This is a genomic window from Streptomyces sp. NPDC020958, from assembly GCF_055562175.1.
Genome location: NZ_JBVHFU010000013.1, coordinates 1 through 111,163 on the forward strand (window position 1 = coordinate 1; position 111,163 = coordinate 111,163).

Consider the following 111,163-nt stretch of genomic DNA (forward strand, 5'->3'; position numbering starts at 1 on the left):
CACGGCCGCCATCTGGCACAACGACCAGACCGGACAACCGATCCACCGCTCACTGATCGCCTACGATCACTGACCCCTTGGAATAGATCATCTAGGGGCGCGGGGAACTGCGCGACCAGCCCCCACTCACCCGCACGTCGACCACGGGGGGTGTCCCCCTCCCGGCCCGACCCCTACGGCTTGGTCGTCTCCGCCTCCAGCTTCGCCCGGGTGGCCGCCCCGTACACGCCCGACTCGTCGGTCAGGATGCCCCGCGTCACCTGGTACGTACGGACCCCGCTCTCGGTCCTGCTGTCGTACTCGCCGGAGGCGTCCCCCGACCAGAGCCCCACCTGCTTCAGCCGGAGCTGCAGCTCCGTGACCCCGGCGCCGCTGTCGCCGGGGCGCAGCACCGGCGGCGTCGACGGCCGCGGGGACGCCGACATGCCGGTCGCCGGCGCCGACCTGGTCGGCGTGGCCGAGCGGGACGGGGTGGGGGACGGCCGCGCGCTGGACGAGGAGGCGGACGGCTCCGCCGAGGCGTCGGCACTCGCCGACACGGACGGTGACGCCGAGGTCGCGGACGCCGTCGGGGTCGTCGGCGCCGCGGTCGAGGGCGACCCCGGTGTCACGTCCGGCACGCTCTCCCGGACGTCCTCCGGCGCCGCCCCGTGCCGCGCGGGCGTCAACTGGGAGAAGAGCCCGCTCACGAAACCGGCCACGGCGAGGACCGCCAGCACCGCCCCGGCGACGGACAGCAGCAGGGTCCGCCGGGAACGCCGGCGGGGCCGCTCGCCGGGAACGGGCACGTCGGGCAACAGGCCGGTCTTCCCGTCGTCCCGCGTCGCCTCCGCGTCGGCGGCCGTCACCGCCCGCATCGGCACCGTCGGCTCCCCCAAGGGCACCGGCACCGGCACGGTCTCCGCGCCTTCGGCGGCTCCCGTGGCCCCCGCACCGCCCTGGAGGTCGATGTACGGCCGTATCCGCAGCGGGTCGAAGTCCTCCGCCGCCGCCTGTTCGGCCGAACGGGCGTCACGCAACGCGTCGGACGTCCGCTGGTTGCAGTCGCAGGAGGGTGAGCCGTCCGGCCGCCTCGGCGTCCCGCACTCCGGGCACAGGTGGCCCTCGGGTGTATCCGTCACGGCGTGAGTCCCTCCCCTTGCAAACTCCACGAATTATGCGGAGCGCCCACACATACGTTCGCAGGAACCCCCCTTCTCAACGAGTCGCGAACAGGACTCGACGGGCCATAACGGGTGACACCGGCCACGATGGACAATGGTTGACGGAACCCCGGGAGGTCTCCATGGTCGTGGACACCACACACGCGACGGCGAAGGAAGCGGAGCGCGTCCCCGGCGGTGTACTCGTCCCGATCGGTGCCCTGCTGCTCGGTCTGCTGCTGGCCGCGCTCGACCAGACCATCGTGTCCACCGCGCTGCCGACGATCGTCAGCGACCTCGGCGGCCTGGAGCACCTGTCCTGGGTGGTCACCGCCTACCTGCTGGCCTCCACCGCAGCCACCCCGCTGTGGGGCAAACTCGGCGACCAGTACGGGCGCAAGCGGCTCTACCAGCTCGCGATCGTGATCTTCCTGATCGGATCGGCACTGTGCGGGATGGCGCAGAACATGGGCGAGCTGATCGGCTTCCGCGCGTTGCAGGGGCTCGGCGGCGGCGGGCTCATGGTGCTGTCGATGGCGATCGTGGGAGACCTCGTCCCGCCGCGTGAACGCGGCCGTTACCAGGGCCTGTTCGGCGCCGTCTTCGGAGCGACCAGCGTGCTGGGGCCGCTGCTCGGCGGGGTGCTCACCGAGCAGCTCAGCTGGCGCTGGGTGTTCTACGTCAACCTGCCCGTCGGTGTCGTCGCGCTCGCCGTGATCGCCGCCGCCCTGCACATACCGCGCCGCACCGCCCACCACGTCATCGACTACCTCGGCACCGTCCTGATCGCCGCCGTCGCCACCTGCCTGGTGCTGGTCGCCTCGCTGGGCGGCACGAGCTGGGCGTGGGGATCGGCGCGGATCATCGGGCTCGCGGTGCTCGGGGTGGTCCTCGCCGTCGCGTTCGTCGCCGTGGAGCGGCGGGCCGCCGAACCCGTGCTCCCGATGCAGCTCTTCGGCATCCGCACTTTCACGCTCGCCGCCCTGATCAGCTTCATCGTCGGCTTCGCGATGTTCGGCGCGATGACCTACCTGCCGACGTTCCTCCAGGTCGTGCACGGCATCTCGCCGACCCTGTCGGGCGTGTACATGCTGCCGATGGTGGTCGGTCTGCTGCTGTCGTCCACGCTGTCCGGCCAGATCGTCAGCCGCACCGGCCGCTGGAAGGTGTTCCCGGTGGCCGGCACCGCCGTGACCACGATCGGACTGCTGCTGCTCCACCGGCTCGACGAACACAGCTCGACCGCCCGGATGAGCGTCTGCTTCTTCGTCTTCGGGCTGGGTCTCGGCCTGGTCATGCAGGTGCTGGTGCTGATCGTGCAGAACTCCGTCTCGTACGAGGATCTGGGCGTCGCCACCTCCGGCGCCACCTTCTTCCGTTCGATCGGCGCGTCCTTCGGCGTCGCCGTCTTCGGTTCCGTGTTCGCGAGCCGCCTCGCGGGCAAACTGGCCGAGGCCTTCCGGGGCGTGCACCTGCCGCCCGGCGTCTCCCCGGGCGCCCTCAAGGCGGACCCGCGCGGCATCGCCGCCCTGCCGCCCGCGCTGCGCCCGGCGGCCCTGCACGCGTTCGCGTCCTCGATCACCGACGTCTTCCTGTACGCCGCTCCGGTGGCCGCCCTCGGCTTCGTCCTCGCCTGGTTCCTGAAGGAGGACCGGCTGCGCGGCTCGGTCACCGCACCGGACGCCTCGGAGACCCTCCCGCCCAACCCGGTCCAGCGGTCGTCGTACGAGGAGTGCTGCCGGGCCCTGTCGCTGCTCGGGACGCGCGAGGGGCGCCGGGAGGTGTACCGGAAGACCAACGCACGGGCCGGGGTGGACCTGCTGCCCGCGGCCGGCTGGCTGCTGCTGCGGATCCGCAAGTACGGCTCGGTGGAGCCGGGGCAGCTCGCCGAGCGCGGGGCCGTCCCGCTGACCGTGGTGCTGGAGGGCGCCCGCCAGCTTGAGGAGCGGCGCCTCGTCGACCGCCTGGGCCTCGACCTGACGCTGACCGAGCGGGGCCGGGAGACCGCGGAGCGGCTCGCCAGGGCCCGCGAGGAGTCCCTGGCCGAACTCCTCGGCGACTGGTGGGGCCCGGACCGCCCCACCGACCTGGACCGCCTGGTACGCGAGCTGACCGACGAACTCTGCGGCACCGAACGCGAACAGCCCCAGAACCCGGCGCCCGGCCCCGTCGGTTGACCGGGTCGGCCCGGGGCGCCGTGCCGGTGCCCCGGGCCGGGATTCTTTGACAGCTGTTTGCGGGGCGCGGTCCGGGTCACCCGAATGAGCGAGCCGGCCCGTCGGGCCGAGACACCGGAAGGCAACCATGTCCACAGGCTTGATCATCGCGATCGTGATCGTGGCCGCCGTGGTCGTAGTCGCGGCCGTTCTGACGCTGCGGTCCAGGACCAGCGGCCCGGGCGGTCTGAAGCGGCGCTTCGGACCCGAGTACGAGCGGACCGTGACCCAGCACGGCGGCGACACCAAGGCGGCCGAACGGGAGCTCGCCGAGCGGGTGCAGCGCCACGGCAGCCTGCGCGAGCGGCCCCTGGAACCGGCGGAGCGCGAGCGTTACGCCGCCCGCTGGGCGACCGCGCAGGAGCATTTCGTCGACTCGCCCCGGGAGTCCGTGACCGAGATCGACCGGCTGCTCGCCGAGGTGGCTGCCGCCCGGGGCTTCCCGGCCGGTGCCGAGTACGAGGAGCAGGTCGCCGCGCTCTCCGTGCACCACACCGACCACGTCGACGGCTACCGCCGCGTCCACCGCGCCGCCGGGGCGCCCGTGGGCGGGGCCCCGCAGACGCAGGCGAGTACCGAGGAGATGCGCAAGGCCATGATCGAGGCCCGTGCCCTCTTCGAGGACCTGGTCGGCTCGTCGACCGGTGAGCACGGCCGCCACCGTGCCGGTGTCGGGGCCGACACCGGCGCCCATCTGCCCTGGTCCCCGGACCGGAGCCGTCCGAAGGAGAGCTGACCGACATGACCGACGCGAGGACAGGATCGGGCCGTCGTCCGACGGGCGGCGACGTGTACCCCGGCGAGGAGCAGCTGCCGGGGCGTGAGGGGAAGACCACCGACTGGGGCGACGCCTCCGTCAGCGGTGTCACCCCCGGACAGGAGGAGACGGCACCCCCGCGCGCGGGCGGCGCCGACGACACCGAGGCACCCGGACAGGCGGTCCTGGTGGCCGGCGACGGCCCGGGCCACGAGACCGACGCCGGCCGCGGGTCGGCCGTGAGCGGTGGGACGGCCGTGAGCGGTGAGACGGCCACGGGACGCGGGGCAGCCGAGGGGCGCGGGGCGGCCATGAGCGGCGAGTCCGCTGCGGGGCCCGGGGCGGCCATGGGTGGCGAGACCGCCGAGGGGCGTGAGTCCGCTGTGGGCAGCGAGTTCCCCGCCGGGAGCGGGACCGCCGAGGGGCGTGAGTCCGGCCTGGGCGGGGAGTTCCCCGCGGGGAGCGGGACCGCCGCCGGGAGTGAGTCGGCGGTGGGCGGTGGGTCGGTCGCGGGGCGTGAGTCCGGCGCCGGGCGCGAGCCGGGGGTGGGCGGCAGTGGCGGGCAGTTGCTGCCGGACGAGGAGTGCGGACAGGTGGAGCGGCGGCTGCAGCACGCCGTCGCCGGTTTCGTCGACGAGCCCCGTGCGGCCGTCGAGGAGGCCGACCGGGCCGTCGAGGAACTCACCGCCCGCTTCACCGACGCCATCGACCGGCGCCGCCGTACCCTGCGCGGCAGCTGGCAGCCGGCCGGCGGGGACCAGCCCGGCACGGCCGACACCGAACAGCTCCGGCTGGCCCTGCGCGACTACCGCGAACTCGCCGACCGGCTGCTGCACATCTGAGTCACCCCTTCGGGTCCGGTTCCGCCGTACCCGCCGCCGCCCGGCGCTCCCGCCACGCGCGTACGACCTCCTCGACGTCGTACGGCTTCCTGCCCAGCGGGGGCCCGGGCGGCGGTTTGAACATCATGTCGCGGATCTTGACGTTGACCTCGGTGATGATCTTCCGGACGATCCGCTCCGAGGGCGCCGCGTAGGCCGCCGCGAGCGCGTCCTCGGCCTCCTTGCGCAGCGCGAGCGTCGGTGGCAGCAGCGCGAGCCCCTCGCGGGCCATCTTCCGCTTGACCCACCACAGTTCGTCGTAGGGCGCGTCCATGACCGCCGGCAACGGCTCGCCCGCGCCCGGCAGTCGGTCGAACTCCCCGCGCCGCTGGGCGTCTTGGATCTGCTTGTCCACCCAGGACTCGAACGGCACCCCGGGTGGCTTTCGCTCGGTCATGACTCCATTGTGCCGGACGCCGGTCCGCCGGGCGTTTTATCATGCGGCCGAGATCCAGCAGGGGTCTCGGGGAAGACCAGGAACCGCGCAGGGGGAACGCACGTGCTCGAACTCACCATGGCCTCCGTATCCGGGGAGACGGGCGAGACGGCCGGAATGCTGATGGCCGACGCGCCGAGCGACCCGGGCGCCGTGCTGCGGGTGGGCCGCGACGCCGCCGCCTGCCGGCTCGCCACACCCGACGACTGGCTGTTCGTCTCGCGGGTGCACCTGGAGTTCCTGTGCGGCGCAGAGGGCGGCTGGCAGGTCACCTGGCTGCGCGGCTCCCAGGCGGACCCCTCCTCCGAGGTGCTGCTGAAGGTCGGGGAGTACGCCCAGACCATCACCTACGGCGGCACGGTCGCACTGCCCCGGGGCGGCTCCGGCGAGATCGTCGTTCGTGACCGCACCGCCCCGCGCAGCGTCAACGTGGGCTTCTACCACGAGGGTTGATACGGGCGCTCACGCCAGGACCCGGGCCAGGGCGAAGCCGTCGTAGCCCTTGCTGCCGACCGTCTGGATCGCCGTACCGCTCAGGCGCGGGTGGGCGGCGATCAGTTCGATCGCGGCGCGCGTGCCGACCACGTCGGGCTCGGCGCTGCCGGCGTCCACCACCCGGCCGCCGCGCACCACGTTGTCGACGACGATGAGGCTGCCGGCCCGGGTGAGCCGCAGCGCCCACTCGACATAGTGCGGGTTGTTGGCCTTGTCGGCGTCGATGAAGACCAGGTCGAAGGGGGCCGGGTTCTCGTCGGCCAGTTTGGGCAGCGACTCCAGGGCCGGGCCGACCCGCACCTCGACGACCCGGTCGAGTCCGGCGCGGGCGATGTTGCGGACCGCCACCTCGGCGTGCCGGGCGCTGTACTCCAGCGAGATCAGCCTGCCGTCGGCGGGCAGGGCGCGGGCCAGCCAGATGGTGCTGTAGCCACCGAGGGTGCCGATCTCCAGGATGGTGCGGGCGTCCTGGATCTGGGCGAGGAGCTGGAGCAGCTTGCCCTGGTTGGCGGTGACGTTGACGTGCGGCAGCTCGTTCGCCTCGCTCTCGCGCAGGGCCGCCTGGAGCGCCTCGTCGTCCGGTGACAGATGGCTGGTGAAGTAGAAGTCGACGTCGTCCCAGAGCTGAGAGCCGCTCATGCGTCCGCTGCCTTTCGCATATCCAGGTAGCTGTCCACTGACAGCTACCTGGATAGCACTACTGAGGGGGTGGCCGCGCCGGTGATCCACCGCCCCGGCGGCGGCTGGAACTCAGCCGATCGGCCCAGGGGGCGGGGGCGCCGCGGCGGGCGGCCGCCCCGCGACGGGGATTCGGCCGGCAACGGTGTCCTGCCCACGGCCGGCGCGGCGATCTGCGCGCGCTCACCGCCGGTCCCGGGGGCGCAGTTCCCTGCGCCCCCGGCGGAACCCGCCTCAGGCGGCCTCCTCCACGGCGGGCGCCGAGCCCGGCAGCGGCTTTCCGGCCGTCTCCGACATGCGCCAGGCCGCGAAGCCGCCGATCACGGCCGCCGCCATCATGTAGTACGCGGGCATCATCATGTTGCCCGTCGCCCCGATCAGGGCCGTCACCACCAGCGGGGTCGTACCGCCGAAGAGGGAGACCGAGACGTTGAAGCCGATCGACAGGGAGCCGTAGCGCACCCGGGTCGGGAAGAGGGCCGGCAGGGCCGCCGGCATCGCCGCGGTGAAGCAGACCAGGAGCAGGCCCAGGGCGCCCATGCCGAGGGCGACGGCGAGCAGGCTGCCCTGGCGGATCAGCAGCAGGGCCGGGACGGACAGGGCGAGGAAGCCCGCACAGCCCGCGGCGATGACCGGGCGGCGCCCCACCCGGTCGGTGAGGGCTCCGGCGAACGGCTGGACGATCATCATCAGCGCCATCACACCGAGGACGACGAGGAGGCCGTGCGTCTCGTCGTACTTCAGCTCGCTCGTCAGGTAGCTCGGCATGTACGACAGCAGCATGTAGTCCGTGACGTTGAAGACCAGGACCAGGGCCATGCACAGGAGCAGGGCCTTCCACTGGCCGGTGATCATCTCCCGGAGGGGGACCTTGGGGCGGGACTTCTCGGCCTTGGCCACCTCGGCCGCGAACGCCGGGGTCTCCTCCAGACGCATCCGCAGGTAGAGGCCGACGATGCCCATCGGGCCCGCGATCAGGAACGGGACGCGCCAGCCCCAGGACGTCAGGTCGTGGGGGGAGAGCAGCGCCGTCATCAGCGTCACCAGGCCCGCGCCGCCGATGTAGCCGGCCAGCGTGCCGAACTCCAGCCAGCTGCCGAAGAAGCCGCGCCTCCTGTCCGGCGCGTACTCGGCGATGAACGTGGTCGCGCCCGCGTACTCGCCGCCGGTGGAGAAGCCCTGCACCAGGCGGGCGGCCAGGAGCAGGATCGGCGCGCCCACGCCGATCGCCGCGTAGGAGGGGATCAGGCCGATCGCGAAGGTGCCCGCCGCCATCATGATCATGGTGAGGGCGAGGACCTTCTGGCGGCCCACGCGGTCGCCGAGCGGGCCGAAGACCATGCCGCCCAGCGGGCGGACCAGGAAGGCCGCGGCGAAGGCGCCGAACGTCGACAGCAACTGCGCGGTCGGGTTTCCGGACGGGAAGAAGACCTTCCCGAGGGTCACCGCGATGTAGCTGTAGACGCCGAAGTCGAACCACTCCATGGCGTTGCCCAGGGCCGCCGCCTTCACGGCGCGCTTCACCAGCGCGGGGTCGGTGACGGTGGGGGCGGACGCGGCCGGGCGGGAGCCGGGGACCTTGACGGACGGGTTGACGGTGGTGACGGTCGCCAAAACGGGGCTCGCCTACCTTTCGTCGGGGACAGGGGCGCGGCCCGTACGGCGCCGGACGGGTCGGTAAGCGACGATAGGAGAACTTGGCCCCGTTACGTCGTGTGCGCGCATCGCTGCATCATGCAACTAAATGCGGTCTACGCAGGGGCGTCTGCCCACTCCCGCCGTCTTGTGCGAACTCCATACTGTGATCTTTGTCGCGCTCCTCGGACGCAACCACGCGCGCCCGCACCGCCGATTCCGGACGGTTGCGGGCGGCGCGGCGGGCCACGACGGCGCCTCGGGGTGCTTCTCAGAGCCGCTGGATGATCGTGCCGGTGGCCAGGCCGCCGCCCGCGCACATCGTGATGAGGGCGAACTCCTTGTCCGTGCGCTCCAGCTCGTGCAGGGCGGTGGTGATGAGCCGGGCGCCGGTGGCCCCCACGGGGTGGCCGAGGGCGATCGCGCCACCGTTGACGTTGACCTTGTCCAGGTCCTGCCCGAAGACCTGCGCCCAGCTGAGCACCACCGACGCGAACGCCTCGTTGATCTCGACCAGGTCGATGTCCTTGAGGGTCATCCCGGCCTTGCCGAGCACCGCCCGGGTGGCGTCGATCGGGCCGTCCAGGTGGAAGTGCGGATCGGCGCCGACCAGGGCCTGGGTGACGATCCGGGCCCGGGGGCGGAGCTTGAGGGCGCGTGCCATCCGCTTCGACGCCCACATGATCGCGGCGGCGCCGTCGGAGATCTGCGAGGAGTTGCCCGCGGTGTGGATCGCGGTGGGCATGACGGGCTTCAGACCCGCCAGCGCCTCCGCGGACGTGTCGCGCAGCCCCTCGTCCCGGTCCACGAGCCGCCACATGCCCTGCCCGGCGTGCTGCTCCTCCTCCGTCGTCGGCACCTGCACGGCGAAGGTCTCCCGCTTGAAGCGTTCCTCGGCCCAGGCGTGCGCCGCCCGCTCCTGCGAGAGCAGCCCGAGGGCGTCGACGTCCTGCCTGGTCAGGCCGCGGTGGTGGGCGATCCGCTCGGCGGCCTCGAACTGGTTGGGCAGGTCGACGTGCCACTCGTCGGGGAACGGCTTGCCCGGCCCGTGCTTGGAGCCCGAGCCCAGCGGCACCCGCGACATCGCCTCGACCCCGCAGCTGATCCCGACGTCGACGACCCCGGCGGCGATCATGTTGGCGGTCATGTGCGAGGCCTGCTGGGAGGAGCCGCACTGGCAGTCGACGGTGGTGGCCGCGGTCTCGTACGGCAGCCCCATGGTCAGCCAGGCCGTGCGCGCGGGGTTCATGGACTGCTCGCCGGCGTGGGTCACCGTGCCGCCGACGATCTGCTCGACCGCGTCGGCGGGGATGCCGGTACGGCCGAGGAGCTCACGGTAGGTCTCGCCCAGGAGGTAGGCGGGATGGAGGTTGGCCAGCGCGCCGGCGCGCTTGCCGATGGGGGTGCGTACGGCTTCGACGATCACGGGTTCCGCGGCCATGGGGGCTCGGTCCTCTCCTCCGTCACCCGCGCGGCGCAGGGGCGTCCCGGCCCGGCCCGCCACGCAGAACTAGAACGCGTACTAGTTCTGTGTGCAGTCTGCTGACAGTCCGTCCGCAACCGCAAGGGGGGTGCACGCAATTGGGGCGACCGCGCCTCTTGCGACTTGTAGAACCCGTTACTACCGTCACGGCAACCGGGCCTTTCTGATGGTCCGTCAGAACTGTGGTGTCCAGGCTCGTACACGGTGGGAGTGAGTCGCCAATGCCCTGTCCCGCGCTGCCCGACGGGTTCGACCTCACCGACCCCGACCTGCTCCATCACCGGGTGCCGCTGCCGGAGTTCGCCGAGCTGCGCCGGGCGGAACCGGTCCGCTGGATCGAACAGCCGCACGGCCTCGCCGGGTTCGCGGACGACGGCTACTGGGCCGTCACCCGGCACGCGGACGTCAAGTACGTCTCCACGCACCCGGAGATCTTCTCCTCCTGGCTCAACACGGCGATCATCCGCTTCGGCGAGCACATGCAGCGGGACGCGATCGACGCCCAGCGGCTGATCCTGCTGAACATGGACCCGCCGGAGCACACCCGGGTCCGCCAGATCATCCAGCGCGGCTTCACCCCGCGCTCCATCCGTGCCCTGGAGGAACGGCTGCGCGCCAGGGCCGGGGCGATCACCGAGGCCGCCCGCGCCCACTCGGGCCCCTTCGACTTCGTCACCGAGGTCGCCTGCGAGCTCCCCCTCCAGGCGATCGCGGAACTGATCGGCATCCCCCAGGACGACCGGGCCAAGATCTTCGACTGGTCCAACAAGATGATCGCGTACGACGACCCGGAGTACGCGATCACCGAGGAGATCGGCGCCGAGTCGGCCACCGAGCTGATCGCCTACGCGATGAACATGGCCGCGGACCGCAAGCGGTGCCCGGCCAAGGACATCGTCTCCACGCTGGTCGCGGCCGAGGACGAGGGCAACCTGAACTCCGACGAGTTCGGCTTCTTCGTGCTGATGCTGGCGGTGGCCGGGAACGAGACCACCCGTAACGCCATCACCCACGGCATGCACGCCTTCCTCACCCACCCCGAGGCCTGGGACCTCTACAAGCGCGAGCGCCCGGCGACCGCCGCCGAGGAGATCGTCCGCTGGGCCACTCCGGTCAACTCCTTCCAGCGCACCGCCACCCAGGACACCGAACTGGGCGGCAAGCTGATCCGCAAGGGCGACCGGGTCGGCGTCTTCTACGCCTCCGCCAACCACGATCCCGAGGTCTTCACCGACCCCGACACCTTCGACATCACCCGCGACCCCAACCCCCACCTCGGCTTCGGCGGCGGTGGCCCGCACTACTGCCTCGGCAAGTCCCTGGCCGTCCTGGAGATCGACCTGATCTTCAACGCGATCGCCGACGCGATGCCGGGCCTGCGCCTGGTGAGCGCCCCGGACCGGCTCCGCTCGGCGTGGATCAACGGCGTGAAGCACCTCCAGGTCAGCACGTCCTGAGACCCGGGCCGACGGCTCCCGGCGCCGCCGGCCCGTCCCGAGGGAGGCAGGAGCATCCCCTACGCCCGTTCCTGCCTCCCCCGAGACGCCCCCTCACTCCCGCCCGGACGCGTCCCCTCACTCCCGCCCGGACGCGTCCCCTCACTCCCGCCCGGACGCGGCCACCGCGAACACCGCGGAGACCGCCGCCGCGGCCAGCAGTGGAATGCCCAGGCCGTGGTGGAGGACCAGCCAGGCGCCCAGCACGGCTCCGCCGACCAGCGCGAGGACCGCGGCGGCGCGGCGCCGGGTGCGGCTGCTGGTGGCGTCGCCGAACCTGGACTCGGAGACCAGCCCGGTCAGGGTCGTCGTCACGACCGTGGTCGCCGTCAGGTCGGGCACGCCCAGCTTGCGGACGTTCGCGTTGCGCAGGCCCATGGCGAAGGCGGTCAGCGCGATCAGGGAGTACGTGGTCGCCGCGGAGGGCGGCCGGACGAAGGCCAGCACGGCGGACCCGGCCAGCAGGGCGGCCTCCGCCACCAGGATCACCCGCGTCCACGTCCGCCGGGAACCGCCGCCGAACCGGCCCGCGACCCGGCCGCCCACCGTCGCGCCCACCACGAAGCAGGTCAGGGACGTCGCGGAGTGCGGGACGGAGAATCCGGGTGCCCCGGCGGCGGCGAAGCCGAGGATCACGATGTTGCCGGTCATGTTGGCGGTGAAGACGTGGCCGAGGCCGAGATAGCTCACCGCGTCGATCAGTCCGCTCACCGTCATGAGCGCCAGCAGCACGACCACCAGCCGCACTCCGCGGGTCTCGGGGTCGTCGCGGTCCGGTGTCACCGCGGACATCGTTCCTCCGGGGGGTGTCGGGCGGGCCCGGTTGCTTCGGGGATCAGTCCATCACGTCCGGACATGCGTCGGCACCCTCGCCCCCGAGGAGGGGAGAGGGTGCCGGGGAGCGGGCCGGGTGGCTCAGTACCAGCCGTTGGCCTGCCAGAAGCTCCAGGCGGCGGTGGGGCTGCCGTAGCGGGAGTTCATGTAGTCCAGGCCCCACTTGATCTGGGTGGCCGGGTTGGTCTTCCAGTCGGAACCGGCGGACGCCATCTTCGAGCCCGGCAGGGCCTGGACCAGGCCGTAGGCGCCGGAGGAGGAGTTGGTGGCGGAGGGGTTCCAGCCGCTCTCGTGCGAGACGATCTTGCTGAACGCGTCGAACTGCGCGGCGTCCGGAATCATCTTGTGCGCGATCGCCTGGGCGGAGGAGGCCGAGGTGGTGGCGGCCTGGGCGGGCGCCGCGCTCAGCGCCATACCGGCGGTGGCGGCGGCCACGGCGGCGGCGGTCAGGACCTTCTTCGGGGCGGCGATGCGGCGGATGATGGACACGGACACGGAGAACCTCGTTCGTCGGGGACAGGGGGTCGCCGTGCTCCGGAAGCCCGTGGTGCCTGGCGACGTCGTCCAGAGAAGCAGGCCGGAAAACCGTCCGCAATCACCCCTTTTACTAGTGGTGGTCGCATAGGAGGTGTTCGTCCGCTGTGTGGCGTGGCTCTCAAATCGCAGGTCGGAGGGGGTCGCAAAGCGGACATATCGGAAAAGTATGACTACTGTTCCGGATCGTAGGTGACCTGCGTCATGTGGGGTGCTTCACCGGTGGGGGCCGTCGAATGTGACCGCGGTCTCGAAGGCGGCCCTCCTGGTCGCCCGGCGCAGCGCCCGCAGCAGGGCCGGGCCGAGGACCAGGGTGAGCACGACCGTGCACAGGGCCCGGCCCAGGTTCCAGCCCATGGCGGTGGCCAGGCTGTAGGCGAGGAAACGGGCCAGGTTGGCGGCGGGCCCCGCGTGCGGGTCGAAGGCGAGGCCGGAGGCGGTGCCGGCGAGCAGCGGCCAGCCGGCCAGGTCCACGACCGTGCCGTAGGCGAACGCGGCCACGAAGCCGTAGGCCGCGAGCAGGGCGAGCTCCGCCCGCCCGCGCAGCCGGCCGGGCCGCGGCAGCAGCCCGGCCCCCATCGTGAACCAGCCCATCGCCAGCATCTGGAACGGCAGCCACGGCCCCACCCCGCCGGTGAGCAGCGCCGACGCGAACATCGTGAGCGAGCCCAGGGTGAACCCGAAACCCGGCCCGAGCACCCGCCCGCTGAGCACCATCAGGAAGAACATCGGCTCGATCCCGGCGGTGCCCGCGCCGACCGGGCGCAGCGCCGCCCCGGTCGCGGCCAGCACGCCCAGCATGGCCACCGCCTTCGGGCCGAGCCCGGACTCCGAGATCGTCGCCGCAAGAACCGCGACCAGCAGCACCAGCAGACCCGCGAAGAGCCACGGCGCGTCCTGGGCGTGCGAGGCGATCCGGGAGGAGGGCGGGGCGAGGAAGGGCCAGCCGATCGCGACGACGCCGACGGCGCTGACGAGCAGCAGCGCGGCGAGGGAGCGGGGGCCGAGCCGGACCGGGCCGCTCATGCCGGGGCCTTCGCCAGTACCGCGCGCACCTGCGCCACGGTGAGCCACCGCTGGGGCGCGAGGATCTTCGTCACCTGCGGTGCGAAGGACGGTGAGGAGACCACGATCTCGTCCGTCGGGCCGTCCGCGATCACCTCGCCCTCCGCGAGCAGCACCACCCGCTGCGCGAGCTCGGCGGCCAGCTCCACGTCGTGGGTGGCCAGCACGATCGCGTGCCCGTCCGCGGCGAGCGCCCGCAGCACGCCGACGAGCCGGGCCTTCGCCGCGTAGTCCAGACCCCGCGTCGGCTCGTCGAGGAGGAGCAGCGGCGGCCTGGCGGTCAGTACGACGGCCAGCGCGAGCGCCAGCCGCTGCCCCTCGGACAGGTCACGCGGGTGGGTGCCGTCGGCCACCCCGCGCAGCAGCTCGGACACCAGCTCCCGGCAGGTCCCCGGGGCCGCCCCCGCGTCCTGGTCGGCGGCCGCGCACTCGGCGCCGACCGTGTCGGCGTACAGCAGGTCACGGGGTTCCTGCGGGACCAGCCCGACCAGGCGTACGAGGTCCCGCGGGCGGGTGCGGTGCGGGACGGCGCCGCCGACCAGGACCGACCCGGAATCCGGCGTCACCAGCCCGACCAGGGCGCTGAGCAGCGTGGACTTCCCGGCGCCGTTACGACCCATGAGCGCGACCGTCTCGCCGGGCGCGACGTCGAGATCGACCCACCGAAGCGCGTCCACCCGCCCCCGCCGCACGGCGAGCCCCCGAACCTCGGCCGCCGCCCCCACCGCCGCCCCGCGCTCAGCGGCCCCCGCGCCGAACGTCTCCGGAACCCGCCCCCCGAGCCGCTTCACCACCCGCACGGCAAACCCCGCCCGGGTGGTGCCGGGCCGCTCCCGGCGCTGCCCGGCGGGGCGCGGGGGCGCCTGCTCGGGGGGTTGTTCCCGGGCCGCTCCGGCGGGCTGCTTCGGCGTGTGTTCGGGTTGCCGGGGGATTCGGTCGGTGTGCCGGGCCGGTGGCCGCGTGTCCGGATGGTGCGGGGCGCGGGCGGCGAGGTGTTCGCGCAGGGGGGTCGCTCGGCGGCGGGCGTCCCGTACCGTCAGGGGCAGCGGGGACCACTCGGCCAGCCGTCCCAGTTCCACCACCGGCGGACACACCGGCGACACGGCCATCACCTCGGCGGGGGTGCCGGTCACCGGCGCCGCCCCCGCCTCCGGCAGCAGCACGACCCGGTCGGCGTACTGCACCACGCGCTCCAGCCGGTGCTCCGCCATGAGGACCGTCGTCCCCAGGTCGTGCACCAGCCGCTGGAGCACGGCCAGCACCTCCTCCGCGGCGGCCGGGTCCAGCGCCGAGGTCGGCTCGTCGAGGACCAGGACCCGGGGGTGCGGGGTGAGCACCGACCCGATCGCCACCCGCTGCCGCTGCCCGCCGGAGAGGGTCGCGATCGGCCGGTCCCGCAGCTCGGCGAGCCCGAGCAGATCGAGGGTCTCCTCCACCCGCCGCCGCATCACGGCCGGGGCCACCCCCAACGACTCCATCCCGTAGGCGAGTTCGTCCTCCACCGTGTCGGTCACGAAGTGCGCGAGCGGATCCTGCCCCACCGTGCCCACCACATCGGCCAGTTCACGCGGCCGGTGCGTCCGGGTGTCCCGCCCCGCGACCGTCACCCGCCCGCGCAGGGTCCCCCCGGTGAAGTGCGGCACCAGTCCGCTCACGGCGTTGAGAACCGTCGACTTGCCGGTCCCCGACGGCCCCACGAGCAGCGCGAGTTCACCCTCCGGTACCTCGAGGTCGACGCCCTGGACGGCCGGCCCGGCAGCGCCCTCGTACGTCACGGAGACATCCTCGAAGCGGATCACGACGGCCTCTCCTTCGAAACGGTCAGTGCGGGCAGCAGCCCCAACAGCACGGCCGCCGCCGGCCACAGCGGCAGCGTCGGCGCGACCAGCGGCACGACCCCGGGGTGCAGGGCGTCCGGGTCGCGGGCCGCGGCGAGTGCGAGCAGCCCGGCCACGGCCACCCCCGCCCCGGACACCAGCCAGGCCCGCGCGTCCCACGGGTCAGGCCGGTAGCGGGTCCGCAGCGAACGCCGGCCCCCCAGCCGCAGCCCGGCCAGCGCGGCCCCCACCCCGGCCAGCAGCACCGGCGGCCCGTAGCCGGCATCCGCCTCGCCGAGCAGCCCGTACGTTCCCGCGCACACCCCGAGCAGGCCGCCCAGGGTGAGCGCGGCCGTGGTACGGCGGACCCGGGCGGGCACGTCGGCGCTGCGGCCGTAACCGCGCGCGTCCATCGCGGCGGCCAGGGCGACGGAACGTTCCAACGCCCCCTCCAGCACCGGCAGTCCCACCTGGAGCAGACCGCGGACACCGGCGTCGGGACGGCCCCGCAGTCTCCTGGCGGCCCGCAACCGCTGGGCGTCGGCGATGAGATGCGGCGCGAAGGTGAGTGCGACGACCACGGCGACGCCCATCTCGTACAGCGCCCCGGGCAGCGACTTCAGCAGCCGGGCCGGCTGCGCGAGCGCGTTCGCGGCGCCGACGCAGATCAGCAGGGTGGCGATCCTGAGGCCGTCGTAGAGGGAGAAGACGAGCGCCTCGGCGCTGACCCGGCCACCGAGCCGGATGCCCTGGGCCCAGTGGGGGAGGGGCACTTCGGGGAGGGTGACGAGGGTGTGCGCACCGGGGACGGGCGAGCCGAGGACCACGGTGAACGCGAGCCGGACGAGCAGGACCGCGAGGGCGAGCCTGGCGAAGGCACCGTAGGAACGGGACCAGGGGGTCGGGACGCGGCAGCCGGCCACGACGTACGCGGTCACCGCGACGAGGAGCGAGAGCAGCAGGGGGTTGGAGGTACGGGAGGCGGCCACCCCGAGGGAGAGCGACCAGACCCACCAGGCGCCGGGGTGGACGGAGGAACGGCGACGGCGCCTGGGGACGGGGGGTTCCACCCGCCCGCGTTCCCGGGGTGCCGCCGCGCCCGCACGGCGACGGTCAGGCATCCCTGCGCCGCCGCGCCTGCCAGAACGCCCCCGCCGCCAGCACCACGACCACCCCCGCCCCGGCCAGCAGCCCCACCGACGGCCCGCCGTCCTCCGTACCCCTCGAGCCCGCCGAACGCCCCGAACCCCCTGAGCCCGCCGTCACCTGTTCCCCGCAGCCCTTCGCGGGATACCCGGCGATCGCGCACAGCAACGCGTTCGTGTCGTACCGCAACGGCTTCGCCACCGCGGCCAGCGCCTCCGCCGACGTCGCGGCGGCGGGCACCACCGCGCACGCCGTCCGCCGCGCCGGCGGACGCTCGCCGGACGGCGCGTCCGCCGGCGTGCCGAAGTCGACGACCAGCGCCACCCGCTTCTTCCCCCGGACCGCTTCGGTACCGGCGCAGATGGTCCGGAAGTCCGCCGTCCCGCGCGGCTGCGACGCGTCGCCGGAGTCCTCGCTCACCGCGAAACGGAACCCCTCCACCGCGCCGTCGGCCGGCTGCGCCGTGGACGGTCCCTGCGTGGCGTACGTCCAGCGCCCGCCGTCCCGCTCCCAGAAGGACCAGTACCGGTAGCCGGCGGCCTCGGCCCGCCCCGCCGAACCCCAGGCCGCCAGCAGCAGCACGGCCAGGAGCAGTGGGGCCGCGCGGCGGGCCGCGGTCACAGCTGCTGCTTCCGGCGGCCGCTGAGCAGGAAGCCGATGCCGATGCCGGCGACGAGACACGTCCCGACGATCCACCAGACGCTCGTGCCGGTCGACTTCCCGCCGTCCTTCTTCGCCTCCGTCTTCGTCTCCGTGTGCCGCGCGGCCTGCCGCGGTGCCGGTCCGGTCGCGTCGAGGGCCGCCACCAGGTCGGTACCGCCGAAGTCGCGCGGGTCCGCGCCCATCGCGTGCGCGGCGAGGACGAGTTCGGCGTAGGCCGCGGGGCCGCTCTGCTTCGCCCATGGTGCGGCATGGGCCGTGAGCCAGGCGTACGGCTTGCGCGCCTGCTCGGTCCAGCCCTGCGCGGCCAGCGCGACGACCGCGTCGGCGGTGTTGCCGTAGTCCGGCTGCGGCGCGGCACCGGCGAGCGCGGTGACGAGGTAGCCCTTGGCCGACATCGCGTCCGCCAGGTACGCGCCGCCGTTGCGGGCCACCTCGGCGCGCGTCAGCGTCTTGGCGCCGGAGCCGGGGTCGGAGCAGGCGGGGGCCTCGGCCGGGGTCTTCCCGGCCGTCGTCACGAAGCCCTTGCCGAGGGCGCCCAGCACCCCCGCCGCGGTGGCGTCCGCGTTGGCGGTCAGCTTCCCCTTCTTGCCGGGCTGATAGGCGAGTCCGCCGCCGCCGTCCTGGTCGCAGGGGATCGACCACGTGGCGAGGAGGTCGTACGGTGACCTGTCCGCGCTCGCGCCGGCCGCGGCGAGCGCGCCGACGACGACGCCGGTGGAGTTGGTGTCGCTGGGCGAGCCCGGGGCGTATCCCCAGCCGCCGTCCTCGTTCTGCCGTGCCTTCAGCCAGCCCACGGCCCTGTCCACGGCACCGCCGTGTCCGCCGACCGCTGCCAGCGCCTGTACGGCGGCCGCTGTGCTGTTCGTGTCGACCGCGGCCTTGGCGTCGCAGGCCGCCGTCGGGTCGGCGCGGAACGGGGCGAACGAGCCGTCCGCGCACTGCTGCCCGGCCAGCCAGTCCACCGCCTCGGCGGCCGGGGTCTCACCGGCCGTGTGCTGGGCGAGCAGGGCGAGGGACTGGCGCCAGACGCCGTCGTACTTGGGGTCCGAGTCGCCGAACAGTCCCGAGGGGAGCGCTGCCGGGGCGGTCGGGGACGGGGAGGCGGTGTCCGCGGCCGTCGCGGTGATCGTGGGTGCGGCCATGCCGATGACGGCGGTCGCGGCCAGCACCGCGGCGCTGCGGCGGAGGACGTTCATGGTCGGCGGGTGCCTCTCCCTGCGGGGAGCCGGGCAGCGCGGGACACCCCGGCGACCCGGCTCCGTGAAACCTCGACGGTGCCGTACGACGGCGGCGCCGGCGCACATGAGCCGATCAACGTCCCGCACGGGGCGGTCTTGCTCGCCGTCCCGCACCCGGTGCGGGCGAAGCCGGGAACCAGGAGCGCGGGACGGAACGGCGCCGGGTTTGCACCGGCTTCCTCCCGTACGGGCGCTGACGACCCGGCTACTTTACCGGCCGGTCCCCGGAGCCTGAGCGGCGGCTGTGCGGGTACGCCTCGGCACCGCCGGTCGGACGGCTACGCCGCCGTCGCCAGGGGTACGACCACCGCGGTCAGGTGGCGGCCCATGCGGTGCAGGGCGTCCGCGCAGTCGGACGGGGTGTCGCCGACCGCCACCCAGAGGGCGAGGCGGTCGGCGACGGTGACGTGGGCGCCGGGGTCCTGGGTGAGGATCATGCGGTCGGCGCCGGGCTCCCGGGCGGCGTCGGGGGAGAGATCCAGGTGGTCGAGGCGGCCGGTGACGGTGGGGTGGGCGAACTGGACCGCGGCCGCCCGTTGCCGGGTCGGCGTGGTGTCGGGCAGCTCGCCGGTGGCCAGCGCGGCCGCGGCCTGCGCGAGGTCGACGCCGGTGGCCCGCCTGACGAGCAGCGGGATCAGATCGCCGGGCAGGTGCGGGGTGACGTCGGTGACCCGGGGGCCGCGGTCGGTGAGCAGTAAGCCGATGTGCAGGACACCCAGGTCGACACCGAGGGCGTGCACGGCGCGGTCGACGGCCAGCCGCAGGAAGCGGTTGTGCAGCAGGCCGTCGTGGGCGTGCACGGTGTGCCGCAGCGGCTGCCGGGCGGGCGCCGGACCCAGGGTCGTACGGGTGATCGCGGCGATCCGGATCTCGCCGTCCAGGACGACGGTCTCCGCGCACACGCGGGGCGCGCCGGGATGGTCGGCCGGGTCGTCCGCGGGCACGCCGCGCCCGGCCGGCGAGGCGCGCAGGGCGGCCGGGTCCGCGCAGGCCGCGGCCGCGGCGGGGGACAGGCCGGGCAGCCCCAGCTGGGCGGCGATGGTGGCGGCGGCGACCGTGTACTCGTCCGAGAGGGTCAGCACCCCGCGGACCCGGTGCCGGGCCGCGAACCGCACCACCGCCGACGCCGTCGCCCCGCCCTTGCCGGGGTCCGCGGCGAGATGACCGGCCAGATGGGGGCGCGCCCAGGCGGGCGGTGCGGCGTCCACCAGCAGCACCGGGCGGGCCGCGGCGACGCGGGCCAGCGCGAACTCGTCGTAGGCGCGGCGGCGGCCGGTGCCGAGGAGCAGGACGGGCTGCGGCATCGGTTCGCCTCACCTTCGCGGGGAGGAGGCGGGGCGGCGGTTCGCCCCGGCCGCCGCTCCCCCGTCGGCGGCACCCGGAGCGGTTCGGTACGACCGTGGCCTGGTGGATCGTGATCCTTTCCTGTCGAAGCGTCATATGTCAACGATTGCTGCCCAATTCGGCAGGGGACCTTGGCATCTCTGGTGGACCGTACGGGTGATTGGGTAGCCTCGCGTCTGCCCGGCCGAGCGACCGCCGGGCGGCCTTCGACGCGTCCAGGGGGACCTTGGTGAGTGACGCCCATGCCCCGCTGACCGGCGTACTGGAACGGCTCGGCGAGCTGACGGGATGCCGCGGCCGGCTGTCCGAGGCGCTGGACGTGGCCGACCTCTCGCACCGCACCGGCATCCCGGTCGCGGTGGTCGCCGAACTGCTCGCCGGTGGCACCGCTCCCGAGACCGGGCTCGCCGAACGGGTGCGCCAACGGCTCGACTTCATCCGTGAGAACCGGCGCAGGCCCGACGGCAAGCGGTACTCGCTGGGCGAGCTCGCCGCCATCGCCGGCACCAGCAGGCAGTGGCTGAGCGAGTGGCGCAAGAGCGGCCTGCCGAGCCTCGAACACACCGACCGGCTGCGCCGGTTCTTCGGCCTCCCGGCCGGCTTCTTCACCGCCGACGAGCCCGAGGCGCTGTACGAGGCGCTCCAGCCGGTGCTGCAGGGCCTGGAGGCGCAGGCCGACCCGCTGTCCCGGCTGCGGGACAGCGGCCTGGTCCGGCTGGCCGCCCGCGCCCCGCAGATGAACCCCCGGCAGCTGGCCACCCTCGCCGACCTGGCGGAACTGATCGTCACCTCCGGGGGCGCCGTCAACTGAGGGGCACCGACCGGCAGGCACGGGGTGTCGCCCCGCCGAACGGGAGCACCAGGGACCGCGAGGCCAGCAGCCACCGCCCGGCCACCCTGCGGAACACGTCCTCATAGTGACCGACCTGGACCGGCGCCCCGGCCGGGACCATCTCCCCGGCGTACCCGTCGACGCGGTAGGTCTGGAAGTACGACGTGCCCGTGGCCGTGTCCGCGTCGGCGTCCGCGTCTTCGTCCGAACCGCCCACCGTGATCAGGATGTTGGACATGACCCGCCGGGAGAGGCGATCCGGTGGGCGGCTCCCGAAGTAGGCGGCGATCGCCCGCCGTCCCGCCACCCGTCGCCCGTCACCGGGCGGCGGCCACTGCCACCAGCCGTCCTCGGTGAACAGCTCGGCGACGGACGAGGGGTCACCGAGGTCCAGCCGGTGGACGAAGTCGATGACGAGGCGCTCGCAGGCGCGTTCGGCGAGCAGCCGCTCCAGGGGGTCCACGCGTCTCCTACCGCACCGCGACGTACGTGACCGGCTCGCTCCCCGGCACCGGTTCCGCCCGGCCCAGTTTCACCAGCCGCCGCAGATGGGCCTCCGCCTCCGAGACGGCGATGTTCCGCGAGCCGTAGGGGATCTGCTCCCAGGGCCGGTTCCACTCCATCCGGACCGCCAGTTCCCAGGGGGTGAGCGGCTCCTGGAGGAGGGCCAGCAGTCCCGTGAGCCGCTCCTCGTGATGGGCCAGCAGCGCGCGGACCCGGCCCCGCGCGTCGGCGAAGGTGTGCTGGTGGGCGGGGAGCACCTCGGCGGGGGCGAGGCGGCCGATGCGCTCCAGGGAGTCCAGGTAGTCGCCGAGCGGGTCGGTGACGGTGGCGTCGTCGGGGTCCTCGTACAGGCCGATGTGCGGGGTGATCTCGGGCAGCAGGTGGTCCCCGGAGAACAGTCGTCCGTGGCCCGGGAGCCGGGCGGGGTGCTCCTCCTCCAGGTGCAGGCAGACATGGCCGGGGGTGTGACCCGGAGTCCACACGGCCCGTACGCGCCGACCGGGCAGGTCGAGCAGTTCACCGGGCACGATCTCGCGGTCGGGCAGCGCCGGTGACAGGCCGGGCATGCTCCGCCGGCCACCACCGCGCAGCGGCGCGATGTGCTCCTCGGGAGCCCCGGCGGCCGTGAGCTTCGCCGCCATGTACGTGAACCACCGCTCGGGCCGGGTCTCCCGCGTCCGCCGCACGATCGCCGCGTCGGCGGCGTGCAGGGCGATCCAGGCCCCGGAGGCCTCGCGTACCCGCCCGGACAGCCCGTGGTGATCGGGGTGGTGATGCGTGATCACCACCCCGTGCACCTCGTCCACGCCGGTGCCGCAGGCCGCCAGCCCCGCCACCAGCACGTCCCACGAGCCGGGGTCGTCCCACCCGGTGTCGACCAGCACCGGGCCGCGATCGGTGTCGAGCACGTAGACGAGCGTGTGGCCCAGCGGGTTGTCCGGGATGGGCACCGCGAGGGACCGCACGCCGCCGCCCAGATCCCGCACCGCCGTCGAACCGCCCCGACTGTCCGTCATCAGCCCGCCTCCGCGCCCGCCCGTCCCACGGCCACCGCTCACTATAACTAGAACTGGTTTCAGATCCGACGGCGCGCGGGGAAGTTCCCGCTCCGCGCGGCCGCGTCCGCCGCAGTGATCCGGTACAGCACGTTCGGGCGGAGCGGTCCCTCGGGCGCGGCGGGGTCGTCGAAGTCGCCGGCCGGGTCCCGGGTCATGCCGATCCGGCGCATGACGGCCTGCGAGCGGAGGTTGCCGGCCGTGGTCACGGCGAGGATCTCGGGCAGTGCGAGCGCGCCGAAGCCGTGGGCCAGCACCGTCAGCGCGGCCTCGGTGGCGTAGCCGTGGCCCCAGGCCGGCCGGGCGAGCCGCCAGCCGATCTCCACGCCGCTGAACGGCAGGCCGTCCTCGACGTCGTCCAGCCCCGCGAAGCCGATGAACTCACCCGTGGCGCCCACCTCGACCGCCCACCACCCGTAGCCCCGCCGGTCGAACTCGGCCCGGAACCGTGCCACGGAGGCGTCGCTCTGCTCGCGGGTGAGGACGTCGCCCAGGTGCTCCCGCACCTCGGGGTCGGCGTTCATCGCCGCCCATGGTCCGAGGTCGGAGTCCTGCCAGGGGCGAAGGACGAGGCGTCCGGTGCGCAGTTCGGTCATGCGCCCCACCCAACGCGTACCCGCCGTCGCGGGCAACCGGTTTCCACCACCGGACCACCGGACCACCGGACCACCGCTCCACGCGGCGAGCGGACGCGGCTACGGCGTCGGTTGTGGACCGTCGGTCAGTCGGTGCAGGATCTCGTGTTCCGCCGGAGTGAGCGGCGGTCCCGACAGGCGGGGGAGCGGCGGGCCGGCCAGCACGGCCGTGACCACCGCCGGCCGCAGCAGGCGCAGCGGGCCCGCCTTGACGCTGGTGACATCCCAGAGGGCGGACGCGGCCGGGTAGGAGCCGGTCGCCGCCCGGAGCAGCCGCCGGGTGTACTTCGCCGAGATCCGGTCGGCGAGCGTGGGACCGCTGCCGACGATGCCCGGGTACAGGACGTCCGAGCTGACGGCCAGCGTCCACGCGGCCTCGATCGGCTTGGCCACTTCCCGCTGGGCCCGCCGGGCGAGACCGGGCGTTCCCCACCGGTCGCGCACCGTGCGAGCGAGCGCCAGAGCACTCAGCGCCGCCACCGACATGCCCTGTCCGTACAGCGGGTTGAAGGTGGCCAGGGCGTCCCCCAGCACCACGAGCCCGTCCGGCCAGACGGGTGCCTTCTCCAGGTAGCGGCGGGCATTGCTGGAGCTGTGGCTGGTGAAGACGGGCGTGAGCGGTTCGGCTCCGGCGACGAGCTGCCCCACGATCGGGTGCGGCAGGTCGAAGGCGTACTGCAGGAACTTCTCCTCGTCCTTCGGCGGCTCCCCGCCGCGCGAGCCCCCGAAGCTGACCATCCAGCGGGCGCCCTGCGCGTCGTCCTCGATCGGAACGACCATCCCGCTGCGGCCGGGCTCACCGGTGAACGGGTCGGGCTGGACGAGGGTCAGCGGCCACCCCTCCGCACCGCGCGGAGTCCGGAAGATCCGGGTGGAGTTGACGAGCCCGGTGTCCAGCGTGCGTTCCTGGATGCCGGTGATCCCCACCTCCTCGAGCCAGGTGACGATGCGGGATCCACGGCCGCTCGCGTCGACCACGAAGTCCGCGGCGAGATCGGCCTCCGAACCGTCGGCCGAGACCCGCAGCCCCTCCAGGGCGGTGAAGTCCGGCGCGAACCCGGCACCGCCGACGGCGGCGACCCGCACCCCGGTCACCCGCGCGGCCGAGCCGAGGAGGGCACGGGCGTGGGCCCGGTGCACACTGATCCCGCGGTACGTCATGACGGCGGTGCGCACGGCCCAGTCGAGGAGCGCCCGCGTGCACGTGACCATGTGGTGCCCGTCGCGGCTCCAGCGACGGAACCACCCCTCCGGGGTGAGCGCGAGCATGCCCCTGGCGAGGGATATCTCCTTGGCGCCGGCGTCGCGGAGATGGTCCCGTATGTCGATCGACGGGGGGACGAGCGCGTCGATGGCCTCCAGGCCGCCGGCCATCAGAAGATGCGCGTGGCGTCCCTGGGGCACCCCCCTGCGGTGGTCCGGGCCGCCGGGCAGGTCGTCACGGTCGAGCACGATCACCTCGTCGACCACGGTCGCCAGGGCGGCTGCGGCCAGAACGCCCGCCGTTCCGGCACCGATGACCACGGCTCTGCGCGGCATGAGACTCCTCAAGTCACTCCTGTGAGACCCTCACCGTAACCTTGTTCGCCTCGCCGGTGAGCGGCAACCGCCCCAGCGCGCGGGCCAGTTGCACCAGATCCCCGGTGCCGGGACCCGCGGTGGCCCGCAGCCGGTACCGGTCGGCCCCGCCGGGATCGTCCCGGGCGGGTTCCCGGCCCGGGTCCTGGGCGCCGCGCGCCGCCGTCACGACCATCGCGGCCTCGCAGACGACGCGGGCCTGCTCGGGCGTGTGGCCCTGCGCACGAGCCGCGGTGTACGCGGCGCGGCCGACGTTCCTGTCGAAGGCGGGCGTCAGCTGGAGAAGCGCGTCGTGGATGGACAGCTCACGCCACTGGAGCCACGCCTTGGGGAACTGCCACCAGGACGGCGCCGGCTTGGGGGCGGTGGTCAGCTCCCGCACCGCGGCCCACAGGGGGGCGAGTGCCCGGTAGTCCCACAGGCTCCGCCACTGTTCACGGGCCGCGGGCAGCAGCCGGGGCAGCACGAAGCCCACGCTGCAGATCAGAGCTCCCAGGGACGCCATCGGCGGGGCGACGTCGGTGGACAGGAAGTCGAGGTCGTGGCCCGTCCAGCGGGCGACGACGGCGGTGATCTTGCCGAACTCGAAGCCGACGACGTCCACGAGGATCCCGATGAGGATCAGCCACAGTCCCCGCCGGAGCAGACCCGTCACCGTCCGCGCCCACTTCAGGCAGACCGCGCACATGATCAGGGCGCACACCCCGTGTCCGAGCAGGTAGAGGGCGATCATCTCCCGCATGCCGGGCGTGGTCGAGTAGTAGGTGTCGAGGTCCTGCAACCGCTCGACCGGGGCGTCGGCCAGGGCGAACAGCACGATGATCGCGGTGATGAGGAACGCGCACCCGGCGATGACGCGGCAGACCAGCCGCCGCACCCGGGCGGGACTGCCGCCGCGCCAGGTGATCAGCAGGACGAGCAGCGAGCAGCTGTAGGCCGAGATCAGCGAATAGGTCAGCGGCGCCCCGAAGTTCGGGATGCCGGTGGCCGAGTTCACCGCGGACAGGGTGACCGGCGCGGAACACGTGAAACAGCAGGCGGCAAGGGCGAGATTCGCGCTGGTTGATGCCGTGAGCGGGTGGCGCAGGGCGGCTCTGGGCCTCGGTGACAGCAGCACGGCGGACACGGCTAACAACGCGGCCGCCGAGTAGACGACGAAGCTCATGCTTCTGATCTCCCCTCAACCCCGGGCCGCGGGGGCAGGGTGTCGGAGGGTGCCCGGGCCTGCTCCAGAGAGGCGCAAGCGGCGACGGAGGCGGAAGCGGCGACGGAGGCGGCGCAGGACGCGGAAGCGGCGGTGGACGCGGAGGCCGAGTCGGCGAGGGCGTCGGCGACGTGGACCAGGTCCGTCACGTCCTTCACGACCTGGAGCTGGAGCGGCAGGTCGGCCATGCGCGACGCGAAGGCGGGCCGGCCGGCGCGCTCACTGCGCACGGCGGTGGCGACCGTGACCGCCAACGCAGCGGTGCCCGCCCGCCGGGAGCCGTCCGCCTGCCGGCTCTCGCGGGCGTACACCCGGTCGAACAGGTCGTGGTCGAGATGCGGTTCCAGGGCTTTCAGGCCGTTGTGGATGTTCGTCTCGCGCCAGGTCAGCCAGAGCCCCGGGGAGAGCGGCCGCGGCATGCGCAGGGACCTGCGGACGTTGAGGTCGGCGAGTTCCCGCTCCAGCGGCCGCAGACGGCGGTAGGTCCGCCAGGAGTCGTACCAGTGGGTCAGGCGTCGCCCCAGCAGCGGCAGGAGGACGCCGATGACGGTGAGGAAGGCGCCGATCCCCGCGAACCCCGGTGACAGGTCCGTACTGAGCAGCGACCAGTCGCGGCCGCTCCAGCGGGCGGCGACGGCGACGAGCTTGCAGACGCTGTACCCGGCGCCGGTCATGGTGCCGACGCCGAGCGTCACCAGGCCGACGCGCAGCCGGCCGGTCACGGCCCTCGCCCAGCGCAGCGACCGGACGCCGGTGACGGTGACGGCCGTCAGGTGCGCCACCAGGTACAGGACGATCATTTCCCTGATGAAGGGCGTGGTGGCGTAGTAGGTGTCGAAGTCGGACCGGCGCTCCGTGGAGGCGTCCCCGAGCGCGAACAGGATGCCGATGGCGACGATCACGGCGGCGTAGCCGAGCGTCCAGCGCCGGGCCGTCCGGTGCACGCGCGGGCCGCCCTGCCAGTACACGACGAGGACCAGTGAGGAGGCGCTGTAGGCGGTGATGTTGGCGTAGGTCAGCGGAGCCGCGAGATTCGGGACGTGGCTGACCTCGTTGATCACGCCCACGGTCGGCGGGGCCCCGAGCAGGAAGCACAGGCTGGCGAGGGCCAGGACCGCGGTGATGGCGCGCAGGTACGGATCCCGCCGGTGCCCGAGCAGATCGCGCAGCTTCGGCGCCAGCCCCATCCACAGCACACTGCAGCTGCCGTAGTTGATCAGGCCGCTCAAGGCTGCGTCCCCCGGTGGTCGAGGGCGGCCCCGATCCGGCCGGCGAGATCACTGGCCCCGCCGCGCGCCGCGTAGACGGAGTCCGGGGCCGCCCGCAGCCAGGGGCGCAGCCGCCGGGCGACGAGCAGCCCGAAGCTCTCGGCCTCCTTCTCGGCGGCCTCGACGAAGTCCGTACGGGCGGCGGCGGCCAGCTGCTCCGGACCGATCGACTGCGCCTTGTGCATGTGCCACACCTCGTGGCCGAAGATGACGAGCTTGTGCCAGTCCGCGGCGTCCTTCTCGATGACGATGTGGTCGACGACGCCCGCGTCGGGGTGGTGCTGTTCCATCCACATCCCGGTGGTGCGCAGGAACGCGGGGAACGACCGCCTGTGCACGAGCACGGGGCGGCCCCGCCACTGGTTCACGGACGCGACGAGGGCGTCGAAGAGCACATCGGGATCCGCCGGAACCGGAACCCGCAGCGGCTCGATCAGCGCATCCGCCAGCCGGTGCATCTCTTTCCTCTTACGCACGCCTCTCCCCGGGAGCGTCGAACGCCGTGCAGGACCCCGCGGTGTGGACACGGGTGGACCGCAATATGCCAAGTGTCGCGCGACTCGGCTACCTCCAGGGGCGCCCGGCCGGGACGGATGGCCTGACGACGGCCACGAGTGGCGGGGAAACGGCTGCTCAGACGGCCCGGGTCCAAAAGCTGGAGGGAGTCGGCTTGGAGCCTCTACCGATGTGATCAGGCGTTCGCTGCCTCGTGGTCCGCGTACAGGGAGGACTGCCGACACTCCCGGACTACCGAGGCCGGCCAAGCGGGATCGTACGCAACACTCTCTGCCAGGCGCCGGAACGTCGTCCGTTTCTCCTGGCCCGCCGTGATCATGATGGACCTGTGCGAGTGATCCGCGATGGTCGACACACCAACGGTCACTCCCAGTCTCGGGACTTCGGCAAGTGTGGTGAAGAGCGGGTAAGTCGCCAGGTTGTCGCGCCTGGTGGACTCTGCGAGCTCCACCACTCTGGTACCACAGGTGCGAGGTGAACCAGGCGGGTTGAACCCGACGTGGCCGTCGGACGACCCCGAGGCCAGCAGGAAAAGATCTACACCGCCGGCTGCCCGCAGCCTCTCGTCGAACTCCGCCGGGTCGTTCGGGTCCGGTATCCACACATGGTGCGAGGCGATGCCCTGCCCGGAAGGGAGCACGTCGTTGACGGGCTCGACGATTTCCTCTTCCGCGAAACGGCGGCAGCTCCAGTGCTCGCCGTCGTCGGGTAGTTGGAAGCCGTCGCCCGTCGCAAGGACGTAGGAATCCATCATGACCAGGTACAAGTGGTTCAGGGGCCGGCGATCTGCGGCCAGCTGGTGGGCGAGAGCCCTGAAGACCGGGCGCGCGCTCCGGCCGGCTGGGCAACCGAGCAAGTAGGCGGCCCCATGTTCCCGAGCGCGTCGGAGGCCGTCGACGATGATCGACGCTACTGTTTCGCCGAGCTCGACATCATCGGGAAAGACTCGGACATCCATAAGCCCCCCACCTCGACCCCTTCATGATGTGAGGGGAACATATTCTCACAAAGACCTCACGCCAAACAGACCGGGATGTGAGCGACCGTCAGGTGCACGACTCTTGCGGGAAGCGCGATTTCGGTCCTATTGTGCATGCTGCGTTGTGGCTTGCCGGACCGGTGGCGGTCCCGCGACGCTATTGGATCCGGGGGGACAATGTGCCGGCGTTGCCATCACCAGTGACGGATGTCCAAGAATTCGACACCGGCAGAGTGCATGATCTGCTGCGCGACTACGGACGTGCCAGGGCGGTTCAGGTCGCATTACGCATCCTGCAAGGTCCGCTCACGTATTCAGGTTGTGTCGCCATCACGATCGACATTCCCATCCGCCCCGGAATGAGAAGCAGACGCGTGATCGCGGCCGAAATTTCTGTACCGCTGCCTTCCTCGTCCCTTGAGCAGACTTCACGGGGGCCCGTTGTCGCCGAGGGCCTGTCGGCGTCGGCCCTGGACCGAGTCGTACCCGTCTGGCATGAGGAAATCGACGGAAGGCTCGCGATAGTTCTCGACGGGCGACGTCTGCGAAACTCCGGCTCGGTCCGCATCAGCCTGAAGACGGCCAGCGTCATGAACCTGGTGGGTGGCTCCGGCGCCTTCAAGACCTGGAGGCTCGGCATCGAGTTGCGCCTGCCGTCGGCCGAGTCGGTGGTGGTCATACTCGAGCATTCACCCGAACTCTCTCTGCGGGCACGGCTGGACAACAGTGAGTACCATTCGCTCGCACAATCTGCCGACGTGGACCTGGTGCGGAAGCTGGGTTTCTATCCGAGCCGGTCGGTGAGCCTGAAATACCTGTTCGGAAATCATGCGGCGTCAAGTTTTCGAGCGGTTTCCTTTCCGGCTTTCGCGGCGTCGTTGGGGCTTCTGTCGGCGGCGTACACATCTGCTCTCATCGAGGCGAAACACGCGGACCTCGCGGCGGTCTCACTTGCTCTCGCGCTGGTCCCGCCGGTCGTCCAGACCATAAAACCCGGGAAGGCCTTCTACCGCTCCGCAGACATCCATGTCCGGGGTCCCGACTTCTGGGTCCAGTCGTTCGCCGTGCTCGCCTACCTGGCGGGAACGCTGACAACCTTGATCAGTATCACGGACCTTCCGGGCCTGCGTGCGGCAGCACAGATCCTTTCCTATTCGCTGGGAGTCGCCACGGGTCTTACGGGGATCGGTATAGTGGCCGCGGTGCAACAGCAGATCATCCCTCCACATTTCTGTGACGTATGCGCCAGAAGGGTCGTGTGGAGACGTCGTAGTCGGCTTCATCTGGCGAGCAGGCGGACAGTCTGTAATCCCTGCTACCAGCAGATCGTCAGTAACGAGTAGATAATCAGGTAGCCCATGCGCAGTCTTGCCCGCACCGTGGTGCAAAGGATCTCCGAGGTTCTCAGGCCGGTACTCCAGGATCCTCAGGCGGTGGAGGATCTCAGCCCTGTTGTGGAGGACAAGGGGGGCGGACACACCGCGCACACCCTGGATGTAAAAGCCGAGAACATCCTTCTCGAGACGCTTGATGAACTTGGATACGAAGGCGTCCTCTACTCGGAGGAGCGTGGCCTGGTCACCCTGGGGAGCCAGGAACGGTTGCTGGTGTGCGACCCCTACTGCAACACCTCCCTGACCTTCAGGGGCTTCCGGGAATGCGCCGTCGCCGCGTACGAGTTCGGAGCCGAGGGCGACTTCGTCGAGGGTGCGATCGCTGATCTGCAAGTCCGCCGCATCCTTCAAGCGAGGGCAGGTGACGGTGCCTGGCAGTTCCGGCCGCCGGCCATGGACGTTCCGGGGCGCGTGTCCGTCTCCGACGTCCGGGGCGTCGAAGACGCCTTCCTGGCTGTTTCACTCCTCAAAAGAAAGCGCCGGAAAACGCTGCCCGCCCGCCTGGTGGCCGAGGCGGGCATGGTGACCACTGTCGACGGCGCGATCATCGCCGCCAGAATCTCCTTCGGCGAGATCGACGGTTTCGTCGACGCTGTCGTCGGTCAGCCCTACTACGAGGCACTGGCTTATCAGATGGTGGAGTGTGCGGGCGGTGTGGTCACCGACGACCGCGGGCGGCCGGTCGACTTTGCGCAGATCGCACGGTCGTTGTCACGGGGAGACGTACAGCGGCAGCCGATCGTGGCGGCGGCGAATCCGGCTCTGCACGCCGAGATCATGGCTCTGCTGCGCGGCGACTGAGCCGCGTCCGCCGCACGATCGAGGGCGTGCACCGGGCGGTCCGTGCGCACGGCGGTGGTCCGGTCGGCTTGACGCCCCAACCCGGCACTGCCAAAACCCCTGGTGAAGAACCATTTGGTCCCTTCCCTGGCCAAGTCTAACTAGAACTGGTATCAGTTCTGAGACATCGTCAGAAAGGGTGGCGGGGCGCCATGACCGAGTTCCTGGAGCACGGACAGCTGTTCATCGGCGGGGAGTTGACCGACCCCCTCGGCAAGGACGTCATCGAGGTGGTCTCGCCGCACACCGAGGAGGTCTTCGGGCGGGTGCCGCACGCCTCGCGGGCGGACGTGGACCGGGCGGTGGCGGTGGCCCGGCGGGCCTTCGACGAGGGGCCCTGGCCGCGGATGACGCTGGACGAGCGGATCGAGGTCGTCACCCGGATCAAGGACGCGATCGCCGTACGGCACGAGGAGATCGCCCGGGTGATCTCCTCCGAGAACGGCTCCCCGTACTCCTGGAGCGTCCTCGCGCAGGCCCTCGGCGCGATGATGGTGTGGGACGCGTCGATCAGGGTGGCGCGCGACTTCACGTACGAGGAGACGCGCGACGGCGTGCTCGGGAGGATCCTGGTGCGGCGGGAGCCGGTCGGGGTGGTGGCCGCCGTGGTGCCGTGGAACGTGCCCCAGTTCGTCGCCGCCGCCAAGCTCGCCCCCGCGCTGCTCACCGGTTGCACGGTGGTGCTCAAGCCGTCCCCGGAGTCCCCGCTGGACGCGTACATCCTGGGCGAGATCACCAGGGAGGCCGGGCTGCCGGACGGGGTCCTGTCCATCCTCCCGGCGGACCGCGAGGTGAGCGAGTACCTCGTGTCCCATCCGGGCGTCGACAAGATCTCGTTCACCGGGTCGGTGGCCGCCGGCCGGCGGGTGATGGAGGTCGCGTCGCGGAACCTCACCCGGGTGACCCTGGAACTGGGCGGCAAGTCTGCGGCGGTCGTGCTGCCGGACGCCGACGTGTCCGCCGCCGTCGCCGGGATCGTCCCGGCCGCCTGGATGAACAACGGGCAGGCGTGCGTCGCCCAGACCCGCATCCTCGTCCCGCGCTCCCGCTACGACGAGTTCGCCGACGCCTTCGCCGCCGCGGCGAGCGCCCTGAAGGTCGGCGACCCGCTCGACCCGGCCACCCAGGTGGGGCCGCTGGTCGCCCGGCGCCAGCAGCAGCGGAACCTGGACTACATCCGGATCGGGCTGGAGGAGGGCGCGAAGATACTCACCGGCGGCGGGCGCCCGGCGGGCCTCGACAAGGGGTGGTACGTCGAACCGACGCTCTTCGGCGACGTCGACAACTCCATGCGGATCGCCCGCGAGGAGATCTTCGGACCGGTGATCTGCCTGCTCCCCTACGGCGACGAGTCGGAGGCCCTCAAGATCGCCAACGACTCCGACTACGGGCTGAGCGGCAGCGTGTGGACGGCGGACGTGGCGCACGGCATCGAGGTCGCCCGCCAGGTCCGTACCGGCACGTACTCGGTCAACACCTTCAGCCTCGACATGCTCGGACCGTTCGGGGGCTACAAGAACTCCGGTCTGGGGCGGGAGTTCGGCCCGGAGGGGTACGGCGAGTTCCTGGAGCACAAGATGATCCATCTGCCCGCCGGGTGGGAGGCGTGACGGGCCATGGGTGACCGCTGGCACGTCGAGGTCGACCGGTCGATCTGCATCGGCTCGGCCCAGTGCGTCCACCGCGCCACCGGCTCCTTCCGCCTCGATTCCGCCATGCAGTCCCACCCGGTGGACCCGGAGACGGACGCCAACGGCAGGATCCTCGACGCGGCGGAGAACTGCCCGGTGGAGGCGATCACGATCACCCTCCTGGACACCGGAGAACCGGTCTTCCCACCGGAGGACTGACCGGAGGACTGACCGGAGGACCGAGCCGGCCGGTGGGGGTGGGACTGGTCGGAGGGGGCGCGGGTGAGGGGGCGGGGGTCAGGGTCGGCGGGGTTCCACTGTGGCGAAGACGGCGCGGGTGCGGGTGCCTTCGGGGTGGTCCCAGGCGCCGGTGACGTGGCCGACTGCGTCCGCGGGGGGTGTCGAGCCGGGCGTCAGGACGCGTCGCAGGCGCAGCACCAGGCCGGTGTCCGGTACGGCGAACTCGGTGGTCCCGTCCGTGTCGACGGGGGCGCCGAGCCCGGACAGGGGGAGGTCGCCGGTGCATCCGCGGACCACCTCCCGGTCGGGCGTGTCGGTGAGGCTCTGCGCCTGCGCCTCGGCGCGGCCCTCGATCAGGGCGAGCAGCTCCGCCGTCAGCACGGGGTCGTGGCAGCCGTCGTAGGCCCACCGGGTACCGAGCACCCCGTGCTCCGTGGTGCCCACGAGCGCGTGCTCGGCGCCCTCCAAGGGTGCGCCGCGGTAGGTGAGCGGCACGAGGTACGCCGCCGACCCGTCGGTGACGACCATGAACTCGATCCCGACCTCACCCTCGGGGTCGTCGAGCCGGAACCCGCCGGCCTTCGCCAACTCCGGTACGGCGGGGCCGTGGTACCAGGGGCGGCTGGGCAGCCAGGCGGAGAGGAGTTCGACCTTGGTGGGCTTGAGGGTGGTGCGGTGGATGAGAGCCATGGGGCGATTCTCCCCGCGATCAGGTCCCGATGTCGGATAAACGTAAAAAAATGTGCTATGGGGGGGTTCTCTTTCGCTCCCCGCGTTCTATCCTTGAAGCAGCCTACGAGGCGAGTGAGGGAGTCCGAGCGGAGTAGCCGACTCAGGCGTGACGCAGATGCAGAGGCATCCGCCGGTGCCGACGTCGACGGTCGGGCTGAGAGGCCGGAAGGCAGCGGTTGGGCCGAACGGCGACCCCCATCACCTGATCCGGACCATACCGGCGAAGGGAACCCGTCTCGTAGGTTTCGCTTGCCCTACGCCCGCTCGCCCGGCTCCGTCAGGTCGATCAGCCGGCACACCGTCTCGATGTCGATCTTGACCTGGGCGATGGAGGCCCGCCCGGAGAGCCAGGTGATCAGCGCCGAGTGCCAGGTGTGCTCGATCACGCGGACGGCGGAGAGCTGGGCGGGGGTCGGGTCGGTCAGCCCCATCGCGTCCAGGATGATCGCCGTGGTCTGCCGGGAGACCTGGTCGACCTCGGGGGACACGCTGCGGTCGGCGAAGGTGAGTGCCCGCACCATCGCGTCGGCCAGGTGCGGCTCCCGCTGCAGCGCCCGGAACGCCCGCATCAGGGTCTCGGCGACCCGCTCGGACGCCGTCTCGCCCGTCGGCGGCTTCTTGCGCAGCGTCCCGTGCATGTGCTCCAACTGGTCCTGCATGGTCGCGACCAGCAGGTGGACCTTGGACGGGAAGTAGCGGTACAGCGTCCCCAGCGCGACCTGGGAGGACTCGGCCACCTCGCGCATCTGCACGGCGTCGAAACCACCCCGGCTGGCGAGCTGCGCGCTCGCGTGCAGGATCTGGCGGCGCCGCGCCTCCTGCCGCTCGGTGAGCGGGGGAGAGGCCGGCCGGGCGCTGATGTCCACCTTGGCTTCCGCAGGCATGGGTCCCGTCCGTGACAGTCGGTGAGGGCAGTGCTCAGGGCGAGTGATCAGACAGCATGGCAGGGGTTCGCGTCGTGGCGCGAATCACCTGATCCACTGCTCACTCCGCCCCTACCTCCCGGTAGATTCAGAGCCTCCTGAACGATCAAGTCTGTAACTTGTTCTAGATTAGCGTCCCGACGTAACCTCGCGGGAAAGTGCAGGGAGAAGGGGGCCCGGAGTGACCGCTGAGGCCAGGCGGGCGGGTACCAAGGAGGAATCCGCCGCCGACGGCGAGCGACCGCTCGACATCGCGCTCCTCACCTATAAAGGGAACCCGTTCTGCGGCGGCCAGGGCGTCTACGTCCGGCACCTGTCCCGCGAGCTGGCCCGGCTCGGCCACCGGGTCGAGGTCATCGGCTCACAGCCGTACCCCGTCCTCGACGAGGGACACCCCGGGCTCACCCTCACCGAGCTGCCCAGCCTCGACCTCTACCGCTCCCCGGACCCCTTCCGGACGCCGAAGCGGGACGAGTACCGGGACTGGATCGACGCTCTCGAAGTCGCGACCATGTGGACCGGCGGCTTCCCCGAACCCCTGACGTTCTCCCTGCGCGCCCGCCGCCATCTGCGCGCCCGCGCCGGGGAGTTCGACGTCGTCCACGACAACCAGACGCTCGGCTACGGTCTGTTGGGGGACATCGGCGCGCCGCTCGTCACCACGATCCACCACCCCATCACCGTGGACCGGCAGTTGGAGCTGGACGCGGCCCAGGGCTGGCAGCGGCGCTACTCGGTGCGGCGCTGGTACGCCTTCACCCGGATGCAGAAGCGGGTCGCCCGCCGGCTGCCCTCCGTGCTCACCGTCTCCGGCACCTCCCGCCAGGAGATCGTCGACCACCTCGGCGTCCGCGAGGACCGCGTGCACGTCGTCCACATCGGCGCCGACACCGACCTCTTCGCGCCGGATCCGGCCGTGCCCCAGGTGCCGGGCCGGATCGTCACCACGTCGAGTGCGGACGTCCCCCTGAAGGGCCTGGTGTACCTCGTCGAGGCCCTCGCCAAGGTACGGACCGAGCACCCCGCCGCCCACCTCGTCGTCGTCGGCAAGCGGCCCGCCGAGGGGCCCGTCGCCCAGGCCATGGAGCGGTACGGCCTCGACGGCGCCGTGGAGTTCGTGAAGGGCATCTCCGACGCCGAACTCGTCGACCTGGTCCGCTCGGCCGAGGTCGCCTGCGTGCCCTCGCTCTACGAGGGCTTCTCGCTGCCCGCCGCCGAGGCCATGGCGACCGGTACCCCGCTGCTCGCGACCACCGGCGGCGCGATCCCCGAGGTCGCCGGGCGCGACGGGGAGACCTGCCTGGCGGTCCCACCGGGCGACGCCGACGCGCTGGCCGCCGGACTCGGCCGGCTGCTGGGCGACCCGGAGCTGCGGGCCCGGCTCGGCCACGCGGGCCGTGCGCGGGTGCTGCGGCACTACACCTGGGCGCGCGCCGCGGAGGGCACCGTGGCCCGCTACCGCGAGGCCATCGCCCGCCGCGCCGCGGCGCACCCCGCGTCCACGACCCCCGGCCGCCCGGCGGCCGCCCCCCGCGCAGACGTTGCATCCACTCCCGAAAGCAGGGCCACGTGCTGACCGTCGACTTCTCCCGGTTCCCGCTCGCCCCGGGCGACCGAGTCCTGGACCTCGGCTGCGGGGCCGGCCGGCACGCCTTCGAGTGCTACCGGCGCGGCGCCCGGGTCGTGGCCCTCGACCAGAACGCCGAGGAGATCCGCGAGGTCGCCAAGTGGTTCGCGGCGATGAAGGAGGCCGGTGAGGCCCCGGCGGGCGCCACGGCCACCGCCATGGAGGGCGACGCCCTCGCCCTGCCCTTCCCCGACGAGTCCTTCGACGTGGTCATCATCTCCGAGGTGATGGAACACATCCCCGACGACAAGGGCGTCCTCGCCGAGATGGTGCGGGTGCTCAGGCCGGGCGGCCGGATCGCGGTCACCGTGCCCCGCTACGGCCCCGAGAAGGTCTGCTGGGCGCTCTCCGACGCCTACCACGAGGTCGAGGGCGGCCACATCCGCATCTACAGGGCCGACGAACTGATCGGGAAGATCAAGGAGGCCGGACTGCGGCCCTACGGCACCCACCACGCGCATGCGCTGCACTCGCCGTACTGGTGGCTGAAGTGCGCGTTCGGCGTCGACAACGACAAGGCGCTGCCGGTGCGCGCGTACCACAAGCTGCTGGTCTGGGACATCATGAAGAAGCCGCTGGTCACCCGGGTCGCCGAGCAGGCGCTGAACCCGGTCATCGGCAAGAGCGTCGTGGTCTACGCGACCAAACCGCACCTGCCCGCCGCCGGCGACGACACGAACGCCCCCTCGGACGCCGAGGCGGCCGCCACGTGACCACTCCCCGGACAGAACACCTCGTCCTGCCCGGGGTCCTCACCGCCGAGCAGGCCGCCGCGACCGTCCGCGGCATCCTCGCCGTGCAGCGGGAGGACGGCGCGATCCCCTGGTTCCGGGGGCATCACCTCGACCCCTGGGACCACACCGAGGCCGCGATGGCCCTGGACGCGGCCGGTGAGCACGAGGCCGCCGAGCGGGCGTACACCTGGCTCGCCCGCCACCAGAACGAGGACGGCTCCTGGTACGCGGCCTACGCCGACGGCGCCCACGACGACGTCACCGACCGGGCCCGCGAGTCCAACTTCGTCGCCTACATAGCCGTCGGCGTCTGGCACCACTACCTCGCCACCGGCGACGACACGTTCCTCGACCGCATGTGGCCCGCCGTCTACGCGGCCGTCGAGTGGGTGCTGCGGCTGCAGCAGCCGGGCGGTGAGATCGGCTGGCGCCGCGAGGACGACGGCACCCCCGCCGACGAGGCGCTGCTGACCGGGAGTTCGTCCGTCCACCACGCGCTGCGCTGCGCGCTCGCCATCGCCGACCAGCGTGAGGAGCCGCAGCCGGACTGGGAGTTGGCGGTGGGCGCGCTGCGGCACGCGATCCGCAGGCACCCCGAGCGGTTCCTGGACAAGGACCGGTACTCGATGGACTGGTACTACCCGGTCCTCGGCGGGGCGTTGACCGGTGCGGAGGCGGGCGCGCGCATCGAGAAGGACTGGGACCGGTTCGTGGTCCCCGGGTTCGGGGTGCGCTGCGTCGTCCCCAACCCGTGGGTCACGGGCGGGGAGTCGGCGGAGCTGGCGCTGGCGCTGTGGGCGGTCGGGGAGTCCGACCGGGCGTTGGAGATCCTCCAGTCCATCCAGCACCTGCGGGACGCCGAGTCGGGGCTGTACTGGACCGGGTACGTGTACGAGGACGACGCGGTGTGGCCGCGGGAGCTGACGACGTGGACCGCGGGGTCGTTGCTGCTCGCCGTCGCCGCGCTGGGTGGGCATGATGCCACGTGCGCCGTTTTCGGGGGCGGTGAGCTTCCTTCGGGCCTTGAGGTGGACTGTTGCGCCTAGTGGGGCACGGGGGCTGTGGCGGCGCGGGTGCGGCGCCGTCGGGGCTTGTCGCGCAGTTCCCCGCGCCCCTTCCGGGGCGCCCGCACTGACCGGTGTTCGTCAGTGGCGGTGCATTCGGTTCGCTATGGCGTGGCCGATGAACAGGTAGACGATCGCCGCCAGGCCGTAGCCCGCCACCACCCTCGCCCACGCCGCGTCGAAGGTGAACAGGTCGCGCGACCAGCCTGCGAGCCAGGCGGCGGCGTCATGGACGAACTGGACCAGGCTGTTCGCCCGGTTCGCGTCCAGCAGATACATCAGGATCCACAGGCCCAGGATGAGCGCCATGACGTCGGCGACGAGCGCGACGACTCTACCGGCCTGGTTGGCACCGCGTTCAGAGGACATACCCTGCGGCTTGCCGCCGGACGGTCCTTGAAACCTGTAGGGCATCGTCCCGAGTGGCGCCATGCCGCCATCCGGGTGAGGCTGCCGGAAGAAGCATCCGCTCGGGGAGGACACCGAGAGACACACGGGAGGACCCCGTGCCCGTACCGATACGGCGCCTCGTCGTCGCGCTGACCCTCTGCTGCACCCTGGTCGCGGGAGTCACCGCCTGCGCCGGCGACAGTACTCGGAGCAAGTCGACCGACACCGGCATGGTGGCGGTCCCCGTGGCCGACACGCCCAGTCCGAGTACGTCCGCGGAGAAGCAGAAGTTCGCCAAGACCCGGTTCGTCGCCAACGCGGGTCTCGCGGCCGGAGCGACCTACCAGTGGATCGTGAAACCGTGGAAGGCAGGCAAGTTCAAGAAGGGCGCCCACGGCCGCACCTTCGCCCTGGTCAAGGCCGCCGCCGCGGGCGGCTTCGCCTACAACCGGCTCAAGGCCGCCAAACGCAACGCGCAGGGCGACCCGTTGCTGTCCAAGGCCCTCGCGCCGCTGTCAGCGAGCATCGACGCGCTGAAGAACCTGCCGTCCAAGCTCCGCCAGGGCGACGGGAACGCGGCGAGCGCGTTCAACGACGTCATCAACAACGTGAAGGAAGCGGGCAAGAGCGCCGGCGCCCCGGTCACCGACCGGGTGCCGTCAGCCGGACAGCTCGCCCACGGCTAGGAGTTCAGCTCCGCGAGCACCCGCAGGGTGGCGGGGTCCGGTGCCAGGGCCAGCAGGTCCGTCACCGGGCCCTTGCGCCACGACTCCAGCCGCTCGGCGATGCGTTCGCGCGGGCCGACCAGTGAGATCTCGTCGGCGAACGCGTCCGGCACCGCCAGCACCGCCTCCTCCCGGCGTCCGGACAGGAACAGCTCCTGGATCCGCCGGGCCGCCTCCTCGTACCCCATGCGCGCCATGAGGTCGGCGTGGAAGTTGCGGGCCGCGTGCCCCATCCCGCCGATGTAGAAGCCGAGCATGGCCTTCACCGGCAGCAGCCCGGCGGCCACGTCGTCGCAGACCCTGACCTGCGCCATGGGGGCGACGAGGAAGCCCTCCGGCAGGTCGGCCACCGCCGGCCCGTACACCTCGGGCCGGCTCGGCGCCCAGTACAGCGGCAGCCACCCGTCCGCGATCCGCAGCGTCTGCGCGACGTTCTTCGGCCCCTCGGCGCCCAGCAGGACGGGCAGGTCGGCGCGGAGCGGGTGGGTGATCGGCTTCAGCGGCCTGCCCAGTCCGGTGGCGTCCGGGCCGCGGTAGGGGTGGGAGTGGAAGCGCCCGTCGGAGATGACCGGCCCCTGACGCCGCAGCACCTGCCGTACGACGTCCACGTACTCCCGCGTCGCCGTCAGCGGGGACTTCGGGAACGGGCGGCCGTACCAGCCCTCGACGACCTGCGGTCCGGACAGGCCGAGCCCGAGCAGCATCCGGCCCCCCGACAGGTGGTCCAGGGTCAGCGCATGCATCGCCGTCGTGGTCGGCGACCGGGCGGCCATCTGGGCAACGGCCGTACCCAGCTTGATGGTCGACGTCCGCGCGGCGATCCAGGTGAGCGGGGTGAAGGCGTCCGACCCCCAGGACTCCGCCGTCCACACCGAGTCGTACCCGAGCCGCTCCGCCTCCCGCGCCAGCGGCACATGGTCGGGAGAGGGTCCGCGCCCCCAGTAACCGAGTGCCAAACCCAGCCGCATGCCCGCCTCCTGACGCGACGTCAGACAATCGCCGGGCGACTGTACGACAACGGCCCCGCACCCGGAAGGGTGCGGGGCCGTGTGCGGGGCGGTGACGGTCAGCCGCGCTGGATGCCGGAGGTGTCCTGGAGCACGCCACGGCGGCCGTCCTGCGTCTGGGCCACCAGGGCGGCACCGCGCTGCTCGACCGCCAGGTACCACGTACCGGGCGCCAGTTCGGCGATCGGCGCGGTCGAGCCGTCCTCCGCGAACAGCGGCCGCGCCACCGGAACGGCGAACCAGAACGGCGAGAACTCGGCGGCCGGCTGCTGCTGGGCGGCGGGCGGCTGGGGCTGCTGGTGGCCGAACGGCTGGCCGGCCTGCGGCTGCGCGCCGTACGGCTGGCCGGGCTGCGGACCGGCGGCACCCGGGTAGCCGTAGCCGCCGGGGGGCTGGGCGCCGTAGGGCTGCGGGGCCTGCGGCTTGGGCTCGGGGATCAGGCCCGCCTTGAGGGCGGGGACGAGCGGGGTGGCGACGGCGCCGCCGGCCATGACCAGGGTGGCGATCAGGGCGAGGATGAGACCGGTGCCCGCGCTGGGGCCGTTGGTCACGTTCGGCAGGTTGTCGAAGCCGCCCGCCGGGTCGATGACGTTGCCGAGCGCGCTCCACGCGGCGAAGACGGTCAACGCGACGCCGAACGGGCCGAGATCGAGGCCGGCCACCTTCAACGGCTGCGGCAGCGCCCGCGTGACGACGACGAGCGCGGCGCCGGCGATGCCCGCCAGGACGACGCTGAACAGGATGGGTCCGCTCGACCACAGGCTCGGCAGGTCGACGCTGTCCGGCACACCGTCGTACGAATAGTTGTCGAGGAACGACGCGATCAACAGCAATACCGCTGCTCCGATCACCACGCCGTCGCCTCTAGTGAGAGAGCGGATATTCACTTCAGGTCCTTCGTAGGTCGTCTCGTCGGCGGAGGAGGCGCGTCGCGGAGGTGGCCCCTCAGGGTAGGAATCGCAGGAACGACACTATCGTTCGGACGATCAGGGTGTCCGCCCGGATCAGCCCCCGGATGCCTGTCCGCCCAAGAAACTCACGATTCCCTCAGAGATCCCCTGTGCCGCCTTCTGCCGCCAGGCGCCGCTGGTCAGCAGCGCCGCGTCCCTGCTGTCCCGCATGTTGCCGCACTCGATGAACACCTTGGGAACCGTTGACAGATTGAGACCGCCGAGGTCCTTGCGCACGTCGAGACCGGTGCCGTTGCCGACGTAGTTGGACGGGGCGCTGCCGGTGACCTTCGCGAAGTCCTTCTCCACCCGCTCGCCGAGGGTGCGCGAGGAGGCGACGATCGGGCGGGTGTCGGCGCCGCCGGAGTGCACGGAGGCCGGCAGGATGACGTGGAAGCCGCGGTCGCCCTCGGGGGCGCCGTCGGCGTGGAGGGAGATGGCCGCGTCGGCGTGCGCGTCGTTGCCGATCTCCGCGCGCTTCGTCACGCACGGCCCCCAGGCCGGCCGGTCCCCGTCGTGGGTCAGCTGCACGGTGGCGCCCTGCCGCTCCAGCAGGGTCCGCAGCCGGTGCGCGACGTCGAGCGTGAACCGGGCCTCGGTGTAACCGGCGTTGGTCGACGTCCCCGTCGTGTCGCATTCCTTCCAGTTCGTCCCGATGTTCACCTTCTGGTTGATCTCGGACGGGTGCCGGAAGTTCCCCGGGTTGTGCCCGGGGTCGATGACCACGACCTTGCCTTTCAGCGGCAGCGCCGACGCGCCCGGACCCGGCACCTTGGCGTCGTCGCCGACGGAGGCGGGCGCCGACCAGGGCGTCGCGGTGTCCGTCCGCGCGGCGTCGCTCCCGCCGGGCCTGCCCACCCCCTCGTACACCACCCAGCCGAGCAGCGCTCCGGGCACCAGCGCGGCGAGACCGACGGTGAGCGGCGCCCGGCGGGGCCGGCGCTGCTCGGGGGGATCGAATTCCGGGCCTGAGTACGACACGTCTGCGACTCTAAACCGCGCCCTCAGATCCCCGCCCCCGTTCGCCGCAGGACGCGCAGCGAGTCGTGGGCGGCGGTCTCGGTGAACGCGCCGGACGCCAGGGCGCGGAGGTAGACGCGGTACGGGGCCTGGCCGGTGAACTCGTCCTCCGGGTCCGGGAAGACGTCGTGGATCAGCAGGAGCCCGCCCTCGGCCACATGGGGGGCCCAGCCCTCGTAGTCGGCGGTGGCGTGCTCGTCGGTGTGGCCGCCGTCGATGAAGACGAGGCCGAGGGGGGAGTTCCAGACCGCGGCGACCTGCGGGGACCGGCCGACGACCGCGACGACGTGGTCCTCCAGGCCCGCCCGGTGCAGGGTGCGCCGGAACGTCGGCAGGGTGTCCATGAGCCCGAGCTCGGGGTCGACCGTCCCCGGGTCGTGGTACTCCCAGCCGGGCTGCTGCTCCTCGCTGCCCCGGTGGTGGTCGACGGTGACCGCGGTGACGCCGGCCGCGCGGGCCGCGTCGGCGAGCAGGATCGTCGAGCGCCCGCAGTAGGTGCCGACCTCCAGCAGCGGCAGGCCGAGCGCCGCCGCCTCGGCGGCGGCCGCGTACAGCGCGAGGCCCTCGCCGACGGGCATGAACCCCTTCGCCGCCTCGAACGCGGCCAGGATCTCGGGCTTGGGGGCTGCCGCGGTCATCGGCGTCCTCTCACTCGTCTCACGCGGGGTGAGTGTCGTACGGTCCGGCCGCCCATGCTGCCGCACCCACCGCCGGGGGCCCGACCGGGGGGGCGGGGAAGTGGGGCGGGCGTCGGCCGGTCAGGCGCGGCCCGGATGCCGGCCGGACGCGCGCGTGACCCCAAGTGAGCTGTCGGTCAAGGGAGTCGAGCGCTCGGAGCGGGGTCCCGGGGGTGCTCGGTCGATCGGGTGCCGGGTCACCGGTGCCGGCTGCCGTCTCCCCATGGTGCCGAGGGCCCCTGCGAAACGGCGCGGGCGGCGCTCCCGTGCAGGGAACGCCGCCCGCGTACCGGTCGGGGCCGGAGGCCGCCCCCCGGCGTGAGGAGTTACGCGCTGACCGTCTCGCCGGGCAGCGACAGGTCCAGGTCGACCGCCCGGTGGTCGCCCGTGTGGGTCGCCGACGAGGCGTGCGGTCCGTGTCCGGCCGCCTTCGCGGCCAGCACGTACGCCCCCTCGGCCGGCACCGTGAGCGCGTACGTGCCGTCCTCGGCGGACAGCGTCGCCCCCGCCTGCCGTCCGCGCCGGTCGATCAGCGTCACCTTCGCGCGCGCCACCGGCTCGCCCGTGGCGTCCAGGACCCGGCCGCGGAAGCCCCGCAGCGCCTCCTCGGCGACGGCGAGCACCGCGTCCTCCTCGCTGCTGGCCCGCAGCTGCGTGTGGAGCTGCGGCCGGGGCTGCTTCGGCAGCAGCAGCGCGAGCAGCAGACCCACCGCCACCGCGGCCGTCGCGATCAGGAAGGACACCCGGAAGCCGTGCATGGTCGGGATGGCGACCCCGCCGACGTGGTTCGCGGTGTTCGCCAGCACCATGCCGATGACGGCGCTGGAGACGGAGGTGCCGATGGACCGCATCAGCGTGTTCAGGCCGTTCGCCGCGCCGGTCTCCGACGCCGGGACCGCGCCGACGATGAGCGCCGGCAGGGAGGAGTAGGCGAGGCCGATGCCGGCGCCGAGGACGACCGCGATGACCGCGCTCTGCCAGGGCGCGGTCATCAGGCCGAGGCCCGCGCCGTAGCCGATGCCGATGATCAGCATGCCGAGGATGAGGGTGAGCTTCGGGCCGTACTTGGCGGACAGCCGGGCGTACACCGGGGCCGTGAACATCATCGTCAGGCCCAGCGGGGCGACCAGCAGGCCGGCGACCACCATCGACTGGCCGAGGCCGTAGCCGGTGGCCTTCGGGAGCTGGAGCAGCTGCGGAAGGACCAGCGAGACGACGTAGAAGCTGACGCCGACCATGATCGAGGCGAGGTTGGTGAAGAGCACCGCGGGGCGGGCCGTGGTGCGCAGGTCGACCAGCGGGGCCCGGTGGCGCAGCTCGAAGAGGCCCCACAGGAGCAGCACCGCGACGGACGCGCCGAACAGGCCGAGCGTGGTGCCCGAGGACCAGCCCCAGTCGCTGCCCTTGGTGATGGGCAGCAGGAGCAGCACCAGGCCGGTGGACAGCCCCAGCGCGCCCAGCACGTCGAACGAACCCTGCGCGCGCATCGGGGACTCCGGTACGACCAGCAGGGTCAGGGCTATGGAGAGCGCGCCGAGACCGGCGGCGCCGTAGAACAGGGCGTGCCAGTCCATGTGCTGCGCGACCAGGGCCGCGGCGGGCAGCGCGAGGCCGCCGCCGACGCCGATCGAGGAGCTCATCAGGGCCATCGCCGAGCCGAGCTTCTCGCGCGGCAGCATGTCGCGCATCAGGCCGATGCCCAGCGGGATCGCGCCCATGGCGAAGCCCTGGAGGGTACGGCCGGCGATCATCGTGAGCAGGTCGCTGGTGAGGGCGCTGACCAGCGCGCCGACCACCATGACGGCGAGGCTGAGGATCAGCATCCGGCGCTTGCCGTACAGGTCGCCGAGGCGGCCCATGATCGGAGTGGCCACGGCGCCCGAGAGCAGCGTCGAGGTGAGGACCCAGGTGGCGTTGCTGGGCTCGGTGCCCAGCAGCTGCGGCAGGTCCTTGATGACCGGGACGAGCAGGGTCTGCATCACCGCGACCACGATGCCCGCGAAGGCGAGGACCGGGACCACGGCTCCGCTCGCGCCCCGGGCGGGCTGGTCGGTCGTCGTGTGCGTCATTGAGTGAGGCCTCCCGATTGATAAGTGCCGGGTAAACCTCGTATGCACAGGCAACTATTCCGTTGCTTCGAGCTGCTAACGAATTCTTGACCGGCTCATGGGTTACTGACCCTTCGTCAGGGATGGCGCGTTTATGGAACGCGTTCTAGTCTGCGCGCCATGAAGGCCTACGTTGCCGGGGTCGGGATGACCAGGTTCGAGAAGCCCGAGACCCGTGACTGGCAGTACTGGGACATGGTCCGGGAGGCGGCCGGCTCCGCGCTCGCCGACGCGGGGATCGCCTACAACGACGTGGAACAGGTTCCCGTCGGCTACTGCTTCCAGCCCTCCACCGCCGGCCAGCGCGCCGTCTATGAACTGGGTCTCACCGGTGTCCCCGTCTACAACGTCAACAACAACTGTGCCACCGGCGCGACCGCCCTGATGCTGGCCAGGCAACTGGTCGAGGGCGGTGCCGCCGACTGCGTCCTCGCCCTCGGCTTCGAGAAGATGAAGAAGGGCGCGCTCGGCGGCGGCGCCGACGGGGGAGACTTCTCCACCTCGCCCGTCGCCCGGCACTACGGGATCATGGCCGCCCGGCACGGCTTCGAGATGACCCCGCCCACCGCGCAGATCTTCGGCGACGCGGCCCGCGAGCACATGGAGCGCCACGGCACCACCGAGGCGCAGCTCGCCGCGGTGGCCGCCAAGAACCACCGGCACTCGGCGGACAACCCCTACGCCCAGTTCCAGGACGTCTACGACGTCGCCGACGTCCTCGCCGCCCGCACCGTCCACCACCCCCTCACCAAACTCCAGTGCTCGCCCACCTCCGACGGCGCGGCGGCGGCCGTGGTCGTCTCCGAGCGGTTCGCCGGGCGGCGCGGGCTCACCGGCCTGGTCGAGATCGTCGCGCAGGCGATGACCACCGACACCGGGGAGTCCTTCGCGTCGGGCTCGTGCATCGACGTCGTGGGACAGCCGATGTCCCGGGCGGCAGCCCGCCAGGTGTACGACCGCTCGGGCCTCGGCATCGAGGACGTCGACGTCGTCGAACTGCACGACTGCTTCTCCGTCAACGAGCTGCTGACCTACGAGGCGCTCGGCATGTGCGCGACCGGCCGGTCGGGCGAGCTCGTCGAGTCCGGCGCGACCACGTACGGCGGGCGCTGGGTGGTGAACCCCTCCGGCGGGCTCATCTCCAAGGGGCATCCGCTGGGCGCGACCGGTCTCGCGCAGACCGCCGAACTGGTCTGGCAGCTGCGCGGCACGGCGGGGGGCCGGCAGGTCGCGGGCGCCCGGGTGGGGCTCGCGCACAACATCGGGCTGGGCGGCGCGGCGGTGGTCACGCTGCTGCGGGCGACGCCGCAGGCCGTAGCGCCCCGGGCCTAGGCCGTTTCGCTTGGATCACCTGGCCGGCCGCAGGGAGATGCTCGCCACGTGGACTCCGGCCGGGCAGGTGGCTGCTGTCTTCCCGTCGCGGGCGTCGCACACGGTGGCCGCGTTGACCGGCCGGCACGGGGATGACCGCCCGGATCCCGCGCCACCTGAGGTGTTCACGGACGGCCCGCGACGCACACGCCTTGTCTGCGAGGGCTGCCGCCGGCCGGGCCCGGGGGCGTCCACGCCGTCGGGGGGCGTCGACGTCGCCGAGAACGGCCGGCGCATCTGCTCGGTGAGTGGGATCCGATCGGCGTCGCCGGCGGGGTGCAGGAGCCGGGAAAACCGAGGGGCGGCCCGAAAAGCCGATGCAGGGGCCGCAATGTGCTTGAGAGCATGACTCTCATGCCGGAAGCCGTGGACACCGCACACATACCCCGCCGTACGGCACCCCCCACCTGGCTGGTCGTGGCGCTGGCCTGCGCCGGGCAGTTCCTGGTCGTGCTCGACGTGTCCGTGGTGAACGTGGCACTCCCGTCGATGCGGGCCGGACTCGGCCTGAGCGCCACGGGCCTCCAGTGGGTGGTGAACGCGTACGCCATCGCCTTCGCCGGGTTCATGCTGCTCGGCGGACGCGCCGGCGACCTCTACGGCCGCAAGCGGATGTTCCTGGTCGGGCTCGCCCTGTTCACGCTGGCCTCGCTCGGCGGCGGACTCGCCCAGGACGGCTGGCAGTTGCTGCTCGCCCGCGCCGTGCAGGGGCTGGGCGCGGCCGTGCTGGCGCCGTCGACCCTGACCCTGCTGACGGCCGCCGTGCCGGAGGGGCCCGCGCGGGCGCGGGCGATCGCCACCTGGACGGCGGTCGGCGCCGGCGGCGGCGCGGCCGGCGGACTGGTCGGCGGGGTACTGGTGGACCTGCTGTCCTGGCGCTGGGTCCTGCTGATCAACGTGCCGGTGGGCGCGCTCGTCCTCGCCGGGTCCGTGCTGTGGCTGGCGGAGAGCCGGACCGGGGACGGCCGACGGCTCGACCTGCCCGGCGCGCTGCTGGTCACGGCGGGCCTGGGGACCCTGGCCTACGGCATCTCGCAGACCGAGGCCAAGGGCTGGACGGCGGCGGCCACCCTGGTCCCGCTGCTGGCGGGGGTGGCGCTGCTCGGTCTCTTCCTCGCCGTCGAGGCGCGTACGACGGCCCCGCTGATGCCGCTCGGGCTGCTCGGCCGGCGGTCGGTGGCGTCGGCCAACGCGGCCATGCTGGTCTCCGGTTCGGCCATGTTCTGCATGTGGTACTTCATGACCCTGTACGCCCAGAACGTCCTCGGCTACAGCCCGCTGGAGGCCGGTCTCGCCCTGGTGCCCAGCTCGGTCGCGGTGCTCGTCGGCTCGAAGTCGGCACCCCGGCTGATGCGGCGGTTCGGAGTGCGCACGGTGGCGGTGTCGGGCACGCTGGTCGCCGCGACCGGGTTCGCCTGGCAGTCGACGATGGGACCGCACGGCGCCTATGCGACGGCCATCATGTTCCCCGGCGTCCTGATGATGCTCGGCGCGGGCCTGGCCGCGACGCCGCTGGCCGCGCTCGGCACGTCCGGGGCGACGCCCGCGGAGGCCGGGTTGCTGTCCGGGCTGATCAACACCTCGCGCACGATGGGCGGTTCCCTGGGGCTCGCGGTGATGTCGACGATCGCGGCGGCCCACACCGGGGGCGGTGGCGGGGCGGCGGCCCTGACGCAGGGGTACGCGGCGGCCTTCCGCACCAGCACCGGCGTGCTGCTCGCCGCGGCGGCACTGATGCTGCTGTGGCTCCCACGCCGGAAACCGTCCACGGAGCAGCCCTCGCGGGAGACCGGGAAAGGCCCCACCGCGCACCGCACCCACCACTGACGGCCCTCGCTCCGGTGACACACAGCGGCTGGGGCGCGAGGCACGTGGGCCCCGCTCACAGCCACCCCTGTTGCCTCGCCTCCCGGACCGCCTCCGTGCGGTTGCGGGTACCGGTCTTGCCGATCGCCGCGGACAGGTAGTTGCGGACCGTCGACTCCGACAGGTGCAGCTTCGCGGCGACGTCGGCGACGGTCGCGCCGTCCGCCGACGCCTTGAGCACATCGCACTCGCGTGCGGTCAGCGGGCTCGGCCCGGCGCTGAGCGCGGCCGCGGCGAGCGCCGGGTCGACCACGGTCTCCCCGGTCAGCACCCGCCGGATGGCCCGGGCCAGTTCCTCGACCGGCCCGTCCTTCACGAGGAACCCGGACGCCCCCGCCTCCATCGCCCGGCGCAGGTAGCCGGGCCTGCCGAAGGTGGTCAGGATCAGCACCCGGCAGTCCGGCGCCTGCTCGCGCAGCTCCGCCGCCGCGTCCAGGCCGCTGCGCACCGGCAGTTCGATGTCGAGGAGGGCCACGTCGGGCCGGTGGACCAGCGCCGCGTCCACGATCGCGTCCCCCGTGGCGACCTGCGCGACGACCTCGATGTCCGGTTCCATGCCGAGCAGTAAGGCGAGCGCCCCGCGCATCATCCCCTGGTCCTCGGCGAGCAGCACCCTGATGGACGTGCCGGGGCGGTGGTCCCGGGGCATCTCGTTCGCAGGCTCGTACACAGCCCAAGCCTAGCTTCGGACCCGGCAATCAAAGAATGGTCATTGTTCCGCTCCGCAGGTCTTGACCGAGCTTGACCGTGCTCAAACAATCACCTCTGCAATTCCCTGAACGGTCGGCGAGCGGTCGGCATTTCGGCAGCCGAATAGGTTCGGTATGTCGATCGAACGCCGTTCGGCATACCGGACAGGAGCCCGCACCGCCCTACGAGGAACCGAAGAAGAGGTGCATCGTGTTCTCAGTGTCCCCATCAGCCGCGCGGGGTCCGCGGCGACTGAAGAGAGCCGTCCTGTCCGTGCTGGCGGCCTTCGCGACCGTCGCCGCGCTCGTCGTCGGGGCCGGCACCCCCGAGGCCGCCGCCGCGAGTTCGCTGCCCTGCGACGTCTACGCCGCCGCCGGCACGCCGTGCGTGGCCGCGCACAGCATGGTCCGGGCGCTGTACGCGTCGTACAGCGGCTCGCTCTACCAGGTGCAGCGCGCCTCGGACGGCGCCACGGCCGACATCGGGCTGCTGACCGCCGGCGGCTACGCCGACGCGGCCGCGCAGAACTCCTTCTGTGCCGCTACGACCTGCGTCGTCACCAGGATCTACGACCAGTCCAGCAGGCACAACGACCTCACCGTGGAGGGCGCGGGCGGGGCCGGCGCGGCCGACGTCGGGGCGCCGGCGGACGCGCTGCCGGTGACCGTCGGCGGCCACCAGGTCTACGGCCTGGAGATCTCCGCCGGCATGGGCTACCGGGACAACTCCACCTCCGGTGTCGCCACCAACGGCGCCGCCGAAGGGATGTACATGGTCACTTCCGGCACCCATGTGAACGGCAGCTGCTGCTTCGACTACGGCAACGCCGAGACCAACAACAAGGACACCGGCAACGGCCACATGGACGCCATCAACTTCGGCACCGAGTGCTGGTTCGCACCCTGCCACGGCTCCGGCCCCTGGGTGCAGGCGGACCTGGAGAACGGGCTGTTCGAGTCGAACCTCGGCTACAGCACGAACGCGTCGGACACGGGCACAGGAGCGATACCTTTCGTCACCGCGTTGCTGAAGAACAACGGTCAGAACCATTTCGCACTGAAATGGGGAAACGCCCAATCGGGCGGTCTCACCACCACGTATTCCGGCAGTGAGCCCAGCACCGGCAGCGGTTACTCGCCGATGCACCAGGAGGGCGCGATCGTCCTCGGCACCGGCGGCGACAACAGCAACGGCTCGATCGGCTCGTTCTTCGAGGGCGTGATGACCTCCGGCATCCCGACCGACGCCGCCGACGACGCCGTCCAGTCGAACATCGTCTCCGTCGGCTACGGCGGCGCGACCGGCTCCACCGGCACCCTCGGTGCCGCCTCCGAGATCTCGCTGAGGGCGACCACGTCCTGCTGCACCGCCGACTACGTCCGCCACCAGAACGACGCCGGCGTGCTGTCCGCCATCACCTCCGCCAGCTCCGCCCTCGACAGGAACGACGCCACCTGGATCGTCCGCCCCGGACTCGCCGGCAGCGCCTGCGTCTCCTTCGAGTCCCGCAACTACCCCGGCGACTACCTGCGCCACTACAACTTCCGGATCTACCGACAGCCCATGGACGGCACCAGCCAGTTCAGACAGGACGCCACGTTCTGCCCGACGACCGGGAAGAGCGGCTCCGGCACCTCCTTCGCCTCGTACAACTATCCGGCGAGATACCTGCGCCACTACAACTACAACCTCTACATAGCGAGCGACGGCGGCTCCAACGCCTGGGACAGCGCCACCTCCTGGACCGACGACGTGAGCTGGGCCGTCAGCACCCCCTGGGCTCCCTAGGGGCCGCCGGCACCAGCGGCTCCTGCGCCTCGGTGGGGAGTTCCGCGACGACCGTGAAGCCGCCGCGCGGCGACGGGCCGGCCCGCAGGGAGCCGCCCGCCGCCGCGAGGCGCTCGGTCAGCCCCTTCAGGCCGGTGCCGCCGACGCCCTCCGCGCGGGGGCCCGCGGCGGCGGCCGCGGTGCCGTTGTCGGCGACCGTGAGAGTGACCCGTTCGGCACCACCGTCGACCGTGATCTCGCAGCGGGTCGCGCCGGAGTGCCGTACGACATTGGTGACCGCCTCGCGCACCACCCAGCCCAGCAGCGCCTCGGTCGCCGGAGCGAGCGGGGCGCCGGAGCGGACGACCACCGGCTCCACCCCGGCCGCGTCCAACACCGAGCGGGCCCGGTCGAGTTCGGTGCCGAGACTGCCCTGGCGGTAGCCGGTGACGGCCTCCCGGATCTCGGTGAGCGCCTGCCGGCCCACCGACTCGATGTCGGTGATCTGGGCGAGCGCCGCGTCCATGTCCCGGGGCGCCAGCCGCCGGGCCGCCTCCGACTTCACCACGATCACCGACATGGTGTGGCCGAGCAGGTCGTGCAGGTCCCGGGAGAACCGCAGCCGCTCCTTCTCCACCGCCTGGTGCGCCAACTGCTCGCGGGCGGCGCGTAGTTCCCGTACCGCTTCGGAGAGGCTGAGGATCGCCGCCGTCACCATCGTCGAGATCCAGGTGGCGTACCCGATGTTCAGGCCGTTCCAGCCGTCGCGGCCGGCGGTGACCGCACCGGCCAGCGTGGCGACGGCCGCACCGGCCCAGCGCAGATGCTCGCCTCGCAGCGCCGCGCCCGTCGCCAGCCCCAGCAAGGGGAAGAACAACTGCCAGTTGCCGCCGTAGCCGCCGGCGAGGCCGCAGGTGATCACGGCCATCAGGGCCAGTGCCACCCGGGTCGAGGTGGCCTGCCGCTTCTCCTTCACGAAGGCGCGGGCCGCGACGTAGATGTAGAGGGAGTTGAAGGCGAGCAGGCCCAGGCCGCCGATCCACGGATTCGGGGTCTTGCCCTGGAACAGGTTGGAGAACGCGCCCAGCCCCATCAGCAGCCAGGGCACCAGGGAGAAGGCGGTCGGCGGCGGACCCGGCTGCTCCGGCAGCTCGGCGCCGGTCCGGCGCGCCTCCTTCCGCGCGGCCCGGAAGGACCGCATCTCCGCCCGCCACCGCTCCCGCGCCGCCCGCCACTCGCGCAGCCGCCCGCGGACCCCTCGCATCCAGTACATCTCTCGCTCCCCCGGTCAGCCGGTCCGGCCGGACCGGCGGTACGACAGCACAGCGTACGAACCGAAGACCAGCAGCCAGAAGGCCAGCACCACGACCGCCGACGGGGCCGGGGCACGGCCGGCCGCGACCGAGGTGCCCAGCTGGGCGAAGCGGTAGGTGGGCGTGTACGCCGACACCGCACGCAGCCAGGCCGGGAACAGGGCGACCGGGAACCACAGTCCGCCGAGCACCGCGAGCCCCAGGTTGCAGGCCATGTTCGCCACGCCCGTGGTCTGCCCGGTCAGCCGGTAGCCGTTGCCGAGGCCCAGCAGGGTGAACGGCAGCGAACCCAGCCACAGCAGCACCGCGACCGCCGCCCACTGCCAGGCGGCCAGCCGGACACCGTTCAGCAGACCGCCCGCCGTGAGCACCGCGACGATCGCCGGCAGCACCGTCACCGAGCCGGTCAGCGCCCGGCCGACGACGACCTGGCGCGGCGTCATCGGCGTCACCCTGAGCTGCCGCAGCCACCCGATCGCCCGGTCCTCGGCGACCCCGCCCCCGGTGTTCAGCGCCGAGCCGACCGCCCCGTACCCGGCCATCCCCACCATCGCCCCGGTCTTCCAACTGCCGTCGTCCGCGCCCAGGTTGGTGAACAGCAGATACATGAGCACGGGCATCGCGATCCCGCCGACGACGAATCCCGCGTCCCGCAGGGTACGGCGCACCTCGAGGCGCAGATAGTCCAGCATCACCGCACCTCCGTCACGGCCGGGACGAGGGACCCGGGCTCGGACGCCGTCAGGGCCAGGAACGCGTCGTCCAGCGAGGCCGGCGCGACCTCCAGCCCCCGAATCGCGTCGAGCGCGGCCAGCGCGAGCACCGTCGCGTCCGGGTCGTCGGTGCGCAGCCGGGCCCGGTCGCCGCGGATCTCCAGGGAGCGCACTCCCGGCAGCCGCTCCAGGCCGTCCGCCGCGCGGCCGGCCAGGTCCACGGCGACCAGGCCGCCGCCGACCGAACGCCGGAGCTGCTCGCCGGTGCCGTCCGCGACGATCCGGCCGCGGTCGATGACCAGGATGCGGTCGGCGTACCGGTCCGCCTCCTCCAGGTGGTGCGTGGAGAACAGCACCGTGTGGCCGCGGCGCGCCAGCCCCCGCATCGACGCCCAGAACGCGTGCCGCGCCTCCACGTCCAGCGCGGCCGTCGGCTCGTCCAGCACCAGCAGCGCGGGGTTCCCGGCGAGGGCGACGGCGAACCGGACCCGCTGGACCTGGCCGCCGGACAGCCGGTCCACGCGTCGGTCCGCCAGTTCGGCGATCCCGGCCAGCGCCAGGGCCCGCGCCACCGGCAACGGCTCCGGATAGCGTCCGGCGACGAACCCGACCAGCTCGCGGACCGTGACCCGCGGTACGGCCCGCGCCTCCTGGAGCATCGCGCCGACCCGGCCCGCCCGCACCGACCGCTCCGGTGCCGCGCCGAAGAGCCGTACCGTGCCGTCGTCCGGCTCGATGAGGCCGAGCAGCAGCGAGATCGTGGTCGACTTGCCCGCACCGTTGCGGCCGAGGAGGGCGACCGTCTCACCCGGCGCCATGGTCAGGTCGACGCCGTCCACGGCCCGTACGGCACCGAAGGTCTTGACCGCGCCCGCGAAGGACACGGCGGCACTCTGCGTCTGCGTCATGGACACGAAGCTACGAACCCGGGCCGCCCGTCCGGCAGATGCGCATGTACGGACTCCGGCAGGACAAATGTCCCGGCTTCCCGGTGACCCGGCGCCGCGAGCTGACACGCCGTCAGGTGTCTTCACAAGTCTCGGCCCCTGGGCTATACAAGGGGCGCCGGACTGGAACGCGTTCTAGACAAACACGCCCCGTGGACGGCCTCGGTGCGGCCGACGGTGCGGACGGCCGTGCCGAGGTCTTGAGACACCTCAGGAGCCGTATGCCCATCGACGCCGCCAAGGCCCTCGCCGCCGAACCCCGGTCCGGGGAGATCCGCTGGGAGCGCCGGGACGTCCAGCTCTACCACCTCGGCATCGGCGCGGGCCGCCCCGCCACCGACCCCGACGAACTCCGCTACACCCTGGAGACCCGGCTGCACGTCCTGCCCAGCTTCGCCACCGTCGCGGGCGCCGGCTCGCCGGGCGTGATCAGCGGACTGTCCATGCCCGGCGTCGACGTCGACCTCGCCAGGGTGCTGCACGGCGGCCAGCGTCTCGAACTCCACCGGCCCATCCCGGCCGCGGGCACCGCCACCGCCACCGGCCGGATCGCCGCCGTGTACGACAAGGGCAAGGCGGCCGTCCTCGTCATGCGCACCGAGGTCGCGGACGCCGACGGCCCGCTGTGGACCAACGACGCGCAGATCTTCGTACGGGGGGAGGGCGGCTGGGGCGGCGACCGCGGCCCCTCGACCCGGCCCGAACCGCCCTCCGGCGAACCCGACCGGACCGTCGAGCGGCCGATCCGCGAGGACCAGGCCCTGCTCTACCGTCTCTCCGGGGACTACAACCCGCTGCACGCCGACCCCGAGTTCGCCAAGCTCGCCGGCTTCGACCGGCCCATCCTGCACGGACTGTGCACCTACGGCACGACCCTCAAGGCCGTCGTGGACACCCTGCTCGACGGGGACGTGTCGCGGGTGCGGACGTACACGACACGGTTCGCCGGGGTGGTGTACCCGGGGGAGACCCTCCGGATCCGCATGTGGCGGACCCCGGGGACCGTCCGGGTCGCCGTCGGCGCCGCCGAGCGTGAGGACGCGCCCGTCCTGGCCGACACGACCGTCGAACACTCCTGATCCAGAAGGCACCACCGCGAAGGCATCCGACCAGGCAGGTGAGGGGAGCCGCACCATGCGCGCAGCCGTACTGCACGAGATCGGCCAGGACAAACTGGAGGTCCTCGACGACGTCGAGGCGGCCGGGTTCGGGCCCGGCAGGGTACGCATCCGGGTGCGCGCCACGGGGCTGTGCCACTCGGACCTGTCGGCCATGAGCGGGGTGCTGCCGCAGCCGGGGCCGTTCGTGCCGGGCCACGAGGGCGCGGGCGAGGTCCTGGAGGTGGGGGAGGGTGTCACCCGGGTGAAGCCCGGCGACCGGGTGGTGGTCTGCTGGCTGCCGGCCTGCGGTGCCTGTCCCGCGTGCAGGCGCGGGCAGACCGAGCTGTGCCTGGCCGGGTTCATGAACGCCGGCACCCCGAACTTCAAGCGCCCCACCGGAGACGTCTTCGGCTTCGCGGGCACCGGCACCTTCGCGGAGGAGGTCGTGGTCGACGCCGGGTGCGCGGTGCCGATCCCGGACGACGTGCCCTTCGACATCGCCGCGCTGATCGGCTGCGGGGTGACCACCGGGCTCGGCGCGGCCCTCAACACCGCCGACGTGGAAGCCGGTTCGTCGGTCGCCGTGATCGGGTGCGGGGGCGTCGGCATCTCGGCGATCCAGGGCGCGCGGCTCAAGGGCGCGGCCGAGATCGTCGCCGTCGACCCGGTCGCGTCGCGGCGCGAGTCGGCGCTCGGGTTCGGGGCGACCAGGGCCGTCTCCCCGGACGAGCTGCCCGGCGCCAAGCAGGAGGTCACCGCGGGCGAGGGCTTCGACTACGTCTTCGAGGTCGTCGGCAGGTCCGCGACGGCGCGCACGGCGTACGAGAACACCCGGCGCGGCGGCACCCTGGTCGTCGTCGGCGCGGGCGCCATGGACGACTTCCTCCAGCTCAACATGTTCGAGCTGTTCTTCGACGAGAAGCGCATCCTGCCGTCGATGTACGGCGGCGGTGACGTGGTCCGCTCCTACGAGCGCACCATCGCCCTGTGGCGGGCGGGCCGCATCGACCTGGCGGGCCTGATCACCCACCGGGTGCCGCTGGCGGAGATCAACGAGGCGCTGGACCAGATGCGCACCGGCACCGCCCTGCGTACCTGCATCGAGATCTGAGAGGCCGCGGCATGTCGCAGGACAGGCCCCTGGAAGGGCTCAGCGCGATCGTCACCGGCGCGGGCCGCGGACTCGGCCGCGCGGAGGCGCTCGAACTCGCCCGGCTGGGCGCGGCCGTCGTCGTCAACGACTTCGGACAGCCGGGCCGGGACGGTTCGGGGGCGGCCTCCGCGGGGCCCGCCGAGCAGGTCGTGGAGGAGATCCGCGCGGCCGGTGGCGAGGCGGTCGCCCACACCGGGGACGTGGGGGACTTCTCGCAGGCGCGAGACCTTCTCACCCTCGCGACAACCACCTACGGAAAGCTGGACATCCTCGTCAACAACGCCGGCATCCTGCGCGACCGCATGGTCTTCTCGATGAGCGAGGACGAGTGGGACTCGGTGATCCGGGTCCACCTCAAGGGCCACTTCAACACCACCCGCTTCGCGGCCGCGCACTGGCGGGAGCGGGCCAAGGCGGCGGCCGGCGGCACGGTGTACGGCCGGATCGTGAACACCTCCTCCGAGGCCTTCCTCGCCGGTTCCGCGGGCCAGCCCAACTACGCGGCCGCGAAGGGCGGGATCGTCGGCCTGACCACCTCCACCGCCCTCGCCCTCGCCAAGTACGGGGTGACCGCCAACGTGATCTGCCCCCGCGCCCGCACCCGGATGACCGAGGACGTCTTCGCCGGGTTCGGGCAGCCCGCCGAGGGCCTCGACCCGCTCGCCCCGGAGCACGTCGCCCCGCTCGTCGGCTACCTGGCCGCGCCGGCCGCCGAGCGGATCAACGGCCAGCTGCTGGTCGTCCACGGCGGCATGGTCGCGATCGTCGAACGGCCGCGCGTCCAGGCCAGGTTCGACAGCAAGCAGGACACCTTCGACCACGCCGAACTCGACGCCCTGCTCACCCCGCACTACGCGGACCGGCCGCCGGGGGAGACCTTCGCGGCGGCGGAGGTGCTGGCCCTCAAGCGCCGGTAGGACCAGGTACGACCGCGGCCCCGCCCCCGGGTGAGGGGGCGGGGCCGCGGCCGTCGATACCGTCAGGCCGCCGACTCGGCCGGCTCCTGCTTGCGGTGCCGGCCGCTCGGGGCCGACTCGCTGTCCTGGGCCGAGACATGACCACGGTGCTTCCCGTGACCGCCCGTCTCCTCAAGGTCGGCGGACAGCTGCTGGGACGTGCTGGCGTCGCTCATCGGAAGAATTCACCCCGTCAACATGATCTTTCTTACAGCGCGGCGAGTGTATCCGGACCGGCCCGGGGCGGATCCAGGCGGGCACGCCGACCGCAGCTAGTTTGTTACAACCGGCTCCGGCGGCCCCTGCCGCAACGGCAGTTCCAGGGAACTCCGCTCCAACGACTGCCCCGCCGACGGCGGTTGAAACCGCCGCTCCAGCCGCACCCACCGCACCGGCCGTTCCCACGACACCGGCTCCGCCGGGCGTCCCGCCGACACCGGCCGCCCCAACGGCGCCTGCTGCAACGGCACCGGCCGGGCCGCGGCGGGCGCCGGGCGATCCCCGACGGGCGCCAGAGGCTCCGACTCCGCCGACTGCCCGGAGGCACCCGGCGCTCCGGACGTATCCGTGCCTCCGTACGCACCGAGCCGCCCGGAGGGCCCCGACGGCCCGAACGCACCGGGCCCTTCGGAGGCACCGGGCGCTCCGGACTCACCGGGCTCTCCGAACGCACCCGGCAGCCCGTACGCACCGGGCTCTCCGAACGCACCCGGCAGCCCGTACGCACCGGGCCCTCCGGGCGCACCCGGCGCCCCGGCAGCCCCGCCGACCCGAATGGGGCACCCCGGGCCCGCGCCCCCCGCGTCCGCCGACCCCCTGGGCCCTCCAACCTCCTCCGCGCCGACCGCGCCGCCCGCGCCTCCCGACCCCCTGGGCCCTCCGACCTCCTCCACGCCTCCGGCGCCCCCCGCGTCCCCCGACCCCCCGTGCCCGCCCGTCCCCCCGACCCCCGCGAAGCCCCCCGTCCTCTCCGCATCCCCCGAGCTCCCCGGATCCCCGAAACCCCCCGTCTCCCCCCAGGGCACCACCGCCGCCGCCACCCCGCACGGGACCTCCCCCGTGCTGTACGGCAGCCGCAGCACCCCGTCCCGCGTCCACAGCCCCGCGCCGGCCAGCCACCCCTCCGGCGCTGGGAGATGGCACATCCGCCGGTCCCCGGGCCGCCAGGCGCCGACCCAGCCGCCCAGCGGACCCTCGATCCACAGCGCCACCCCACAGCTCTCCGGCGTCAGCACCTGCCCCGGCTGGATCGCGAACGGCGTCACCGTGCAGTCCGGCACCTGAGGCACCCGCAGGCTCTCCGGGAAGCGCACCGGCAGGGTGCTGCCGAGGACGCCCCAGCCCAACCGCTCCTGCCCGGGACAGGGCGCGTCCGAGCCGACCAGGATCAGCCCGCTGTCCGGGTCGGCGAGCAGCAGCCGGTCGTCGCTGTCCGGCGCGATCTGCAGCAGCGGCGACACCTCGCCGCCCCGCTCCAGGTCGACCACGACCGCCTTGGTCCGGCCGCCCAGCTCCCGGTCGAGCGCCAGCATCCGGCCGCCCCGGTCCAGCCAGACCCCGCCCGAACAGCGCCCCGGCACCACCGCGAGCGGCTCGGGCCCGAAGGCCCCGCCCGCCACCAGCCACACGGTGGCGGAACGCGGCCCGGCGGCCAGACCGTACGCCCGGGTGCCGCCCGGCGCGGGCGGCAGCAGCCGCAGCGACGTCATCTCGTCCGGGCACTCCACCGCGCCCAGCGGCAGCTCGCCGGTGCCCGGGCCGGTCGGGTACAGGAGGGCGAAGTGGTGCCTGCCGTCCACCAGGCGGCGGATCAGCACCCGCCCGTCGCGCAGCGGCTGCACCTCCGTGTCCGGCTCCTCCGGCTGGTTGCCGGGCAGCGGTACGGCGTACGGCTCGGGGCCGTCCAGCGTCCAGCGCTCCGGGAAGCAGGAACCATCCTGCTGGGCCAGCCGGGCCGCGTACGCCCCGTCCACCGTGATGGTGCAGCCCGCCACCGGCGCGCTGTCGTCCTCGCCCGCAGCCGAGGGTTCGATCGCACAGGCCGTCATCGCTCGGTCACCTCCGGCCACGAAGCTAGTTTTCGCACGCACAGGCGGGGGACCGGCGCCCCACCGCTTCACACATACGGGTGCACGCGGGACGATTCGCCTGAGGAAACGGGGACGGATGTGCTGCCGGTCGGCTCCCGAGGGTGAGCAGGTACAGCCCCGCGGAACAGGCAGGTAGCCTTTCCCCGTGCCCCGTCTGTCTGAAGTCATCACCGCCCTGGAGACCCTGTGGCCCCCCGAGCGGGCCGAGTCCTGGGACGCGGTCGGCACGGTCGTGGGCGACCCCGGCCAGGAGGTCACCCGGGTCCTGTTCGCCGTCGACCCGGTGCGCGACGTCGTCGACGAGGCGGTGAAGCTCGGCGCCGACCTGCTGGTCACCCACCACCCGCTCTACCTGCGCGGTACGACGACGGTCGCGGCGAGCCACTTCAAGGGCCGGGTCGTGCACACCCTCATCAAGAACGACATCGCGCTGCACGTCGCCCACACCAACGCCGACACCGCCGACCCGGGCGTCTCCGACGCGCTCGCGGGCGCCCTGGACCTGCGGGTCGTACGACCCCTCGTGCCGGACCCCACCGACCCGGAGGGCCGCCGGGGACTCGGCCGCGTCTGCGAGCTGGACCACCCGGTCACCGTCCGGGAGCTCGCGGACCGCGCCGCGGCCCGGCTCCCCGCCACCGCCCAGGGCATCCGCGTCGCCGGCGACCCCGAGGCCCCGGTGCGCACGGTCGCCGTCAGCGGCGGCTCCGGCGACAGCCTCTTCGACGTCGTCCGCGCCGCCGGGGTCGACGCCTTCCTCACCGCGGACCTGCGCCACCACCCGGCGTCGGAAGCGGTCGCCCACAGCCCCCTCGCGCTGCTCGACGCGGCGCACTGGGCCACCGAATGGCCCTGGTGCGAGCTGGCCGCGGCCCAGCTCGACGAGATCTCCGACCGCCACGGCTGGGACCTGCGCGTGCACGTCTCCAGGACGGTCACCGACCCCTGGACCAGCCACTCACCGTCCCTTGGAGCCCCCAACTGAACGCAGCGCCCGCCGACCAGATCCGACTCCTCGACGTCCAGGCCCTGGACGTACGCCTCCAGCAGCTGGCGCACAAGCGGAAGTCGCTGCCCGAGCACGCCGAGATCGAGTCGCTGACCAAGGACCTCACGCAGCTGCGCGACCTGCTGGTCGCCGCGCAGACCGAGGAGAGCGACACCGCCCGTGAGCAGACCAAGGCCGAGCAGGACGTGGACCAGGTGCGCCAGCGCGCCGCCCGCGACCAGCAGCGCCTGGACTCCGGCGCGGTCACCTCGCCCAAGGACCTGGAGAACCTCCAGAAGGAGATCGTCTCCCTCGCCAAGCGCCAGGGCGATCTGGAGGACGTCGTCCTGGAGGTGATGGAGCGCCGCGAGTCCGTGCAGGAGCGGGTCGCGGAGCTGTCCGAGCGGGTCGGCGCGGTGCAGGGCCGCATCGACGAGGCGAGTGCCAAGCGGGACGCCGCGGCCGAGGAGATCGACGCCGAGGCGGCGACGGTCACCAAGGAGCGCGAGGTCATCGCCGCGGCCGTCCCCGCGGACCTGCTCAAGCTCTACGACAAGCTGCGCGAGCAGCAGGGCGGCATCGGCGCGGCCAAGCTGTACGCGCGCAGCTGCCAGGGCTGCCGCCAGGAGCTCGCCATCACCGAACTGAACGAGATCCGCGCGGCCGCCCCCGACACGGTGGTCCGCTGCGAGAACTGCCGCCGCATCCTGGTGCGTACGGCCGAGTCGGGTCTGTAGGGCATCTGAGCGGCTCAGCGGCTCAGCGGCTCAGCGGCCTACGGACTTGGGGACATAAGGGGCTTACGTGGCGAGGGAGTTCATGGTCGAGGCGGACGGCGGTTCCCGGGGCAACCCGGGGCCCGCCGGCTACGGCGCCGTGGTCATCGACGCGGCGACCGGCGAGACGCTGGCGGAGGCGGCCGAATACCTCGGCGTCGTCACCAACAACGTCGCCGAGTACCGCGGCCTGCTGGCGGGCCTGCGTGCGGCCCGCGCCCTGGACCCGGACGCCACCGTCCACGTCCGCATGGACTCCAAGCTGGTCGTCGAGCAGATGTCCGGCCGCTGGAAGATCAAGCACCCCGACATGAAGCCCCTGGCCACGGAGGCGTCCCGGGTGTTCCCGCCGGACCGGGTCACCTACGAGTGGATCCCGCGAGCCGAGAACAAGCACGCCGACCGCCTGGCGAACGAGGCGATGGACGCGGGCAAGCGCGGGGAACAGTGGTCGGCCTCGACGTCGACCGCCGAGCTGGACACCCGGGCCTCAGCGCCGCCCCCTGCGGCGCTCGGACCCGAGCGGCCGCGGGTGACCGGGGACGCGGTGGCGGGCGCCGCCGCGGCACGCGCCGCCCTGGCGGCGCCCCGAGAGGGGCGCGGGGCCGGGACATCTGCGGCTCCGCCGCGTGGGCGCGAGCACCCCCCGCTGACCGGCACCGCGACGACGGTCGACGCACCCCCCGCCGACACCCGCGCCGCGCGCAACGTGGCGACGTCGGCCAAGCCCACCGTCGGCTGGGCCTCGTCCCCCGACATGGGCGCCCCCGCCACCTTCGTCCTCCTCCGCCACGGCGAGACCCCCCTCACCCCCCAGAAACGCTTCTCCGGCAGCGGCGGCACCGACCCCGCCCTCTCCGAGGTCGGCCTGGACCAGGCCCGCCGGGTCGGCGAGGCCCTCGCCCGGCGCGGCACGATCGAGGCGATCCTCGCCTCGCCCCTCACCCGCACCCGGCAGACGGCCGCCGCCGTCGCCGACCGCCTCGGTCTCGAGGTCACGATCGACGAGGGGCTCAAGGAGACCGACTTCGGCGCCTGGGAGGGCCTCACCTTCGGCGAGGTCCGCGAACGCCACCCGGACGACCTCACCGCCTGGCTCGCCGACCCGGAAGCGCACCCCACCGGCGGCGGCGAGAGCTTCGCCGAGACGGCCACCCGGATCGCGGCCACCAGGGACCGGCTCATCGCCGCCTACGCGGGCCGCACCGTCCTGCTCGTCACCCACGTCACCCCGATCAAGACGTTCGTGCAACTCGCCCTCGGCGCCCCGCTCCAGTCCCTGTTCCGCATGGAACTGTCGGCGGCCTCGCTGTCGGCGGTGGCGTACTACGCGGACGGCAACGCGAGCGTGCGGCTCTTCAACGACACGTCCCACCTGCGTCCCTGAGGTTCGCGGCGGCCCGCGCCAGCGACTCGACGCGGGCCCAGTCCCGGGCGGCCACGGCATCCGTGGGGAGCATCCAGGTGCCGCCGACGCAGCCGACGTTCGGGAGGGCGAGGTACTCGGGCGCGTTGTCCGGCCCGATCCCGCCCGTCGGGCAGAACCGGGCCTGGGGCAGCGGACCGGCGAGGGACTTCAGATACGCCGTGCCGCCGGCGGCCTGTGCCGGGAAGAACTTCATCTCCCGTACCCCGCGCTCCAGGAGCGCCACGACCTCGGAGACGGTCGACACCCCCGGCAGGAACGGCACCCCGGACCCGGTCAGCGCCGCCAGCAGCGCGTCCGTCCACCCCGGGCTGACCAGGAACCGCGCTCCGGCGGCGACGCACTCCGTGACCTGCCCGGAGGTGAGCACGGTCCCCGCGCCGACCACCGCGTCCGGCACCGCGACGGCGATCTCCCGGATGGCGTCGAGCGCGGCGGGCGTCCGCAGCGTCACCTCGATCGCGGGCAGCCCGCCAGCCACCAGCGCCCGCGCCAGCGGCACGGCGTCGGCGGCGTCCTCGATCACGACGACGGGCACGACCGGGGCGAGGTCCAGCACGGAGGTGGGCATGCGGAACATCCTGCCGAGGCGATGCAGGCTCCGCAAAGGACGTTGCGCATGATGCAATGAGTGTGGCCATCACTGAAGTTACAGGCCGTAACTTCAGTGAATGTCAGTAACCAACACGTCCAGTGCCCACGCCTGCCCCGCCTTCGCGGGCTCCGCCACCTCCACCTCGTACCCCAGCTCCCGCAACACCTCCACCAGCTCGCCCGGCCCGCCCGGCGCGGCCCCGGCGGTCAGCAGGCTCCGTACGATCCGCCCCTTGGTCGCCTTGTTGAAGTGGCTGACGACCTTCCGGGTCGGCGCGTGCAGCACCCGTACCGTCGCCGTCCGCGCGGCCACCTCCCCCTTCGGCTTCCACGCCGCCGCGTAGGCCGCCGACCGCAGGTCCAGCACCAGCCCCGACCCGGCCGCCTCCGGCAGCACCTCGGCCATGGGCCCGCGCCAGTACGTGCCCAGCGCCCCGAGTCCCGGCAGCCGCACCCCCATCGAGCAGCGGTAGGAGGGGATCCGGTCGGTCACCCGGACCGCGCCCCACAACCCCGAGAACACCAGCAGCGACCGCGCCGCCCGCCGCTTCGCGGCCGGGTCCAGGGACGCCAGGTCGAGGGCGTCGTACAGCACCCCGGTGTAGATCTCCCCGGCCGGCCGCGCGCCCGCCGTCCGCAGCCGCGCGTTCTTGGCGACCTCGCCGCGCAGCCCCTCGCTCAGCCCGAGCACCTCGCGGGCCTTGTCCTCGTCGCCGGTGCACAGGTCGACCAGCTCGGCGAGCACGGCCGCGCGGGCGTCCGCTAGCCCCGGCAGGGACAGCGACTCGGGCTTCAGCGGGGCCGCACGCCCCGAGGACGCCTTGCCTTCCGAGGGCGGCAGCAGGACCAGCACACGTACTCCTCTTCATGACCGCCGTTCGTCACCGGCGCTTCGCGCCAGCGTAAGACGCCGGAGCCGGGCGATGTGACTACGCTCGACCTATGCCCCGCCGCCACATCCGTGTCCACGGTGCCCCCGAAGCCCCCCTGCGGGCCGCGCTCGCCGCGCTCAGGACCGAACTGGGCGTCCCCGAGAGCTTTCCGCCCGAGGTCCTCGCGGAGGCCGAGGGCGCCGCGAAGGCCCCGGCCGTGCCCGCCCACGACGCGACCGACATCCCCTTCTTCACGATCGACCCGCCCACCGCGCGGGACCTCGACCAGGCGATGCACCTGTCCCGGCACGACGGCGGCTACCGCGTCCGGTACGCCATCGCGGACGTCGCCGCCTTCGTCGTACCGGGCGGTGCGCTGGACTCGGAGGCGCACCACCGGGTCACCACGCTCTACTTCCCCGACGAGCGGATCCCGCTGCACCCCGCCGTCCTGAGCGAGGGCGCGGCGAGCCTGCTCCCCGGCCAGACCTGCCCGGCCGTCCTGTGGACCGTCGACCTGGACGCCGAGGGCCGTACCCGCGCCGCTGACGTCCGCCGGGCCCTCGTACGCAGCCGGGCCAAACTCGACTACGCGGGCGTGCAGCAGCGGATCGACGACGGCACCGCGGAGGAACCCCTGGCACTGCTCAGGGAGATCGGCGAGGCCCGCGAACTGCTGGAGGTGGAGCGCGGCGGCATCTCGCTCAACGTGCCGGAACAGGAGATAGTCGAGTACGACCACACCTACCGCCTCGGCTACCGCGCCCCCCTGCCGGCCGACGCCTGGAACGCCCAGATCTCCCTGCTCACCGGCATGGCCGCCGCCGAGATGATGCTGGCCCACGGCACCGGCGTGCTGCGCACCCTGCCGACCGCCCCCGACGGCGCGGTGGCCCGCCTGCGCCGTACCGCGCGGGCGCTGCGCATCGAGTGGCCGCACCACGTCTCCTACGCGGCCCTGATCCGCTCCCTGAACCCGCGCCGCCCCCGCCACGCCGCCTTCCTCCAGGAGTGCACGACCCTGCTGCGCGGCGCCGGTTACACGGTCTTCCGGGACGGTGCCCTGCCCGCGGCCACCACCCACGCGGCCGTCGCCGCCCCCTACGCCCACTGCACCGCGCCCCTGCGCCGCCTCGCCGACCGCTACGCGTCCGAGATCTGCCTCGCCGCGGCGGCCGGCGAGACCCCGCCCGACTGGGTCCTCATCGGCCTGGACACGCTGCCCAAGGAGATGGCCGAAGGCGCGCGGCGGGCGGGCACGGTGGAGCGGGAGTGCGTCGACATCGTCGAGGCGGCCCTGCTCAAGGACCGGGTAGGGGAGGTCTTCGACGGCTGCGTGGTGGAGGTCGAGGAGCACCGGCCGACCGTGGGGCGGGTGCTGCTCCAGGAGCCCGCCGTCATAGGCCGGATCGAGGACGGGACGCCTCTCCCGCTGGGCGAGCGGCTGCCGGTGCGGCTGACCGAGGCCGATCCGGGGACGGCGAAGGTACGGTTCGCGCCCGCGTGAGCGTCCGTACGAGGGTCAGGCGGCGACGAACCAGCGGGTGAGGGCGTCCTTGAGGTCGTCGCCGTCCCCTTCGTGGTCCTCGTCCGCGGCCCAGGCGACGAAACCGTCGGGCCGTACGAGCAGACCGGTCAGCCCCGGACGCGCGGGGCAGATGACCGTCAGCACGTCGACCCGGTCGGCGTACCCCTGCGCGAGGGCGCGCAGCGCGGGGTCGTCGGCGAGGTCGAGGAGGAGGGCGCGGCCGTGGTGCAGGTGGTCGCCGAGCCGGGTGCCGTCGGAGAGTTCCAGGTCCGGGGCGCTCTGCCCGGTGAGCGGGTGGTCGCCGGGCAGGTCGTAGTGCTGCCAGACACCGGAGATCTGCTTGACGAGGTACGTCGTCCCGGTCGCCGTCAGGGCCAGGTCGGTGACCACCCGGCGCAGGGCGCGGGCGTGCCGGTCGGGACGCATCACGGCGATCTGGGCGCGGGTCCAGTCGAGCACCCAGGCGCCGACGGGGTGCCGTTCGGCGGTGTAGCTGTCGAGGAGCGAGTCGGGGGCCGTCCCGCGCACCACGGCGGCCAGTTTCCAGCCCAGGTTCATGGCGTCGCCGAGCCCGAGGTTGAGCCCCTGCCCGCCGAACGGCGAGTGCACGTGCGCCGCGTCCCCGGCGAGCAGCACCCGGCCCTTGCGGTAGGTGCTCGCCTGCCGGGCGTTGTCGGTGAACCGGGTCGAGGTGAACACCTTGTGGACGGTCACCTCCTCCACTCCCGACACCCGGCGCAGGGAGGCCTGGAGCTCCTCGGCGGTGACGGGCGCCGAACGGTCGGCGGGCGGCCCGTCGAACTCGACGGTGAGGATCCGGCCGGGGAAGGGCCCGTTGACGTACGTGCCCACGTCGGTGGTGTTCCAGCCGGCCCCGAGCCGCTCGCCCCCGCTCATCTCGACGACCGCCTGATAGCCGGTGATCTCCGGTTCCGTGCCCGGGAAGCCGAACCCGGCGAGCTTGCGGACGGTGCTGCGCCCGCCGTCGCAGCCGACGAGCCACCCGGCGCGGACGTTTCCGCCGCTCCCGAGGTGTACGACGACCCCCTCGTCGCCGGCGTCGAAGCCGGTCAGCTCCACGCCCCGGCGGACCTCGACGCCGAGCCGTTCGGCGCGGGCGCCCAGGATCCGCTCCAGCTCCACCTGCGGCACGCCGAGGCCGACGCCGTCGGCGGGGCCGATGTCGGCGAACGCCGGGTCGGAGTCGTCGAACAGGTCGCCGCGCATCATGATCCCGGCGAAGTGCCCGGCGAACTTGGGGGGAGTGCGGGGCGCGTCGATGCCCTGGTTTTGCTCTCGGTCCCCGAGGAAGGCCCGCATCCGCCACCGGTTCTTCTCCCAGGCGGCGGCGAGGTCGGGCAGCATCCCCCGCCGGTAGAGCGCCACCGCGCCCGCCGTGTTGATCCCGCCCGCCTTGATGGTCTCGTCCACTTCGGCCAGCCGCTCCACGACCAGCACGGTCGCACCGCCGAGGCGCAGCTCGCCGGCGAGGAAGAGGCCGACGGGCCCGCCGCCGACCACCACCACGTCGTAGTCGCTGTCGCTCTTGGGCTCTGTCGTCATCGTCGTCATCGTCATGGCTTCACTGTAGTCACTAAAAGTTTCGAGCGGCTATAGTTTTCCTGTGATGGATGACGACAGGCCAGGAGACGGGTCGGGGGACCGGCCAGGGGAGTCCCTGCGAGAACGCAAGAAGCGGGAGACGCGGCAGCGGATCTCGAACGTCGCGACGGTGATGTTCCGGGAGCACGGCTTCGACCGGGTGACCGTCGCCGAGGTCGCACAGGCGGCGGGCGTCTCGGCGATGACCGTCTTCAACTACTTTCCCCGCAAGGAGGACCTGTTCCTGGACCGCATCCCGGAGGCGGTCGCGGCCTTCGCCGGGGCGGTCCGGGACCGGGCGCCCGGCGAGTCCCCGCTCGCCGCCCTGCGCCGCCTGGCCTTCCGGTTCATCGACGCGCGGCATCCGCTGGGCGGTGTGGGGGAGAACTTCGCGGGCTTCTGGCCGGTCGTCGCCGACTCGCCGGCGCTGCGGGCCCGGGCCCGTGAGGCGGTCGAGGAGGTGGAGCGGGCGCTGGCCGGAGCCCTGGCCGAGGCAGGGCTCGCCGAACCGGAGCTGGTGGCGGCGGTGACGGTGGCCGCGTATCGCTCGGTGTGTGTCACCTCGGTGAGCCGTCAGCTGGCGGGCGAACCGTTCGCGGAGATCGCCGAGGACCACCGGGAGCGGATGGAGGCGGCGTTCGATGCGCTGGAGCGGATGGTCGGGTGACCGCGGAGGGTGCCTGATTCGGCGGACTTGACGGCTAACGTCGTTAGCCATACCGTCGTGGCTAACGGCGTTAGCTGAATTGCTCCCTGGAGGCAGCCATGACCAGCACCACGAACGTCACACCCTCCCTCCGCACCGCCACCACAGTGGCTCGCCGTACGGCCTGGCTGGTCGGCGCCCTGTTCTGGACGGCGTTCGCGGTCCTGGAGGGCGTGAACCACGGCTGGCTCGCCGGTGCCCTGGCCCTGCTCTTCCTGATCCTGCCGGACCTCACCTTCCTGGTCGCCCTCGACGACGCACCGAGGATGGCCAAGGGCCAACTGCCGCCCCGCGCGGTGCCGTACTACAACGCGACGCACCGGGCGCTGGTGCCGCTGACGCTGCTGGTGGTCTATGCCGTCGGGCCGTTCGCCTGGCCCCCGGCCTTCGCCGCGCTGTGCGGCTGGCTGGCCCACATCTCGTACGATCGCGCCTTCGGGTACGGGCTGCGGACGAAGGAGGGCTTCCAGCGTGACTGACGCGACAGACGGTTTTGAGGCGGTCGGCGCGACCGGCGTGGCCGACCGGCTGACGCCGAGGGCGCGGGAGATCGTGGCGGCGGCCCGGGAGCTGCTGGAGGAGTCCGGCCTCGCCGTCCTCACCATGCGTACCATCGCCGACCGTCTCGGCATCAAAGCCCCGTCGCTCTACAAGCACTTCCCCGACAAGCACGCCGTGGAGGTCGAACTCGCCGCCCAGATGTTGGAGGAGTCGGCAGCCGCGCTGGAGGCGGCGGAGTCCCGCACCCCCGGCTCCCTGGAGGCGCTGGCGGGGGCGTACCGCGCGTACGCCCTGGCCCATCCCCACCTCTACTCCCTGGCCACGGAACGCCCCCTGCCGCGCCCCCTGCTGCCCGCCGGCCTGGAGGACCGGGCCGCCCTCCCGCTCCTGCGGGCCTGCGGCGGTGACCAGGACCTGGCCCGCGCCACCTGGGCGTTCGCCCACGGCATGGTGGTCCTGGAAATCCACGGCCGCTTTCCGGAGGGCGCCGACCTGGACGCGGCATGGAAACGGGGCCTGAAGGCGTTGCACCCTTAGCGCAAGGGGGGTGCCGGGAATGGCCGAACACGCACGGTGGACAAGAGCACGGCTGGGCCGCTGCGGCCCGTCGCTCGACATGCTGACGGCCCGCTTCGACAAACACGTGTACGCCCCGCACGCACACGCCGAGTTCTCGATCGGGGTGACGGTGGGCGGCTCCGAGGTGATCGCCTACCGCGGCGGCCACGTCTACAGCGGTCCCGGCTCCATCGTCGTCCTGGCTCCCGGCGAGATGCACACGGGCGGCCCGGCCACCCCGGCCGAGGGCTACGCCTATCGCGCCCTGTACGCGGACCCGTCCCTGCTGGCGGACGGCACGCTGGACGCCGTACCGCACTTCCGGGACCCGGTCGTCGACGACCCGGAGCTGGTCGCGGCGCTCCGCCAGGCCCACATCGACCTGGCCGCCTGCCCGGACCCGCTGGAGGCCGAGACCCGCCTCCCCTGGCTGCTGACGGCCCTGTCCCGCCGCCACTCCACGGCACGACCGGCGAGGGACCTGGTCCCCGGCGCCCACGGCATAGCCTTCCTCGTCCGGGACCGCCTCGCCGACGAACTCACCGCCCCACCCTCCCTCGCCGACCTGGCGGCCGATCTGGGCCTCTCGCGCTACCAGCTCCTGCGCGCCTTCCGGACGACGATGGGCGTCCCGCCGTACGCCTGGCTGGCCCAGTACCGGGTGAACCGTGCCCGCGCCCTCCTGGACTCGGGCCTGCGCCCGGCGGAGGCGGCGACCCTGGTGGGCTTCGCGGACCAGGCCCACCTGACCCGCTGGTTCCGCCGGGTGCTGGGGGTGACCCCGGCGGCGTACCGCAACAGCGTTCAAGACACCGAACGGTCCTGACACCGATGCTGGGCGCATGACTGCACGCGGCTGGTTCCTGTTCTCCCTCATGGGAGTGATCTGGGGCATCCCCTATCTGATGATCAAGGTGGCGGTGGACGAGGTGTCCCCGTCGACGGTGGTGTTCGCGCGGTGCGCCGTGGGCGCCCTGCTCCTCCTCCCCCTGGCGATCCGCCAGGGCGGCCTGTTCCTCACCCTCCGCACCCACTGGCGCCCGATGCTGGCCTTCGCGTGCATAGAGATCATGGGCCCGTGGTTCACCCTGACCGACGCCGAACGGCACCTGTCCAGCTCGACGGCGGGCCTGCTGATAGCGGGCGTGCCGATCGTCGGCGTGGTGGCGGCACACTACTTCGGCGGCGAGCGCGAACACCTGGGCGTACGCCGGATCGCCGGCCTCCTGATCGGCCTGGCCGGCGTGGCGGTCCTCACCATCCCCCACCTGACCGGAGGCGACGCCCGTTCCCTGGGCGAGGTCCTGCTCACCGTCGTCGGCTACGCGACGGCACCCCTGATAGCGGCCCGCCGCCTGAAGGACGTCCCGACGCTGCAGCTGATAGCGCCGTGCCTGACCCTGGCGGCCCTGGTCTACGCCCCGGCGGCCGCGGCCACCTGGCCGACCGCGATGCCCTCCACGAACGCGCTGCTCTCCCTCCTCGCCCTGGGCGTCCTGTGCACGGCGTTGGCCTTCGTGGCCTTCCTGGAGCTGATCAAGGAGATCGGCCCGACCCGCTCCACGGTGATCACGTACGTCAACCCGGCGGTGGCGGTGGCGGCGGGCGCCCTCTTCCTGGGCGAGAGCTTCACCGCGACGATCGCCGTGTCCTTCGCGCTGATCCTGACGGGCTCCGTGCTCGCCACGCTGGCCTCGGCACCTCGGGTAGCCGCGGGGCCGGTGCCGACCGGCCCCGAGGGCCGAGCCGCCACCCGCCGGCTGTTCCGCCGCGCCGGTCCGGACCCCCGCCCGGAACGAGGGGAGGCCCGAGCCCGGTAACATGGCCGACACGGCAGACGAGCCGGGCGGACGGCCGCGTGAAGTCCCTCAGGGGGCTTCCCGAGGAACGTCCGGGCTCCACAGGGCAGGGTGGTGGCTAACGGCCACCCGAGGCGACTCGCGGGACAGTGCCACAGAAAGCAAACCGCCGGGGGTCTCGACCCTCGGTAAGGGTGAAACGGTGGTGTAAGAGACCACCAGTGCCCAGGGCGACCTGGGCAGCTAGGTAAACCCCACCCGGAGCAAGGTCAAGAGGAGCGCTGTGAAAGGCGCTCTGCGGGGACGTTCGAGGGCTGCCCGCCCGAGCCCCCGGGTAGACCGCACGAGGCCGGCGGCAACGCCGGCCCTAGATGGATGGCCGTCGCCGAGGGGCCCGCGAGGACCCCTCGGAACAGAACCCGGCGTACAGCCCGACTCGTCTGTCTTATGGCCTTGACCGGCCGCTAATCCCCGAGCAGAAGTCTGCCCACCGTTGTCCCGGGGCCAGGCAGTTGCCGGGTCTGTCGGCTTGCTTCCCGGAGACGTAACGGAGTCGGCCGGGCGGCGCGAATTGGTGATGTGTAAGCCGGATCTGGCGCGTTACCATCCCCCTGAGCCTGGCTCGGCGTGGTGGCAGGCAGTTCGGGGGAGTGAGTGACATTCGCACAACCAAGGCGGGTAGATCCTTCGTCGACGGAGCGAACGCCGCGGCTGGCGATTCTGAGCCCTGACAGTGGCTTACTTGGTCTGCTCGACGTCGACCAGACCAAGGAAAGGTCCTACTCCCAGCCGTGCCGTGACTGGCCCGAGGCCAAGGCACACCTCGCGATCCTGCTTGCTCCGGGGGACCGGCAGGGTGACGAAGGTGGCCGGGATCAGCCGAAGCGGATCTGGGGCCTGGCCATCGTGCGCCCTGCTCATGAGACCGACCGAGACCGGAAGGTCGTCGTCACTCGTGCGCGAAGAATTCGAGGCGTGGTGTCTGTCTCGGAGCTTTGGCGTGCCGGTGGCGAGCGGGATGACGCACTCGCCGGGTCCTTCCTAGATAGCGGTCCTGTCACGGTCGGCGCGGACACGTTGTTCGCCAATCTCCGGCGGATCTCCCCTGATGTCGATAGGGAAGTCCAGAGGCTGTTGCCGTTGCTCGACGACGGTGAAGGCTGGAGCGACCAGGAACTTCGCTGGCGTGATGAGCGTGACGCTCTGCTGCTCTTCGCCAAGATAGTCGGGTTGGAGCCGAAGGATTTCGGGCCGGTACGAGGCTGGGACAGGAATGCCGCCCGGGCAGGCTTCCTGAGCGGACTCACCGGGACTGCGGTTCAGCCGATGCTCGACGACATCCGCGGGCGGGCGGCGGAGAGGTTCAGCGACGTCGGTGAGACCGTCGTCCGGGCGTTCACTAGTGGTGGGAGTCGCCAAAGCTATGACTTCGAGGCCACGTCGATAACCGGTCGGCGGGTGGTCGACGGCGGGCAAGGCTCCCTCGACGCCTACTACTACCACGTCCACACCCAGACGCTGGTAGTACTGCGCTACCTGTGTCCTGGCCCGAACGGGCTCGTGTCGTTCGACGCCCGGAACAGCCTGGACGATTTCCTCGGCCGTGTTCACCGCCTGCCGAGACCCGCTCCGCGCAGCGCCGACGATTATGGCTTGCTGGATGACCCGCTCTTTCTCCGGATTCACGCGCAGGTGGCTTTCACTGCTTCCCTGCACCGGACCAGCCCCGGCGCAATCTACCCCTACAACCAAATTGCGCCAGCGCTCTCGGCTGCGGCGGAGAACGGTCTCTCACATCCTCCCGTCGACACCCTCACCCGTCACCTGGTACCGACCCACTTCGCCCAGCTGGTGCGCGACGGTTGGTTCGGTGCGCGAGGCGTGCCCTTCCCAGTGGCCCTGGACTGGGTGGAGGCCACCGTCGAAACGGTCGGTGTCGCTTTGATGGTCGTCGACTTCAGTAGTCGGCCGCGTGGCAACGGCTCAGGGATCGAGATGCGGGCTCAGGGCATCGCATGACATCACTAGTGGAAAGGCAACCAACCATGGCCAGCTCGGGGACGGACACGCCTCGCCAGGTAACGCAGGTCCGCGAGCAACTGCACGAGACATTCGACGGGGTGATCGACGACAGCGACATCGCCCACTTCCGAGGTGGCAACTACGAACAGCGCTTCCTGTCCCGCGCACTCGCAGCCCTTGCAGTACGACGCGTGGCCCAATGCTCTGTTGCCGAGGCGGCCCGGTTCGTCACCGACGGCATTGCGGACCAAGGATTGGACGCCATCGCCCCCCTGCCTGAGAGCGGGCAGGCGCTGCTGGTCCAGGCGAAGTGGAGCGACAAGGGCACAGCGACCTTCGACGTGGACGCCGCCAAGGCGATGGTGGATGGCCTGAACCGGATCGAGAACGAGCTGTATGACCAGTTCAACCAGCGTGCCGGTGCCCTAGCTCTGGAGGCGAGGCCATTCATCGTCAACAAGAAGGCCACCTTGCTCATCGCACTGATGGGCACTGTGGAACCCTCTCCGCCAGCTCTAGAAGTTCTCAACAACGCTCTCGCAGAGTTCAACAAACACGGCGCCCGCTTGAGCGTCGAGGTGTTGTATGCCGCAGACTTTCATGATCAAATCCATGCGGATCTCCGGCCGAAGCCGATCTGTCTGGACGTGCGTCTTGACGACTGGTACCAGCAGAAGGGACCGCTTGAGGCCTATCAGGGCACGGTTTCCGCCGAGAGCGTGGCCGAGTGGTACGAGACGTACGGTACCGGCCTGTTCGAGCAGAATCTCCGGGCCCCGCTCGGGACTACTGTCACCAATGCGGAGATCGGTCAGACCCTCACATCCGATCCGACCAGGTTCTGGCACCTGAACAACGGCATCACGATGATCTGCGACTCGCTCACGGCGAAGAACGACAGTGCCAAGGCACCGCAGAGCAGGCCCACCACTCTCTCCGTGACGGGGGCGAGCATTGTCAACGGCGCTCAGACGGTACGGGCTGTCGCCAGGGCCATGCACGACGACGGTGAGGCGGCAGCCAACGCAACCCTGAGCATCAAGGTCATCAATACGCATGAAGACCGGGAATTCGGTGTCCAGGTCTCTCAGGCGGCGAACCGACAGAACGCAATCGAACAGCGCGATCACATCGCGCTGGAACCCGTGCACCAGGCGATCAAGGCCAACCTGCGTGCCGAGTTGCGGAAGCAGTACGTGATCAAGCGGGGTGAGCCGGTCGCGGCGCCTGAGACCGGCTGTTCGCTGGACGAACTCGCACTGGCACTCGCCTGCCTGCACCCGGATGCGGGACAGGCCGCCCGGGCCGCCAGTTCCACCGAGAACCTCTGGGAGCAGGGCTCCAAGGGCAGCCACACAGTACTCTTCAAACGCGAACCCTCTCCGCAGAAGGTGTGGCGCTCCGTGCTCACGCTGCGCGCGGCACGGAGTGCGGTCTACGAACTGGGCACTGGACAGAACAGCCGCGAGGCCGCAACTGCCGAGCACGGTGGTTTTCTCGTCACCCACCTGCTCTTCCAGCATCTCGGCGCCACGAGCATCGATGACCCCGACTTCGATTGGGACAGTGAGGTCCTAGAGAAGATTCCCGCCCTTGTGCCGGATCTGGTGCGTCGGTTGACCCATGAAATCGTGACTCGTTACGGACCGCGTCCCCAGATCAGGACCGCGTTCCAGACGACGGAGACATGCCGGGAGCTCGCGCGGCATGTGCTCGCCGACTTGGCCGACGGCGTTGCCGTTCCCGCACCTCCCGCGAAGGAGCGCAAGCCGCGCCGCCCGAACACAGTGCCGCTCCTGGTTGACCGTCGTGTTCTCAAGGACGGAGCGCCTCTCCGGTATGTGGCTCTGAACGAGCCCGAGCGTGACGCAATGGAGGAGTGGCTTCTCCAGGACGAAAGGCGACGCCAGGCGACCTGGGTCAACCACCGGACCAAGCCGATCCTCTGGGCGTACGACGAGCAGCAGTACTCGCCGTCCGGGCTGGTCTCGAAGATGTGGGCGGACGCCGACTGGGACGAGCGACCCGTGGCCAACCAGGGAACGGCTCGCTGGTTCCAGTCGGAGGGCCTGAGCCTGTGGGATCTGGCCCAGCGCATCCACATTGAAGAGGCCGAGGACGAGGCCTGACGGCGCGTGCGTCGCACCGGCTGAACGTCAGTAAGGGCGTGGTCCCTCCGGGCCGCGCAGTCGGGCGAGGAGATCGGCGATCTCGCGGGTCTCCTCGTCGTCCTCGCCGAGGAGGACGCACATGTCCTCGTGGAGGGCGTCGAGGACCCCCTCAGCCTCGGCACGGCGGCCCTCGGAGAAGAGGAGTACGCCGATGCTGCGGCGCAGGTCGAAAGCGGTTTCGGAGGCGTCCCCGGCTTCGTCGGACACGACCTCCAGGACCTCTTGGAACTCCCGCAGGGCGACCGTGGCCTGTCCGAGGTTGGCCCGGCAGTGGGCGGCGTGCCGACGGCACTCCAGGGTGCTTTCATCGGCCGGTCCCGCCGTACGGGCGTAGACGGCGGCAAGAGCGTCGAACTCCGGCAAGGCACGCCGGAAGTCCTCGCCGGCCATGAGAACCGCCGCGCGCTGCCGCCGCAGACCGAGCACCCGGGGGTTGTCCGCGCCGAGGGCGGTGCCCACTGTGGCGATCACTGCCTTGAGGACGTCCGCGGCCTGGGCGAACCGCCCGCTCTCGGCGAGGTCCGCGGACCGGGCGTAGGCCTCCCGGATCGCGTCCCGCAGCGCGGTGTCGACGCGCGCCGCGACCGGTACGGGGGCCATCGGCCCGAGCGAGGGCGCGGTTGGCGTGGTCCGCCGCAGGGGTGCGTTCGGCTGTCGGTAGACCACCGTCGGGTCGGGGACTTCGGAAGGGGAGCCGTCGTGGGTGAGGGCCACGGGCTCGGCTGCCGATCCCGGTTGCGGCAGGTGTGGCGAGAGGCGCTCGTACACCGCGTACGCGTCGGCCGGACGCTGCTCGGGCACCTTGGCCAGCAGATCCAGGACCAGCGCCTCCAGGTCCTCCGGCACCTCGGATCGCAGGGTACGTAACGGCTTCGGCGGCACGTTCATGTGCTGGTGCAGAAGCTGGTACTCGTTGTCGCCGCCGAAGACCGGCTCTCCGGCGAGGAGTTCGTGCAGCACGCAGCCGAGCGCGTAGAGGTCGCTCAGCGGTGTGATCTGCGCGCAGTCGATCTGTTCGGGAGGCATGTAACGGCTGGTACCGATCCGGCTGCCCGTGGCCGTGAGCCGGGTGACATCCGTGCGCAGCAGCTTCGCGATGCCGAAGTCCAGCACCTTGACTGTGCCGTCAGCGGCGATCAGGACGTTATCCGGCTTCAGGTCGCGGTGCACGACCGGGATGGCGTGCGCGTACGACAGGACCGTACAGATCTGCGCCGCGATCGACGCGGCCCAGCTCACCGGGAGCAGGGCCGCCGTTCCGTCCTCCGCGCAGGCCAGCACCCTGCGCAGGGAGATCCCGCGCACGTACTCCATCACCAGGTACAGCCGGTCGTACGACGCCTCGTCCAACACCGCGTCGAACACCTGCGGCACCCCGTGATGCCCGATCCGAGCGGTGACGCGGGCCTCGCGTTCGAACCGGCGGGCGAACTCCTCTGCCTGCGCGGGCGATGCGACGACGTCGGGCCGGATGAGCTTGACCGCGATCTCCCGGTCCAGGACGGCGTCGTAGCCCCGCCAGACGGTGCCCATACCGCCGGACTCGATCTCCTCGATCAGCTCATAGCGGCCCTGCTCGCCGATTCTCCTCGCCTGCGACACGCGTTGCGCCCCCGTCGTCCTGATGCCACGTCAGTCGATCGCTGTACACGGTACCTATTAGCGGGGCGCACGGCAGGGGTTACAGCAGGTGATCGGCCTTGCCGGCCTTGATGTCGGTGATGAGGGTGCGCAGGGCTTGGAGGGAGTCGGTGAGGTAGTGGTCCTCTTGGCCGGCTACGGCTATGTAGCCGTTGCCAGCCGCATCGGTGCCGAGGCGGAAGCAGTTGCTCGCGTCCTGGCAGAAGGGGGCTTCCCAGGTGATGTCAGGCACGATGGAGGCTCCTAAAGGCTCTGTGAAATGGCGTGCATGAGATCGACGGTCTTCTTGGGCGGAAGCGCGATCCTCTGCATCTCGTCAAGTTGCAGCCGGTACTTGCACAGGTGAGCTCCCGAGTGCAGGAATTCTCCCGCCGTCGTGCGATCAAGCTGCACGGTGTCCAGCGAGGGCACCTGGCCAAGGGCGTACAGGATCGCCTGGCCCGAACCGGGGAACGCACCAGACGAGAACGGGATGGCCTGGATCGTGACATTGTCGCGGTCTGCGGCCGTCATGAGGTGACCGAGCTGGTCTCGCAGAACCCTGCGTCCACCGACTTCGATCCGCAGGGCGGCTTCGTGGATGATCACCACGTAGGACGGAGCCTCGGGCCGGTCGATGGCTCGGTGCCGCTGCACGCGGTGGGCCACTCTGGCCTCGAACTCCTCAGCGGGCAGTGGCGGGATAGCAGCTTGGAAGAGAGAGCGCGCGTACGCCTCGGTCTGCAGCTGTCCCGGCATGTGCGTCATCGTGCTGACACGCAAACCTTGAGCGTGCCATTCCAACTCGGCGATGTCCAGGAATGTCGCGGGCAGGAGGTCGCGATACTCCTCCCACCAGCCGATCGTGCGGTCGCCACACATTGCGACCAGTGCATCCACCAGGGCCTGGTCCGTGCAGTCATACCGGAAGGCAATGCGCCGGACACGCTCCGCGCTGACACCGTGGCGTCCTGCCTCGGTGCTGGTGATTACGGTCCGCTTCGTGTCCAGCAGCACGGCGGCCTGTTCGGTGGACAGCCCCGCCCCTTCCCGCAGCTTGCGAAGCTCTGCGCCCAGACGCTGCTGGCGTGCGGTCGGATTGCTCCTCGGCGGCATGCGTTCCCTCTCGTCGCGTGCGGCTCAGTTTGCCGCGAAGCGAAGTTCGTTCCCATGGGTCTCCAGGAGTTGGTAGCACATGTACCCCCACTGCTCTACTGTGAGTATCGCGCACGCTACACACCGCAATGCCGGAAGTGCACCGCGCGAGCATGCCCGCCTGCCCTGGGGCGGGTGTGCCCGCGACCAGGGCGGTAGGCCACCGGCGATTCCAAATCCCCCACAAAAACGTGGAGTTCGCCATGCCTGACATCCCCCTCGTACCCGTCCACTGGCGCTTTCCCGCCCACCCCACCTCCGTACGGCGGGCCCGGCATGCCGTCGCGGAATCGCTGCCGCACGTCCTTCGCCCCCATCTCGGCGACGACCTCGGCCTGTTGACCTCCGAGCTGGTCACCAACGCCATCCGCCACGGCGCCTGCCGGGAGGACGAGGACCTGATCGAACTCGTCCTGTGGCCCGCCGACGGACACTACTGGCTCGCCGTCTCCGACCCCGGTACCGGCAATCCCGAACTGGCCCACCCGGACGCCGACTGCGAGAACGGCCGGGGTTTGCTCCTCGTCGACAGCCTCGCCACCGCCTGGGCCGTCCGGACCCGCCCCACGCGCGGTACATCCGTGATCGCGGGACTCTCGGTACACCAGGAACATTGACCAGGCGGAGCGGTTCGGCCGGGCGGGGACGCAAGGCCGGGTGACTCAGGCCATCTCGTCGTCGATGTTCTCCTCCCGGCGGATCATCCGCCAAGCCGCCCGCCGCGCACTCTGGTTGAGCGATTGCTTGAAACCGTCGTCGTGGCTGAAGTACTGCCGTCCCATGTCGGCGATGGTGTCGATGTGTTCGGCCATCTTGTCCTCGAAGACCTCGTCGAAGACGAGACCGAAGTTCTCCTCGTCGTTGACGGCGGCGGCGCGGACCTTCGGATCCGCCTTCGCCTCCGAGAACGGTGTGATGACATCCTGATCGGTGAAATCGGTGCCGAACTTGTCGTTGAACTTCTCGATCAGCTCCGACAGCAGCGACTTCTCCTGCTCCTTGGCACCGCTCCCACCTTCGCCGAAGCCACGCAGCTCCGCTGCTCCCTCGGACGTCAATGCGAGGTCGTGCTCGCCGGTCTTCTGGATGCGCAGGTGACTGAGGTCGACGTCCCCTATGTCCACGCCGCCATCTCCGCGTCGCGGAAGGCGGTTGAGCAGGTGGCGGCCGTAGAGGTAGAGGCATTCGAGGTCGGCGTCGCGGTAGGGCACGATCTGCGAGAGGAAGCCGTACTTCCGCACGTAGTCGTTGAGATCCGCGCGGAACTGCTCAGCGGCCTCGGCGGCCTCCTCGTCGGGGTCGCCCGCCTCGTCCTTGCGGTCCAGCAGCTCGGTGAACCGTTCGATGGCCGGTCCGAGATGCCGGTACAGCTCCGCGTGCAGCTTCTCCCAGCGGGCCACCGAGCCCGCCGCCTTCTCCTCGGCCGCCAGGTAGGCATCGGCGAACTCCCGCATCTCCTCTTCGACGAGGATGTCGGGCTGCATGACCTTGCTCTGCGCGGTGTAGAGGAGATTGGGGTCGGAGGGAAGGGTGTTTGCCTCCTCGAAGTACGGGCGGAAGGAGGCCTTGATGTCCTCGGCGTCGTTGACGAAGTCCAGTACGGCCAGATCCGCCTGCGACTTGCGGTCGGCGGTGCGGTTAAGGCGGGAGAGGGTCTGGACGGCGCTGATGCCCGCGAGCTTCTTGTTCACGTACATCGTGGTGAGGAGCGGCTGGTCGAAGCCGGTCTGGTACTTCTCGGCGACGACCAGGATGCGGTACTCGCGCTGCGTCGCCGTCCCGCCGGTGCGCACGGCCTTGTCGTCCTTGCGTGTGTATGCGAACGCCTTCGGCAGCGCGGACTCGGCCAGGCCGCCGTTCTCCTTCGGCTCGGTGGTCTCCTCGCCGTCGTACGTCAGGCTGCCCGAAAACGCGACAAGGATGCCGGGGTCGGCGTACGCCTGGTCGACGACGTACTTCCTGATCTGACGAGCCATCTGCACGGCGCTGTGCCGGGAGGCCGTCACCACCATGGCCTTGGCACGGCCGCCGAGCCGGCCGGCGGTGTGGGTGCGGAAGTGCTCGACGATCACCTGCGCCTGCTGTGTCACGGTGGAGTCGTGCGTGAGGGCGTACCGGGCGAGCAGCGGATTCGCCCTGGACGGGTCCACCTCGCGCTCGTCCGGGTTCTTGTTCACCAGCTTCCAGTACGTGTTGTACGTGACGTAGGTGCGCAGGGGGTCGAGGATGAAGCCTTCCTCGATGGCCTGGCGCATCGAGTACGTGTGGAAGGGGACGTACGTCGGCTTGCCGTTGACGTTCTCCAGGGCGCCGAAGAGTTCGAGCGTCTTGGCCTTGGGCGTGGCCGTGAACGCGAAGTAGGAGAGGTTGGAGGCCTTGCTGCGCTGGGCGGCCTTGCGGATGAGCCTGGCATCGGTGGTGGCTGCCAACGCTTCCAGCTCGGTTGCCCCGGCGTCGTCGGAGTCCAAGTCCAGGCCCAGGTCACGCAGCGCCGCGCGTACGGCCGTGGCCGCGTCGCCGGACTGCGAGGAGTGTGCCTCGTCCACGATGATCGCGAAGTTGTGGCCCTGTATCTCGGTGGGGTTGCGGCGCAGGTAGTCGATGAGGGCCGGGAAGGTGTGCAGCGTGACGGTGATGATCTTCCCGGTCTCGCGGGATAGCGCCTTGGCGAGCTGGTCCGACTTCGCGCCGTGCTTCTCGTCGATCTTCACGACGAGACCGGCGGTCTTCTCGAAACTGCCCACGGTCTCGCGGAGCTGGGCGTCGAGATTGCGGCGGTCGGTGATGATCACGACCTTGTCGAAGACCGGGGCACCGGGCTTGAGCCCTGCGGCCAAGGCATCGGGGTCGATCTCGGCGGGGTCGGTGGGCGTGTGCAGCGACGACAGGCGGTGCGCCAGCCATCCAATGGTGTTCGACTTGCCGGAGCCGGCAGAGGCCATACCCAGGTAGTTGTGACCGGCGCCGTGGCGGGCCGCATGGCCGGCGAGCTTCTTGACGATGTCCCACTGGTGGTAGCGCGGGAAGATCAGTTTCTTCCGCGTCCGCCCGTCCGCGCCTTTCTCCTTGCTGAGGTGCACGAACCGCTCGATCAGGTCAAGCCAGGTGTCCCGCTCCCAGATCTGTTCCCACAGGTACGACGTCGCGTACGTCCCGGGGACGGTGGGCGCCGGATTGCCCGCGCCGCCGGGCTTCCCCGGGCCCTCCGACCCGGTGTTGAACGGCAGGAACCGTGTCGCCTTGCCCCGCAGCTCCGGCGCGACGAACACCAGGTCCGTGTCGATGGCGAAGTTCGCGATCACGCGCCGCGCGAAGATCAACTCGCTGGGGTCGCGGGTCGTGCGGTACTGCTCCTTGGCGGCCTCCACTCCCTGGCGAGTTAGGGCGTTCTTCAACTCGGCGGTCGCCAGCGGGATTCCGTTGAGGAAGAGGGTGAGGTCGAGACGCTTGCCCTTGTCCGCCTGCTTGGCGGCGTACTCCAGCTCTTTGACGAAGGTCAGCCGGTTCGCGCGGTAGTCGTCCAGGACCGCGTCCGACACGACGAGCGACGGCTTGAAGTACGCGAGCCTGATCAGGACGCCGTGGTCCTTCACGCCCTTGCGGAGTACGTCCAGTACACCGTCGGTTCCGATCGCCTGGTCCACGCGCTTGGCGAACCCGGCCTGGGCGGTGTTGGGATCCCCGCCGTAGAGAGCGATCAGTTCGGCCCAGTCGTCGGCTTGGGTCTTGCCGATGAACTCGAAGAGCTGGGCGGTGTCCAGGCCGAGGTGGGGGCGGTAGTGCTGTCGGTTTCCCTCACACCAGCCGTGCTCCAGCAGGGCGGCGACTATGGCGTTTCCGAATGCTGCTTCGTCGTGGACGGACATGACTGGCTATTCCCCCCGCTTTCCGGTGACCAGATAGGTGATGTCGCGGCAGAACTTGTCGAAGGATGGTGAGTTGGCGCGGGCAAGACCGAGATCCATGTCCTGGGTCAGTGCTGCCTGGTCCACACGGGGGCGGTACCGCACGCCGTCACGCCGGTGGTGGGTCAGCCAGCCCTTGCAGTCGCGTAACGTCTCGCTGTTGGCCGGGACCTCCAGATGCTCGGCGAGCCCTGCCCGGCCGCCGAGGGAGGGCGCCGAGGCGAGAAACCACGCCTCGAACTCCCGATTCGCCAGCACGACGGCCGTCCGGCGGTCCGGGCGGGCGGCCTCGGCCCGGGCCAGCAGGGAAGGCCCGAGGCTGGCCGGACAGTCGTCGTCAGCGTCGATCACGACGAAGATGCCCCCGGGGTGGTCCGCGGGTACGCGTCGAGCCTGGGCCTCCACGGCGGCTTCCAACCCGCCCGGACGGACAAGTCGGCCGCGGTCGACCAAGAAGGGCGGCTGGATGTCCGCGTCCCAGATCTGCGCCTCGTACATCAGTCGCCGGAGGAGTACGGGCAGAGCGCTGATCTCGCCCTCACCTTCGACGACGGAGGCGATCGTGACCCTCGGGTGGTTCACTTCTCGCCCTCCGGGTGCTCGTCCGACTGGGCTGGGGGCTTGACTACTGGGCGCAGCTGGTCGGAACGCAGCAGTTCGGCCGTGGTGGCCAGGCCGTCGGCAACGATCGACCGGCTCACCGGGTCCACTTCACCGATCACCGTCACCCCGTGCTCGGCGGCGACCACGCGGATGGCCGACAGATCGGCCTCCTTGCGGTCGAACAGCTCCGCGCTCTGCGTGGTGGCGAGCACCTGTACGTATTCGCTCGCTTCCGTGAGCGCGTCGTAGAGGGCTCCGGCAGCGAGCGGGTGCAGCGCCAACTCGGGCTCTTCGACGGCGATGAGGGGAATCCAGCCTTCACGGGCGTCGGGCTGGAAGAGTGCGGTCAGCAGGCCGATGGCTCGGATGGTCCCTTCCGACATGGACTCGGCCCGGAAGACGTGCGGTTCGGTGTCGCCGTCGGTGGCGAAGCTGATCCGCGCCGCGATGTAGTCGGCGGAGGGGTCTGTGGGGCCGACGTCCACGACACCGGGCACGATCACCCCGAGGTACTGCGAGACGCGCTCACGTTCCTGGTCGCCGAGCGCGGCCAGGGCCGGGCCGAGGCCACTTCCGTTCTCCTCCAGCGTCCCGGCGGTTGGCAGGTTGGGGCGGGCCTCGCGGAGGCTGGACAGGGTGGGGTTGTAGAAGAACATCTCAGTGAGAACTTCGTGAAATTCACCGAACGGCCCTGTGTCAGCTACTCGTGAAAGTTCCAGCAGCTTCTGACGGCGTCCCGTTCCCGTACGGTCTTGCACCAGGAAGTGCTCGGCGTCAGCCCCGCCCTTGGCGTCAGGGTGGTGCATCTCGCAGAACTCACGCTTGACACGGACACCTGGCACCGCGTCTCGTCCCGCCCTGGTGGTAGTCGCCGGGGCGAGGGTGATCTCGTACCACCCGACCCAGGGCTCGTCGTCGCCGAGGATCGCCGGTAGGTGAAACTCCAGACCGATCGTGCAGGAGGCCGCCGGCTCAGGGACCCGGCGCAACACCTCCTCCCACCCTCCGCGCGCCGCAACGGCCTCCGCCGGGCCGTTCGCAAGAGCGTCGCGTACGAAGCGCAGGGCATCGAGAAAGTTCGACTTGCCTGCGGCGTTCAGCCCGAGCAGCACGGTGAACCGGCTCAGAGTCACGTCGCAACGAGCGATGGACTTGTAGTTCTCGACTCGGACGCGGGTGATGAACGGCAGCGGGCGATGGGGCGCGGCGGGACTCATGGCGCGATCATTCCTCGATCCCTCGTCCACTGGCAGTGGACACGTCGATCTGGCCGGTGACGGCGGCGGTGATCAGGGCTTGGCGCCGCTCGGTGAGGAGAGCGGAGTGTCGTGCAACTCGCGACCGGAGCCCCTCATGTGTATCCAGTGATCGGCTGACGGAAGCAGCAAGGGAAGTCTGCTCTGCCAAGCTGGGGGTCGGTACCAGAACGCGCTTCAGATCCCAAATATTGATGCCCTTGATCGTCGCCCCTGTGACTCGCTGCTGAATCTGATGAACCACTGCGGGTGAGTCCAGGACGAGGCGCAGCCAATCGGCGGAAACTCCAGAATCCACTGAAATCCGAGCAGCATCTTGCGTCAGGTTCGCGCCAGTCAATTCTTCCGGCACTACAGCGATCTCGCCTACGCTTCCACGAATAGCGATGACCAAGTCGCCGCCCTTGACGCGAGAGCGAGCGTAGCCCGACTCAATCTCCCGAGTTGTGCGATTCAGGGTACCTAGCGATAGCCTGTCAGCTGCTACGTCGCCACCCTTGATGATGGGAACACCCTCGGCCACGTTGGGGCCAGGCAAGACGATGCCGTACATAATTTGCCGAAATTGATCCGTCAGGTGTGCCAGCGGCGTCCACTTCCAGTCATTGGGAAGACTGTCACCGGGCTTCTCGGCGCTCGGGTGGAGCATCTGCGCCAGTACGGCCTGCTCCCTTTCACGGACGGCCCTATCGAAACGCGCCAACGACGAACGCAGCCTGTCCATGCGGGCGGTCTCGGCGTCGAGGAAGTCGGCGATGCGGCGTTGCTCATCCACCGGGGGTACCGGGACCTTCAATTGCTCAATATCCGGCATGTAAATCGTCTTGTGAGTGGATCCCGTCGCAATTCGCTTGAGATCCGGAGCCATCGCCCTGAGCGAATGAAGAAGATATCTTGGATCCAGTTTTGGCCCGCACGTCCACGTGGCAAAATCCTGACTCGTTGCCATATCGGCACCCATAATGGCGGAGAAGCCGACGGATGCAGTACGGGAGAGGATCACGGTGCCAGCCGGATGCTTTACCGCTGCCGAATTAACCAAGCCCAGCGTGCTAACTTTTTCCTTCGTCTCTCTAATGACATCGGTGGTGCCGCTGCGCAACTGCCACACATCGGCCAGGGTAATCCAGGGAACCGTGCAGTTATCCCAGTATTCGGGCACGCTCCGGCTGGGCGTGTGCCCGGAGCCGAGGCGGGCAACAAGCCGAATTGGCACTGTTGGCCAGCGAGACCCTTCCAGCCAAGGGGCGACGGAAGTTCGTGTCACTGCGTGACCTCCCCAAGCAGCGCCTGGATCTCGCCCTCCAAAGCCTTCAGCTCCGCGTCGATCTCCGCCAACGGCCGCGGCGGCTTGTACACGTAAAAATGCCGCGTGAAGGGGATTTCGTACCCCACCTTCGTCTTGCTGTGGTCGATCCACGCGTCCGGGACATGCGGGAGGACCTCGCGGCGCAGGTACTCATCCACGTCCTCCTCCAGCGGAACGTTCTCGTAGTCGCGCAACTCCGGGTCCGGTTCCGGTTCGCCCTTGATGCGCTGGATCTCGCCCTCCGGATCCCGGACGCCGACCGCCTCCCGCAGTGCCTTGCCGAACGGCGCACCCGTCGGCCACAACAGGCCGGCAGCGACGACTGCGTCCTTCAGGTCGATCCACGCGTCGGACTTCGTCGTCCAGGACTTGCCGACCAGCGGGCGCAGCGCTTCCGCGAACGCCTCGGCGTCCGAGGCGCGCGTGATCGCCTTCGACACGGTGATCGCTGTCAGTGTCTCCTCCGTCACCTCGAAGCGGAGCTTCAACGGCCGTTCGACGGTGATCCGGTGATATCCGAAGTCCTTGTTGCGGAAGACCTTGATCTTCCCGACCCGGTCGGCCAGGTCGTGGCCGCCGCCCCTCTCCGCCGCGTCGACGATAGCCAGCGCCTCCGTGTAGAGCCTCGTGATCTCGGAGATGTGCTGCTCGCTCAGTTCCTTGCGCTTGTCGCCCAGCGACTTGCGCATCTTGCGCCAGTAGTCGCGGGCGTCCAGCAGGACGACCTTGCCGCGCCGGTCCCTGGACTTGCGGTTGCTGAGCACCCAGAAGTACGTGGAGATGCCGGTGTTGTAGAAGAGCTGGTCAGGGAGGGCGACGATGCCCTCCAGCCAGTCCTTCTCCAGGATCCACTGCCGGATCTTCGACTCACCCGACTCCGCCGCCCCCGTGAACAGCGGGGAGCCGTTGAAGACGATCGCGATGCGGCTGCCGCCCGCCCCGGACGCGTCCACCGGCTTCATCTTCGAGATCATGTGCTGGAGGAAGAGCAGCGAACCGTCGTTGATACGCGGCAGGCCGGCCCCGAACCGCCCGCTCTCCCCGAGGCGTTCGTGTTCGTCCTCGACGGTGTCCTTGACCTTCTTCCATTCCACGCCGAACGGCGGGTTGGCCAGGAGGTAGTCGAACGTGGTGGGCGTGTTCTTGTCCCTTTTGGAGTCGTCGCTGCTGAAGCCGTCCTGGCTGAAGGAGTTGCCGAATTTGATGTTCTCCGGGTCCTGACCCTTGATCATCATGTCCGACCGACAGATGGCCCAGGACTCGGGGTTGAGTTCCTGGCCGAAGACCTTCACCGTGGCGTCCGGGTTGAGAGCGGTAATGCGCTCCTCGGCCGCGCTGAGCATGCCGCCGGTGCCGCAGGCCGGGTCCATGACCGTCCGGACGGTGCCCGGCAGGGCCAGCGCGTCGGTGTCCGGTGCGACGAGCAGGTTGACCATCAGCCGGATGACTTCCCGCGGTGTGAAGTGCTCGCCGGCCGTCTCGTTGGACTGCTCGGCGAACCGCCGGATCAGTTCCTCGAAGATGTAGCCCATCTGGTGGTTGGTGACAATCTCGACTGGCTTGCCGTACTCGTCGAGTACGACATTGCCGTCCGCATCTCTCTTCACCGGCCGCAGGTCGAGGTCGGCGAACCGTCCGACCACCTGGTACAGGAGATCCGCCGCCTCCAGCCGCTTGATCTGCTGGGCGAAGTCGTACCGCTCCAGGACCTCCCGCGCGTTGGGGGAGAAAGCGCCGTAGTACTCGTTGAGGTACTTCGCCGCGTGCGAGGCGTCACCCGCGATGGCTTTCAGCGTGTAGGTGCTGGTGTTGTAGAAGCTGTGGCCGGACGCCTTGCGCAGGAAGCGGTCGGGGTTGATGTCCTGGTTCTCGTAGCGGGCGGCGACCTCCAGGACCTTGTCCTTGGTCGGGGCGAGGACGCACTCCAGGCGCCGCAGCACGGTGAACGGCAGGATCACCTTGCCGTAGTCGGACTGCTTGTAGTCGCCGCGCAGGAGGTCGGCGACCGACCATGCATGATTCGCCAGTTCCGTGTGCTTACTGCTGTTCAACGCTGTCCTTCCGGAGTTTCGCCGTCCCCGAGGGACGGAGAGGTCAAGTCTGATCGTTCGCGGTGCCGGGCCGCACGTTTCACGCCGATCCGTGACCGTCCGGCAACAGCGCGCCGCCGGTGAGTCCGGTGCCGAGGAGACGTGTGAGGTCCTCGGCGGTCTGGTCGGCACGGCGGGCGGCGGTACGCAGCTCGTGCAGGCGGCGGAACGCGGTGCCGTAGCGCTGCTGTTCGGCGAGTGGGAGCAAGGGAACGCGTAGTCGTCGAGGGTTCACTCGAACGATGGATGTGCTGCCGGTGGCCGCAGCGTTGACGTTCTGCTCCGCTGAGAGGAACCCAGCCAGGAACCAGGGGTCGAGCCGACGTTGATCCGGGCGGAAGAGCAGTAGATGAGGACCGAGGAAGCACCCTGTCTCGCCCGGTTCGACGACCCGGGCCACGGCGCTACGTCCCACGCGGAGCATCTCTGTGAGCAGCACGTCACTTCCCTGGATCAAGGGGAGAGCGACGCCTGTGGGAAGGTCGGCTTCCGTTCCGGAGGCGGGTTGGTTCTTCAAGACGTCGGTTTCCGTGAGCGTTGGTCGTCCGCCGAGTTCTGGTTCGGGCTGCGGTAGCGATTGGCCGCTACGGGTCCGGCGGCTTCCGGGCGCGGTGCGAAGCAAGCTGAGAGCACCGCCGCGCAGAAGATCCTCGACCGTTGCTGTGCGCCAGTCGCGGGGTCGCTCGTCTGTCGGTGGCCAGTCGCCTTCGGCGCTGAGGCCGGTCAGGTCCCTCGCGGCCCGGTGGAGTTGGTTGTAAAGCTCCGATGCCTGCCGGGCCAGCAGGGCGGGGCGCAGAGTCTGTCGGGGAGCCGTTCGGATGTGGCGGGCCGGAGTCAGGTCCACGGCCTCATTGAGGAGGGTGGTGATCGGTACGGCGCCGGCGATACCTGGGGCTCCGGTGAAGCTGTCCCGGTCCGCCAGGTATAGCCGCCACGCCGAGAGCACGGTGTCGCCGATGGCGGCCCAGTCGAGATCCCGGTTCCCGGAAGCGGATGCGTCGACCAGCAGGACCGTACTCGGAGCTTCGGCCTGCGGATCGGGTCGTTCGAGCACCCACAGATGCAGGCCGATGTGGAGTGGGGTTGCCGCGCCCTGGGGAAGCGAGACGACCGCGCGGAGGGCGCCGTCGCGTACGAGCTGCGCTCGGATACGCCGGCCAGCGGTGCGTTCCGCGACGGCGGGCGGCATGAGCAGTACGGCACGGCCGCGCGGTGCGAGGTGGGCCAGGGCGTGTTGGACCCAGGCGAGTTCGGGCTCCCCCTTGGGCGGTACGCCGTAGGCCCAGCGTTGGTCGTACGCCAGATCCTCGTGCCCCCAGTCGCGGACTCCGTACGGAGGATTACACAGGACAGCGTCGGCGGTGAGGCCCTTGAAGGCGTCGGAGCGCAGGCTGTCTCCCGAACGTACGGTGACGTCGGCCTCGGGGTCGCTCAGCCGGAGCCGTACGGCGGCCTGGGCGGCCTGGGTGACCAGGACGTCCTGGCCGTGAAGTTCGGTCGCTCCTGCGGATGCCGCCGCGGCTAGCAGGGATCCCGTGCCGCAAGCGGGGTCGAGAACGCTCGCAGGGAAGGCTCCCGTGCTGTTGGTCAGGAGCCGGGCCATGAGGTCGGCCAAGGGGCGCGGCGTGAGGTAGGTGCCGGTGCCCCCCGAGTCCTCCAGCAGACGTTCGGCCAGGACATCCGTCGCGGACTCGCCGCCCTCAGCGACGACGCACCGCACCAGGGCCCTCAGCGGCTCGGCCGCCTCGAGGGCATATGCGGCGTCCTCGGTTCCCGGGATGTCCTGGGCTTTGCCAACCGCAGCCGACCGGGCCCATCGCAGCAGTGCGTCGTCACGCAATTCGGGAAGGACTTCGCGTTCGCTCCTGTCCAGTCGGGCCGCGGCGAGCACCACAGGGAGCAGATGCAGGGCCAGTTCGCCGTCGCCGGGGTGGGTGCGCAGTGCGGTGCGAAGCCGGTCCGCCGGTGTGTCCTCGGGAAGTTGGCCACGGGCGGCGAGCCAGGCGCGTACGGCGTCGAGGTCGTAAGTGGGGCTGGTGTCCGTGCCTCCTGTAGGCGTGGGGAAGTCCGCATGCCGACGACGCCAGTTACTCACCGTGGCGCGGGTGACGCCGGCCAGCCGGGAGATGTCGGCGGCGGTCACAAGGGCACTGGCCTGCTGGTTCATGGGCTCCTGCCGGGTGACGTGGGGCGGGCGTACTGGACGGCTTCACTCTATACCGGAACCCAACGGACGTGAAGTGTTTGACAGTGCTTTCAGTTGTCGCTCTACTGGTTATGCTTTCACTGGCTTCCTGGCTTCCTGGCTTCCCCGGGTCTCCCGGGCATTCCTGTGCCCCCAACACCAATTCGAATGGAGCGGCACCATGGCTACCAGTACTTCCGGCACGTCCAAGCGCACCCTGTACCGGCTCACGGGCATCGCTCCCACGGTCGACGCGATGTTCGAGGTGCTCGACCCGGCCCGGCTCGAAGCCATTGGTGCGGAGCTGGACTTCCCGGAGGAGCGGTTGGGTGTTCCGACGCTGCTGGTCACCGGCAGCTTCGAGCAGCCGGTCGCGAGCTGGTGCGACGAGATCAACCGCACGACCGGGTGCGAGGTGTCGCGGCCCGTGAACCGGCCGGCCGGGCTGCTGATGCTCGCCGTCGACGGCGAGGTGTACGCCGTCGGCTACGACCAGGGCTTCCGTCTGGTGCCCGACCGTGTGAAGGACCAGCGGTTCGGGCTTAGTTTCGTGATCCGCAGGGTGGACCCCGCTCAGATCCGGGACATGGTCTCCCATACGCCGGGCGGCGGCCGGACCGACATCACCCTCGTGCCCGGCGGCGCTCCGGTCTGGAGCCTGGGTGTCCAGGAGCACGCTCAGATCGTGCGGCGGCTGGGAGGTCGGCTGGACGGGATCCAGCTGACGATCGCTCAGGACGACCGTACGAAGATCTCCAGTGTGGAGGGCGGTACCGGGCTGCGGATGCGTCTCGGCGTCGACGCCGCGGACCTGGTTGCGGACATCCGGGCCATCGCCCGTGTCCTTCGGGAGGAGGCCCCGACTCCGGAACTGGAGTTCGTCGAGCACATCGTCCCGGTCAAGGACGACGGCCTCGTCACGCGGCTTGAGGAGCGCCTCGACGACATGCTCGGCGAGCCGCCGGACGGACGAGTCGCGGTCGCCGTCCCGTCCGATCACTGGGACGACTACGGCGCCGCCCAGGCGTTCGCCACCAAGGTGCACAGCAGGGACGTTTACCTCACCGACGACTTCAGCCTGGAGTACGTCCTCAACCGGGCCCGCGTGCAGAGGGCGGGAACGCGCTTTGCCGCGCTCGGGGACGGCACCGTCACCCTCTACGCGCACACCCGGGCGGAGAAGGGTGACGTCATCTGGACGTCGAGCGTGCTGCGGTGGATCGAGGCGGAGGTGGCGCTCGGTGCCCGCCGGTTCTTCCTGCTGGACGGGCAGTGGTACGAGATCGGTGAGGCGTACCTGGAGGTGATCCGTTCGCAGGTGGAGCGGCTCATCACCGACACGCCCTCAGTAGATCTGCCGGCCTGGGTACTTGGGGACAAGGAGCGGGACTACAACGAGTCGGTGCCCGATCTGCGGCCCGGGTACGTCTGCTTCGATCGGGACAACGTCCGGAGCGCGCTGCACCGGGGCAACGGCGTGGAGATCTGCGACCTGCTGAGCTCGGACGATGTCCTGGTTATGGTGAAGCGGGCCAAGGGGTCCGACGCGCTGAGCCATCTGTTCGGGCAGGCCGTGGTCGCCGTGCAGACCCTGCTGCACTCGCCGGAGGCCATGGACGGGTTCGCCCGGAAGGTGGCCGCGGCCCGGCCCGGCCGGGTCCTGCCAGAGGGTTTCCGGCCGTCGAAGGTCGTCTTCGCGATCCTGCTGAAGAACGGAACCGACCTCACCGCCGACACGCTGTTCCCGTTCTCCCAGGTCACCCTCGTGCAGACGGCCAAGATGCTTGAGGCGTGGGGCGTCGCCGTCGAGGTCGTCGGGATTCAGGCCGTAGTGGCACCTCCGAGCCGGGCGGGAATCCGTCACCTGGCCGCGTAGCGAGGCCCGTCCAACGTAGCCGTCAAGGCCACGCCAGCGCACCTCGTATACGTTTGCGCAGGTCATAGCCCTGCGGCGACTCTCCTCGGCGTACAGCCCGACTCGTCTGCCGCTCTCTGTTTCCACGGCTCGGGGATCAAGGGCGTTCGCCGGCGGAGCGAGGGCGACCTGCGGCCGGCCCGCGACCCGTCCGAAACGACTGCGCCGGGGTCCTGTCACGCCCGTAGGCGCGTTTGCGGGCCGTGTTGTAGACGTCCTGGCTGGACTTGGCGCGGGTGAGCGCGGCCAGGTCCTCGAAGAAGTTGAGGTAGGCGTAGGGGTCGCCGCGTATGTGGCGTTCCGCGAGGGCGTACGGGCGCACGGTCTCCCAGGTGCGCAGGATTCGGTAGTGGGTGGCCAGGAAGACCAGGTCCTCGTCGACGACGCGGAACGCCACCAGGTAGGCGAGCATCTGGTAGAAGGCGCACACGTGGTAGACGTCGTCGCGGATGGGCTGTTCGAGACCGCTGATGCCTTGGTCGGCACCTTCTCCCGAGACGAGGCCCGCCCATAATCGCTCTTCGCTGTGGACGAACTCGGCCGACCGCCACTCCCTGAACAAGTCCAGGACCAGCGGCAGTTGGTTGGAGTTGTTCATCAGGCGGATCTGACGCAGGGTGAGCAGGAGGGTCACGCCGATCGCGGTCATCGACAGGAGCAGTGTCACCACGTTGACGAGCAGCGTCTCGCTGTCCATCCGTCCAGACTGGCATCGGGTATCGCGGGTGACAACGGTGGGGAAGACAAAGCCGGCCGGGAGTTGGAGGGAACATGGCGACGGCGCTGGTGGTGCAGAACGCCGAGGAGGGAGGGCCTGGGCGGTGGGCCGAGTGGCTTCCCGAGGGCGGCCTCGGGGTCGAGGTGGTGCGGGGGCATGCGGGGGAGGTGATGCCCGGGCGGCTGGAGCATCAGGCGCTGATCGTGCTGGGTGGGCCTCACCTTCCTGACGATGACGAGACGGCCCCATGGCTTGCGGGTGCACGGGCGTTGGTGAGACAGGCGTTGGACAGGCGGGTCCCGGTGTTCGGAATCTGCCTCGGGGCGCAGATGCTCGCGCAGGTGGCGGGCGGAGAGGTGGCGGGCGGGCACGGCGAGCCGGAGTTCGGCAGCACCGTGCTGACGCTGCGCGCGGAGGCGGCCGGAGACCCCCTGTTCCAAGGGCTGCCGGAGCGACCTGCCGCGATCGAGAACCACGTGGACGCCATCGTGCGGCTGCCCCCGGGGGCACACTGGCTGGCCAGCAGCGAACTGTGCCCCTACCAGGCGTTCCGGGTCGGTGACGTGGCCTGGGGTGTGCAGTTCCACCCCGAGGCCGGACCGGAGCGCATCGCGCAGTGGCCTGAGGGGCGGGCCGAGCGACATGGGGTGGATCGGGAGGAGCTGCGGCGGGCGGCGATGCGGGAGGATGCGGCCGCTGCCCGGGTGTGGCGAGAGGTGGCGCTGCGGTTCGCCGCGCATGTCAGAGGCGGCGGCATCAGCCGGCCGGTGTGAAGCGCATCAGGCTGTTGCGGAAGTCAAAACCAGCAGAGGTCCGCCTCCGCAGCACCTTCAACAGCCCTCGGACTTTGCTCGCCGGGTCCCGTCACTCGCATAACGAGGTCCCAACGGTGCTGACAAAGCAGGGCTCTTGGGACGCGGAGCCACTGTAGGTTCCTGCCATGAAACAGGGTAAAGAGGTCGAGAACCCAGAGTCGCGCTTCTCCGCGGTGCTGCTGGCGGCAGCCAAGCTCCCGGGCGTGCGTATTCACCGGGAGGCGTACCTCCGAAGTGCGCTGGCTCGCCATTGCTCCCAGGACGACATCCGAAGAGCGATAGAGGGGACCCCTGCCGCGGCGGGCATCAGTGTCGAGGTTCTCGACAAGGTGGCCAACGATTCCATCCGCTACGAAACCGCCAAGGTCAGCGCCCTCTCCGCCGCCGCCGGAATACCCGGCGTCCTCGCCCTTCCCGCCACCGTACCCGCGGACATGGCCCAGTACTTCGGCCACATGGTGCGTATCTCGCAGAAGCTCGCGTACCTCTACAGCTGGCCCGATCTGTTCTCCGAGGACGGTGACGACCTCGACGACGCGACCATGGGAGTACTCACGCTGTTCTTCGGCGTGATGTTCGGCACCCAGTCGGCGAACGCGGCCGTGGGGAAGGTCGCCGGGATGATGTCGAAGGAGGTCGCCAAGAAGCTGCCCCAGAAGGCGCTGACCCAGGGTGTCATCTATCCGATAGTGAAGAAGGTCGCGGCATACCTCGGCGTCCAGATGACGAAGCAGTCGTTCGCCAAGACCGTCTCCAAGGCCATCCCCCTCGTAGGGGCCGCTGTCTCCGGCGGGCTCACTTTCGCGACCTACCTTCCGATGGCCAAGAGGCTCAAGAAGCACCTCTCCAGCCTGCCGCTGGCGGAGCCCTCGCACCGGATGACGGATGAGAAAGTCGTGGACGGCGAGGTCGTGGAAGTCGTGGAAGTCGTGGAGCACCAGGGGTCGTTCACCACAGCGAACGCTGAACACCACGGCGCAGATGACGCAGGGCGTTGGGGGTGAGGCTGGCGACCGCGACACGGAGAGCGGTGGCCTCAGTAGTGGTAGCGGGCCTTGAGGATCTTGACTTCCTTCTCGTCCACCCGGTACACGAGCCGGTGCTCGTCGTCGATCCGGCGTGACCAGTAGCCCGACAGGTCACCCTTCAGGGGTTCCGGCTTGCCGATGCCGGTGAAGGGGGTGCGCTGGATCTCGCCGATCAGCCGGGTGATCCTGCGGGCCATGGCGCGGTCCGAGCCGAGCCAGAACAGGAAGTCCTCCCATGCGGCCGGGTCGAAGTGGACGCTCCTCACCCGTCACCCACCAGTTCTTCCAGCTCTGCCATGGTCCTGGTGACCACGGCCTCGCCGGCCCTGTCCCGTGCGACGGCTTCCATGAGGCTGCGCGCGTTGGCGGGAGAGCGCAGCAGGTAGACGGTCTCCTGCCAGGAGTCGTAGTCCTCGGCGGACATCAGAACCGCGTCGCCGCTCTTGGAGCTGATACGCACGGGGGTGTGGTCGTCGTTGACGCGCTTGATGAGGGGGAAGAGGTCCTTGCGGGCCTCGCTGGCACTTATGGTCATCCGGCAGCACCTCTTTCCTGGTGGTACTCGAAAATGGTACCGCACTGGTACTTGATTCTGGTACGAGTCGCGGAACGCGGAAGCTGTGAACCTCGCTCCGGACGGTTCGAGCGTGTGTGGGGGGGAGGGGGGCGGACCGCGCACCCCTGCCTCGCTTCAGGCTCTCCCGCCCTGCCGGTCAGCGCGAGCCGGGAGAACCCGTCTCTGGGTGCCGGACTCCTGGGGCGGGGGCAAGCGGAGGCTTGTGGGGCGGCCGGGCCTGGAAGGGCTTCTGTGTCGCAATGGGCCGTTTCGCGGCGTACAACTATCCAAGGCGCCGTCTGTCTTACCAGACACACACCAACGCGAGCTACCGGGGGGTAGTCATGCGACGGCGACACATAGGTACCGCACTGGCCGCGATGATGCTGGCGGGCGGTGGGCTGGTGGCCGGTACGGTTCCGGCGGTGGCCGCGCCGGCGGCCGTGGACTGTGCCGTGACGTGGGGAAGCCTGGACAAGAGCGGGGACTCCGTTGTCAACAGGCGGCTGGTCGACGTGCGGGCCGGGCAGCACGAGTGCTACGACCGGCTGGTCTTCGACGCCCAGGGCTCCTCGGCCGACCCGATCAAGTACAACGTCCGCTACGTCGACGTCCTGCACCAGGACCCGTCCGACGCCGTGGTCCCCATCAAGGGCGGCGCCATTCTGGAGATCTCGCTGTTCTCCTCGCGCTACGACCCGGCGACCGGACAGCCCTACCCGGCGCTGCCCGCCGTCGACGTCACCGGGTACCGGACCTTCCGGGAGTTCAAGGTCACGGGTGGGTCCGAGGGCTACACCCAGGCGGGGTTGGGCGTGCGGGCCCGGCTGCCGTTCCGGGCCTTCCAGACGGCCGACCATCTCGTGGTGGACGTGGCCCACACCTGGTGACCCCGTCCGGCCGGGGTGCGCTTCCCGGTGCGCCCCGGCCGTCGGCGGTCCAGGGAGATCAGCGCGCCGGATATGCTGCCCCGTCTCGTCAGGTCAGGGAGGAACGGCATCATGAGCGGCACCCCGATACCGCTGCCCGAGCGGATCGAGCTCGCGGACGAAGGTCTCGTCCTGCGGGACTGGACGGAGGCGGACCTGGCCGCGATGCCGGAGCTGTTCGACCATCCCGACATCGCCTACTGGACGCCGATCGTCTCCCCCTTCGACGAGGCGGCCGCCGTCGCACGGCTCGACCGGGCCCGGCAACTGCGCGCGGAGGGCACGACCGTTCTGCTCGCCATCACCACCGACGGCCGCGCGCCGCTCGGTGAGGTGATGTTGCGGCTGGGCCCCGAGGGCGGGGAGATCGGCTACGCGCTCGGCCCGGCGCACCGTGGCCAGGGGCTGGCCGTGCGGGCGGTGCGGATCATGGCCGCGTACGCGTTCCAGCAGCTGGGCGTGGGGCGCGTCTTCCTGGAACTGGAAGCCGAGAACGCCGCCAGCGTCGCCGTCGCCACCAAGGCGGGGTTCCGACTGCTCGACGTGCCGCTGGTCGAGGGGGAGGAGAAGGGGCGGCCCTACGCCCTGCAGACGTGGGACCTGCCGTCGCCGTCGGCTCCGGGACGCTGAGGCAGACCGGCCGGCAGGCGGCCGGAGCCGTCGTGCGGCATCGCGCATCATGGAGCGTCCGAGTCCGCCCGCCCGGTCAGGAGCCGCCCCCATGTCCGACGCACCCGGTGCCGACAACCCGTTGACGAACCGTCTCGCCGGTCACGTCCGGGACTTCGAGAAGCTGCTCGTGTGCTACTTCGATTCGCTGGGCGGCGACGGGCGCCTCGACGTCCCGTCCTACGGCGACCTCGCCCCGGAGAGCCTCGCGATGGTACGGGAGTTGACCCTGCGCGGCGGCAAACGGATCCGGGTGGTGGTGCTGCGGGAGGCCGCGCGTCTCGTGACGGACGAACCCGTCGCCGGGCTGGACCACGCCGCCCTCGGCGTCGAACTCCTGCACACCCACGGGCTGATCCACGACGACCTCATCGACGACAGTGCCGTCCGGCGCGGGGGTCCCTCCACCTACTACGCCTACCGTGAGCGGTTCCCCGGTCACCCCCGGACGGCCCTCGGGCTCACCGTGCTCGCCGGTGACCTCGCGCTGGCGCTGGCCGTGCGGGTGCTGCTCGGCGCGGAGGGCGACGCGTCGGTGCGGCAGGCCATGGTCGAGGTGCTGACCCGGGCCGCCGCCGAGACGGTGCTCGGGCAGGTCGTCGACCTGGAGCGGGACCTCGGCGACACCGTCCCGGACGACGAAGTCCTGCACCAGGTCGCCGACTTCAAGTCCGCCCGGTACTCCCTCCTCGCCCCGCTGCACCTCGGCTTGCTGGCGGCCGGCGAGCGACCGGAGCGGTACGCGGACGAGCTGCGGCGGTACGCACGGCTCGTCGGGATCTGCGCGCAGATGCGGGACGACTACCTGGATCTCTTCGGGGACGGCAAGGAGACGGGGAAGCCGGTCGGGACCGATGTCCGCGACGGCAGGCGCAGTTATGTCGTGGCCGCACTGCTGTCCTCGGTCAGCGGGGCGGAGCGGTGCCTGGTGGAGGCGGCCCTGGGGGACAGCAGTTGCAGCGACGCGACGATCGCCGTCGTCCGGGGGATCGCCGAGGAGCGCGGGGTGCGGGAACGGCTGCGGGAGTCGATGCGGGCCCATGCCGACCAGGCGGTTCTGGTCGCCGGCGGCTGGCGTGAGCGGTGGCGGAGCGAGGCGGTCGGATTTTTCGAGGCACTGCCGTACTGGAGCGTCGAACGGTCCCGGTGAAGCAGCGCCTGCGTGAACGGATTGTGACCGACAGGCGGTGAGTTGTCCCGTAGGTGCGTACTCTGTACCCCGCATCGAGCACACCGAAGAGAGGTCAGCCGTATGTCTGAGTCACCGAGCACCGAACTGGCTTCTCAGTACGGTGAGCGCATCCAGCAGGACCTCGATCTGAACGCCGCGGAACAGGAGCGTCTCGGCGCCGAGATCGCCGCCCTCGAAGCGCAGTTGCGCACGCTGCGGGAGAACAGGGTGGTGCTGGAGCGGCTGCGGGACGCGCTGGGCCCGCAGGCAGGGGCTTCCGCCCCCGAAGCCGCGGAGGGAGCGAAGGCGCCCGAGGGCAACGAGGTCGACGAGGCCCACGAGGCCCACGAGGTCAACGAGGCCCACGAGGTCAACGAGTCCGCCACGTCCGCCGATGCCCCCGCGTCCGCCGCGGCGGCGAAGGGCGCGGAGGTCACCGTGGCCGTCGTACCGCGCCAGAAGACCGGGCCCGCGTCGAACGGGGCGGCGGACTCCGGCAGCAGCAAGGCGAGCGCCGACACGGCAGGTCGAGGCAAGGCCGGCAGCGGCAAGGCGAGCTCCGGCAAGGCCGGCTCCCGCAGGGAAGGCCCCCGTAAGACCGACACCGGTAAGGCAAGCCCCCGCAAGGCAGACGCCGGTAAGGCAAGCCCCCGCAAGGCAGACGCCGGTAAGGCAGACGCCGGCAGGGCGGCCCCTGGTGAGGCGGCCCCGGACGCGGCGAAGCCGTCTCTTGTCGACGCCGTGCGCACGTATCTCGGACAGCAGCAGGAGCCGCGCTCCGCGGTCGAGGTCGCGGAGGCGATCAGGTCCGGCCAGCCCGGCCGGACCATCAAGACGACGGTGATCCGTACGACCCTGGAGAGCCTCGTCGCCAGGAACCTCGCCCAGCGCAGCAAGCAGGGCAGGTCGGTGTTCTACACGCCGACGGCGGCGGTCTGAACGGACCCGCCACCGCGTCGCCCGGTCACGCCACCGTCGCGCACGGGGCCGTCCGGGACGGCGAAGGGGTCGTCGGCGGCGTTCTGGTTGCGGGGGAGCACGCCGTCCTCGTCGAACCCGGCCGTGAAGATCCCCAACGGCACACCCGGGGAGGCTAACCCCGGGCCGGACACGCCTCAGGGCGTGAGCGAGCGCTCCCGCACCCGGGCCAGGTGCCCCTCGAAGACCTCCCTCGCCTGCGGGGTCAGGGTGCGCAGGGCCACCAGTGCCGTGATCACCACGTCGCACAGTTCGCCCTGCACGTCCTCCCAGGAGTGGGTGACGCCCTTGCGGGGGTTCTGGCCGGTCGCGCCGATCACCGCCTGGGCGACCTCGCCGACCTCCTCGGTGAGCTTGAGCATGCGCAGGACGACGCCGGTCTCGCCGTCGTGCTCGCGGTGGGCGTCCAGCCAGGTCCAGAGGTCCTCGACCGAGGTCCACAGGTCCGGCGTCGGGTCAGGGGGCGCGGTTCGCTGTTCCGTCATGCCGGAGAGTCTGCCCCGTCTGCCCACCCCGTCCGCCCCGCCCGGCACTCACTCCTCGAACAGCGCCTCCTGCTCCCCCTCCTTCGCCCGCTGCACCCGCTTGTTCCGGGCGCCGATCACCAGGGCCGTCGCCGCCGCGGTCACGCCCAGCGCCGCCGGGACCATCCAGCCCCGGTCGAGGACATGGCCGAGGGCGTGGTCCAGGGAGAGCCGGCCGGGGCCCGAGACGGCGAGACCCGCCGCGGTCAGGCCCAAGGAGGCCGCGTACTCGTAGCCGCCCTCCTGCGCGAAGAAGCCGTTCGGCATGTGCAGCGCGGCGGCGCCCGCCATCGCCCCGGCCGCCGCGGCACCCGCCGCCGGGGTCGCCAGGCCCAGCGCCAGCAGCGTGCCGCCGCCCGCCTCCGCGAGCCCCGCCGCCACCGCGCTCTGCTTGCCGGGCTCGTACCCGACCGACTCCATGAACTGGCCGGTGCCCGTGATCCCGCCCCCGCCGAACCAGCCGAGCAGCTTCTGCGCGCCGTGCGCGGCCAGCACCCCGCCGGTGCCCAGCCGGAGCAGCAGCAGCCCCACATCACGTCGGTCGTAGCAGGTCACGGTGACTCCCATCGGCGGCAACGGATCACGGGTTTCCACCGTCGCACCCGCCACACCCGAACGACCCGTCCTCGCGGCCGTTCGGGTGGCGCCCCCCGCCCGCGAGGCCACGGCGCCGACCCGGGCCCGCCCGCCCGGCGGACCCCCGGCAGGCCGCCCCGCGGACCGCGCCCTTGCCTTGGCGTGCACTTCAACTTCTAGCGTCCGACCCATGGAAACCGACAGCACCACCAGGACCCTGGGACGTTCCGGCATCCGCGTCAGCGCGCTCGGCTTCGGCTGCTGGGCCATCGGCGGCGAGTGGCAGGACGCCGACGGGCAGCCGCTCGGCTGGGGCAAGGTCGACGACGACGAGTCCGTACGGGCCGTGCGCCGCGCCCTCGACCTCGGCGTCACCTTCTTCGACACCGCCGACACCTACGGCGCCGGGCACAGCGAGCGCGTCCTCGGCCGCGCCCTCGGCAAGCACCGGGACGAGGTGGTCGTCGCCACCAAGTGGGGCAACGTCTTCGACGAGGAGACCCGCACCCTCACCGGCGCCGACGACTCCCCGGCGTACGTCCGCCGCGCCCTGACCGCCTCGCTGCGCCGCCTCGGCACCGACCACGTCGACCTCTACCAGCTGCACCTGTCCGACGCCGACCCGGCGCGCGCCGCCGAACTCCGCGACGTCTGCGAGGAGTTGGTGGGGGAGGGGCTCATCCGCGGCTACGGCTGGAGCACCGACGACCCCGACCGTGCCGCCGTCTTCGCCGAGGGGCCGCACTGCACGGCCGTGCAGCACACCCTCAACGTGCTCCAGGACGCACCGCGACTGGTGGCCCTGGCCGAGGAGTTGCGGCTCGCCTCGATCAACCGCAGCCCGCTGGCCATGGGGCTGCTCGGTGGCCGACGGGCCGCGGCCGGCGCCGGGGACATCCGCAGCAGGCCGCCGGCCTGGCTGCCCGGGTTCGGGGACGGGACCGGCGCCGACGCCGCCTGGGTGGAGCGGATCGAGGCCGTGCGGTCCGTGCTCACCAGCGGGGGCCGGACCCTGGCCCAGGGTGCCCTCGCCTGGATCTGGGCGCGCAGCCCGCGCACGGTCCCGATTCCCGGCTTCCGGTCCGTCGCCCAGGCCGAGGAGAACGCCGGCGCGCTCGCGAAGGGGCCGCTCACCGAGGCCCAGCTGGCCGAGATCGACCGGCTGCTCGAACGGTGAGCGGCCCCTGCGGCGCGCGGGCGGTCAGTGGCCCCGGCCGCCGCCGTGCTGCTGCCCGTACGCGGCCTGCCGCGGCTCGCCGTACCCCGCCCCCTGCTGCGCGAGGCGCTGTCCGCCGCCCTGCTCGGTGAGGGTGATCAGACCGGCCTCGATGGTGGCCAGACGCGGGGCGCGGCGGGCGATGGAGGAGTCGTGGGTGACCATGACGAAGGTCAGTCCGTACTCGTGCCACAGGCCCTCCAGCAGGGCCATGATGTCGTCGCGGGTGCCTTCGTCGAGGTTGCCGGTGGGCTCGTCCGCGAGCAGCACCTTCGGCTTCTTCACCAGCGCGCGGGCGATCGCGACGCGCTGCTGCTGGCCGCCGGACAGCTCGGACGGGGCGTGCCCGAGCCGTTCGCCGAGGCCCACCGAGCGCAGCGCCTCGGCGGCCCGCTCCCGGCGCTCGGCGGGCTTGACGCCGAGGGGTACGAGGGCCGTCTCCACGTTCTCCTGCGCGGTCAGCGTCGGGATGAGGTTGAACGACTGGAAGATGATGCCGATCTTCTCGGCGCGCAGCCGGGTCAGCTTGGTCTCGCTGATCCGGGCGAGGTCCTCGCCGTCCAGTTCGACGCTGCCCTCGGTGGGGCGGTCGAGGCCGCCGATCATCTGGAGCAGGGTGGACTTGCCGCCGCCGGTGGGGCCCTGGATGACGAGCTGGTCGCCGTCCTCGATGGTCAGGTCGATGCCGCGCAGCGCCTCGACCGTCTCCTTCCCTCGCGTATAGCGCTTGGTGACACCGGTGAGTCTGTACATGGGTTCTCCACAGAGTGGTATGGCCGCAGGAGGAAGGGATTGGGGGGAGGGGGGTGGGGCGCCGCGTCCCGGGGGAACGGAGGCGGCGCCCCGGCTCGGGGGAGTCCCGGTGCTACGAGACGCTGCGCAGGGCGTCCGCCGGGCGCATCCGGGAGGCGCGCCAGCCGCCCATCGCGCCGGCGATCAGACCGCCGGTGACCGCGAGGCCGACCGCGAGGGCGATGGTGGTGAGGGAGACGGGCGCGGTCAGCGCGATCTCCAGCGTGTTCTGGGTGGACTGCCCGCCGGGGCCGCCGCCCGGGCCGCCGCCCATGCCGCCCCCGCCGCCGGTGGAGCCCAGCTGGGCGGTGAGCTTCGGGCTGACCGCGGTGACCGCGTAGGCCGCGCCGACGCCGATCGCGATGCCGAGGGCGCCGCCGATCAGGCCGTTCACCATGGACTCGCCGACCACCTGGCGGGTCACCTTGCGGCTCGGCCAGCCGAGGGCCTTCAGGGTGCCGAACTCACGCACCCGGCGGGAGACCGCGGAGGAGGTCAGCAGGGCCGCGACCAGGAAGGCCGCCGCGAGGACCGCGACGGAGAGCCACTTGCCGACGCTGGTCGCGAGGCTGGAGGCGGTGGAGAGGGAACCGGAGACGGTGGACGCCAGGTCGGCGGAGGTGGTGACCGTCGTACCGGAGATGTTCGACTGGATCTCCTTCTTCACGGTGGAGATCTGCTGGGAGTCGGTCGCCTTGACGTAGATCGTGGTGACCTCGTTCTTCGCGTCGCCGAGCGTCTGGGCGAGCTTCAGCGGGATGAACAGGTCGGTGGTGGACTCGCTGCTGTCCGGGGTGGCGATGCCGATGACCGTGAACTTCGTACCGGAGATCGTGAAGGTCGAGCCGACCTTGTACTTCTTCTCCTTGCCGTACGACTTGCTGACCACCGCGACCTTCGAGGTGGTCGCCGAGGCGGTGAAGGTCCTGCCCGAGGTGATCTTCATCGAGGCCAGCGGGCCGAGGCCCTGGTGGGCCACGTCGACGCCGACCACCGAGTAGCTGTTGACGTTGAAGTCGGCGCCGCCGCCCTGGACCTGCGGCTGGCTCCCGCCCGAGCTGCCACTGCCGCCGCCCGGCTGCCCCTGGCCACCGCTGTTGCTGCCGCTGGTGCTGCTGCCGGTGGTGGTCTTCGCCTTGCCCTGGGTGAAGGAGCCGTCGACCTTGGTGACGTTGAGGGAGAGGGCGCCGACCGCGCTCGCCACGCCCTTCTGTCCGGCGACCTTGGTGACCAGGGTGGACTTCAGGGCCTGACCGCCCTGAGTCATCACCCGGTCCGAGCTCTGCTTGGTGCTGCTGCTCGACTTGGCGCCGAACTTGAAGCTCGGACCGCCGGAGCCGCCCGAGGCGGGCGCCGACTGGGCCTTGGTCACCGTCATGTCGGTGCCGAGGCCGTAGAGCGACTGGAGGACCTTGTCCTGAGCCTTGGACATACCGGCCGACACGGAGCTGACCGTGATGACCAGCGCGATACCGAGCGCCAGACCCAGTGCGATGACCAGGGCCGCCTTCTTTCTGCGGCCCAGCTCGCGCTTGAGATAGATGCCAAACATCCCGTTCCTCGAAGGTTCTTGGCGCCCGCTGTGGGCGCCGGCTCACGCTAGGGAGGAACCTTTGAGTCGTACTGAGTAAAAGATGTGTCAGGGCTGAGAAAACCGGCACTCTCATCGAACTTTCATAAGACAGCAAATTCCTTTCCGGGCGAGGGGGTCCTCCGGGGAATCCGCAGTTGGACGCGGTGTACGGTCCCGGGATGCGCGATTCCTCTCGGCTGACCCGGCGTGCCGCCCTCGGGCTGACGGCCGCCGCCCTGCCCGTCCTCTCGGCGACCCCCGCCTCCGCAGCCACGGCGATAGGCGGCGAGCGGCTGGCACGCGGCGGCATACAGGTGAGCGGCGCCACCGGCTTCCCCAGGAAGATCACCGCCCGGGCCTGGCTGCTGGCCGACTGCGAGAGCGGAGAGGTGCTCGCCTCGTACGCCGCGCACCGGCGCCTGCCGCCCGCCTCCACCCTGAAGATGCTGTTCGCGGACACCGTGCTGAAGAAGTTCGAGCGCAGCGGGCGCTACCAGGTCAAGGACTCCGACCTCGCCGACGTCCCGTCCGGCTCCAGCCTGGTCGGGATCAAGCCCGGCCTCACCTACACCGTCGAGCAGCTGTGGCAGGGCGTCTTCCTGCGCTCCGGCAACGACGCCGTGCACGTCCTCTCCCACATGAACGGCGGGATCGCGAAGACCGTCGCCGAGATGCAGGCCAAGGCGGTCGACCTGCAGGCCCTGGACACCCATGTGGTCAGCCCGGACGGCTTCGACCACCCGGGCCAGCTGTCGTCCGCGTACGACCTGACGCTCTTCGCCCGGCACGGGCTCAAGGACGAGGAGTTCCGGAGCTACTGCGGGACGAGGACCGCGAACTTCCCGGCGGGCGGCAAGAAGACCTTCCAGATCCAGAACACCGACCGCCTGCTCACCGGCGCCTGGGGACTGGACGTCTACAAGGGCCTGTTCGGCGTCAAGAACGGCTACACCAGTCATGCCGGCAACACCTTCACCGGCGGTGCCACCCGGGGTGGCCGCACCCTGCTGGTCACCGTCATGCATCCGGCCCCCGGCACCAACGCCGTGTACGAGGAGACCGCCGCGCTCCTCGACTGGGGCTTCGGCAAGGGGAGCGCGGCGCGGTCGGTGGGGGTGCTGGTCGATCCGCTGAGCGAGGGCGGCGCGAGGGCGGGTTCGTCCGCCTCGGACGGCAACGGGGCCGCGGGGGCGGCCGGTACGGGGGCGGCGTCGCCGTCGTCCGGTCCCTCGCCGTGGCGGCTCGCGGAGGGCGGGGCGGTGACGCTGGCGCTGCTGGGCGCCGGGGGCTGGGCGCTGCGCCGACGCCGCCGTGCGACGGCCGGTGCCGGTGCCGATGCGAGCGCCGAGCCCCGCCGGCGCCGGCGCGCGAGGGCCGCCGCCGGACCCGATGCGGGCGCCGAGCGTGACTCGGCCGACGTGCAGGGGAGTTGACGTCTCGCGGCAGCCGTCCCACCCGCCGGTGCGTACCCGCGGTCCCACGCGGGTCCACCCCCACCCGGTCCGGTGGAACGGCTGCCGCCTCCCCCCTCGGAATGGTCGGCGGAACCCCAGAGCCCCAAGTGTGAAGTTCTGGTGGAGAAGAGTCGAGCATAGGCCTGTTACCGGCCGCAATACCGCGGAGGTGAGTATTCCGCTTGTGTGGATTGCGAAGACCCTGACTGAACGGCGGTTCAGCCCCGCCCCACGTACGGCATCGCCGTCGCCAGCACCGTCGCGAACTGCACGTTCGCCGCCAGCGGCAGCTCGGCCATGTGCCGCACGGTGCGCGCCACGTCGGCCACGTCCATCACCGGTTCCGGGACGATCTCCCCGTTCGCCTGGAGCGCGCCGGTCTCCATCCGTGCCGTCATCTCGGTGGCCGCGTTGCCGATGTCGATCTGCCCGACCGCGATCCCGTAGGGCCGCCCGTCCAGGGAGAGCGACTTGGTGAGCCCCGTCAGCGCGTGCTTGGTCGCGGTGTAGGCGACGGAGCGCGGGCGGGGCGTGTGCGCCGAGATCGACCCGTTGTTGATGATCCGGCCGCCCTGCGGGTCCTGCTCCTTCATCTGCCGGAAGGCGGCCCGCGCGCACAGGAACGCCCCGTTGAGGTTCGTGTCCACGACGTGCCGCCACGCCTCGTACGACAGGTCCTCGACGGCCACCCCGCCGGGCCCGAACGTCCCGGCGTTGTTGAACAGCAGGTCGACCCGCCCGAACCGGTCCACGGCCGCCGCGAACAGCCCGTCGACGTCCCGCTCCACCGCCACGTCCGTGCGGACGGTGACGGAGCTGCCCTCGGGCACCAGCGCCGCGGTCGCTTCCAGCGTGTCCGGGCGGCGGCCGGCCAGCGCCACCGACCAGCCGGCCCTCAACAGCTCGACGGCGACGGCCCGCCCGATCCCCGAACCCGCACCGGTGACGACCGCGATCTTCGATTGCTTGGCATCCATGGAGCCGCACCCTACGGAGGGCGGCCGGGTCGGGTCACGCCTCCCCGGGGTAGCGCACCCCGATCTGCTCCCGGAGGGTGTCCAGGGTGCGCATGACCGCCAGGGTGCCGGTCAGCGGGACGAGCGGGGACTCCTTCTCGCCGGCCCGCAGGGCCCGCATGACCTCACGGGCCTCGTGGCGCAGGGTGTTGCGCGGGCCGTCGGCCGGGTCCATCGCGAACTCCTCCGGGTCGCGGCCGTCGCGGTGCAGGACGAAGCGCTCGGGGTGGAAGAAGCCGTCCGGGATGTCGATCCGGCCGTGCGAACCGGTGATCGAGGCGCCATTGCCGGTGCCGCCGACGATGGAGCAGTGCACCAGGGCGAGAGCGCCGCTCTCCCAAGAGAGCAGCGCACCCGTCTGGAGATCGACGCCCTCCTCCGAGAGCACCGCTCGCGCCGACATCCCGTCCGGTTCCCCGAGCAGCAGATGCGCGAACGACACCGGGTACACGCCCAGGTCGAGGAGCGCGCCCCCGCCCAGCGCCGGGTCCCGCAGCCGGTGCGCCGGCGGGAACGGCCCCTCCAGGCCGAAGTCCGCCTGCACGGTCCGCACCTCGCCGATCGCCCCGTCCCGGACCAGCGCCGTCAGCCGCCGCACCAGCGGGTTGCAGTACGTCCACATCGCCTCCATCAGGAAGCGGTCGTGCTCCTTCGCCAGCGCGACGAGTTCCTCGGCCTCCCGGCTGTTGACCGTGAACGCCTTCTCGCACAGCACGTTGCGCCCCGCCCGCAGGCACAGCCCGGCGGCCGCCCGGTGCGCCGCGTGCGGAGTGGCGACGTACACGACGTCGACGTCTTCGTCCCGGGCCAGCGACTCCCAGTCGCCGTAGGCCCGCTCGATCCCGAACCGCTCCGCGAAGGCCCGCGCCGACTCCGGCGACCGCGAGGCGACCGCCGTGATCTCCGCGTCGGGCAGGTCCACCAGGTCCGCCGCGAAGGCCGCCGCGATCCCTCCCGTCGCCAGGATCCCCCACCGCACACTCTGCTCAGCCATCCCGGCAGCCCCACCCTCGCTCATGTGTTTCCAGGCAGTCTGTACGAGCTGAGAGCATATGCGGGGGCCGACCGGGTCCAGCAAGAGCGGACCCGTACCGCGAGACCTACGCAGTGGGGGGAACATGCCCGAGCAGCCGGCGCCGACCACACCAGGCGCCCAGGACACCGCCGTACCCCGAGGCACCGCGGCCGCGCCGCCCGCCACCCGCCGCGCCGGACTCCTCCTCGTCCTGGTCCTCGGCGGGCTCACCGCGACGCCCCCGCTGGCGATGGACATGTACCTCCCCTCGCTGCCCGAGGTCACCCGCTCCCTGCACGCCCCCGCCGCCACCGTCCAGCTCACCCTCACCGCCTGCCTCGCCGGCATGGCCCTGGGGCAGCTCGCCGTCGGCCCGATGAGCGACCGCTGGGGACGCCGCCGCCCGCTGCTGGCAGGGCTCGCCGTCTACCTCGTCGCCACCGCCCTGTGCGCCGTCGCCCCCGACGTCGAGACCCTCGTCGCCCTCCGGCTCGCACAGGGCCTCGCGGGCGCCGCGGGCATCGTCATCGCCCGGGCCGTCGTACGCGACCTGTACGACGGGGACGCCATGGCCCGCTTCTTCTCCACCCTGATGCTGGTCTCGGGGGCGGCACCGATCGTGGCCCCCCTGATCGGCGGGCAGATCCTGCGGGTGACGGACTGGCGGGGCGTCTTCGTCGTCCTCACCGTCGTCGGAGCGGCGCTCGCCGCGCTGGTCTGGGTCAGGCTCCCCGAGACCCTGCCGCCCGCCGACCGGCACGCCGGGGGAGCGGCCGGGGCCGTACGCGCGATGCGCGGCCTCCTCGCCGACCTCCCCTTCACCGGTTACATGCTCGCGGGCGGCTTCGCCTTCGCCGCCCTCTTCGCATACATAAGTGCCTCGCCCTTCGTCATCCAGGAGATCTACGGCGCCTCCCCGCAGACCTTCAGCCTGCTCTTCGGCCTCAACTCCGTCGGGCTGGTGATCGCCGGGCAGGTCAACGGCAAGCTGCTGGTCGGCCGGGTCCGCCTGGACAAGGTGCTCGGCGTGGGCCTGGTGGTCACCGTCCTCGCCGCCACCGCCCTGCTGCTGATGTCCACCGGCGCCCTCGGCCCGGTCGGACTCGCCCCCGTCGCCGCCGCCCTCTTCGTCCTGATGTCCGCGATGGGCGTCACCCTCCCCAACGCCCAGTCCCTCGCCCTGCTGCGCACCCGGCACGCCGCCGGTTCCGCGTCCGCGTTGCTCGGCACCACGTCGTTCCTGGTCGGCGCGGTCGCCTCGCCGCTGGTCGGGATCGCCGGGGAGAGAACCGCCGTGCCCATGGCGGTCGTCCAACTGGCGGGGGCACTGGTGGCACTGGCCTGCTTCATGGGAATGTGCCGTCCCTGGGATGCGCGGGCGAACACCCGTGCGGGAACGGAGAATGGGGGTGTCCCCGTTCGGGCGGAGCCGAGAAAGGCGGAAGAGCGCTGAGCGTGCCGAGACTGCGCGTCGAGACACCGGAACGGGCCGGGCTCGACCCAGCGGAACTCAGACACCTCGTCCGCGAGGTGTGCGACCTGACCACCGGGGAGCGGCCCTGGGCGGCGGGGGCCGTCGTGGTCGCCGGACGCGGCCCCGTGATCGCCGTGCAGCAGGCCGCGGGCTGGGCCGTGCGCTGGTCCGGGTACGACCCCGAGACCGACACGGGTGTCGAACTGCCGCCCGCCGACCGGGTCCCGATGACCGTCGACACCCCCTTCGACGTGGCCTCCCTCACCAAACTCTGCACCGCGGTCGCCGCCGTGCAGCAGCTGGAACGCGGCACCCTCGGCATCGACGCCCGTGTCGGCGCCTACCTCCCCGACTTCCACGCGGCCGCCGCCCACGGCATCACCGTCCGCCAGCTCCTCACCCACACCTCCGGCCTGCGCCCCGAACTCCCGCTGTACGACTGCCCGGACGACACCGCCCGCCTCGACCTGCTGCGCGCCGAGGCACCCAGCTCCCCACCCGGCGTCCACCGCTACTCCGACCTGAACATGCTGCTGCTCCAGCACGTCCTGGAGCGCATCACCGGCCGCACCCTCGACGTCCTCGTGCGCGACGGCATCACCCGGCCGCTGGGGATGACCGCCACCGACTTCGGGCCCTGCCCCGGCGCGGCGGCCACCGAGGACCAGCGGCGGCCGTGGGCCAAGGCGGACCGGGGGATGCTGCGCGGTGTCGTGCACGACGAGAACGCCTGGGCGCTGGGCGGGGTGGCCGGGCACGCGGGTCTGTTCGCCACCGCGCGCGACCTGGCGGTCCTCTGCCGCGCCCTGCTCGCGGGCGGCGCCTACGGACCGGCCCGCATCCTCGGCCCCGACTTCGTGGACCTGCTGCTGAGCCCGCCGGGACTGGGGTTCGTCGTCGACCAGCCGTGGTTCATGGGCGAACTTGCGGGGCGGGGCGCGGCCGGGCACACCGGGTTCACGGGGACGAGCCTCGTCCTCGACCGGGCCACGGACAGCTTCCTGGTCCTGCTGGCCAACACCGTGCACCCGGTGCGGCGGCCCGCGGACAGCGCGCCCCGGGCCGCCGCGGCGACCCGCCTCGCCCGGGCTGTCCATACAATCGCCGGGTGAACCACCCCGCAGCCCAGGACCCCGCAGCGAACGACCCCGCAGCGAACGACCCCGCGGCGAACGACCTCGCGGCCCCGGCCGACCGGCTTCGTGCCACCCTCGGTCACCTCCTCGACGGACTCCCGCCCCGGCAGGCCGCAGGTGCGGTCGACCGGCTGATCGCCAACTACCGCGGCGCCACCCCGACCGACGCACCGATCCTGCGGGACCGGGCCGACGTGGTGGCCTACGCGGCGTACCGGATGCCGGCGACCTTCGAGGCGGTACGGTCGGCGCTGGCCGAGTTCGCCGAGGCGCTGCCGGAGGGCTGGGCGCCGGACAGCCACGTGGACGTCGGCGGCGGGACGGGCGCGGCCACCTGGGCGGTGACCGACACCTGGGCCGGGGTACGGCCGGTGACGGTCCTCGACTGGGCCGAGCCCGCGCTGGCCCTCGGCAGGGAGATCGCCGCGGCGAACCCGGCGCTGCGCCAGGCGTCGTGGCGCCGCTCCCGGATCGGAGCAGCGCTCACCATCGAGAGCACCGATCTGGTCACGGTGTCGTACGTCCTGAACGAACTCGACGAGGCCGACCGGGCCGCCCTCGTCACCGCCGCCGCGTCCGCCGCGCGGTCCGTGGTGATCGTCGAGGCCGGCACCCCGGCCGGCTACGCCCGGATCATCGAGGCCCGGGACCGCCTGGTCGCGGCCGGTTTCCGGATCGCCGCGCCCTGCCCGCACAGCGCCGCCTGCCCGATCGTGCCCGGCACGGACTGGTGCCACTTCTCGGCCCGGGTCAGCCGCTCCTCCCTGCACCGCCAGGTCAAGGGCGGCTCACTGCCCTACGAGGACGAGAAGTTCAGCTATGTCGCCGCCACCCGCCTGCCGGCCGCCCCCGCCCCGGCCCGGGTGGTGCGGCGGCCCCAGATCCGCAAGGGCCAGGTCCTCCTCGACCTGTGCGAGCCCGACGAGCAACTGCGCCGGACGACGGTCACCAAACGCCACGGCGACCTGTACCGGGCGGCACGGGACGCGGACTGGGGGGACCCGTGGCCGCCGAGGGGCGGGAAGGAGTAACGGGCGTGACGGGCGTGACGGGGGTGACGGGGGTGGGCGTGAGCCCCTCTAACGGCAGTGAGTCGGTGTTCGGGCCGCGAAGCCTTCTCACCCCCGCGAGGCCTGCCGCGGGCGCGAGACCCTGTAACCCCCGCAAACCCCCCTCACCACCGCAATACGCTCCCGCCCCCCGTGCCCCCCTTCACGCCCAGATGGGACCATAAGGCATGGTGTCGGGACCACAGCGAGGCGAGGGCGATAGATGAGCGCGACGTTCGGCGGCCGGGGCGGCCGGGGCGGTCGGCAGGGCAAACTCTCCCAGTGGCTGCTCGGACGCCGCCCGAAGGGGACAGCCGCCGCCGACGACACCCGTGAGGACCTGCTGCTCGCCGCCGCCGCGGCCGGCCTCCCGCTGGCCCCCGCCGCCCACCCCGCCCCCGGCTACGGCTGCTCCTGCGACCGCGTGGGCTGTCCGACCCCCGCCCGGCACCCGGTGTCGTTCGCCTGGCAGACGCAGTCCACCACCGACCGCGCCCAGATCGAACGCTGGGCCCGGCACCAGCCGCAGGCCAACTTCATCACCGCGACCGGTATGACCCACGACGTCCTGGACGTCCCGCTGGAGGCCGGCCGGCAGGCGCTGGAGCGGCTGCTCGCGAGCGGTGTGGAGGTCGGCCCGGTCGCCGAGAGCGACGACGGCCGCATGCTGTTCTTCACCCTCACCCGCGGCACCCCCGAGGACGAGGACGAGTGGTGGCCGTGCGAGCTGGACTGTCACCCCGAGACCATGGACGAGCACCCCGGTCTGCGCTGGCACTGCCGGGGGTCGTACGTCCTGGTGCCGCCCGCCCGGCTGCCCGGCGACGACGACCGGCGCGTGCACTGGGTACGCGGCCCCGAGCACGCGCTGCCCGACCCGCTGAGCCTGCTGGAGACCCTCACCGACGCCTGCGCCCGGCACGCCGGAGAGGAGCCCGGCCAGGCGTCCGCCGCCTGGCCGCTGCGACGCTGACCGCCCCTCGCGAGGGCCCTCCGCGCGAAGCCCCGCGAAGCCCCGCAGAGGTGAGGACCCGCGGAGGTCAGGACCCCTGTGCGGACGTCAGCCCCTGGATGCGCCCGAGGACCGACACCTTCCCGGTGCCCGCCGGGTCCAGGGCGACCTGGTTGGAGACGAACTGCATCGTCAGCGACTGCTTGATCTCCCCCTTGGTGAGGGCCTTGACGTCCTGGTTCTGGGCCGGCACCGAGGTGCCGGCGGCGGCGGTCTGCTTGGCGTAGTAGCGGGTGGTGAAGAACACCAGCGCCCCGCCGTCGGCGGTGCGCAGCGCGAGCGGGGCGTAGTCGCCGGCGGTGAGCGGCTCGTCGATGTACTGGGTGGCGAGCCCCGGCTTGGTCGACTTCCGGCGGTCCGTCCGCCAGCCGCTGGTGTGCGCGCCGGCCGCGAAGACCCCACCGCCGCTCTTCAAGTACGTGACGTAGTCCTGGGCCAGATCGCCCGGCGGGACGGCGAGTTCGCTGCTGTTCGCCGGTACGGCCTCGGCCCAGCCGTCCTTGTCGGTCCGGAACTTCGGCACGTCGCCCGGGGCGACCAGCGTCAGATACGCCACCTGGAACGGTTCGGAGAGGCTGTCCCGGGTGAAGACCAGCAGCCAGCGGTCGTCGCCGCCCTTGTTGCCGTGCGCGTCGGCGACGAACCAGCGCGGCCAGCCCGCCTTCTTCGGGATGGTGTAGGTGACGTCGTCGAACTCCAGCGCGGAGTGGCCGGAGTTGCCGCCTGGGCTGTTGACGTGCCCGGCCTTCAGACGCGCGGAGTCGATGTCGGCGAGGGCGCCGGTCGTGCGGTCCGCGTCCAGGGAACCGTCGTACGCCTTGTCGGCCTTGTTGTACGCGTCCGTGAACTGCCGCAGCGCCTTCGCCGCCTCGGCGCGGGTGGTGGTGGGGAGCACCTCGCGCTCCCCGTGCACCACCACGCAGCCGCTCGCCGTCAGTGACAAGGCGGTCAGCGAGACCGCCAGGAGCGCCTTCCGGTCACGCGCGCGGAGCCGTCGAGGGCCGCGACCCCTGGTCGTCAGGTGCGTCATGAGGTGCCTTCACCTTCCCCTTCCCGGAGGCGAACCCTACCGGGGCGAAGAAGAGGACGAGCGTGGGGACCAGGTACAGCAGCCACACCGTGACCTGGAGCACGGTCGGGTCCGGCTGGAAGTTGAACACGCCCTTGAGCAGCGTCCCGTACCAGCTGTCCGGCGGGATCGTGCCGCTGATGTCGAAGGCCTGGTTCGTCAGCCCCGGAATCCAGTCGGCCTCCTGGAGGTCGTGGAAGCCGTACGCCAGCACGCCCGCCGCGACCACGACCAGCATGCCGCCGGTCCAGGTGAAGAACCTGGCCAGGTTGATCTTCAGGGCGCCCCGGTAGAAGAGCCAGCCGAGGAACACGGCGGTGGCCAGGCCGAGCGCCACGCCGATCAGCGGGCGC

Annotated in this window: 103 protein-coding genes, 1 other RNA gene and 1 pseudogene (1 of these 105 cut by a window edge); 46 read left to right on the forward strand and 59 right to left on the reverse strand. The window is 71.5% G+C overall.

Translation table 11 applies throughout. From position 1 onward, the window contains the following. Nucleotides 1–173: 173 nt before the first annotated feature. Nucleotides 174–1,121, reverse strand: a complete 948-nt coding sequence (locus ACZ3KP_RS30160) for a peptidoglycan-binding domain-containing protein (RefSeq protein WP_467503188.1) — start codon at nucleotides 1,119–1,121, stop codon at nucleotides 174–176. Between the two features lie 164 nt (nucleotides 1,122–1,285). Between ACZ3KP_RS30160 and ACZ3KP_RS30165 the strand changes: the two genes are divergently transcribed. The 3 genes from ACZ3KP_RS30165 to ACZ3KP_RS30175 all read left to right on the forward strand — a co-directional run bounded on the left by ACZ3KP_RS30165 (nucleotide 1,286) and on the right by ACZ3KP_RS30175 (nucleotide 4,957). Further along, nucleotides 1,286–3,319, forward strand: coding sequence for a DHA2 family efflux MFS transporter permease subunit (locus tag ACZ3KP_RS30165; RefSeq protein WP_467503527.1), 2,034 nt, complete (start codon nucleotides 1,286–1,288; stop codon nucleotides 3,317–3,319). A 127-nt stretch (nucleotides 3,320–3,446) separates the two neighbouring features. After that, nucleotides 3,447–4,094 carry a hypothetical protein gene (locus tag ACZ3KP_RS30170; RefSeq protein ID WP_467503190.1) on the forward strand — a complete coding sequence of 216 codons (648 nt, stop codon included), beginning with the start codon at nucleotides 3,447–3,449 and terminating at the stop codon, nucleotides 4,092–4,094. Between the two features lie 5 nt (nucleotides 4,095–4,099). After that, entirely contained in the window at nucleotides 4,100–4,957 is an 858-nt protein-coding gene (locus ACZ3KP_RS30175) for a hypothetical protein (protein ID WP_467503191.1), read from the forward strand. Nucleotide 4,958: 1 nt separating this feature from the next. On the opposite strand, the gene ACZ3KP_RS30180 is transcribed toward ACZ3KP_RS30175, so the two are convergent. Further along, nucleotides 4,959–5,393 carry a DnaJ family domain-containing protein gene (locus ACZ3KP_RS30180; protein ID WP_358970707.1) on the reverse strand — a complete coding sequence of 145 codons (435 nt, stop codon included), beginning with the start codon at nucleotides 5,391–5,393 and terminating at the stop codon, nucleotides 4,959–4,961. A gap of 102 nt (nucleotides 5,394–5,495) precedes the next feature. On the opposite strand from ACZ3KP_RS30180, the gene ACZ3KP_RS30185 reads away from it, so the two are divergent. Beyond that, nucleotides 5,496–5,885, forward strand: coding sequence for a hypothetical protein (locus ACZ3KP_RS30185; RefSeq protein WP_358970704.1), 390 nt, complete (start codon nucleotides 5,496–5,498; stop codon nucleotides 5,883–5,885). Between the two features lie 9 nt (nucleotides 5,886–5,894). Here the strand turns inward: ACZ3KP_RS30185 and ACZ3KP_RS30190 are convergent, their stop codons facing one another. From ACZ3KP_RS30190 to ACZ3KP_RS30200, 3 genes are all read right to left on the reverse strand, one after another. Then, on the reverse strand, nucleotides 5,895–6,566 hold the full coding sequence (locus tag ACZ3KP_RS30190; protein ID WP_467503193.1) for an O-methyltransferase: 672 nt from the start codon (nucleotides 6,564–6,566) through the stop codon (nucleotides 5,895–5,897). 273 nt (nucleotides 6,567–6,839) lie between these two features. After that, on the reverse strand, nucleotides 6,840–8,219 hold the full coding sequence (locus ACZ3KP_RS30195; protein WP_467503195.1) for an MFS transporter: 1,380 nt from the start codon (nucleotides 8,217–8,219) through the stop codon (nucleotides 6,840–6,842). A 292-nt stretch (nucleotides 8,220–8,511) separates the two neighbouring features. After that, entirely contained in the window at nucleotides 8,512–9,681 is a 1,170-nt protein-coding gene (locus ACZ3KP_RS30200; RefSeq protein WP_467503197.1) for a steroid 3-ketoacyl-CoA thiolase, read from the reverse strand. Between the two features lie 263 nt (nucleotides 9,682–9,944). Here ACZ3KP_RS30200 and ACZ3KP_RS30205 point away from each other — a divergent pair, with 263 nt between their 5' ends. Further along, nucleotides 9,945–11,180, forward strand: coding sequence for a cytochrome P450 (locus ACZ3KP_RS30205; RefSeq protein ID WP_467503199.1), 1,236 nt, complete (start codon nucleotides 9,945–9,947; stop codon nucleotides 11,178–11,180). Nucleotides 11,181–11,321: 141 nt separating this feature from the next. Here ACZ3KP_RS30205 and ACZ3KP_RS30210 read toward each other — a convergent pair whose 3' ends face one another. The 8 genes from ACZ3KP_RS30210 to ACZ3KP_RS30245 form a co-directional block, all read right to left on the reverse strand. Next, on the reverse strand, nucleotides 11,322–12,011 hold the full coding sequence (locus ACZ3KP_RS30210; protein ID WP_467503201.1) for a YoaK family protein: 690 nt from the start codon (nucleotides 12,009–12,011) through the stop codon (nucleotides 11,322–11,324). A gap of 123 nt (nucleotides 12,012–12,134) precedes the next feature. Then, nucleotides 12,135–12,548, reverse strand: a complete 414-nt coding sequence (locus tag ACZ3KP_RS30215; protein ID WP_132886538.1) for an aggregation-promoting factor C-terminal-like domain-containing protein — start codon at nucleotides 12,546–12,548, stop codon at nucleotides 12,135–12,137. Between the two features lie 255 nt (nucleotides 12,549–12,803). Continuing rightward, nucleotides 12,804–13,613, reverse strand: a complete 810-nt coding sequence (locus ACZ3KP_RS30220) for an ECF transporter S component (protein WP_467503203.1) — start codon at nucleotides 13,611–13,613, stop codon at nucleotides 12,804–12,806. Beyond that, on the reverse strand, nucleotides 13,610–15,451 hold the full coding sequence (locus ACZ3KP_RS30225) for an ABC transporter ATP-binding protein (protein WP_467503205.1): 1,842 nt from the start codon (nucleotides 15,449–15,451) through the stop codon (nucleotides 13,610–13,612). Before ACZ3KP_RS30225 ends, ACZ3KP_RS30220 begins: the two co-directional genes overlap by 4 nt. Further along, a complete protein-coding gene (locus ACZ3KP_RS30230; protein WP_467503207.1) occupies nucleotides 15,448–16,590 on the reverse strand; it encodes an energy-coupling factor transporter transmembrane component T in 1,143 nt (380 codons plus the stop codon). The genes ACZ3KP_RS30225 and ACZ3KP_RS30230 overlap by 4 nt, the downstream gene beginning before the upstream one ends. After that, nucleotides 16,583–17,236: an SCO2322 family protein gene (locus ACZ3KP_RS30235; protein WP_467503209.1), complete on the reverse strand. Its 654-nt coding sequence runs from the start codon at nucleotides 17,234–17,236 to the stop codon at nucleotides 16,583–16,585. Before ACZ3KP_RS30235 ends, ACZ3KP_RS30230 begins: the two co-directional genes overlap by 8 nt. After that, entirely contained in the window at nucleotides 17,233–18,474 is a 1,242-nt protein-coding gene (locus tag ACZ3KP_RS30240) for a prenyltransferase/squalene oxidase repeat-containing protein (RefSeq protein WP_467503210.1), read from the reverse strand. The genes ACZ3KP_RS30235 and ACZ3KP_RS30240 overlap by 4 nt, the downstream gene beginning before the upstream one ends. A gap of 320 nt (nucleotides 18,475–18,794) precedes the next feature. Then, nucleotides 18,795–19,820: a hypothetical protein gene (locus tag ACZ3KP_RS30245; protein WP_467503212.1), complete on the reverse strand. Its 1,026-nt coding sequence runs from the start codon at nucleotides 19,818–19,820 to the stop codon at nucleotides 18,795–18,797. 269 nt (nucleotides 19,821–20,089) lie between these two features. On the opposite strand from ACZ3KP_RS30245, the gene ACZ3KP_RS30250 reads away from it, so the two are divergent. Continuing rightward, nucleotides 20,090–20,671 (forward strand): XRE family transcriptional regulator, encoded by a 582-nt coding sequence (locus ACZ3KP_RS30250; RefSeq protein ID WP_358970662.1) that lies wholly within the window; start codon nucleotides 20,090–20,092, stop codon nucleotides 20,669–20,671. On the opposite strand, the gene ACZ3KP_RS30255 is transcribed toward ACZ3KP_RS30250, so the two are convergent. The 8 genes from ACZ3KP_RS30255 to ACZ3KP_RS30290 form a co-directional block, all read right to left on the reverse strand. Then, complete coding sequence (locus ACZ3KP_RS30255) at nucleotides 20,664–21,155, reverse strand: nuclear transport factor 2 family protein (RefSeq protein WP_467503214.1); 492 nt, start codon at nucleotides 21,153–21,155, stop codon at nucleotides 20,664–20,666. The genes ACZ3KP_RS30250 and ACZ3KP_RS30255 overlap by 8 nt on opposite strands. Nucleotides 21,156–21,162: 7 nt before the next feature. Next, nucleotides 21,163–22,212: an MBL fold metallo-hydrolase gene (locus ACZ3KP_RS30260; protein WP_467503216.1), complete on the reverse strand. Its 1,050-nt coding sequence runs from the start codon at nucleotides 22,210–22,212 to the stop codon at nucleotides 21,163–21,165. 59 nt (nucleotides 22,213–22,271) lie between these two features. Then, a complete protein-coding gene (locus ACZ3KP_RS30265; RefSeq protein WP_467503218.1) occupies nucleotides 22,272–22,847 on the reverse strand; it encodes a GNAT family N-acetyltransferase in 576 nt (191 codons plus the stop codon). A 99-nt stretch (nucleotides 22,848–22,946) separates the two neighbouring features. Beyond that, nucleotides 22,947–24,425, reverse strand: a complete 1,479-nt coding sequence (locus ACZ3KP_RS30270; protein ID WP_467503220.1) for an FAD-dependent monooxygenase — start codon at nucleotides 24,423–24,425, stop codon at nucleotides 22,947–22,949. A 13-nt stretch (nucleotides 24,426–24,438) separates the two neighbouring features. Beyond that, entirely contained in the window at nucleotides 24,439–25,629 is a 1,191-nt protein-coding gene (locus tag ACZ3KP_RS30275; RefSeq protein WP_467503222.1) for a DUF6545 domain-containing protein, read from the reverse strand. Beyond that, nucleotides 25,626–26,897: an MAB_1171c family putative transporter gene (locus ACZ3KP_RS30280; protein ID WP_467503224.1), complete on the reverse strand. Its 1,272-nt coding sequence runs from the start codon at nucleotides 26,895–26,897 to the stop codon at nucleotides 25,626–25,628. Before ACZ3KP_RS30280 ends, ACZ3KP_RS30275 begins: the two co-directional genes overlap by 4 nt. Beyond that, on the reverse strand, nucleotides 26,894–27,412 hold the full coding sequence (locus ACZ3KP_RS30285) for a toxin (protein ID WP_358970642.1): 519 nt from the start codon (nucleotides 27,410–27,412) through the stop codon (nucleotides 26,894–26,896). The genes ACZ3KP_RS30280 and ACZ3KP_RS30285 overlap by 4 nt, the downstream gene beginning before the upstream one ends. Nucleotides 27,413–27,627: 215 nt before the next feature. Next, entirely contained in the window at nucleotides 27,628–28,410 is a 783-nt protein-coding gene (locus ACZ3KP_RS30290; protein WP_467503227.1) for a 6-phosphogluconolactonase, read from the reverse strand. 77 nt (nucleotides 28,411–28,487) lie between these two features. Between ACZ3KP_RS30290 and ACZ3KP_RS30295 the strand changes: the two genes are divergently transcribed. The 4 genes from ACZ3KP_RS30295 (at nucleotide 28,488) to ACZ3KP_RS30310 (ending at nucleotide 32,515) form a co-directional block, all read left to right on the forward strand. Then, a complete protein-coding gene (locus ACZ3KP_RS30295) occupies nucleotides 28,488–29,774 on the forward strand; it encodes a hypothetical protein (RefSeq protein ID WP_467503229.1) in 1,287 nt (428 codons plus the stop codon). A gap of 15 nt (nucleotides 29,775–29,789) precedes the next feature. Next, complete coding sequence (locus ACZ3KP_RS30300; protein ID WP_467503231.1) at nucleotides 29,790–30,626, forward strand: inositol monophosphatase family protein; 837 nt, start codon at nucleotides 29,790–29,792, stop codon at nucleotides 30,624–30,626. Between the two features lie 191 nt (nucleotides 30,627–30,817). Then, on the forward strand, nucleotides 30,818–32,275 hold the full coding sequence (locus ACZ3KP_RS30305) for an aldehyde dehydrogenase (RefSeq protein ID WP_467503232.1): 1,458 nt from the start codon (nucleotides 30,818–30,820) through the stop codon (nucleotides 32,273–32,275). A 6-nt stretch (nucleotides 32,276–32,281) separates the two neighbouring features. Next, entirely contained in the window at nucleotides 32,282–32,515 is a 234-nt protein-coding gene (locus ACZ3KP_RS30310) for a ferredoxin (protein ID WP_132886524.1), read from the forward strand. A gap of 78 nt (nucleotides 32,516–32,593) precedes the next feature. On the opposite strand, the gene ACZ3KP_RS30315 is transcribed toward ACZ3KP_RS30310, so the two are convergent. Both ACZ3KP_RS30315 and ACZ3KP_RS30320 read right to left on the reverse strand, forming a co-directional pair. Continuing rightward, nucleotides 32,594–33,226, reverse strand: a complete 633-nt coding sequence (locus ACZ3KP_RS30315) for a maltokinase N-terminal cap-like domain-containing protein (RefSeq protein WP_467503235.1) — start codon at nucleotides 33,224–33,226, stop codon at nucleotides 32,594–32,596. Nucleotides 33,227–33,522: 296 nt separating this feature from the next. After that, on the reverse strand, nucleotides 33,523–34,152 hold the full coding sequence (locus tag ACZ3KP_RS30320) for a TetR family transcriptional regulator (RefSeq protein ID WP_467503236.1): 630 nt from the start codon (nucleotides 34,150–34,152) through the stop codon (nucleotides 33,523–33,525). Nucleotides 34,153–34,372: 220 nt separating this feature from the next. Between ACZ3KP_RS30320 and ACZ3KP_RS30325 the strand changes: the two genes are divergently transcribed. Genes ACZ3KP_RS30325 through ACZ3KP_RS30335 form a run of 3 tightly spaced genes read left to right on the forward strand, consistent with a single transcriptional unit; the run spans nucleotide 34,373 to nucleotide 37,598 of the window. Further along, complete coding sequence (locus ACZ3KP_RS30325; protein WP_467503238.1) at nucleotides 34,373–35,767, forward strand: glycosyltransferase family 4 protein; 1,395 nt, start codon at nucleotides 34,373–34,375, stop codon at nucleotides 35,765–35,767. Continuing rightward, nucleotides 35,761–36,531: a class I SAM-dependent methyltransferase gene (locus ACZ3KP_RS30330; RefSeq protein WP_467503240.1), complete on the forward strand. Its 771-nt coding sequence runs from the start codon at nucleotides 35,761–35,763 to the stop codon at nucleotides 36,529–36,531. The genes ACZ3KP_RS30325 and ACZ3KP_RS30330 overlap by 7 nt, the downstream gene beginning before the upstream one ends. Continuing rightward, on the forward strand, nucleotides 36,528–37,598 hold the full coding sequence (locus ACZ3KP_RS30335; RefSeq protein WP_467503242.1) for a prenyltransferase/squalene oxidase repeat-containing protein: 1,071 nt from the start codon (nucleotides 36,528–36,530) through the stop codon (nucleotides 37,596–37,598). Before ACZ3KP_RS30330 ends, ACZ3KP_RS30335 begins: the two co-directional genes overlap by 4 nt. Nucleotides 37,599–37,697: 99 nt before the next feature. Here the strand turns inward: ACZ3KP_RS30335 and ACZ3KP_RS30340 are convergent, their stop codons facing one another. Further along, entirely contained in the window at nucleotides 37,698–37,985 is a 288-nt protein-coding gene (locus ACZ3KP_RS30340; protein ID WP_358970628.1) for a hypothetical protein, read from the reverse strand. 137 nt (nucleotides 37,986–38,122) lie between these two features. Here ACZ3KP_RS30340 and ACZ3KP_RS30345 point away from each other — a divergent pair, with 137 nt between their 5' ends. Beyond that, a complete protein-coding gene (locus ACZ3KP_RS30345) occupies nucleotides 38,123–38,692 on the forward strand; it encodes a hypothetical protein (RefSeq protein WP_467503244.1) in 570 nt (189 codons plus the stop codon). On the opposite strand, the gene ACZ3KP_RS30350 is transcribed toward ACZ3KP_RS30345, so the two are convergent. From ACZ3KP_RS30350 to ACZ3KP_RS30370, 5 genes are all read right to left on the reverse strand, one after another. Further along, nucleotides 38,689–39,699, reverse strand: a complete 1,011-nt coding sequence (locus ACZ3KP_RS30350) for an LLM class F420-dependent oxidoreductase (protein ID WP_467503246.1) — start codon at nucleotides 39,697–39,699, stop codon at nucleotides 38,689–38,691. The genes ACZ3KP_RS30345 and ACZ3KP_RS30350 overlap by 4 nt on opposite strands. Before the next feature lie 98 nt (nucleotides 39,700–39,797). Continuing rightward, nucleotides 39,798–40,625 (reverse strand): hypothetical protein, encoded by an 828-nt coding sequence (locus ACZ3KP_RS30355; RefSeq protein WP_467503248.1) that lies wholly within the window; start codon nucleotides 40,623–40,625, stop codon nucleotides 39,798–39,800. Between the two features lie 117 nt (nucleotides 40,626–40,742). Then, nucleotides 40,743–41,669 (reverse strand): N-acetylmuramoyl-L-alanine amidase, encoded by a 927-nt coding sequence (locus ACZ3KP_RS30360; RefSeq protein ID WP_467503250.1) that lies wholly within the window; start codon nucleotides 41,667–41,669, stop codon nucleotides 40,743–40,745. Nucleotides 41,670–41,692: 23 nt separating this feature from the next. Continuing rightward, nucleotides 41,693–42,346 (reverse strand): class I SAM-dependent methyltransferase, encoded by a 654-nt coding sequence (locus tag ACZ3KP_RS30365; RefSeq protein WP_467503252.1) that lies wholly within the window; start codon nucleotides 42,344–42,346, stop codon nucleotides 41,693–41,695. A 365-nt stretch (nucleotides 42,347–42,711) separates the two neighbouring features. Further along, nucleotides 42,712–44,454 (reverse strand): MFS transporter, encoded by a 1,743-nt coding sequence (locus tag ACZ3KP_RS30370; protein WP_358970610.1) that lies wholly within the window; start codon nucleotides 44,452–44,454, stop codon nucleotides 42,712–42,714. Nucleotides 44,455–44,613: 159 nt separating this feature from the next. Between ACZ3KP_RS30370 and ACZ3KP_RS30375 the strand changes: the two genes are divergently transcribed. After that, nucleotides 44,614–45,825, forward strand: a complete 1,212-nt coding sequence (locus ACZ3KP_RS30375) for a lipid-transfer protein (RefSeq protein ID WP_467503254.1) — start codon at nucleotides 44,614–44,616, stop codon at nucleotides 45,823–45,825. A gap of 384 nt (nucleotides 45,826–46,209) precedes the next feature. Then, nucleotides 46,210–47,691, forward strand: a complete 1,482-nt coding sequence (locus ACZ3KP_RS30380; RefSeq protein ID WP_467503256.1) for an MFS transporter — start codon at nucleotides 46,210–46,212, stop codon at nucleotides 47,689–47,691. A 55-nt stretch (nucleotides 47,692–47,746) separates the two neighbouring features. On the opposite strand, the gene ACZ3KP_RS30385 is transcribed toward ACZ3KP_RS30380, so the two are convergent. After that, a complete protein-coding gene (locus tag ACZ3KP_RS30385; protein ID WP_467503529.1) occupies nucleotides 47,747–48,379 on the reverse strand; it encodes a response regulator in 633 nt (210 codons plus the stop codon). 260 nt (nucleotides 48,380–48,639) lie between these two features. On the opposite strand from ACZ3KP_RS30385, the gene ACZ3KP_RS30390 reads away from it, so the two are divergent. Continuing rightward, nucleotides 48,640–50,208, forward strand: a complete 1,569-nt coding sequence (locus ACZ3KP_RS30390) for an alpha-L-arabinofuranosidase B (RefSeq protein WP_467503257.1) — start codon at nucleotides 48,640–48,642, stop codon at nucleotides 50,206–50,208. Here ACZ3KP_RS30390 and ACZ3KP_RS30395 read toward each other — a convergent pair. From ACZ3KP_RS30395 to ACZ3KP_RS30405, 3 genes are read right to left on the reverse strand one after another with little or no spacing between them, the layout of a single operon-like run. Next, nucleotides 50,186–51,460, reverse strand: coding sequence for a sensor histidine kinase (locus ACZ3KP_RS30395; RefSeq protein ID WP_467503258.1), 1,275 nt, complete (start codon nucleotides 51,458–51,460; stop codon nucleotides 50,186–50,188). The genes ACZ3KP_RS30390 and ACZ3KP_RS30395 overlap by 23 nt on opposite strands. A 15-nt stretch (nucleotides 51,461–51,475) precedes the next feature. Then, entirely contained in the window at nucleotides 51,476–52,192 is a 717-nt protein-coding gene (locus ACZ3KP_RS30400) for an ABC transporter permease (protein ID WP_467503260.1), read from the reverse strand. Continuing rightward, nucleotides 52,192–53,121, reverse strand: a complete 930-nt coding sequence (locus ACZ3KP_RS30405; protein ID WP_467503262.1) for an ABC transporter ATP-binding protein — start codon at nucleotides 53,119–53,121, stop codon at nucleotides 52,192–52,194. Before ACZ3KP_RS30405 ends, ACZ3KP_RS30400 begins: the two co-directional genes overlap by 1 nt. Nucleotides 53,122–53,381: 260 nt before the next feature. On the opposite strand from ACZ3KP_RS30405, the gene ACZ3KP_RS30410 reads away from it, so the two are divergent. From ACZ3KP_RS30410 to ACZ3KP_RS30420, 3 genes are read left to right on the forward strand one after another with little or no spacing between them, the layout of a single operon-like run. Beyond that, nucleotides 53,382–54,239, forward strand: a complete 858-nt coding sequence (locus ACZ3KP_RS30410) for a MaoC/PaaZ C-terminal domain-containing protein (protein ID WP_467503263.1) — start codon at nucleotides 53,382–53,384, stop codon at nucleotides 54,237–54,239. Between the two features lie 55 nt (nucleotides 54,240–54,294). After that, nucleotides 54,295–55,371 carry a Zn-dependent alcohol dehydrogenase gene (locus ACZ3KP_RS30415; RefSeq protein ID WP_467503264.1) on the forward strand — a complete coding sequence of 359 codons (1,077 nt, stop codon included), beginning with the start codon at nucleotides 54,295–54,297 and terminating at the stop codon, nucleotides 55,369–55,371. A gap of 11 nt (nucleotides 55,372–55,382) precedes the next feature. Then, complete coding sequence (locus tag ACZ3KP_RS30420; protein ID WP_467503265.1) at nucleotides 55,383–56,330, forward strand: 3-oxoacyl-ACP reductase; 948 nt, start codon at nucleotides 55,383–55,385, stop codon at nucleotides 56,328–56,330. A gap of 62 nt (nucleotides 56,331–56,392) precedes the next feature. Here the strand turns inward: ACZ3KP_RS30420 and ACZ3KP_RS30425 are convergent, their stop codons facing one another. Together ACZ3KP_RS30425 and ACZ3KP_RS30430 are read right to left on the reverse strand one after the other, a co-directional pair. Further along, nucleotides 56,393–56,545, reverse strand: coding sequence for a hypothetical protein (locus tag ACZ3KP_RS30425; RefSeq protein WP_467503267.1), 153 nt, complete (start codon nucleotides 56,543–56,545; stop codon nucleotides 56,393–56,395). Between the two features lie 702 nt (nucleotides 56,546–57,247). Further along, nucleotides 57,248–58,417: pseudogene (locus ACZ3KP_RS30430) on the reverse strand (hypothetical protein); the annotation flags it as partial. Nucleotides 58,418–58,604: 187 nt separating this feature from the next. Here ACZ3KP_RS30430 and ACZ3KP_RS30435 point away from each other — a divergent pair. From ACZ3KP_RS30435 to ACZ3KP_RS30445, 3 genes are all read left to right on the forward strand, one after another. After that, entirely contained in the window at nucleotides 58,605–59,444 is an 840-nt protein-coding gene (locus ACZ3KP_RS30435; protein WP_132886498.1) for a Nif3-like dinuclear metal center hexameric protein, read from the forward strand. Continuing rightward, entirely contained in the window at nucleotides 59,441–60,184 is a 744-nt protein-coding gene (locus ACZ3KP_RS30440) for a zinc ribbon domain-containing protein (RefSeq protein ID WP_132887026.1), read from the forward strand. The genes ACZ3KP_RS30435 and ACZ3KP_RS30440 overlap by 4 nt, the downstream gene beginning before the upstream one ends. Nucleotides 60,185–60,266: 82 nt before the next feature. After that, nucleotides 60,267–61,610: a bifunctional RNase H/acid phosphatase gene (locus ACZ3KP_RS30445; RefSeq protein ID WP_467503530.1), complete on the forward strand. Its 1,344-nt coding sequence runs from the start codon at nucleotides 60,267–60,269 to the stop codon at nucleotides 61,608–61,610. Here ACZ3KP_RS30445 and ACZ3KP_RS30450 read toward each other — a convergent pair. Both ACZ3KP_RS30450 and yaaA read right to left on the reverse strand, forming a co-directional pair. Further along, nucleotides 61,582–62,220: a bifunctional 4-hydroxy-2-oxoglutarate aldolase/2-dehydro-3-deoxy-phosphogluconate aldolase gene (locus tag ACZ3KP_RS30450; protein ID WP_467503269.1), complete on the reverse strand. Its 639-nt coding sequence runs from the start codon at nucleotides 62,218–62,220 to the stop codon at nucleotides 61,582–61,584. The genes ACZ3KP_RS30445 and ACZ3KP_RS30450 overlap by 29 nt on opposite strands. Nucleotides 62,221–62,313: 93 nt before the next feature. Next, entirely contained in the window at nucleotides 62,314–63,096 is a 783-nt protein-coding gene (gene yaaA, locus ACZ3KP_RS30455) for a peroxide stress protein YaaA (RefSeq protein WP_467503270.1), read from the reverse strand. 89 nt (nucleotides 63,097–63,185) lie between these two features. Here yaaA and ACZ3KP_RS30460 point away from each other — a divergent pair, with 89 nt between their 5' ends. Next, nucleotides 63,186–64,622, forward strand: coding sequence for an RNB domain-containing ribonuclease (locus ACZ3KP_RS30460; RefSeq protein ID WP_467503271.1), 1,437 nt, complete (start codon nucleotides 63,186–63,188; stop codon nucleotides 64,620–64,622). 15 nt (nucleotides 64,623–64,637) lie between these two features. Here ACZ3KP_RS30460 and ACZ3KP_RS30465 read toward each other — a convergent pair whose 3' ends face one another. After that, nucleotides 64,638–66,221: an FAD-dependent monooxygenase gene (locus ACZ3KP_RS30465; RefSeq protein ID WP_467503273.1), complete on the reverse strand. Its 1,584-nt coding sequence runs from the start codon at nucleotides 66,219–66,221 to the stop codon at nucleotides 64,638–64,640. A 49-nt stretch (nucleotides 66,222–66,270) separates the two neighbouring features. On the opposite strand from ACZ3KP_RS30465, the gene ACZ3KP_RS30470 reads away from it, so the two are divergent. The 8 genes from ACZ3KP_RS30470 (at nucleotide 66,271) to ACZ3KP_RS30505 (ending at nucleotide 73,960) form a co-directional block, all read left to right on the forward strand. Then, on the forward strand, nucleotides 66,271–66,912 hold the full coding sequence (locus tag ACZ3KP_RS30470; RefSeq protein ID WP_467503274.1) for a TetR/AcrR family transcriptional regulator: 642 nt from the start codon (nucleotides 66,271–66,273) through the stop codon (nucleotides 66,910–66,912). Nucleotides 66,913–67,010: 98 nt separating this feature from the next. Then, entirely contained in the window at nucleotides 67,011–67,430 is a 420-nt protein-coding gene (locus ACZ3KP_RS30475; RefSeq protein WP_467503276.1) for a DUF4260 family protein, read from the forward strand. Nucleotides 67,431–67,479: 49 nt separating this feature from the next. Beyond that, a complete protein-coding gene (locus tag ACZ3KP_RS30480; RefSeq protein ID WP_467503532.1) occupies nucleotides 67,480–67,989 on the forward strand; it encodes a TetR/AcrR family transcriptional regulator in 510 nt (169 codons plus the stop codon). A 19-nt stretch (nucleotides 67,990–68,008) separates the two neighbouring features. Beyond that, a complete protein-coding gene (locus tag ACZ3KP_RS30485) occupies nucleotides 68,009–68,836 on the forward strand; it encodes a helix-turn-helix transcriptional regulator (protein WP_358970543.1) in 828 nt (275 codons plus the stop codon). Nucleotides 68,837–68,852: 16 nt separating this feature from the next. Then, a complete protein-coding gene (locus ACZ3KP_RS30490; protein WP_387146108.1) occupies nucleotides 68,853–69,830 on the forward strand; it encodes a DMT family transporter in 978 nt (325 codons plus the stop codon). A gap of 18 nt (nucleotides 69,831–69,848) precedes the next feature. Continuing rightward, nucleotides 69,849–70,252, forward strand: an RNA gene (rnpB, locus tag ACZ3KP_RS30495) — RNase P RNA component class A. A 211-nt stretch (nucleotides 70,253–70,463) separates the two neighbouring features. Further along, entirely contained in the window at nucleotides 70,464–71,828 is a 1,365-nt protein-coding gene (locus ACZ3KP_RS30500; RefSeq protein WP_467503278.1) for a CBS domain-containing protein, read from the forward strand. A 26-nt stretch (nucleotides 71,829–71,854) separates the two neighbouring features. After that, nucleotides 71,855–73,960, forward strand: coding sequence for an AIPR family protein (locus ACZ3KP_RS30505; RefSeq protein ID WP_467503280.1), 2,106 nt, complete (start codon nucleotides 71,855–71,857; stop codon nucleotides 73,958–73,960). Nucleotides 73,961–73,987: 27 nt separating this feature from the next. Here the strand turns inward: ACZ3KP_RS30505 and ACZ3KP_RS30510 are convergent, their stop codons facing one another. The 3 genes from ACZ3KP_RS30510 to ACZ3KP_RS30520 all read right to left on the reverse strand — a co-directional run bounded on the left by ACZ3KP_RS30510 (nucleotide 73,988) and on the right by ACZ3KP_RS30520 (nucleotide 76,738). Then, complete coding sequence (locus tag ACZ3KP_RS30510; RefSeq protein WP_467503281.1) at nucleotides 73,988–75,604, reverse strand: serine/threonine-protein kinase; 1,617 nt, start codon at nucleotides 75,602–75,604, stop codon at nucleotides 73,988–73,990. A 79-nt stretch (nucleotides 75,605–75,683) separates the two neighbouring features. Continuing rightward, nucleotides 75,684–75,875 (reverse strand): hypothetical protein, encoded by a 192-nt coding sequence (locus tag ACZ3KP_RS30515; RefSeq protein WP_467503283.1) that lies wholly within the window; start codon nucleotides 75,873–75,875, stop codon nucleotides 75,684–75,686. Between the two features lie 11 nt (nucleotides 75,876–75,886). Next, nucleotides 75,887–76,738: a helix-turn-helix domain-containing protein gene (locus tag ACZ3KP_RS30520; protein ID WP_467503285.1), complete on the reverse strand. Its 852-nt coding sequence runs from the start codon at nucleotides 76,736–76,738 to the stop codon at nucleotides 75,887–75,889. 242 nt (nucleotides 76,739–76,980) lie between these two features. Here ACZ3KP_RS30520 and ACZ3KP_RS30525 point away from each other — a divergent pair, with 242 nt between their 5' ends. Further along, nucleotides 76,981–77,394, forward strand: coding sequence for an ATP-binding protein (locus ACZ3KP_RS30525; protein ID WP_467503286.1), 414 nt, complete (start codon nucleotides 76,981–76,983; stop codon nucleotides 77,392–77,394). A 45-nt stretch (nucleotides 77,395–77,439) separates the two neighbouring features. On the opposite strand, the gene ACZ3KP_RS30530 is transcribed toward ACZ3KP_RS30525, so the two are convergent. The 6 genes from ACZ3KP_RS30530 to ACZ3KP_RS30555 all read right to left on the reverse strand — a co-directional run bounded on the left by ACZ3KP_RS30530 (nucleotide 77,440) and on the right by ACZ3KP_RS30555 (nucleotide 88,107). Continuing rightward, nucleotides 77,440–80,643: a type I restriction endonuclease subunit R gene (locus tag ACZ3KP_RS30530; RefSeq protein WP_467503288.1), complete on the reverse strand. Its 3,204-nt coding sequence runs from the start codon at nucleotides 80,641–80,643 to the stop codon at nucleotides 77,440–77,442. A gap of 6 nt (nucleotides 80,644–80,649) precedes the next feature. Continuing rightward, complete coding sequence (locus ACZ3KP_RS30535) at nucleotides 80,650–81,264, reverse strand: DUF4276 family protein (protein ID WP_467503290.1); 615 nt, start codon at nucleotides 81,262–81,264, stop codon at nucleotides 80,650–80,652. Next, nucleotides 81,261–82,502 carry an AAA family ATPase gene (locus tag ACZ3KP_RS30540; RefSeq protein WP_467503291.1) on the reverse strand — a complete coding sequence of 414 codons (1,242 nt, stop codon included), beginning with the start codon at nucleotides 82,500–82,502 and terminating at the stop codon, nucleotides 81,261–81,263. The genes ACZ3KP_RS30535 and ACZ3KP_RS30540 overlap by 4 nt, the downstream gene beginning before the upstream one ends. Before the next feature lie 7 nt (nucleotides 82,503–82,509). Continuing rightward, nucleotides 82,510–83,808, reverse strand: coding sequence for a restriction endonuclease subunit S (locus ACZ3KP_RS30545; protein ID WP_467503293.1), 1,299 nt, complete (start codon nucleotides 83,806–83,808; stop codon nucleotides 82,510–82,512). After that, on the reverse strand, nucleotides 83,805–85,901 hold the full coding sequence (locus tag ACZ3KP_RS30550) for a type I restriction-modification system subunit M (protein ID WP_467503295.1): 2,097 nt from the start codon (nucleotides 85,899–85,901) through the stop codon (nucleotides 83,805–83,807). Before ACZ3KP_RS30550 ends, ACZ3KP_RS30545 begins: the two co-directional genes overlap by 4 nt. Nucleotides 85,902–85,980: 79 nt before the next feature. Continuing rightward, a complete protein-coding gene (locus tag ACZ3KP_RS30555; RefSeq protein WP_467503296.1) occupies nucleotides 85,981–88,107 on the reverse strand; it encodes an N-6 DNA methylase in 2,127 nt (708 codons plus the stop codon). A gap of 199 nt (nucleotides 88,108–88,306) precedes the next feature. On the opposite strand from ACZ3KP_RS30555, the gene ACZ3KP_RS30560 reads away from it, so the two are divergent. Continuing rightward, on the forward strand, nucleotides 88,307–90,001 hold the full coding sequence (locus ACZ3KP_RS30560) for a TIGR04141 family sporadically distributed protein (RefSeq protein ID WP_467503298.1): 1,695 nt from the start codon (nucleotides 88,307–88,309) through the stop codon (nucleotides 89,999–90,001). A gap of 136 nt (nucleotides 90,002–90,137) precedes the next feature. Here ACZ3KP_RS30560 and ACZ3KP_RS30565 read toward each other — a convergent pair whose 3' ends face one another. Next, a complete protein-coding gene (locus tag ACZ3KP_RS30565) occupies nucleotides 90,138–90,737 on the reverse strand; it encodes a DUF4760 domain-containing protein (protein WP_467503300.1) in 600 nt (199 codons plus the stop codon). Between the two features lie 74 nt (nucleotides 90,738–90,811). Between ACZ3KP_RS30565 and ACZ3KP_RS30570 the strand changes: the two genes are divergently transcribed. Together ACZ3KP_RS30570 and ACZ3KP_RS30575 are read left to right on the forward strand one after the other, a co-directional pair. Continuing rightward, nucleotides 90,812–91,531 (forward strand): type 1 glutamine amidotransferase, encoded by a 720-nt coding sequence (locus tag ACZ3KP_RS30570; RefSeq protein WP_467503301.1) that lies wholly within the window; start codon nucleotides 90,812–90,814, stop codon nucleotides 91,529–91,531. Nucleotides 91,532–91,698: 167 nt separating this feature from the next. After that, nucleotides 91,699–92,577 carry a hypothetical protein gene (locus ACZ3KP_RS30575; protein ID WP_467503302.1) on the forward strand — a complete coding sequence of 293 codons (879 nt, stop codon included), beginning with the start codon at nucleotides 91,699–91,701 and terminating at the stop codon, nucleotides 92,575–92,577. A gap of 32 nt (nucleotides 92,578–92,609) precedes the next feature. Here the strand turns inward: ACZ3KP_RS30575 and ACZ3KP_RS30580 are convergent, their stop codons facing one another. Further along, complete coding sequence (locus ACZ3KP_RS30580) at nucleotides 92,610–92,867, reverse strand: Txe/YoeB family addiction module toxin (protein WP_093503681.1); 258 nt, start codon at nucleotides 92,865–92,867, stop codon at nucleotides 92,610–92,612. Continuing rightward, nucleotides 92,864–93,136: a type II toxin-antitoxin system Phd/YefM family antitoxin gene (locus ACZ3KP_RS30585; RefSeq protein WP_467503304.1), complete on the reverse strand. Its 273-nt coding sequence runs from the start codon at nucleotides 93,134–93,136 to the stop codon at nucleotides 92,864–92,866. Before ACZ3KP_RS30585 ends, ACZ3KP_RS30580 begins: the two co-directional genes overlap by 4 nt. 365 nt (nucleotides 93,137–93,501) lie before the next feature. On the opposite strand from ACZ3KP_RS30585, the gene ACZ3KP_RS30590 reads away from it, so the two are divergent. The 4 genes from ACZ3KP_RS30590 (at nucleotide 93,502) to ACZ3KP_RS30605 (ending at nucleotide 96,865) form a co-directional block, all read left to right on the forward strand. Beyond that, nucleotides 93,502–94,047 carry an AMIN-like domain-containing (lipo)protein gene (locus ACZ3KP_RS30590; protein ID WP_467503306.1) on the forward strand — a complete coding sequence of 182 codons (546 nt, stop codon included), beginning with the start codon at nucleotides 93,502–93,504 and terminating at the stop codon, nucleotides 94,045–94,047. A gap of 111 nt (nucleotides 94,048–94,158) precedes the next feature. Then, the gene (locus ACZ3KP_RS30595; RefSeq protein WP_467503308.1) at nucleotides 94,159–94,716 is read left to right on the forward strand and encodes a GNAT family N-acetyltransferase; all 558 of its coding nucleotides are present in this window, start codon (nucleotides 94,159–94,161) and stop codon (nucleotides 94,714–94,716) included. 91 nt (nucleotides 94,717–94,807) lie between these two features. Continuing rightward, nucleotides 94,808–95,905, forward strand: coding sequence for a polyprenyl synthetase family protein (locus ACZ3KP_RS30600; protein WP_467503310.1), 1,098 nt, complete (start codon nucleotides 94,808–94,810; stop codon nucleotides 95,903–95,905). Nucleotides 95,906–96,007: 102 nt separating this feature from the next. Next, nucleotides 96,008–96,865: a hypothetical protein gene (locus tag ACZ3KP_RS30605; protein ID WP_467503312.1), complete on the forward strand. Its 858-nt coding sequence runs from the start codon at nucleotides 96,008–96,010 to the stop codon at nucleotides 96,863–96,865. On the opposite strand, the gene ACZ3KP_RS30610 is transcribed toward ACZ3KP_RS30605, so the two are convergent. From ACZ3KP_RS30610 to ACZ3KP_RS30620, 3 genes are read right to left on the reverse strand one after another with little or no spacing between them, the layout of a single operon-like run. Next, nucleotides 96,841–97,008 carry a hypothetical protein gene (locus tag ACZ3KP_RS30610; protein WP_467503313.1) on the reverse strand — a complete coding sequence of 56 codons (168 nt, stop codon included), beginning with the start codon at nucleotides 97,006–97,008 and terminating at the stop codon, nucleotides 96,841–96,843. The genes ACZ3KP_RS30605 and ACZ3KP_RS30610 overlap by 25 nt on opposite strands. Before the next feature lie 33 nt (nucleotides 97,009–97,041). Continuing rightward, a complete protein-coding gene (locus ACZ3KP_RS30615) occupies nucleotides 97,042–97,389 on the reverse strand; it encodes a MazG-like family protein (RefSeq protein WP_467503314.1) in 348 nt (115 codons plus the stop codon). Between the two features lie 48 nt (nucleotides 97,390–97,437). Further along, the gene (locus ACZ3KP_RS30620; protein ID WP_467503533.1) at nucleotides 97,438–97,983 is read right to left on the reverse strand and encodes a DoxX family protein; all 546 of its coding nucleotides are present in this window, start codon (nucleotides 97,981–97,983) and stop codon (nucleotides 97,438–97,440) included. 211 nt (nucleotides 97,984–98,194) lie between these two features. Here ACZ3KP_RS30620 and ACZ3KP_RS30625 point away from each other — a divergent pair, with 211 nt between their 5' ends. Further along, on the forward strand, nucleotides 98,195–99,181 hold the full coding sequence (locus ACZ3KP_RS30625; protein WP_467503315.1) for an aldo/keto reductase: 987 nt from the start codon (nucleotides 98,195–98,197) through the stop codon (nucleotides 99,179–99,181). A gap of 24 nt (nucleotides 99,182–99,205) precedes the next feature. Here ACZ3KP_RS30625 and ACZ3KP_RS30630 read toward each other — a convergent pair whose 3' ends face one another. Together ACZ3KP_RS30630 and ACZ3KP_RS30635 are read right to left on the reverse strand one after the other, a co-directional pair. After that, entirely contained in the window at nucleotides 99,206–99,973 is a 768-nt protein-coding gene (locus tag ACZ3KP_RS30630) for an ABC transporter ATP-binding protein (RefSeq protein WP_467503316.1), read from the reverse strand. A gap of 112 nt (nucleotides 99,974–100,085) precedes the next feature. Next, the gene (locus tag ACZ3KP_RS30635) at nucleotides 100,086–101,564 is read right to left on the reverse strand and encodes an ABC transporter permease (protein WP_467503317.1); all 1,479 of its coding nucleotides are present in this window, start codon (nucleotides 101,562–101,564) and stop codon (nucleotides 100,086–100,088) included. 200 nt (nucleotides 101,565–101,764) lie between these two features. On the opposite strand from ACZ3KP_RS30635, the gene ACZ3KP_RS30640 reads away from it, so the two are divergent. Then, nucleotides 101,765–103,018 carry a D-alanyl-D-alanine carboxypeptidase family protein gene (locus ACZ3KP_RS30640; RefSeq protein ID WP_467503318.1) on the forward strand — a complete coding sequence of 418 codons (1,254 nt, stop codon included), beginning with the start codon at nucleotides 101,765–101,767 and terminating at the stop codon, nucleotides 103,016–103,018. 239 nt (nucleotides 103,019–103,257) lie between these two features. On the opposite strand, the gene ACZ3KP_RS30645 is transcribed toward ACZ3KP_RS30640, so the two are convergent. Next, nucleotides 103,258–104,016 carry an SDR family oxidoreductase gene (locus ACZ3KP_RS30645; protein ID WP_467503319.1) on the reverse strand — a complete coding sequence of 253 codons (759 nt, stop codon included), beginning with the start codon at nucleotides 104,014–104,016 and terminating at the stop codon, nucleotides 103,258–103,260. Nucleotides 104,017–104,050: 34 nt separating this feature from the next. After that, nucleotides 104,051–105,049, reverse strand: a complete 999-nt coding sequence (locus tag ACZ3KP_RS30650) for a Gfo/Idh/MocA family protein (protein WP_207921610.1) — start codon at nucleotides 105,047–105,049, stop codon at nucleotides 104,051–104,053. 124 nt (nucleotides 105,050–105,173) lie between these two features. Between ACZ3KP_RS30650 and ACZ3KP_RS30655 the strand changes: the two genes are divergently transcribed. The 4 genes from ACZ3KP_RS30655 to ACZ3KP_RS30670 all read left to right on the forward strand — a co-directional run bounded on the left by ACZ3KP_RS30655 (nucleotide 105,174) and on the right by ACZ3KP_RS30670 (nucleotide 109,702). Beyond that, nucleotides 105,174–106,523, forward strand: a complete 1,350-nt coding sequence (locus ACZ3KP_RS30655) for a multidrug effflux MFS transporter (protein ID WP_467503322.1) — start codon at nucleotides 105,174–105,176, stop codon at nucleotides 106,521–106,523. Nucleotides 106,524–106,525: 2 nt separating this feature from the next. Beyond that, a complete protein-coding gene (locus ACZ3KP_RS30660; protein WP_467503324.1) occupies nucleotides 106,526–107,656 on the forward strand; it encodes a serine hydrolase domain-containing protein in 1,131 nt (376 codons plus the stop codon). After that, nucleotides 107,653–108,711, forward strand: coding sequence for a small ribosomal subunit Rsm22 family protein (locus ACZ3KP_RS30665; RefSeq protein ID WP_467503326.1), 1,059 nt, complete (start codon nucleotides 107,653–107,655; stop codon nucleotides 108,709–108,711). The genes ACZ3KP_RS30660 and ACZ3KP_RS30665 overlap by 4 nt, the downstream gene beginning before the upstream one ends. 241 nt (nucleotides 108,712–108,952) lie before the next feature. Beyond that, nucleotides 108,953–109,702: a bifunctional DNA primase/polymerase gene (locus ACZ3KP_RS30670; protein WP_467503327.1), complete on the forward strand. Its 750-nt coding sequence runs from the start codon at nucleotides 108,953–108,955 to the stop codon at nucleotides 109,700–109,702. Between the two features lie 67 nt (nucleotides 109,703–109,769). Here the strand turns inward: ACZ3KP_RS30670 and ACZ3KP_RS30675 are convergent, their stop codons facing one another. Both ACZ3KP_RS30675 and efeU read right to left on the reverse strand, forming a co-directional pair. After that, the gene (locus ACZ3KP_RS30675) at nucleotides 109,770–110,771 is read right to left on the reverse strand and encodes an SCO2278 family lipoprotein (protein ID WP_467503329.1); all 1,002 of its coding nucleotides are present in this window, start codon (nucleotides 110,769–110,771) and stop codon (nucleotides 109,770–109,772) included. Continuing rightward, nucleotides 110,719–111,163, reverse strand: the 3' portion of a protein-coding gene (gene efeU, locus ACZ3KP_RS30680; protein ID WP_467503330.1) for an iron uptake transporter permease EfeU. It continues 440 nt past the right edge of the window; the window shows 445 of its 885 coding nt (coding positions 441–885); its start codon lies off the right edge, out of view — the gene reads right to left on this strand; it ends in the stop codon at nucleotides 110,719–110,721. The genes ACZ3KP_RS30675 and efeU overlap by 53 nt, the downstream gene beginning before the upstream one ends.

Coding starts and splice junctions, on each gene's coding strand:
- ACZ3KP_RS30165 (WP_467503527.1), top strand. CDS start 1,286: ATGGTCGTGGACACCACACACGCGACGGCGAAGGAAGCGGAGCGCGTC.
- ACZ3KP_RS30170 (WP_467503190.1), top strand. CDS start 3,447: ATGTCCACAGGCTTGATCATCGCGATCGTGATCGTGGCCGCCGTGGTC.
- ACZ3KP_RS30175 (WP_467503191.1), top strand. CDS start 4,100: ATGACCGACGCGAGGACAGGATCGGGCCGTCGTCCGACGGGCGGCGAC.
- ACZ3KP_RS30180 (WP_358970707.1), bottom strand. CDS start 5,393: ATGACCGAGCGAAAGCCACCCGGGGTGCCGTTCGAGTCCTGGGTGGAC.
- ACZ3KP_RS30190 (WP_467503193.1), bottom strand. CDS start 6,566: ATGAGCGGCTCTCAGCTCTGGGACGACGTCGACTTCTACTTCACCAGC.
- ACZ3KP_RS30200 (WP_467503197.1), bottom strand. CDS start 9,681: ATGGCCGCGGAACCCGTGATCGTCGAAGCCGTACGCACCCCCATCGGC.
- ACZ3KP_RS30205 (WP_467503199.1), top strand. CDS start 9,945: ATGCCCTGTCCCGCGCTGCCCGACGGGTTCGACCTCACCGACCCCGAC.
- ACZ3KP_RS30210 (WP_467503201.1), bottom strand. CDS start 12,011: ATGTCCGCGGTGACACCGGACCGCGACGACCCCGAGACCCGCGGAGTG.
- ACZ3KP_RS30220 (WP_467503203.1), bottom strand. CDS start 13,613: ATGAGCGGCCCGGTCCGGCTCGGCCCCCGCTCCCTCGCCGCGCTGCTG.
- ACZ3KP_RS30230 (WP_467503207.1), bottom strand. CDS start 16,590: ATGCCTGACCGTCGCCGTGCGGGCGCGGCGGCACCCCGGGAACGCGGG.
- ACZ3KP_RS30240 (WP_467503210.1), bottom strand. CDS start 18,474: ATGAACGTCCTCCGCCGCAGCGCCGCGGTGCTGGCCGCGACCGCCGTC.
- ACZ3KP_RS30245 (WP_467503212.1), bottom strand. CDS start 19,820: ATGCCGCAGCCCGTCCTGCTCCTCGGCACCGGCCGCCGCCGCGCCTAC.
- ACZ3KP_RS30260 (WP_467503216.1), bottom strand. CDS start 22,212: ATGACGGACAGTCGGGGCGGTTCGACGGCGGTGCGGGATCTGGGCGGC.
- ACZ3KP_RS30265 (WP_467503218.1), bottom strand. CDS start 22,847: ATGACCGAACTGCGCACCGGACGCCTCGTCCTTCGCCCCTGGCAGGAC.
- ACZ3KP_RS30270 (WP_467503220.1), bottom strand. CDS start 24,425: ATGCCGCGCAGAGCCGTGGTCATCGGTGCCGGAACGGCGGGCGTTCTG.
- ACZ3KP_RS30275 (WP_467503222.1), bottom strand. CDS start 25,629: ATGAGCTTCGTCGTCTACTCGGCGGCCGCGTTGTTAGCCGTGTCCGCC.
- ACZ3KP_RS30290 (WP_467503227.1), bottom strand. CDS start 28,410: ATGGATGTCCGAGTCTTTCCCGATGATGTCGAGCTCGGCGAAACAGTA.
- ACZ3KP_RS30300 (WP_467503231.1), top strand. CDS start 29,790: ATGCGCAGTCTTGCCCGCACCGTGGTGCAAAGGATCTCCGAGGTTCTC.
- ACZ3KP_RS30305 (WP_467503232.1), top strand. CDS start 30,818: ATGACCGAGTTCCTGGAGCACGGACAGCTGTTCATCGGCGGGGAGTTG.
- ACZ3KP_RS30310 (WP_132886524.1), top strand. CDS start 32,282: ATGGGTGACCGCTGGCACGTCGAGGTCGACCGGTCGATCTGCATCGGC.
- ACZ3KP_RS30315 (WP_467503235.1), bottom strand. CDS start 33,226: ATGGCTCTCATCCACCGCACCACCCTCAAGCCCACCAAGGTCGAACTC.
- ACZ3KP_RS30320 (WP_467503236.1), bottom strand. CDS start 34,152: ATGCCTGCGGAAGCCAAGGTGGACATCAGCGCCCGGCCGGCCTCTCCC.
- ACZ3KP_RS30340 (WP_358970628.1), bottom strand. CDS start 37,985: ATGTCCTCTGAACGCGGTGCCAACCAGGCCGGTAGAGTCGTCGCGCTC.
- ACZ3KP_RS30350 (WP_467503246.1), bottom strand. CDS start 39,699: ATGCGGCTGGGTTTGGCACTCGGTTACTGGGGGCGCGGACCCTCTCCC.
- ACZ3KP_RS30365 (WP_467503252.1), bottom strand. CDS start 42,346: ATGACCGCGGCAGCCCCCAAGCCCGAGATCCTGGCCGCGTTCGAGGCG.
- ACZ3KP_RS30370 (WP_358970610.1), bottom strand. CDS start 44,454: ATGACGCACACGACGACCGACCAGCCCGCCCGGGGCGCGAGCGGAGCC.
- ACZ3KP_RS30375 (WP_467503254.1), top strand. CDS start 44,614: ATGAAGGCCTACGTTGCCGGGGTCGGGATGACCAGGTTCGAGAAGCCC.
- ACZ3KP_RS30380 (WP_467503256.1), top strand. CDS start 46,210: ATGACTCTCATGCCGGAAGCCGTGGACACCGCACACATACCCCGCCGT.
- ACZ3KP_RS30385 (WP_467503529.1), bottom strand. CDS start 48,379: ATGCCCCGGGACCACCGCCCCGGCACGTCCATCAGGGTGCTGCTCGCC.
- ACZ3KP_RS30395 (WP_467503258.1), bottom strand. CDS start 51,460: ATGTACTGGATGCGAGGGGTCCGCGGGCGGCTGCGCGAGTGGCGGGCG.
- ACZ3KP_RS30400 (WP_467503260.1), bottom strand. CDS start 52,192: ATGCTGGACTATCTGCGCCTCGAGGTGCGCCGTACCCTGCGGGACGCG.
- ACZ3KP_RS30405 (WP_467503262.1), bottom strand. CDS start 53,121: ATGACGCAGACGCAGAGTGCCGCCGTGTCCTTCGCGGGCGCGGTCAAG.
- ACZ3KP_RS30410 (WP_467503263.1), top strand. CDS start 53,382: ATGCCCATCGACGCCGCCAAGGCCCTCGCCGCCGAACCCCGGTCCGGG.
- ACZ3KP_RS30415 (WP_467503264.1), top strand. CDS start 54,295: ATGCGCGCAGCCGTACTGCACGAGATCGGCCAGGACAAACTGGAGGTC.
- ACZ3KP_RS30420 (WP_467503265.1), top strand. CDS start 55,383: ATGTCGCAGGACAGGCCCCTGGAAGGGCTCAGCGCGATCGTCACCGGC.
- ACZ3KP_RS30425 (WP_467503267.1), bottom strand. CDS start 56,545: ATGAGCGACGCCAGCACGTCCCAGCAGCTGTCCGCCGACCTTGAGGAG.
- ACZ3KP_RS30445 (WP_467503530.1), top strand. CDS start 60,267: ATGGTCGAGGCGGACGGCGGTTCCCGGGGCAACCCGGGGCCCGCCGGC.
- ACZ3KP_RS30450 (WP_467503269.1), bottom strand. CDS start 62,220: ATGCCCACCTCCGTGCTGGACCTCGCCCCGGTCGTGCCCGTCGTCGTG.
- ACZ3KP_RS30460 (WP_467503271.1), top strand. CDS start 63,186: ATGCCCCGCCGCCACATCCGTGTCCACGGTGCCCCCGAAGCCCCCCTG.
- ACZ3KP_RS30465 (WP_467503273.1), bottom strand. CDS start 66,221: ATGACGATGACGACGATGACGACAGAGCCCAAGAGCGACAGCGACTAC.
- ACZ3KP_RS30470 (WP_467503274.1), top strand. CDS start 66,271: ATGGATGACGACAGGCCAGGAGACGGGTCGGGGGACCGGCCAGGGGAG.
- ACZ3KP_RS30475 (WP_467503276.1), top strand. CDS start 67,011: ATGACCAGCACCACGAACGTCACACCCTCCCTCCGCACCGCCACCACA.
- ACZ3KP_RS30485 (WP_358970543.1), top strand. CDS start 68,009: ATGGCCGAACACGCACGGTGGACAAGAGCACGGCTGGGCCGCTGCGGC.
- ACZ3KP_RS30490 (WP_387146108.1), top strand. CDS start 68,853: ATGACTGCACGCGGCTGGTTCCTGTTCTCCCTCATGGGAGTGATCTGG.
- ACZ3KP_RS30505 (WP_467503280.1), top strand. CDS start 71,855: ATGGCCAGCTCGGGGACGGACACGCCTCGCCAGGTAACGCAGGTCCGC.
- ACZ3KP_RS30520 (WP_467503285.1), bottom strand. CDS start 76,738: ATGCCGCCGAGGAGCAATCCGACCGCACGCCAGCAGCGTCTGGGCGCA.
- ACZ3KP_RS30525 (WP_467503286.1), top strand. CDS start 76,981: ATGCCTGACATCCCCCTCGTACCCGTCCACTGGCGCTTTCCCGCCCAC.
- ACZ3KP_RS30530 (WP_467503288.1), bottom strand. CDS start 80,643: ATGTCCGTCCACGACGAAGCAGCATTCGGAAACGCCATAGTCGCCGCC.
- ACZ3KP_RS30540 (WP_467503291.1), bottom strand. CDS start 82,502: ATGAGTCCCGCCGCGCCCCATCGCCCGCTGCCGTTCATCACCCGCGTC.
- ACZ3KP_RS30555 (WP_467503296.1), bottom strand. CDS start 88,107: ATGAACCAGCAGGCCAGTGCCCTTGTGACCGCCGCCGACATCTCCCGG.
- ACZ3KP_RS30560 (WP_467503298.1), top strand. CDS start 88,307: ATGGCTACCAGTACTTCCGGCACGTCCAAGCGCACCCTGTACCGGCTC.
- ACZ3KP_RS30565 (WP_467503300.1), bottom strand. CDS start 90,737: ATGGACAGCGAGACGCTGCTCGTCAACGTGGTGACACTGCTCCTGTCG.
- ACZ3KP_RS30570 (WP_467503301.1), top strand. CDS start 90,812: ATGGCGACGGCGCTGGTGGTGCAGAACGCCGAGGAGGGAGGGCCTGGG.
- ACZ3KP_RS30575 (WP_467503302.1), top strand. CDS start 91,699: ATGAAACAGGGTAAAGAGGTCGAGAACCCAGAGTCGCGCTTCTCCGCG.
- ACZ3KP_RS30585 (WP_467503304.1), bottom strand. CDS start 93,136: ATGACCATAAGTGCCAGCGAGGCCCGCAAGGACCTCTTCCCCCTCATC.
- ACZ3KP_RS30590 (WP_467503306.1), top strand. CDS start 93,502: ATGCGACGGCGACACATAGGTACCGCACTGGCCGCGATGATGCTGGCG.
- ACZ3KP_RS30595 (WP_467503308.1), top strand. CDS start 94,159: ATGAGCGGCACCCCGATACCGCTGCCCGAGCGGATCGAGCTCGCGGAC.
- ACZ3KP_RS30600 (WP_467503310.1), top strand. CDS start 94,808: ATGTCCGACGCACCCGGTGCCGACAACCCGTTGACGAACCGTCTCGCC.
- ACZ3KP_RS30605 (WP_467503312.1), top strand. CDS start 96,008: ATGTCTGAGTCACCGAGCACCGAACTGGCTTCTCAGTACGGTGAGCGC.
- ACZ3KP_RS30615 (WP_467503314.1), bottom strand. CDS start 97,389: ATGACGGAACAGCGAACCGCGCCCCCTGACCCGACGCCGGACCTGTGG.
- ACZ3KP_RS30625 (WP_467503315.1), top strand. CDS start 98,195: ATGGAAACCGACAGCACCACCAGGACCCTGGGACGTTCCGGCATCCGC.
- ACZ3KP_RS30630 (WP_467503316.1), bottom strand. CDS start 99,973: ATGTACAGACTCACCGGTGTCACCAAGCGCTATACGCGAGGGAAGGAG.
- ACZ3KP_RS30635 (WP_467503317.1), bottom strand. CDS start 101,564: ATGTTTGGCATCTATCTCAAGCGCGAGCTGGGCCGCAGAAAGAAGGCG.
- ACZ3KP_RS30640 (WP_467503318.1), top strand. CDS start 101,765: ATGCGCGATTCCTCTCGGCTGACCCGGCGTGCCGCCCTCGGGCTGACG.
- ACZ3KP_RS30645 (WP_467503319.1), bottom strand. CDS start 104,016: ATGGATGCCAAGCAATCGAAGATCGCGGTCGTCACCGGTGCGGGTTCG.
- ACZ3KP_RS30650 (WP_207921610.1), bottom strand. CDS start 105,049: ATGGCTGAGCAGAGTGTGCGGTGGGGGATCCTGGCGACGGGAGGGATC.
- ACZ3KP_RS30655 (WP_467503322.1), top strand. CDS start 105,174: ATGCCCGAGCAGCCGGCGCCGACCACACCAGGCGCCCAGGACACCGCC.
- ACZ3KP_RS30670 (WP_467503327.1), top strand. CDS start 108,953: ATGAGCGCGACGTTCGGCGGCCGGGGCGGCCGGGGCGGTCGGCAGGGC.
- ACZ3KP_RS30675 (WP_467503329.1), bottom strand. CDS start 110,771: ATGACGCACCTGACGACCAGGGGTCGCGGCCCTCGACGGCTCCGCGCG.